The 83,385-nt window shown below is 71.5% G+C and carries 77 protein-coding genes; 27 read left to right on the top strand and 50 right to left on the bottom strand.

Annotation, left to right across the window (positions count from 1 at the left end):
- The 3 genes from LUU90_RS20800 to LUU90_RS20810 all read right to left on the bottom strand — a co-directional run.
- The coding region (locus LUU90_RS20800; protein ID WP_275005834.1) for an ABC transporter ATP-binding protein at nt 1-434 on the bottom strand (434 nt) is incomplete at its 3' end.
- Between the two features lie 121 nt (nt 435-555).
- Nucleotides 556-2,010 (bottom strand): glycoside hydrolase family 30 protein, encoded by a 1,455-nt coding sequence (locus LUU90_RS20805; protein WP_275005836.1) that lies wholly within the window; start codon nt 2,008-2,010, stop codon nt 556-558.
- A 150-nt stretch (nt 2,011-2,160) separates the two neighbouring features.
- Nucleotides 2,161-2,856, bottom strand: a complete 696-nt coding sequence (locus LUU90_RS20810) for a TetR/AcrR family transcriptional regulator (protein WP_275005837.1) — start codon at nt 2,854-2,856, stop codon at nt 2,161-2,163.
- An 86-nt stretch (nt 2,857-2,942) separates the two neighbouring features.
- Here LUU90_RS20810 and LUU90_RS20815 point away from each other — a divergent pair, with 86 nt between their 5' ends.
- Nucleotides 2,943-3,506, top strand: coding sequence for a DUF4386 domain-containing protein (locus tag LUU90_RS20815; RefSeq protein ID WP_275005838.1), 564 nt, complete (start codon nt 2,943-2,945; stop codon nt 3,504-3,506).
- A gap of 22 nt (nt 3,507-3,528) precedes the next feature.
- Here the strand turns inward: LUU90_RS20815 and LUU90_RS20820 are convergent, their stop codons facing one another.
- Nucleotides 3,529-4,383 carry a helix-turn-helix domain-containing protein gene (locus LUU90_RS20820; protein ID WP_275005840.1) on the bottom strand — a complete coding sequence of 285 codons (855 nt, stop codon included), beginning with the start codon at nt 4,381-4,383 and terminating at the stop codon, nt 3,529-3,531.
- A gap of 142 nt (nt 4,384-4,525) precedes the next feature.
- Here LUU90_RS20820 and LUU90_RS20825 point away from each other — a divergent pair, with 142 nt between their 5' ends.
- Nucleotides 4,526-5,296, top strand: a complete 771-nt coding sequence (locus LUU90_RS20825; protein ID WP_275005841.1) for an SDR family NAD(P)-dependent oxidoreductase — start codon at nt 4,526-4,528, stop codon at nt 5,294-5,296.
- A gap of 30 nt (nt 5,297-5,326) precedes the next feature.
- Here the strand turns inward: LUU90_RS20825 and LUU90_RS20830 are convergent, their stop codons facing one another.
- The gene (locus LUU90_RS20830) at nt 5,327-5,971 is read right to left on the bottom strand and encodes a GNAT family N-acetyltransferase (protein WP_275005842.1); all 645 of its coding nucleotides are present in this window, start codon (nt 5,969-5,971) and stop codon (nt 5,327-5,329) included.
- A 206-nt stretch (nt 5,972-6,177) separates the two neighbouring features.
- Here LUU90_RS20830 and LUU90_RS20835 point away from each other — a divergent pair, with 206 nt between their 5' ends.
- A complete protein-coding gene (locus LUU90_RS20835) occupies nt 6,178-6,732 on the top strand; it encodes a nitroreductase family deazaflavin-dependent oxidoreductase (RefSeq protein WP_275005843.1) in 555 nt (184 codons plus the stop codon).
- 17 nt (nt 6,733-6,749) lie between these two features.
- Here the strand turns inward: LUU90_RS20835 and LUU90_RS20840 are convergent, their stop codons facing one another.
- Nucleotides 6,750-7,070, bottom strand: coding sequence for a hypothetical protein (locus tag LUU90_RS20840; protein WP_275005844.1), 321 nt, complete (start codon nt 7,068-7,070; stop codon nt 6,750-6,752).
- Between the two features lie 63 nt (nt 7,071-7,133).
- On the bottom strand, nt 7,134-8,009 hold the full coding sequence (locus LUU90_RS20845) for a helix-turn-helix transcriptional regulator (protein WP_275005845.1): 876 nt from the start codon (nt 8,007-8,009) through the stop codon (nt 7,134-7,136).
- A gap of 203 nt (nt 8,010-8,212) precedes the next feature.
- Between LUU90_RS20845 and LUU90_RS20850 the strand changes: the two genes are divergently transcribed.
- From LUU90_RS20850 to LUU90_RS20870, 5 genes are all read left to right on the top strand, one after another.
- Nucleotides 8,213-9,085 carry an SDR family NAD(P)-dependent oxidoreductase gene (locus LUU90_RS20850; RefSeq protein ID WP_275005847.1) on the top strand — a complete coding sequence of 291 codons (873 nt, stop codon included), beginning with the start codon at nt 8,213-8,215 and terminating at the stop codon, nt 9,083-9,085.
- Nucleotides 9,086-9,255: 170 nt separating this feature from the next.
- Nucleotides 9,256-10,968, top strand: a complete 1,713-nt coding sequence (locus LUU90_RS20855; RefSeq protein ID WP_275005849.1) for a PHP domain-containing protein — start codon at nt 9,256-9,258, stop codon at nt 10,966-10,968.
- 83 nt (nt 10,969-11,051) lie between these two features.
- Nucleotides 11,052-11,981, top strand: a complete 930-nt coding sequence (locus LUU90_RS20860; RefSeq protein WP_275005850.1) for a metal ABC transporter substrate-binding protein — start codon at nt 11,052-11,054, stop codon at nt 11,979-11,981.
- Nucleotides 11,978-12,763, top strand: coding sequence for a metal ABC transporter ATP-binding protein (locus LUU90_RS20865; RefSeq protein ID WP_275005851.1), 786 nt, complete (start codon nt 11,978-11,980; stop codon nt 12,761-12,763). The genes LUU90_RS20860 and LUU90_RS20865 overlap by 4 nt, the downstream gene beginning before the upstream one ends.
- Entirely contained in the window at nt 12,760-13,626 is an 867-nt protein-coding gene (locus LUU90_RS20870) for a metal ABC transporter permease (RefSeq protein ID WP_275005853.1), read from the top strand. Before LUU90_RS20865 ends, LUU90_RS20870 begins: the two co-directional genes overlap by 4 nt.
- Before the next feature lie 336 nt (nt 13,627-13,962).
- Here LUU90_RS20870 and LUU90_RS20875 read toward each other — a convergent pair whose 3' ends face one another.
- The 8 genes from LUU90_RS20875 to paaA all read right to left on the bottom strand — a co-directional run bounded on the left by LUU90_RS20875 (nt 13,963) and on the right by paaA (nt 20,442).
- A complete protein-coding gene (locus LUU90_RS20875) occupies nt 13,963-14,754 on the bottom strand; it encodes an enoyl-CoA hydratase/isomerase family protein (RefSeq protein ID WP_275005854.1) in 792 nt (263 codons plus the stop codon).
- Between the two features lie 121 nt (nt 14,755-14,875).
- Nucleotides 14,876-15,757, bottom strand: coding sequence for a 3-hydroxyacyl-CoA dehydrogenase family protein (locus LUU90_RS20880; protein WP_275005855.1), 882 nt, complete (start codon nt 15,755-15,757; stop codon nt 14,876-14,878).
- Nucleotides 15,754-16,497 carry an enoyl-CoA hydratase/isomerase family protein gene (locus tag LUU90_RS20885; RefSeq protein WP_275005856.1) on the bottom strand — a complete coding sequence of 248 codons (744 nt, stop codon included), beginning with the start codon at nt 16,495-16,497 and terminating at the stop codon, nt 15,754-15,756. Before LUU90_RS20885 ends, LUU90_RS20880 begins: the two co-directional genes overlap by 4 nt.
- 13 nt (nt 16,498-16,510) lie before the next feature.
- Complete coding sequence (gene paaE / locus LUU90_RS20890) at nt 16,511-17,566, bottom strand: 1,2-phenylacetyl-CoA epoxidase subunit PaaE (RefSeq protein WP_275005857.1); 1,056 nt, start codon at nt 17,564-17,566, stop codon at nt 16,511-16,513.
- A gap of 1 nt (nt 17,567) precedes the next feature.
- Complete coding sequence (gene paaD / locus LUU90_RS20895) at nt 17,568-18,080, bottom strand: 1,2-phenylacetyl-CoA epoxidase subunit PaaD (RefSeq protein WP_425596284.1); 513 nt, start codon at nt 18,078-18,080, stop codon at nt 17,568-17,570.
- A 5-nt stretch (nt 18,081-18,085) separates the two neighbouring features.
- A complete protein-coding gene (gene paaC, locus LUU90_RS20900) occupies nt 18,086-19,048 on the bottom strand; it encodes a 1,2-phenylacetyl-CoA epoxidase subunit PaaC (protein ID WP_275005860.1) in 963 nt (320 codons plus the stop codon).
- 66 nt (nt 19,049-19,114) lie between these two features.
- A complete protein-coding gene (gene paaB / locus LUU90_RS20905; RefSeq protein WP_275005861.1) occupies nt 19,115-19,411 on the bottom strand; it encodes a 1,2-phenylacetyl-CoA epoxidase subunit PaaB in 297 nt (98 codons plus the stop codon).
- On the bottom strand, nt 19,408-20,442 hold the full coding sequence (paaA, locus tag LUU90_RS20910; protein WP_275005863.1) for a 1,2-phenylacetyl-CoA epoxidase subunit PaaA: 1,035 nt from the start codon (nt 20,440-20,442) through the stop codon (nt 19,408-19,410). The genes paaB and paaA overlap by 4 nt, the downstream gene beginning before the upstream one ends.
- Nucleotides 20,443-20,646: 204 nt before the next feature.
- Here paaA and paaZ point away from each other — a divergent pair, with 204 nt between their 5' ends.
- Genes paaZ through LUU90_RS20925 form a run of 3 tightly spaced genes read left to right on the top strand, consistent with a single transcriptional unit; the run spans nt 20,647 to nt 23,959 of the window.
- Nucleotides 20,647-22,731 (top strand): phenylacetic acid degradation bifunctional protein PaaZ, encoded by a 2,085-nt coding sequence (paaZ, locus tag LUU90_RS20915; protein WP_425596276.1) that lies wholly within the window; start codon nt 20,647-20,649, stop codon nt 22,729-22,731.
- 57 nt (nt 22,732-22,788) lie between these two features.
- A complete protein-coding gene (locus LUU90_RS20920; protein WP_275005864.1) occupies nt 22,789-23,436 on the top strand; it encodes a TetR/AcrR family transcriptional regulator in 648 nt (215 codons plus the stop codon).
- Between the two features lie 4 nt (nt 23,437-23,440).
- Complete coding sequence (locus LUU90_RS20925) at nt 23,441-23,959, top strand: PaaI family thioesterase (RefSeq protein ID WP_425596277.1); 519 nt, start codon at nt 23,441-23,443, stop codon at nt 23,957-23,959.
- A 138-nt stretch (nt 23,960-24,097) separates the two neighbouring features.
- Here LUU90_RS20925 and LUU90_RS20930 read toward each other — a convergent pair whose 3' ends face one another.
- The 4 genes from LUU90_RS20930 to LUU90_RS20945 form a co-directional block, all read right to left on the bottom strand.
- Complete coding sequence (locus LUU90_RS20930; RefSeq protein ID WP_275005865.1) at nt 24,098-25,834, bottom strand: HNH endonuclease signature motif containing protein; 1,737 nt, start codon at nt 25,832-25,834, stop codon at nt 24,098-24,100.
- Nucleotides 25,835-26,299: 465 nt separating this feature from the next.
- Nucleotides 26,300-27,802 carry a dihydrolipoamide acetyltransferase family protein gene (locus tag LUU90_RS20935; protein WP_275005866.1) on the bottom strand — a complete coding sequence of 501 codons (1,503 nt, stop codon included), beginning with the start codon at nt 27,800-27,802 and terminating at the stop codon, nt 26,300-26,302.
- Nucleotides 27,799-28,803: an alpha-ketoacid dehydrogenase subunit beta gene (locus LUU90_RS20940; RefSeq protein ID WP_275005867.1), complete on the bottom strand. Its 1,005-nt coding sequence runs from the start codon at nt 28,801-28,803 to the stop codon at nt 27,799-27,801. Before LUU90_RS20940 ends, LUU90_RS20935 begins: the two co-directional genes overlap by 4 nt.
- Entirely contained in the window at nt 28,800-29,894 is a 1,095-nt protein-coding gene (locus LUU90_RS20945; RefSeq protein WP_342470889.1) for a thiamine pyrophosphate-dependent dehydrogenase E1 component subunit alpha, read from the bottom strand. The genes LUU90_RS20940 and LUU90_RS20945 overlap by 4 nt, the downstream gene beginning before the upstream one ends.
- 161 nt (nt 29,895-30,055) lie before the next feature.
- Here LUU90_RS20945 and LUU90_RS20950 point away from each other — a divergent pair, with 161 nt between their 5' ends.
- Both LUU90_RS20950 and LUU90_RS20955 read left to right on the top strand, forming a co-directional pair.
- Entirely contained in the window at nt 30,056-30,532 is a 477-nt protein-coding gene (locus tag LUU90_RS20950) for an Lrp/AsnC family transcriptional regulator (RefSeq protein WP_275005870.1), read from the top strand.
- A 158-nt stretch (nt 30,533-30,690) separates the two neighbouring features.
- A complete protein-coding gene (locus tag LUU90_RS20955; protein WP_275005871.1) occupies nt 30,691-31,110 on the top strand; it encodes an LIC_13387 family protein in 420 nt (139 codons plus the stop codon).
- Between the two features lie 117 nt (nt 31,111-31,227).
- Here LUU90_RS20955 and LUU90_RS20960 read toward each other — a convergent pair whose 3' ends face one another.
- Nucleotides 31,228-31,602, bottom strand: coding sequence for a YciI family protein (locus tag LUU90_RS20960; RefSeq protein WP_275005872.1), 375 nt, complete (start codon nt 31,600-31,602; stop codon nt 31,228-31,230).
- A gap of 70 nt (nt 31,603-31,672) precedes the next feature.
- Entirely contained in the window at nt 31,673-32,065 is a 393-nt protein-coding gene (locus tag LUU90_RS20965) for a cupin domain-containing protein (RefSeq protein ID WP_275005873.1), read from the bottom strand.
- 82 nt (nt 32,066-32,147) lie between these two features.
- Between LUU90_RS20965 and LUU90_RS20970 the strand changes: the two genes are divergently transcribed.
- Complete coding sequence (locus tag LUU90_RS20970) at nt 32,148-33,134, top strand: ArsR/SmtB family transcription factor (RefSeq protein WP_275005875.1); 987 nt, start codon at nt 32,148-32,150, stop codon at nt 33,132-33,134.
- 33 nt (nt 33,135-33,167) lie between these two features.
- On the opposite strand, the gene LUU90_RS20975 is transcribed toward LUU90_RS20970, so the two are convergent.
- Entirely contained in the window at nt 33,168-34,175 is a 1,008-nt protein-coding gene (locus tag LUU90_RS20975) for a serine hydrolase domain-containing protein (protein ID WP_275005876.1), read from the bottom strand.
- 440 nt (nt 34,176-34,615) lie between these two features.
- On the opposite strand from LUU90_RS20975, the gene poxB reads away from it, so the two are divergent.
- Entirely contained in the window at nt 34,616-36,349 is a 1,734-nt protein-coding gene (gene poxB, locus LUU90_RS20980; RefSeq protein ID WP_275005877.1) for a ubiquinone-dependent pyruvate dehydrogenase, read from the top strand.
- Between the two features lie 119 nt (nt 36,350-36,468).
- On the opposite strand, the gene LUU90_RS20985 is transcribed toward poxB, so the two are convergent.
- The 7 genes from LUU90_RS20985 to LUU90_RS21015 form a co-directional block, all read right to left on the bottom strand.
- Complete coding sequence (locus LUU90_RS20985) at nt 36,469-37,152, bottom strand: hypothetical protein (RefSeq protein ID WP_275005878.1); 684 nt, start codon at nt 37,150-37,152, stop codon at nt 36,469-36,471.
- Nucleotides 37,153-37,442: 290 nt separating this feature from the next.
- Complete coding sequence (locus tag LUU90_RS20990; RefSeq protein WP_275005879.1) at nt 37,443-41,804, bottom strand: ThuA domain-containing protein; 4,362 nt, start codon at nt 41,802-41,804, stop codon at nt 37,443-37,445.
- 137 nt (nt 41,805-41,941) lie between these two features.
- A complete protein-coding gene (locus LUU90_RS20995; protein WP_275005880.1) occupies nt 41,942-42,805 on the bottom strand; it encodes a sugar phosphate isomerase/epimerase family protein in 864 nt (287 codons plus the stop codon).
- A 45-nt stretch (nt 42,806-42,850) separates the two neighbouring features.
- The gene (locus LUU90_RS21000; RefSeq protein WP_425596278.1) at nt 42,851-44,095 is read right to left on the bottom strand and encodes a substrate-binding domain-containing protein; all 1,245 of its coding nucleotides are present in this window, start codon (nt 44,093-44,095) and stop codon (nt 42,851-42,853) included.
- A gap of 63 nt (nt 44,096-44,158) precedes the next feature.
- Nucleotides 44,159-45,148: an ABC transporter permease gene (locus LUU90_RS21005; protein WP_275005883.1), complete on the bottom strand. Its 990-nt coding sequence runs from the start codon at nt 45,146-45,148 to the stop codon at nt 44,159-44,161.
- A complete protein-coding gene (locus tag LUU90_RS21010; RefSeq protein WP_275005885.1) occupies nt 45,145-46,203 on the bottom strand; it encodes an ABC transporter permease in 1,059 nt (352 codons plus the stop codon). The genes LUU90_RS21005 and LUU90_RS21010 overlap by 4 nt, the downstream gene beginning before the upstream one ends.
- Nucleotides 46,200-47,786, bottom strand: a complete 1,587-nt coding sequence (locus tag LUU90_RS21015) for a sugar ABC transporter ATP-binding protein (protein WP_275005887.1) — start codon at nt 47,784-47,786, stop codon at nt 46,200-46,202. Before LUU90_RS21015 ends, LUU90_RS21010 begins: the two co-directional genes overlap by 4 nt.
- 136 nt (nt 47,787-47,922) lie before the next feature.
- Between LUU90_RS21015 and LUU90_RS21020 the strand changes: the two genes are divergently transcribed.
- Nucleotides 47,923-49,116 (top strand): ROK family protein, encoded by a 1,194-nt coding sequence (locus tag LUU90_RS21020; protein WP_275005888.1) that lies wholly within the window; start codon nt 47,923-47,925, stop codon nt 49,114-49,116.
- 102 nt (nt 49,117-49,218) lie between these two features.
- The gene (locus tag LUU90_RS21025) at nt 49,219-50,874 is read left to right on the top strand and encodes a glycoside hydrolase family 13 protein (protein WP_275005890.1); all 1,656 of its coding nucleotides are present in this window, start codon (nt 49,219-49,221) and stop codon (nt 50,872-50,874) included.
- A 66-nt stretch (nt 50,875-50,940) separates the two neighbouring features.
- Here LUU90_RS21025 and LUU90_RS21030 read toward each other — a convergent pair whose 3' ends face one another.
- Nucleotides 50,941-52,170: an aminotransferase class V-fold PLP-dependent enzyme gene (locus LUU90_RS21030; RefSeq protein WP_275005892.1), complete on the bottom strand. Its 1,230-nt coding sequence runs from the start codon at nt 52,168-52,170 to the stop codon at nt 50,941-50,943.
- Between the two features lie 147 nt (nt 52,171-52,317).
- Here LUU90_RS21030 and LUU90_RS21035 point away from each other — a divergent pair, with 147 nt between their 5' ends.
- Nucleotides 52,318-53,010: a FadR/GntR family transcriptional regulator gene (locus LUU90_RS21035; protein ID WP_275005893.1), complete on the top strand. Its 693-nt coding sequence runs from the start codon at nt 52,318-52,320 to the stop codon at nt 53,008-53,010.
- A 24-nt stretch (nt 53,011-53,034) separates the two neighbouring features.
- Here LUU90_RS21035 and LUU90_RS21040 read toward each other — a convergent pair whose 3' ends face one another.
- The 3 genes from LUU90_RS21040 to LUU90_RS21050 form a co-directional block, all read right to left on the bottom strand.
- On the bottom strand, nt 53,035-53,520 hold the full coding sequence (locus LUU90_RS21040) for a DUF1269 domain-containing protein (RefSeq protein WP_275005894.1): 486 nt from the start codon (nt 53,518-53,520) through the stop codon (nt 53,035-53,037).
- Between the two features lie 149 nt (nt 53,521-53,669).
- Nucleotides 53,670-54,497 (bottom strand): mechanosensitive ion channel family protein, encoded by an 828-nt coding sequence (locus LUU90_RS21045; protein WP_275005896.1) that lies wholly within the window; start codon nt 54,495-54,497, stop codon nt 53,670-53,672.
- A 129-nt stretch (nt 54,498-54,626) separates the two neighbouring features.
- Nucleotides 54,627-55,574 (bottom strand): hypothetical protein, encoded by a 948-nt coding sequence (locus tag LUU90_RS21050; protein WP_275005897.1) that lies wholly within the window; start codon nt 55,572-55,574, stop codon nt 54,627-54,629.
- Between the two features lie 77 nt (nt 55,575-55,651).
- Here LUU90_RS21050 and LUU90_RS21055 point away from each other — a divergent pair, with 77 nt between their 5' ends.
- Both LUU90_RS21055 and LUU90_RS21060 read left to right on the top strand, forming a co-directional pair.
- Entirely contained in the window at nt 55,652-56,290 is a 639-nt protein-coding gene (locus LUU90_RS21055; RefSeq protein ID WP_275005899.1) for a hypothetical protein, read from the top strand.
- Nucleotides 56,291-56,373: 83 nt separating this feature from the next.
- Nucleotides 56,374-57,003 carry a hypothetical protein gene (locus tag LUU90_RS21060; protein WP_275005901.1) on the top strand — a complete coding sequence of 210 codons (630 nt, stop codon included), beginning with the start codon at nt 56,374-56,376 and terminating at the stop codon, nt 57,001-57,003.
- A gap of 17 nt (nt 57,004-57,020) precedes the next feature.
- On the opposite strand, the gene LUU90_RS21065 is transcribed toward LUU90_RS21060, so the two are convergent.
- The 9 genes from LUU90_RS21065 to LUU90_RS21105 form a co-directional block, all read right to left on the bottom strand.
- Nucleotides 57,021-58,265: an MFS transporter gene (locus tag LUU90_RS21065; RefSeq protein WP_275005903.1), complete on the bottom strand. Its 1,245-nt coding sequence runs from the start codon at nt 58,263-58,265 to the stop codon at nt 57,021-57,023.
- Between the two features lie 104 nt (nt 58,266-58,369).
- Nucleotides 58,370-59,554: a prolipoprotein diacylglyceryl transferase gene (lgt, locus tag LUU90_RS21070; protein WP_275005904.1), complete on the bottom strand. Its 1,185-nt coding sequence runs from the start codon at nt 59,552-59,554 to the stop codon at nt 58,370-58,372.
- A 230-nt stretch (nt 59,555-59,784) separates the two neighbouring features.
- Nucleotides 59,785-61,332: a ribosome biogenesis GTPase Der gene (der, locus tag LUU90_RS21075; RefSeq protein ID WP_275005906.1), complete on the bottom strand. Its 1,548-nt coding sequence runs from the start codon at nt 61,330-61,332 to the stop codon at nt 59,785-59,787.
- A 110-nt stretch (nt 61,333-61,442) separates the two neighbouring features.
- Nucleotides 61,443-62,168 carry a (d)CMP kinase gene (gene cmk / locus LUU90_RS21080; RefSeq protein WP_275005907.1) on the bottom strand — a complete coding sequence of 242 codons (726 nt, stop codon included), beginning with the start codon at nt 62,166-62,168 and terminating at the stop codon, nt 61,443-61,445.
- Between the two features lie 86 nt (nt 62,169-62,254).
- Nucleotides 62,255-63,169 (bottom strand): pseudouridine synthase, encoded by a 915-nt coding sequence (locus LUU90_RS21085; RefSeq protein ID WP_275005909.1) that lies wholly within the window; start codon nt 63,167-63,169, stop codon nt 62,255-62,257.
- Between the two features lie 130 nt (nt 63,170-63,299).
- Entirely contained in the window at nt 63,300-64,004 is a 705-nt protein-coding gene (gene scpB / locus LUU90_RS21090; protein WP_425596279.1) for an SMC-Scp complex subunit ScpB, read from the bottom strand.
- Nucleotides 64,001-65,092 (bottom strand): segregation and condensation protein A, encoded by a 1,092-nt coding sequence (locus tag LUU90_RS21095; protein WP_425596285.1) that lies wholly within the window; start codon nt 65,090-65,092, stop codon nt 64,001-64,003. The genes scpB and LUU90_RS21095 overlap by 4 nt, the downstream gene beginning before the upstream one ends.
- Before the next feature lie 97 nt (nt 65,093-65,189).
- Nucleotides 65,190-66,077: a ParA family protein gene (locus LUU90_RS21100; protein ID WP_275006003.1), complete on the bottom strand. Its 888-nt coding sequence runs from the start codon at nt 66,075-66,077 to the stop codon at nt 65,190-65,192.
- A gap of 126 nt (nt 66,078-66,203) precedes the next feature.
- Complete coding sequence (locus tag LUU90_RS21105; RefSeq protein WP_275005911.1) at nt 66,204-67,031, bottom strand: helix-turn-helix transcriptional regulator; 828 nt, start codon at nt 67,029-67,031, stop codon at nt 66,204-66,206.
- 198 nt (nt 67,032-67,229) lie between these two features.
- Here LUU90_RS21105 and LUU90_RS21110 point away from each other — a divergent pair, with 198 nt between their 5' ends.
- A complete protein-coding gene (locus LUU90_RS21110; protein ID WP_275005912.1) occupies nt 67,230-67,670 on the top strand; it encodes a nuclear transport factor 2 family protein in 441 nt (146 codons plus the stop codon).
- Entirely contained in the window at nt 67,670-68,512 is an 843-nt protein-coding gene (locus LUU90_RS21115) for an NAD(P)H-binding protein (RefSeq protein ID WP_275005913.1), read from the top strand. The genes LUU90_RS21110 and LUU90_RS21115 overlap by 1 nt, the downstream gene beginning before the upstream one ends.
- 6 nt (nt 68,513-68,518) lie before the next feature.
- Here LUU90_RS21115 and xerD read toward each other — a convergent pair whose 3' ends face one another.
- The 3 genes from xerD to LUU90_RS21130 form a co-directional block, all read right to left on the bottom strand.
- A complete protein-coding gene (gene xerD / locus LUU90_RS21120) occupies nt 68,519-69,415 on the bottom strand; it encodes a site-specific tyrosine recombinase XerD (RefSeq protein WP_275006004.1) in 897 nt (298 codons plus the stop codon).
- Nucleotides 69,416-69,606: 191 nt separating this feature from the next.
- Entirely contained in the window at nt 69,607-70,458 is an 852-nt protein-coding gene (locus LUU90_RS21125) for an HpcH/HpaI aldolase/citrate lyase family protein (RefSeq protein ID WP_275006005.1), read from the bottom strand.
- A 186-nt stretch (nt 70,459-70,644) separates the two neighbouring features.
- Nucleotides 70,645-71,640, bottom strand: a complete 996-nt coding sequence (locus LUU90_RS21130; protein WP_275005914.1) for a heme o synthase — start codon at nt 71,638-71,640, stop codon at nt 70,645-70,647.
- A 331-nt stretch (nt 71,641-71,971) separates the two neighbouring features.
- Here LUU90_RS21130 and tkt point away from each other — a divergent pair, with 331 nt between their 5' ends.
- Genes tkt through pgl form a run of 5 tightly spaced genes read left to right on the top strand, consistent with a single transcriptional unit; the run spans nt 71,972 to nt 78,676 of the window.
- The gene (gene tkt / locus LUU90_RS21135; RefSeq protein WP_275005915.1) at nt 71,972-74,077 is read left to right on the top strand and encodes a transketolase; all 2,106 of its coding nucleotides are present in this window, start codon (nt 71,972-71,974) and stop codon (nt 74,075-74,077) included.
- A 40-nt stretch (nt 74,078-74,117) separates the two neighbouring features.
- Nucleotides 74,118-75,290, top strand: coding sequence for a transaldolase (gene tal, locus LUU90_RS21140; RefSeq protein ID WP_275005916.1), 1,173 nt, complete (start codon nt 74,118-74,120; stop codon nt 75,288-75,290).
- A complete protein-coding gene (gene zwf / locus LUU90_RS21145) occupies nt 75,287-76,849 on the top strand; it encodes a glucose-6-phosphate dehydrogenase (protein ID WP_275005918.1) in 1,563 nt (520 codons plus the stop codon). Before tal ends, zwf begins: the two co-directional genes overlap by 4 nt.
- A gap of 46 nt (nt 76,850-76,895) precedes the next feature.
- The gene (gene opcA / locus LUU90_RS21150) at nt 76,896-77,825 is read left to right on the top strand and encodes a glucose-6-phosphate dehydrogenase assembly protein OpcA (RefSeq protein WP_275005919.1); all 930 of its coding nucleotides are present in this window, start codon (nt 76,896-76,898) and stop codon (nt 77,823-77,825) included.
- Entirely contained in the window at nt 77,825-78,676 is an 852-nt protein-coding gene (gene pgl, locus LUU90_RS21155; RefSeq protein WP_275005920.1) for a 6-phosphogluconolactonase, read from the top strand. The genes opcA and pgl overlap by 1 nt, the downstream gene beginning before the upstream one ends.
- Before the next feature lie 166 nt (nt 78,677-78,842).
- Here the strand turns inward: pgl and LUU90_RS21160 are convergent, their stop codons facing one another.
- The 5 genes from LUU90_RS21160 to gap form a co-directional block, all read right to left on the bottom strand.
- Nucleotides 78,843-79,205: an RNA polymerase-binding protein RbpA gene (locus LUU90_RS21160; RefSeq protein WP_275005921.1), complete on the bottom strand. Its 363-nt coding sequence runs from the start codon at nt 79,203-79,205 to the stop codon at nt 78,843-78,845.
- A 54-nt stretch (nt 79,206-79,259) separates the two neighbouring features.
- Nucleotides 79,260-79,502 (bottom strand): preprotein translocase subunit SecG, encoded by a 243-nt coding sequence (secG, locus tag LUU90_RS21165; RefSeq protein WP_275005922.1) that lies wholly within the window; start codon nt 79,500-79,502, stop codon nt 79,260-79,262.
- 279 nt (nt 79,503-79,781) lie between these two features.
- Nucleotides 79,782-80,552, bottom strand: coding sequence for a triose-phosphate isomerase (gene tpiA / locus LUU90_RS21170; protein WP_275006006.1), 771 nt, complete (start codon nt 80,550-80,552; stop codon nt 79,782-79,784).
- A gap of 93 nt (nt 80,553-80,645) precedes the next feature.
- On the bottom strand, nt 80,646-81,845 hold the full coding sequence (locus LUU90_RS21175) for a phosphoglycerate kinase (RefSeq protein WP_275005923.1): 1,200 nt from the start codon (nt 81,843-81,845) through the stop codon (nt 80,646-80,648).
- A 145-nt stretch (nt 81,846-81,990) separates the two neighbouring features.
- Complete coding sequence (gene gap, locus LUU90_RS21180) at nt 81,991-82,995, bottom strand: type I glyceraldehyde-3-phosphate dehydrogenase (protein ID WP_275005925.1); 1,005 nt, start codon at nt 82,993-82,995, stop codon at nt 81,991-81,993.
- Nucleotides 82,996-83,385: the final 390 nt, after the last annotated feature.

The raw sequence follows: 83,385 nt of genomic DNA on the forward strand, positions 1-83,385 counted from the left end.
AACCGACCCGCCAGACCCAGAGTCTCCACCAGGGTGTCGAACCACGCCCTGTCCGCGGTACCACCGGCCAGCTCCACCGGCAAAGTGATGTTCTGCTCCGCCGTGAACATCGGCAACAGATTGAACTGCTGGAACACGAACCCCACCCGGTCACGACGCAACCGCGTCAACGCCTTGTCGTTCAACCCAGTGATCTCGGTGTCCCCCAGGAACGCCTGACCACCCGTCGCGGAATCCAGACCCGCCAGCAGATGCATCAGCGTCGACTTACCCGAACCCGACGGCCCCATGATCGCCGTGAACCGACCCTGCTCGAAGTCGACGTCCACACCATCCAGGGCGCGCACGATCGCCTCACCCTTGCCGTAAGTCTTGGTCAGAGAGCGAGCACGCACAGCGGGTGAGTCCCCGGGCGTATACACGGTGGTATCCATGGGAGAGACGTTACGGAGAGGTGCCACGCCACCGCGTCCGGCCCAGGGCTGGTTCTACCGCTGACGTGGTCATACCCGGGTCGTACGGGCCCTCCGCCTACCCCCGCCCCTACCCCCGCCCCTACCCCCGCCCGGACACCAGCGTGACGAGGGACCGGGCCGGCAGGTCCAGCTCCGTGCTCCCGCGCACCGAGGTGGCTATCGCGTCGACGCGCTCGAGGTCGTGCTCGTTGTCGGTCAGATAGGTCGTCACGCGGCGGGGCAGGTCGATGTCCGTGCGCACCGGAGCCTCGTTCAGGTTGAGCAGCTGCACCACGCGCGAGCCGTCCGGGTTCCGGTAGGCGGAGACCTTGAGGCCGTCCACCTCGTGCTCGGCGTCGAACCGGACGGCGCCCGGGTCGATGAACCGACTGAACGCCGAGAAGACGTAGTACCTCGACGACACCCGGTACGTGTCCCCGGCGACGTCGGCCTGGATCAGTGACGCGGAGGCCCCCTGGCTCACACCGAGCCACCACAGGTAGGCGGTGACCCCCGCCTCCGCCAGCGAGTCGTGCATGTGCTCGGCCATGACGATGCCGTCGGTCGAGACGGCCTGGCCGCCGTCCCAGTTCTCGTTCCACCCGGCTGCCGTGTTCGACGCCGCCCACTCGGACATCCAGACCGGCTTGTCGGTGCCCGCAGGCGTAGCCGATCGGCTGGCGTAGGAGTGCGAGCTGAACACGTCGAGGTGGCGCCACGCCTTCTTGTCGGCCTTGAGCGCGTCGAGGTACGGCTTGCCCTGCTCCCAGCCGAACGAGTCGCAGCACACGACGCCGTAGCCGGACCTCTGCGCGATGGGTCCGAGGATCCCGGTGAACTCCGCGGCCTGCTCCGGGGTGAACAGCATCGACTCGTAGCTCGTGTTCCAGTCCGGCTCGTTCGTGAAGGCGATGCTCTCGATGTCGATGCCCTCCTCGGCATAGAGGTCGGCCCATGCCACGAGGTAGTTCGCGTACGCCTCGGTCCAGTCACCGCTCGCACAGCTCGCGTCCGAGAGACCGCACAGCGTGCCACCACGGACGGCCGAGCCGTTGGTCTTCATGTAGGCCGGGGCGGTCCAGGCATTGCCGTAGAAGCGGTCGACGCCGCGGGCCCTGGCCTCCTGGGCGAACCAGACCGAGCCGTTGTCCCAGCCGTCCCACTGGTACTGCGGTTCGGCGTCGGGACCGCCCGGGTCCTCGGGCTGGATCGACAGCATGACGTCGTAGGTGTCGTGGCTCTGTCCCCCGATCCCGATCCGCAGGATGTCCGGCGCGGCTCCGTCCCGGCCCAGCAGGAGGTCCAGGCCCTCCGAGCGCTGCGGCTCCGAGATCTGGTGCAGCAGCGCGGCACGCTGGAACGCGCTCGAGAACCCGAAGCCCTCGACCGTCTGGCGTCGGTCCCTCGGCTGGAGGTCGATCGCGGTGCTCGGGTCTCTCTGCTCGGCCGTGATCTGTCCGGCGGCGATCTGCCCGGCGGCGCCCGGTGCCAGCACCGCTCCCACGAGGCAGGTGGCGGCCGCGGTGGCCACGGCAATGGAAAGTGCTCGTCTCATGGTGCTCTCCTTTGAGCCCTGGGGATCGCCTTCCTCACGTGCGACGGTCACGCTATCCCGGGACGGGGCACTTTGAAAACGTTCTCGTCATGATTGGCCGGTGTCGACGGCGGCAGGGCTGCAGAGCGGCAGGGCAGCACGCCTGCCGCGTCAGCCGCGTTCGACGAGCGTCTCGACCACGTCGAGGACAAGGTCGAGGCCCGGTTCGAACTCGGCCCCGAACGAGTAGCCCGGCTGCAGCACGTGCCCTGCCGCGAACGCCGCCAGGTGGGGATACCGGCCGCCGTCCGGAACCGCCACCGAGGCCTCCTCCGCGACACCGGCCGTGCTGCCGCCTTCGCCCGTGCCGCCACCGCCTGACGGCACTGCCGCCTCCTGGAGCACGAACCCGTAGACGTACGAGTCCACGAGCGTGTAGGCGCGCGCGGTCATCGGCAGCGAGAGGCCGGCGCCGAGCAGCACGCCCAGTACCGCGTCGTGGTGCCGGAGCGTCGCGGGTCCCGGCGTCGAGCGGGAGTCCAGGACGGCGAGCGCCCAGGGGTGTCGAGCCAGGACGGCGCGTGCGGAGACGGCCCGCGCGCGGAGAGCGGCCCGCCATGGCGACGCCAGGTCGGGCAGGTCGATCTCGGCGAAGACGCGGTCGACCATGCCGTCGAGCACGTCCTCCTTGCCGCGCACGTAGTGGTAGAGCGACATCGGTTTGAGGCCGAGCGCCTTCGCGAGCGACCGGATGGTGACGCCGGCCAGCCCGTCCGCGTCGGCGAGTGCGACGGCGGCGTCGAGTACTCGGTCACGGCTGAGCGGACCTGTGCGGCGCGGGATCTCATCGGCGGTGTTGTCCGGCACAGCTCATCCCCCTGGTTCCTTGACGGCGCACTCTCGGCACCTCTACCGTACAAAGTACCCTTACTTAGTACGGTTGGAGCAACCGCATGTCTCACCGTCAGGCCGGCAGACTCGCCGGCGTCCTCTTCCTGGCCGTCTTCCTTCTCTACGGAATGGGCAGTGCGCTCGCGCCCCAGCCGGCCGGGATCGCCCTCATGCTCCTCAACTCGGCCGGCGTCGCGGCGATCGGTGTGATCCTGTTCCGGCTGCTGCGCCAGGCGGCGCCCAGGACGGCGCTGCTCTACGTGCTCACCCGGGTCACCGAGGCCGTCCTGCTCGGCGTCGGTGTCCTGTTCCTGGCCGGAGGGAACACCTCGGCGAACAATGCCGTGTACGTGGTGGCGATGGTCGTGCTGGGCGTCGGCAGCCTCCCGTTCTGTCTGGCCCTCACCCGGCAGATCGGGACACCCCGCTGGTTCGGTGTGTGGGGCGTGGCCGGATACGCCCTGCTCGCGCTCGGTGTGGTGCTGGAGCCCGTCGTCCCCGGCACGGGTGTCGCGCTGGCGATCCCCGGCGGCCTCTTCGAGGTCGCCCTGGGTGTGCTGCTGCTCGTCCGCGGCTGGCCGGCGGACACGCCCACGAGCACGCCGCCGGCTGTGGCCGTCCGGTGACGGGCGGGAGGCATCAGGTGACTCAGGTGATGATGTCCTCCGGGCGAGCAGGCGCGGAGTACGAGGCCAGCATCTGGAGCTTGTCGGCCGCGGCGGTACCCACGTCCGCGTGATAGAGGACGAGCGTCAGGCCCGGCGCGCCGCCGACCGCGAGCTTCTCGCGGTTCAGGGTGAGCGCGCCGACCTCCGGGTGGTCCAGCGTGACGGCGGCGCCCTCCGGCACCATGACGTCGTGCCGGGCCCAGGCCGCACGGAAGGTCGGGCTGGCGAGGGACAGCTCCCCCACCAGCTCGACCAGCCGGGGGTCGTCCGTCTCGGCGCCCACCAGCTGACGAAAGCCCGCGACCATCTCCGCCGCGACCGCCGCCGGGTCGTAGGCCGCGTAGAGCGCCTGCTCGGCGGGGTCGAGGAAGACGTCGCGCAGCCGGTTGCGACCAGCCACCAGCCGTGGTGACACAGCAGCGGCCAGGGGGTTGGCCGCGAGCACATCGAGGTACCGGCCCTCGACGAACGCGGGCAGCCCGATCGCGCCGAGCAGCTTGAGGGTCCCGGCCGGCACGGTCTCCCGACGGGTGGGCCGCCGCCGTCGTCGGCGCGGGCGGTCACCGGCCAGACCCAGCAGGTGGGCGGTACCGGCGTCATCCAGCTGGAGCACCCGGGCGACGGATTCCAGGACCTGGACCGACGGGTTGCGGTCGCGTCCCTGCTCGAGCCGCAGGTAGTAGTCGGCACTGATGCCCGCCAGGAGCGCCACCTCCTCGCGGCGCAGGCCCGGCACCCGGCGCACGCCACTGCGGGACAGGCCCACACGCTCCGGGCCGACACGTTCGCGCCGGGCACGGAGGTACTCCCCCAACAGGTTCGGCTCGTCGGTCATCCCCTCCACGGTAGGACGGCCGGGCCGCCTGTGCCTGGTCCTGTCAACCCCAGGATGCCTGGGGTCCTGTCTCCACCTGGGCCCGCGGCGCAGCCTGGGACCCGGAGCCCGGATCGGCCGGGCCGACAGGAAGGCAGCAGAGATGACCAGGCTCGCACTCGTCACCGGCGCGACGTCGGGGATCGGCCGCGCGTTCGCGGACCGGTTCGCGGCGCAGGGACACGATGTGGTCGCGGTCGGCCGCGACGCCGAGCGGCTCGACGCCCTGGTCGCCGATCACCCCGCGGTCAGGATCCGGCCGGTGGTCGCCGACCTCTCGACGGCACACGGCATCGAGTCGGTGGCGGCCGTCGCCGCGGCCGAACCCGTCGACATCCTGGTCAACAACGCGGGCGTGGCGCACTACATGCCGCTCGCGGAGCTGCCCGCCGACAAGGCCGCCGAACTCGTCCACGTCAAGGTGCTGGCCCCGACACTGCTCGCCCGCGCGGTGCTCGGCGGCATGCTGGAGCGCGACGGCGGCGTGATCATCAACGTCGCGGGGATGATCGCGTTCAGCGGTCCCGCGCCGTCGTCCGTCATGCCGCGCCGGGCCGTCTACGCCGGCGCGCTCGCCGACCTGCTGGCCTTCTCCCAGACCCTGAGCGCCGAGCTGGAGGGCACGGGTGTGCGCGTCCAGGCGCTGCTGCCCGGCGTGGTCGCCACCGAGTTCCACACCCGTCAGGGCCTGGACCTCAGCAGTGTGCCGCGGATGGCGGCGCAGGACGTCGTCACGGCGAGCCTGCACGGCCTGGAGCTCGGTGAGGTCGTCACCGCGCCGGGCGTGGAGGATGCCGGCCTGCTGGACGCGGTGTTCGCCGCGGACCTCGCCGCGTTCGGCGGCCAGAGCCCGCAGCTCGCCTCCCGCTACTGAGCCCGGACCACCGGACCTCCTGGAACCGGGTCAGCCGCCGGCCGAGGACTCGGGCCGGTACACGAACCCGGCGAGCGGAGCCCGCACCTGCCAGCCCAACGCCTCGTACAGGGCCCTGCCCTCGACGCTCGCGCCGAGCACTGCCGTCGTCGCGCCGCGCTCGACGGCGATGTTCGCGAGGCGGCGCATCACCACGCTGCCCAGGCCGCGTCGCCGGTGCGCCGGCTCGGTCTCCACCTGGTCGACGACGGCGCTCCCGCCGGTCACCGCGACCTGACCGCGGGCGGCGAGAGCGCCACCGTCAGCGAGCACCCGGAGGAACGTCACAGCGCCCTGGGTCTCGGTGCGCACCGCATAGCCGTCCGGGGGGCGGGCGGCCGAGGAGCGCAGGTCCGTCGCCATGAGGAACGTCGGGGGCCCTTCCGTCCAGCCCGGAGGCAGCCAGGAGGCGACGACCTCCGGCTCGACGAACGCCTTGAGCCAGGTGCTCGGCACGGTGACCGACCCGGCGACCCTGCGCACGGTCGCCTCGTCGGCGTCGAGCAGCACGTACCGCGCCACGTGGTGCGGCAGTCCGACGTCGATCCGAAAACCCTCCGGCAGCTCGACCGGCGGTTCGGTCCCGCGCGAGAGCGCCCAGCCGGCCACCCAGGCGCGGGCGAGCCAAGAAACCATCACGTTCCCCTCTTCCGCAGCGGCGGGCATGTCTCATGGCCGCTCGATGCTACTGCGCAGAGAGCGTCCGCTCATGGAGCCTTTCTCGACACACCAGCGGTTCCACCGTGCTGCGGTCGAACCGCCCGGCGAAACCTACTGGTGCTCCTGTGCGTTGACACGCAGAACGCACCGCACGCACCGCTGGACCGAACCGGGGAGAGACCATGATGGACGTGCTCGTGCACGGCGCCGCCGACGGCGGAGACGGTACGTGGAGCAGTGCGGGGGCGGCAGCCCTCTGGGTGGTCGCCGGCCTCGTGGTGCTGGCACTCGGCGTGCTGATGGCGCTCGTGCTCGCCATGCGCACCAAGCATCCCCGGGCGCTCGCCGTCATCCGGGGTTTCAACCGGCGGTTCAACAACCCGCGGATGCTGCGGGCCGCGGGCGGTGCCGGGTCCCGGCTGGCCGTCGTCCGGCACGTGGGACGGCGCTCCGGAACGTCGTACGCGACCCCCATCGGCGTCTTCCCGATGGAGGACGACTTCCTCTCCGTCCTCTCGTACGGGTCCGACACGGACTGGTTGCGCAACATCCGCGCCGCCGGCTCAGCGGAGCTGGTCTCCGACGGGCAGACGTACCGGGTGGCAGCCGGACAGGTCATCGGTCGGGACGAGGCGCTGCCCTATGTGCCCTCGGGACAGCTGCCGTTCGTGCGCCTCTTCGGGGTCACCGAGTTCCTCGTGCTGCAGCGCGTCCCTGTGCCCCACCCCGCGACCTGACGTCGCGGTGAGCCGGCTCAGGCGGCGGGCGGCTGGTCACCCTCACCGGCGAGCGTGGTCGCGGCGGGCCGACTCCGCCGTCCGACGACGAAGCCCGCCGCGCCGCCGACGAGGAGCGCTCCGGCGCCCGAGAGCAGCGCCGCCGTGCCGAGCGAGAACACGGGGTTCGGGTTGTACGTCGTCGCCGACAGGGGTGCGTACGCGAACCAGCCGAAGGACGTGCGACTCTGGACCCAGGCGGCGGCACCCAGCAGCAGGAGGCCGAGCACGACGAGAGCCACGAGCACGATGCCCGCCGTGCGGGACGGGCGGGGTGCCGAGGACCGGGGTGCTGTCATGTCGGCCATCGTCCCGGGCCGGGTCGCCGGGTGCAACCGTCGGTCGGCGTCAGGCGTCAGGCGTCAGGCGTCAGAGACAGAGCGCGCGGCGCCCTCGCCGGTCAGCGACCAGCTCGCGAGAAGGCTCAGCGCCCGCTGCGACGGTGAGCTCGCCTCGGTCGAGTAGGCGTACAGCGTCGTGTCGGGGTCGCCCGGGAGCAGCAGGGTCTCGTACTCGACCGTGAGGTCTCCGACCAGCGGATGGCGCAACCGCTTGGCCCCGTGCGTGCGCTGGTTGACCCGGTGCTCGTCCCACCACCTGCCGAACTCGGCGCTGGACTCCCGCAGCTCCGCGATCAGCTCCGCCGTCGCACGGTCCGCCGGATCGTTCCCGGCCTCCAGCCGCAGGTTCTCGACGGCGACACGGGCCTGCTCCTCCCAGTCGACGAACAGCGATCGTGCGCCTTCGTCGAGGAGCAGCCAGCGCGCGTAGTTGCGCTGCGGGGCGGGGAACCGCTCGAAGTCGGTGAAGAGCGCCTTGCCCATCCGGTTCTGCGCGAGCACGTCCGCGCGGCGCCCCAGCACCAGCACCGGCACCTCGCCGAGGGCGTCGAGCAGCTGGTACAGGCCCGGGCGGACCCGCTGGACCGGACGGGCGCGTGGCAGCGGGACCCTGGTGCCGAGGCCGATCAGGTCCGCGAGGTGGGCGCGTCCTGCCTCGTCCAGGCCCAGCGCCCGGCCGATGGCGTCGACCACCGACGGGGACGGCACGATGCGGCGGCCCTGCTCCAGCCGCGCGTAGTAGTCCGTGGAGACGCCGGCCAGGAACGCGACCTCTTCCCGGCGCAGGCCCGGTACCCGGCGCACCCGACCGTCCGCCGGCAGGCCGGCACGGGACGCGTCGCACTGGCTGCGTGCCCGGCGCAGGAAATCAGCCAGCTCGGTGTTCTTCTCCGCCATGCGTCCATTCTGGCCAGCCGACCGGCCCGGCGCGCGCATGAGGGTGGACCGCTCAGTCCTAGGCACGGCGGGCCCAGGACGCACGGGGCCTTCTATGACGCCCACGGGCCGACGCCGCGGCGGGAGTCTTGACGTGGCGGCGCGCCGTGCCGTCCCACCCAGTCCGGCTGAGCACACCCAGCCCACTCAGAAGGAGATCCACCATGGCCTACCCCACCGATCGTCCCGCCACCTGGTTCGTCACCGGCGCCTCGCGCGGCCTCGGACTCGAGCTCGTCCAGCAGCTGCTCCGGCGCGGCGACAACGTCGCGGCGACGACCCGCTCCACCGGGCGCCTGGCGAATGCCCTCGAGGGCACCGACACGTCCCGGCTGCTGCCCCTGGCGGTCGACCTCACCGACGAGACCCAGGTCGCGCGCGCCGTCGCCGACACCACCGAACGCTTCGGCGGCCTGGACGTCGTCGTGAACAACGCCGGCTACGGGTACCTCGCGGCCGTCGAGGAGGTCTCTGACGCGGACGCCCGCACGATGTTCGACGTCCAGGTCTTCGGCGTCTGGAACGTGCTGCGCGCCGTGCTGCCGGGCTTCCGCGAGCGCCGCTCCGGCCACGTCATCAACGTGTCCTCCATCGTGGGGCTGGTGCCCTTCCCGGGCTGGGGCCTGTACGCGGCCGGCAAGTTCGCCCTGGAGGCGATCTCGGAGTCCCTGGCCGCCGAGGTGGCCGACCACGGCATCAGGGTGAACACCGTCGAGCCGGGCTACATGCGCACCGACTTCCTGCGCCCGGTCTCGCTCGGCCTGCCCTCGTCGACCAGCGACGCCTACCCGGCCGTCCGCGAGATGGTCGAGCAGCACCTGGGCATGCCTGGGACCCAGCTCGGCGACCCCGCGAAGGCCGCCGCGGCGATCATCACGGTCGCGACCACTGGGGACGCGCCCCTGCACCAGCTGCTCGGCTCGGACTCCGTGTCCCTGGCCGATGCCCGTCTCCGGTCCCTGGCCGACGAGTTCGCGGCCGGCCGTCAGCTCGCCACGACCACGGACATCGTGACCAGCGACGCCGTCGCGGTCTGAGCCGCTGGAACCCCCGGGCCGGAAAGCGGTGCGGACGTCCACCGGAGGACCCGCGGAGCGTTCATCGCCGGGCAACACGCGGTTCAGGGCGCGGACATCGGTGGTTGTCAGGGTGGGCCGCGCTTCCGCCCGGACGGGAGCACATCGCCCCGACCCCCAGGAGTCCCGCCGTGACCGAGCTCGCCACCGAGCCCACCCCCGAGCCCAGCCCGGAGCCCAGCCCCAGCCCCACAGTGGCCGTCGGCCCGCTGCGCGCCTCCCGGCGCGGCTTCCTCCTCGGAGCCGGGGCCGTCGGGGCTGGGCTCGTCGCCACCGGCTCGGGGGCCACCGCCGCGAGCGCCGCACCGGACCGCTCACGCGCTCGCGCTCGCCGGGGCGGCTACGTCTGGCTCGCCGGTGACCACCACCTGCACAGCCGGTACAGCAACGACGCGATGTATCGGATCGACGACCAGGCGACCCGCGCAATCGACGGCGGGCTGGACTGGATAGTCATCACGGACCACGGCAACGAGGCGTTCGCGGCCCACAGCATCGCGCCGCAGCGCGCGGACATCCTGGCGGCCCGGGAACGGCACGGCGAGGACCTGCTCATCTTCAACGGCCTGGAGTGGAACATCCCGGGCGCCGAGCACACCACGTTCATGATGGCGCCGGGAGCGGGCGAGCCCCGTGCGCTCCAGGAGCTGGTGAACAGGTACGACGCGCTGGTGGTCGACGCGCGTGACGGCACTCCCGAGAACGAGGCGCTGGCGCTCGCCGCACTGCGGCACATCGCCGCCACCGTGCGGTCCGGCCGGCTCGCGGACGCGCTAGTGCTGCCCAACCACCCGGCCCGCAAGGGCATCGACTCCCCTGCCGAGCTGCGTGCCTGGCAGGACGCGGCGCCGGACGTCGTCATCGGTTTCGAGGGTGCGCCCGGCCATCAGGCGGCGGGCCTGCCCGCGCCGGGCATGGCGCGCGGCCGTGGCCTCTACGACGGCGGTCCGGGGCAGTACTCCTTCCCCGGGTACCCCGAGGAGAGCTACCGGACGTGGGGCGGCTTCGACTGGATGACCGCCACGGTCGGGGGCGTGTGGGACTCCTTGCTGTCCGAGGGGCGCCGGTGGTGGATCACCACCACGTCGGACGGCCACCAGGGCTGCGGCGACTGGGTCAAGAACCCGGTCGACCCGCTCGACCAGACCGGCTACGACAAGATCCCCTTCAACGAGGACGGCGACACCTTCCAGACCACCGGCGTCTACCCGCCGCCGGTCGGTGCCGGCCACCCCGTCGTCGAGTACAGCTCCTTCCCGCCCGGTGCCTACAACAAGACCTGGGTCGGGGCCGAGAACTTCAGCCACCGCGCGGTGATGGACGCGATGCGGGCGGGCCGGATGTGGGTCTGCTTCGGCGATCTCGTCGCCGGGCTGGACGTCCGGCTCGGGGCCAAGGGCCGGGGCGGCTCCCTCCGTCGTGCGACCCTCGGTGAGGAGCTGGTGGTCGCGGCCGGGACGACGGTGGAGCTGACCGTCACCGTCGACCTGGCGCACAGCGTCAACCACGCCGGGCTCCTGCCCGAGCTGGCGCGTGTCGACCTCATCCGCGGCCGGGTGACCGGCCCGAGCGAGGACCCGGACGCGCTCTACGCGCCGGACACCAGGGTGGTCCACTCGTGGGACACCGCCGGGCGCTCCGGGTCGGTGACGCTCACCCACTCCTTCGTGGCCGAGCACGACGGCTACGTCCGGCTCCGCGGCACCGACGGCAAGCGCAGCCAGCCCGGCTTTCTGGGCGCGGACGTCGACCCGGCGGGTCCGGCGCTGGACGTCCTGGGCGGAGTCAACCCCTGGGACGACCTGTGGTTCTACACCAACCCGATCTACCTCAAGATCCGCTGAGCAGCCGGCCGGCGAACGTCGTCAGCAAAAGTTTGGGCGTGGGAGACCTTGTTTTCGGGTGTCCGAACTTTTAGGGTCACGACATGTCCGGTACCCGTCGCGTCCTGCCCGTTGCCCTGTCACTTGCCCTCGTCACGGCGGCGCTCTCCGGCTGCGCGTCGTCGGCCCGGGGGCAGGGGGCCGACGACGACCGCCCGGTCGTGCTGACGACGTTCACGGTGCTGGCGGACGTCGCGCAGAACGTGGCCGGTGATCATCTCCGGGTCGAGTCGATCACCAAGGCGGGTGCGGAGGTCCACGGGTACGAGCCGACGCCGCGCGACATCGCCATGGCGTCGGAGGCCGACCTGATCCTGGACAACGGGCTGAACCTCGAGTCGTGGTTCGGGCAGTTCGTGGAGTCGGTGGACGTGCCGCACGTGGTGGTGTCCGACGGCGTCGTGCCGCTGGACATCACCGAGGACACCTCTGCGGGCAAGCCGAATCCGCACGCGTGGATGAGCCCGGTCAACGTCCAGGTCTACGTCGACAACATGGTCGAGGCGTTCGGTGACCTCGACCCGGCGCACGCCGACGAGTTCGAGGCCAACGGCGCCGCGTACCAGGCGGAGCTGCAGGAGGTGCAGGACGAGCTGGTCGAGGGGCTGTCGGCGCTGCCCGAGCACCAGCGGGCGCTCGTGACCTGTGAGGGTGCGTTCTCCTATCTCGCGCGCGACGCCGGCCTGACCGAGCGGTACATCTGGCCGGTGAACGCCGAGCAGCAGGCCACCCCGCAGCAGATCACCTCGGCCATCGAGTTCGTCCGGGCCAACGACGTCCCTGCGGTGTTCTGCGAGTCGACGGTCTCGGACAAGCCGATGCGGCAGGTCGTCGACGCGACCGGCGCGGCGTTCGGCGGCACGCTCTACGTCGACTCGCTCTCCGCGGCCGACGGGCCCGTACCGACCTACCTCGACCTGATCCGGTACGACGCCGAGACCATCGTCGGCGCGCTCACCGGGAGCGCCTCGTGAGCCCCGCGGACCCGACCCCCGCCATCGAGGTGGCCGACGTCGTCGTCCGCTACGGCGAGGTCGTGGCCCTGGACGGGGTGTCCCTGAGCATCGCACCGGGCCGCGTGACCGGGCTGGTCGGGATGAACGGGTCGGGCAAGTCGACGCTGTTCAAGGCGATCATGGGCATGGTCCGCCCCGACCGCGGGCACGTCCTGATCGACGGCGCCGCCCCCGCCGCGGCGCGCCGTCGAGGCATCGTCGGCTACGTGCCGCAGAGCGAGGACGTCGACTGGACCTTCCCCGTCTCCGTCCGGGACGTGGTGATGATGGGCCGCTACGGCCGGCAGGGCCTCACGCGGCGGGCCCGGCCAGCCGACCACGCCGCCGTCGCCGACGCCCTCGACCGGGTGGAGCTCACCGGCTACGCCGAGCGGCAGATCGGTCAGCTCTCCGGAGGGCAGCGCAAGCGTGCGTTCGTCGCGCGCGGTATCGCCCAGGACGCCCGGATCCTCCTGCTGGACGAACCCTTCGCCGGCGTCGACAAGCGCTCGGAGGCCACCATCGTGCGACTGCTCAGAGAGCTGGCCGACGACGGCCGCACGGTGTTGGTGTCCACCCACGACCTGCACGCGCTCCCCCGGCTCGCGGACGAGGCGGTGCTCCTGCTGCACCGGATCCTGTTCCACGGCGACGTGTCGGAGGCGCTGCGGCCGGACCACCTCGCCCGCGCGTTCGGCCTCGACGTGCTGGACCGAGATCTTGACCCTGAGCTGGACCGGGACCGGGAGGCCTCCGCATGACCGTCCTCGACCTGCTCCTGGAGCCGCTGCAGTTCGACTTCATGGTCCGCGCGCTCGCGACGACCGTCATCGCCGCGATCGTGTGCGCGCTGCTGTCGTGCTGGCTCGTCCTGGTCGGCTGGTCGCTGATGGGCGACGCCGTCTCGCACGCCGTCCTGCCCGGCGTCGTGATCGCCTACGTGCTCGGCGCGCCGTTCGCGCTCGGGGCCCTCGTGTTCGGGTTCCTCGCCGTGGCCCTCATCGGCGCGATCCGCGGCACGAGCCGGATCAAGGAGGACGCCGCGATCGGGATCGTGTTCACCACGCTCTTCGCCCTCGGGCTCGTCCTCATCTCCGTGACGCCGAGCCACACAGACCTGAACCACATCATCTTCGGCAACATCCTCGGCGTCTCCGACGCCGACCTGGTCCAGATCGCCGTCCTGGCCGCCGTCGCCTTCGTGATCCTGGTCCTCAAGCGCCGCGACCTGACCCTCTACGCGTTCGACCCCCTGCACACCCACGCCATCGGGCTCTCGCCGCGGTTCCTCGGAGCGCTGCTGCTGGGTCTCCTCGCGCTGACCGCCGTCGTCGCCCTCCAGGTGGTCGGCGTGATCCTCGTCGTGGCGATGCTGATCATCCCCGGCGCCACCGCGCACCTGCTCACCGACCGCTTCGGGCGCATGCTCGTGATCGCCCCGGTGCTGTCGGCGGCCTGCTCCGTCGTGGGCATCTACCTCAGCTACTGGCTCGACGCCGCCTCGGGCGGGCTCGTCGTCCTGGTGCAGGGCGCAGCGTTCCTGCTCGTCTACCTGTTCAGCCCCCGCCACGGTCTGATCGGCAGGCTCCCGTGGGCGCGACGGCGGACAGCCGTCGCGAGCTGAGCACGCGCCGCGGATGTCCGTAGCCGTCGCCGAGCCGGCGAGTTCGGTCCTTTGCACAACGTGGTTCGTGACTTCGGTCCGTTGCTTTGACTTCGGTCGGTTGATTGACCGATCTCACAGCAACGGACCGAAGTCACGCAGCGAACCCAGCAACCGACCGAAGTCAAAGGGCTTCGTTGCAGGCGAGCCTCGTTGCAGGCGTTGCAGGCGTTGAAGCCGTGACCGCTGACCATCGCCGACCGCCTCGCAGTCGCATGACGAGAGCCTGACAGGCGGACGGGCGCGGACCGGCGCGGTCCGGCAGGCCGTAGACGTGCAGCGTGCCGGACCGCCTCCTCACCGCCCGGTGAAGACCGGCGCCTCCCGGTTCAGGAACGAGGCGACGGCGGCGGCGTGATCGCTGGTCGCGCCGCACGTGACCTGCCCGAGTGCCTCCGCCTCCAGCGCCTCGTCGAGGCTCAGGCCGGGCGCACGACCGATCAGACCCTTGCTCTGCGCGAACGCGGCGGTCGGTCCGGCGGCGAGCTGCCGGGCGAGGTCGATCGCCCGGGGCAGCACGTCCTCGGCGTCGGCCGTCTCGCCGGAGATGCCCCAGGCGATGGCCTCCTCCGGCGTGAAGGTCCGCCCGAACAGGATCAGCTCCTTCGCCCGGGCGTCGCCGACGGCGCGCGGCAGCGTGACGGACAGACCGGTGTCGAAGGTCAGGCCGATCCCGCTGAACGCGGTCGCCAGCTTGATACCGGCCGCGAAGACCCGGTGGTCGCAGGCCAGCGCGAGGCCGAGCCCCGCACCGGCGCACGGCCCGCCCACGGCGGCGATCACCGGCTTGGGCATGGTCAGCAGGTTCCGGACGATCGGCGTGTAGTGCTCGCGAACCGTCGCGAACGCCGACTCCGCGCCGTCCCCCAGGGCCGTGGCGTGCTCGCCGAGGTCCTGACCCAGGCAGAACGCCCTGGCAGACCCGGTGAGCACCACCGCGCGCACCTGGTCGTCGGCGGCGACCTCCGCGACGGCGTCGCGCAGCGCCTCCTTGGACGCGGCCGTCAGAGCGTTGCGGTGCTCGGGGTCGTCCAGCGTGATCGTCGCGAGCGCATCCCTGCGCTCGACGACGACGGGGGTGTCGGTCATGACAGCTCCTCCAGAGTCTGCGGTCGGCTTCATCGCCGTTCGTTGCCACTCGTCATACGCGCCACTGCTCTTCACGGTTCTTCACTGCTCGTCGGTGCTCGTCGGTACTCGTCACCGCGCTTCACCACAGGTAGAAACCCTGCCCGGTCTTTCGTCCCAGCTCACCTGCCGCGACCTTGTCCCGGAGCACCCGCGGCGGCGCGAACCGTGGCCCCAGCTCGCGTTCGAGGTGTTCGGCGATGTTCAGCCGCACGTCGAGCCCGACGATATCGGTGGTGCGCAAGGGGCCCACCGGGTGCCGGTAGCCCAGGGTCATCGCCGCGTCGATGTCGGCGGCGTCGGCCACGCCCTCCTCCAGCATGCGCATGGCCTCCAGCGCGATGGCCACACCGAGCCGGCTGCTCGCGAAGCCCGGCGAGTCCTGGACGGTGATCGCCGTCCTGCCCAGCCCGGCGACCCAGCGCCGGGCGTCCTCGACCAGGCCGGGAGCGGTCCGCCGTCCGACCACCACCTCGACCAGGTCGCTGACCGGGACGGGGTTGAAGAAGTGCAGCCCGACCAGGCGTGACGGATCGGGCAACGCCTCGGCGAGAGCGTCGATCGACAAGGAGCTCGTGTTGCTGCCGATGGCCGCGCCGGGGGCCACAGCGGCGATCCGCCGCAGCACGTCGCGCTTGAGGTCTGCCAGCTCGGGCACGGCCTCGACGACCAGTTCGCAGCCGGCCAGCGCTGCGGCGTCGGTCACCACCTCGAACGCACCGCCAGCCCGCACGCCCTTGGCCGCCGCCTTGGCGAGGCTCGCGGTGATCCGCTCCCGCGCCGCCCGCGCCGTCGTCGTGTCGCTCTCGACGATCGTGACGGCGGCGCCCGCGATCACGAAGGCGTGCGCGATACCGGCGCCCATGCGCCCGCCGCCGTACACGCCCACGTTCTCCGGGACGGTGTGCTCGGTCGGGTGCCCGGTCGGATGCCCGGTCGCGTGCTCGGTCGCGTGCTCTGTCATGGCCGCTCCTTGCGGCGTTCGAGGAACGCCGTCATGCGGTCGGTCTTGTCCTGGGTCTCGAACAGCACCGCCTGCGCGATGTTGTCGACGAGCGGGTGCGCGTCGCGCGGCGCGTCCACGACGGACTTGGTGAGCCGCACGGCCAGCGGCGCCTGGGCGGTGATGCGGTCGGCGAGGCGGTGCCCGGCCGGCTCGAGGTCGTCGGCGGCGACCACCTCGTTGAGCAGCCGGACCGCGAGCGCCTCGTCGGCGTCGAGCACGCGCCCTGCCAGCAGGATCTCCTTGGCGAGGGGCTCGCCGACGAGCTCCTTCAGCCGCCAGGCGGCGCCGGCCGCGGCGAGGATGCCGAGGCCCGGCTCCGGGTTGCCGATCCTGGTCGCCGGGGTGCCGATCCGGAAGTCGCACGCGTACGCGAGCTCCGCGCCGCCCCCGAGGGCGTACCCGTCCACGAGCGCGATGACCGGCATCGGCAGCCGGTGCATCCGGTCGAAGATGCCGGAGTTGATGCCGGCGAGCGCGTCGTCCCGACGTCGTTCGCGGAGCTGAACGATGTCCGCCCCCGCCGCGAAGGTGCCCCCGGAGCCGATCAGCAGCGCGACCCTCGGTGCCGCCTCCAGCGCGGCGCACGCGTCGTGCAGGGCCGCGACCGTCGCGCTGTCGATGGCGTTGCGGACCGCTGGCCGGTTCAGCCGCAGGACCACGCGGTCGTCGTGCTCCTCGACCAGCAGCGGCGCGCTCATGCGTCGAAGTCCGTCATGCGTCGAAGTCCACGGTCACCGCGTCGCTGACCGGGAACGTCTGGCAGGTGAGGACGAAGCCGGCGGCGATCTCCTCCGGTTCGAGGGCGTAGTTGCGCACCATGTCGACCTCGCCGTCGCGCACCCGCGCCCGGCAGGTGCCGCACACCCCGCCCTTGCACGCGAAGGGCAGGTCGGCGCGGATCTCCTGCGCGGCGTCGAGGAGCCGCTTGCCCTGCGGCATCGCGCTGGTGGTCGACCGGCCGTCGAGGATCACGGTCACCTCGCTCGTCGCGCCGTCCACCACCCGGTCCGGATGCCGCAGCTCGGGCGGCGGCTCGTCGACCCAGAAGAGCTCGAAGTGCACCCGCTCGGCCGGCACCCCGAGCTCCGCCAGCACCGCCCGGGCCTCGGTCAGCATGCCGAAGGGTCCGCACAGCCAGACGTGGTCCATGTCGGCGACCGGGACGACAAGGGTCAACAGGTCGCGCAGCCGGTCGCCGTCGAGCCGGCCCGAGAAGAGCTCCACATCGCGCGGCTCCCGGGACAGGACGTGCACCAGGTCGAGCTGGTCGTGGTGGGCGTCCTTGAGGTCCGCGAGCTCCTCGGCGAACATCACGGAGCTGGTCGTGCGGTTGCCGTAGAGCAGCGTCACCCGGGCGTCCGGGTTGCTCAGCACCGTGGAGATGATCGAGAGCATCGGCGTGATGCCGGAGCCCGCCGCGATGCACAGGTGCCGCCCACCCTGCGCCGGATCGGCCCGGAAGCTGCCGCTCGGGGGCAGCACCTCCACCCGGTCCCCCGGCCGCACCTCGCGCACCAACCAGGACGAGAACAGGCCGTCGGGGATCTCGCGGACGCCGATCCGTGGCGCGCTGCCCGCCGGCGCGCAGATGGAGTAGGTGCGGCGCTGCTCGACACCGTCGACGACGCGGCGCAGCGTCAGCGACTGGCCTGCGGCGAACTCGAACACGCCCCGCAGCTGGGCGGGCAGGCCGAAGGTGACGGCGGCCGCGTCGTCGGTGAGCTGCTCGACGTCGGTCACCGTGAGCGTGTGGAACGTGGCGGTCACGTCAGATCTCCTTCACGTGCTCGAACGGCTCCAGGCAGGCCCGGCAGCGGTACAGCGCCTTGCAGGCGGTGGAACCGAACTCCGAGCCGACCGTCACGTCGTCGGACCCGCACCGCGGGCAGCGCACGGCGCGCCGCACGGGCGCGAGCCGCAGCAGCACCGGGCCGGAGCGCTGCGGGGCCGGTCCCGGCGGGGAGATCCCGGCGGCGGCGAGCGCCGCCCGCCCCGCGGGAGTGATCCAGTCGGTGGTCCAGGCGGGCTCGAGGACGACGCGCACCCGCGCGTCGGCGAACCCGGCGGCACGCAGCTCGCGCACGAGGTCGTCACGCATGGCCGCCATGGCGGGACACCCGGAGTAGGTGGGCGTGATCGCCGCGACGACGGCCCCGTCGTCGTCGACGGTGACGTCACGCAGCACGCCGAGGTCGGCGAGCGTGAGCATCGGCAGCTCAGGGTCGACGACGGCGGCGGCGGCCTCCCGCGCTCGGGTGAGCGTCCGGTCCCGGTCGAGCACGGCGCTCACCACTGCCCCCCGGGGTGCGCGCGGGCCACGACCTGCATCTCGGCGAGCAGCGCGCCGAGCGCCTCGGTGTGCCCACCGTCTCGTCCCTTGCGTCCGTGGGCTGGCTGGGCTGCTCCGTCTCCCTGCACCGCCGCGAGCGGGGCCACGGCAGGCCGGTCGACGCCGCTCGCCGCCAGCACCTGGTCGAGGACCGCCTCGACGTCGGCGGCGACATCCGCCGGGTCGACGCCGATGCCGGACCGCGCGGCCGCGCGCTCGACGTCGTGCGTCTCGAAGAGCTCGCTCCAGAGCGGCCACAGGGCGTCGAGCCCCGCGACCAGCCGCCGCCGGGACTCGTCGGTGCCGCGGGCCAGCGTCAGGAACCAGCGGCCGGCGAAGTCCCGGTGGTAGGTGAGCTCCTTGACGGCCTTGGCGGCCACCGCGGCGAGCACCCCGTCCCGGCTCCGGGTCAGCCGGTCGAGGAGCGCCAGGCGCCACGAGGAGAAGAGCAGGATCCGGACGACGGTCTGCGCGAAGTCGCCGCCCGGCACCTCGACGAGCCGCACGTTGCGGAACTGCGGGGCGTCGCGGAAGAACGCCAGGCGGTCCTCGTCAGGGACCGGTGAGCCGTCGGGCAGCGCGGGCACCTGCGAGCCGTCCGCCGCCGCTGCGCGGGCGAGCAGCAGGCGCGCCTGGCCGAGCAGGTCGAGCGCGATGTTGGACAGCGCGATGTCCTCCTCGAGGTCGGGCGCGTTGCTGCACCACTCGGCGAGCCGCTGGGACAGCACGAGGGCGTCGTCGCCGAGCATGAGGCAGTAGGCCGCGAGCGTCGCCGGGTCCACGCCGTCGGGCACCGTGGTGTCCACACCGGCGAGCGGGTCCTCGAAGTCGGTGCCGAAGGCCCAGTGGGTGTCGTTGACGAGCAGTCCCGCGTAGGCGTTGTCGTGGTCGTCGGGCTCGTGCGTCCGGACGTCAGGCATGTGGTTGCTCTCCCTGCATGGGCTCTGCGGCTACATGTGCGGCTACATGTGCGGCTACTTGGACGGCTACATGTGCGGGACGTCGGCGGGGATGTCGTAGAACGTGGGGTGCCGGTAGACCTTGTCCCCGCTGGGTGCGAAGAGGGGGTCCTTCTCGTCCGGGCTGGACGCGGTGATCGCGGACGACCGGACCACCCAGATGCTCACGCCCTCGTTACGGCGGGTGTAGACGTCCCGGGCGTGGCGCAGCGCCAGCTGGTCGTCCGGCGCGTGCAGCGACCCGACGTGGACGTGGTTGAGGCCGCGCTTGCCGCGGACGAACACCTCGTAGAGCGGCCACTCGCCGCGGACCTGGCCGGTCATACCGTCCTCGTCTCGTTGCTCGTCTCGCCGCTCGTATCGCCGCTCGTATCGCCGCTCGTATCTCGACAATCACCGGCCGCGAACGCGAGCGCCGCCTCGCGGACCCACGCGCCGTCGTCCCAGGCCTTCTTGCGGTGGGCGACGCGCTGCGCGTTGCACGGCCCGTTCCCCTTGACGACCTCCCAGAACTCGTCCCAGTCCGGCTGCCCGAAGTCGTGCGCGCCCCGCTCCTCGTTCCAGACGAGCCCGGGGTCGGGAAGCGTCACGCCGAGCGCCTTCGCCTGCGGAACCGTCATGTCGACGAAGCGCTGGCGCAGCTCGTCGTTGGTGTGTGTCTTGACGCCCCACGCCATGGACCGGGCGGTGTTGGGCGACTCGTCGTCCGGCGGGCCGAACATCATCAGCGACGGCCACCAGAACCGGTCGACGGACTCCTGGACCATGGCCCGCTGCTCGTCCGTGCCGCGCATCATCGTCATCAGCAGCTCGTAGCCCTGCCGCTGGTGGAACGACTCCTCCTTGCAGATGCGGATCATCGCCCGGCCGTACGGGCCGAACGACGTGCGGCACAGGGGCACCTGGTTGCAGATGGCGGCGCCGTCGACCAGCCAGCCGATGGTGCCCATGTCCGCGTACGACAGCGTGGGGTAGTTGAAGATCGAGGAGTACTTCTGCCGCCCGCTGATCAGCATCTCGGTGAGCTCCTGACGCGAGACGCCGAGCGTCTCCGCCGCCGAGTAGAGGTAGAGGCCGTGCCCCGCCTCGTCCTGGACCTTCGCCAGCAGGATCGCCTTGCGCCGCAGCGAGGGCGCGCGGCCGATCCAGGCGCCCTCCGGCTGCATGCCGATGATCTCGGAGTGGGCGTGCTGGGCCACCTGGCGCACGAGCGTCCTGCGGTAGGCCTCAGGCATCCAGTCGCGCGGCTCGATGCGGTCCTTGCGGCCGATCGTCGCCTCGAACTGGGCCTCGAGCTGGGTCTCGAGCTGAGCCTCGGCTCCGGGCTCGAGCTCGGGCTCGGCGACTGCCGGCATGGGCCCCTCCAGGGTGCGGGTTCGACTATTTACTGACCGAACGTTCTGTACTAGATTGACACAGCCGCAGCGGGTAGCACAACGCCCCGGGGCAGGCGATGTTCGACCGATGCCAGGCGGCTGTTCGCCGATGTCCGACCGCTGTTCGTCGATCTCCGACCGAACCCGACCGATCGCCGACCGATGCCCGACCGACCCGATGGGATGCGCACAGTGAGCACACAGCTGGAGAGCTACGTCGCGGGCCGCTGGTTCCGCGGGACGGACGGCGGCGAGCCGGTCCTGGACGCCGTGACCGGGCAGGAGGTCACCCGCGTCTCGAGCCACGGCCTCGACTTCGCGGCGCTGGTCGCCCACGCGCGCGACGTCGGCGGACCGGCGATCCGGGAGCTGACGTTCCACGAGCGAGCGGGCCTGCTCAAGGAGCTGGCCCTGCACCTGGGCCGGCACAAGGACGACTTCTACGCGCTGTCACTGCGCACGGGCGCCACCCGGCGCGACTCGATGGTCGACATCGACGGCGGTATCGGCACCATGTTCAGCTACGCGAGCAAGGGCAAGCGGGAGCTGCCGAACGACACAGTGGTCCTCGACGGCGCCCACGAACCGCTCGGCAAGGGCGGCACCTTCGTGGGCCAGCACCTGTACACGTCGCGTCCCGGCGTCGCCGTGCAGATCAACGCCTTCAACTTCCCTGTCTGGGGCATGCTCGAGAAGCTCGCACCCGCCTTTCTCGCGGGCCTGCCCAGCATCGTCAAGCCGGGCAGCCAGACGGCGTACGTCACGGAGGCGGTGGTCCGGCAGATCATCGTCTCCGGGATCCTTCCCGAGGGCAGCCTGCAGCTGGTCTGCGGGAGCGCCGGCACGCTGCTGGACGAGCTCGGCGAGCAGGACGCCGTGGCCTTCACCGGCTCCGCGCACACCGCCGCGATCCTGCGCGAGCACCCGGCGGTGCTGCACCGCGGCGTCCGGCTGGGAGTCGAGGCCGACTCGCTGAACTGCTCGATCCTCGGTCCCGACGTGACGGCGCAGGACGAGGAGCTCGACCTGTTCGTCAAGGGCGTCGTCACCGAGATGACCGTCAAGGCCGGCCAGAAGTGCACGGCGATCCGGCGCGTCCTCGTGCCGGAGCCACTCGCGGACACCGTGATCGAGGCCATCAGCGCCCGCCTGGCCCGCATCACCGTCGGCGACCCCGCCGACGAGAGCGTCCGGATGGGCGCGCTCGCGAGCCTCGGTCAGCGCGACGAGGTCCGCAAGGCCATCGAGGCGCTGCGCACCTCCTGCGACATCGTGTACGGCGACCCGACGCACGTCGACGTCGTGGGCGCCGACGCCGAGCGAGGGGCGTTCCTCTCCCCCGTCCTGCTGCGGGCCCGCCCCGATGCCGCCGAGCCCCACGAGGTGGAGCCGTTCGGACCGGTCGCCACCGTGCTCACCTACGGGTCGGTCGCCGAGGCCGTCGACCTGGCCGCCCGCGGAAAGGGCAGCCTGGTGGCGTCGCTCGTCACCCACGACCCGCAGGTAGCCCGCGAGGTAGCCCGCGGGCTCGCGCCCTGGCACGGCCGGCTGCTGCTCCTCGACCGCGACGACGCCGCCGAGTCGACGGGGCACGGCAGCCCTCTGCCGATGCTCGTGCACGGCGGCCCGGGTCGCGCCGGCGGCGGCGAGGAGCTGGGTGGTGTCCGCGCCGTCCTGCATCACATGCAGCGCACCGCGATCCAGGGCTCGCCCGACATGCTCACCGCGGTCACCGGCCGCTGGACCCCGGGCTCGCGCCGCGTGGTCGACGGGGTGCACCCCTTCCGCAAGTCCCTGGCCGAGCTGCGCATCGGTGACGCCATCGAGACGACGACGCGGACGGTCACGCTCGACGACATCAACCACTTCGCCGAGTTCACCGGGGACACGTTCTACGCACACACCGACCCCGAGGCCGCCGCGGAGAACCCGTTCTTCGGTGGCCTCGTCGCACACGGCTACCTCGTGGTGTCTCTTGCCGCCGGCCTGTTCGTGGACCCGGAACCGGGTCCGGTGCTGGCCAACTTCGGCGTCGACAACCTGCGGTTCCGCACCCCGGTGAAGGTGGACGACACCATCCGGGTCAGCCTGACCGTCAAGCAGATCACCCCGCGCACCACGGCCGACTACGGCGAGGTGCGCTGGGACGCGACGGTCACCAACCAGGACGACGAGCTGGTGGCGACGTACGACGTGCTGACGCTCGTCGCCAAGACCGCTGGGGAGGCTGGGGGCACGGCTGGTGAGGGAACGGCTGGTGAGGGCTGAGAACGGCCGGCGAGGGCGGCGGGCGGCCGGCCTGCGCCCGTCTGGGACGATGAGGCAATGACCACAGACGCCACGTCGACAGGCGCGCCGCCTGCCCGCCGCCCGCGCGGACGACCGGGCCACGACCGCGAGGCGGTGCTCCGGACGGCGATCGACCTCTTCAACCGGCGCGGGTATGACGCCACGTCGATCAGCGACCTGGCCGCAGAGCTGGGTGTCACCAAGTCGGCGGTCTACCACCACTTCGTCAGCAAGGAGGCGCTCCTGTCGGCCGCCCTGGACGAGGCGCTGGAAGGTCTGAGCTCCGCGGTCGAGGCGGCGTCGGCCGCAACCGACGGCGAACCCAGCTCCGTCCGACTGCGGACCACCGTCGAGGCGGCGGTGCGCATCCTCGCCGACAACCTTCCCGCCGTCACGCTCCTGCTGCGCGTCCGCGGCAACAGCGCCCTGGAACGGTCGGCGATGGAACGGCGCAGACACATCGACGAACGCCTCGCCGTGCTCGTCCGCCAGGCCGCCGCGGAGGGTGACCTGCGCGGCGACGTCGACCCGGACGTCATCAGCCGGCTCATCTTCGGCATGGTCAACTCCCTGACGGACTGGTACCGACCCGGCGGACCGATGGACGCGGACGCGCTGGCCGCCACGATCTCCAGCGTGCTCTTCGAGGGTCTGCGGCCCGCGCGGGACGGCGTCGTACGGTGACCGCATGACCAGTGACCACGCCAGTGACCGCCCGCGCCCGACGAGTGAGCACCCGACCAATGAGCACTCGACCAGCGAGCACGTGACCGGTGAGCAGGCGACCGGTGAGCAGGTGACAAGCGGGCGAGTGACGCAGCCGTGGACGATCACGCTGGGTGCCCTCGACGAGAAGCTGGGCATCCAGATCGTGGAGCAGTCGGCGCAGCGGGTCGTGGCCACCATGCCCGTGGCGGGGAACACCCAGTCCCTGGGCCGCCTGCACGGCGGTGCGACCGCCGCGTTCGCGGAGGCGCTGGGGTCGTGGTGCGCACTGATCCACGCGAGCACGCTGGGCAAGGTGTGTGCCGGCGTGGACCTCAACATCACGCATCACCGCGGAGCGACCGACGGGATCCTGACCGGCACCGCGACCCCCGTCCACCTCGGCCGGACCATCACGTCGCACGAGATCGTCGTGACGGACGCCCAGGACCGGCGCATCTGCACGGCACGCATCACCAACCAGCTGATCGAGCAGCGCTGACGCCGTTCTGATCCTGACGACGGGAGGTCCGAGCCTGTCGATCTTCCGCGGTCGGTGGACCGTGTCGGTGGACCGTGTCGATGGACCGTGTCGATGGACCGTGTCGATGGACCGTAGTCAGGCCGGGTGTCCGGCAGGTCAGGCGACTTCGGATTCGGGTGGGGTTTCGATGGGTTCGGGCAGGGCGATGCGGTGTCCTCGGGCGTCGGTGAAGGCCCACCCGGTCTCCAGCAGGGCGCCTGGGACTGCAGGGCCGGTGGTGGTGCCGTCGACGGTGGTGCCGGTGGCCACGCCAGGGGTGGTGCCGTCGGTCGTGCCAGAGGTGGCTCTGGTGGTGGTGCCGCCCGGGCCGGTGGTGGTGCCGGTCAGGGGTTTGCCGGTCCAGTGCATGGTGATGCCTTGGGTGTCGACGAGCTGATGGTGGTACCAGCACAACAGGGCACTGTTGCTGACGGAGGTGTTTCCGCCGTGGGCCCAGTGGGTGATGGCGTGGTGGACCTCGCACCGTGAGGGTGGTTGGTCGCATCCGGGGAAGACGCAGTGCCGGTCCCGAGCGATCACGGCTCGGCGCATTTGCCCGGTGACGGTGCGTTGGGCGCGTCCGACGTCCAGGACGGCGCCGTCGGGTCCGAATACGACCCGGGTGACGGCACTGTCGCAGGCGAGGCGGCGTAGTAGTGCTCGTGGTGCACGGTCACCGGTCTCGGTGAACACCGGGCCACCACCGGACAGCAGTCCGGACACCGTCATGGTGCCGGCCACGCCCGTACCTGTGTCCGGCGCGTCCGCCCCAAAGCCTGGTGTACCTGTGCTGGTGCCTGGTGCTCCTGTGCCGGTCGCCCGCCCTGCTGCGCGGCCGGGTGTGGCTTGTCCGCAGGTCAGGCACAGGCCCTCGTGGGTGCGGGTGGCCTGGGCGACGAGCTCGGTCCAGGACACCGTGACGTTCAGGTGGGGTGGGATCGCGGCGCCGGGTGAGGCTTGGTTGGTGTCCAGGACGACCCGGGCGAGGTCGGCCAGGCCCTGCGCGCGACGCTGGGTCGACGTGCGGGGGTCTTCTGCGGCGGGCGTGCCGATGATGGCGTTGATCGCGGTGGTCACGAGCAGGCCGTGTTCGTCGGTCAGGAATCCTGCCAGGTGGTAGCCGTCAATGGTTTTGGCCAGGTCGAGGAACTCGCCCTGGGCGGCCTTGTCGTCGTCGGTGTCGTCGGTGTCGGGGTCGGTGATGGTCGCGAAGCGGCGCGCCACGACCCGGAACTGGTCCGCGTTCAACGAACCAGCCTCCCGTAGGACCAGGCCCTCGCCCGTGACCAGCGTGCCGTCGGTGACGGCGTCCTCCAAGACCTGGGTGATGAGCTGGCGGGTGTGTTCACCGTCGGGGTCCTCGGTCGGGTCGGGGAAGTCGACGGCAACGGTCTGCACGAACGCCTCGGGGGTCGTCCTGTCACCCGTACGGGTGTCGATCAGCCACGCCAACGCATCCTGCCGGGTCTCGCTGGTCGGTGCGACGTCGGTCATGACCTTCGCGTGGTCGATGCCCAGGGTCCCGGCAACCAGGCCTTCCCGCGTCCCGGGCAGTGCCGTCGCGAGGCGGCGGGCGATCGTCATGTCCCTACCCGCCGTGGACGCGGACACGCCTTCGCGGAGCCGGAGCCAGGTCGTGAACGCACGCGCCATCCCTCCTGAGCGCCACGAGCCGTCGGCTTCGATCCGGGGCAGCAACGTGTATCGGACCCCGTCCAGGCGAGCGGTCAGTGCACGGATCCGGGAGTGCGCCTCCGCCAACCGTGTGATGCCCGGGGCGTTCCATCCGTCCAGCACCTCGGGGTCGGTCAGCGCTGCCAGAACTGCGGCATCGGCCTCGAACCGGGCCAGCACGTCCTCGATCGACTCCGCAGGAGGTAGACCGGGGCCGGGAATGCCATCCGTTGACTTCGACTGCTCCACCGACCCCCCACCCCCCTCGTTGCCTCTAGTACTCACGTCCTCACTGCATCCATTATCTCGAACGCGCGTACGCACCGCATCGCCAAAATCAAATCTGTGGATAAGTCTTCAGGGCGGCGGCCCTGTCGATGCACGTCCCCAAGAACCGCCAGCGATCAGACCGCGCCCGCGCCGAATACTGGGCCGAATACTGGGCCAGGGTGAGAAGACCGGGCGGAGTGACCTGTGCGCGCTGGCGCGACCTGGCGTCAGCGGCAGTCCCGATCCCCCACTGGCCGCCCAGGTCATAGGGACGTCGCCGCCGCCCGCCGCCCGCCGCCCGCGACCAGCGACCAGCGACCAGCGACCAACCCCACGCGCAGACCGCTGCTGAGCATGCAGAATCGGGCCCCGCCGTCAGAGCCGGACGATCGCCGCCAGCGGGTTCTCTATCGCGTCGGCGACGGAACGCATGAAGCCCGCCGCCGTCCCGCCGTCGCAGACCCGGTGGTCGAAGACGAAGGACATCTGCGTGATCTTGCGGGGCACGATCTCGCCGTCGACCACCCATGCCCGGTCGATGATGCGGCCGAAACCCAGGATCGCCACCTGCGGGTGGTTGATGATCGCTGCGCTACCGTCGACCCGGAAGCCGCCGTAGTTGTTCAGCGTGAAGGTGCCGGCGGTGAGCTCCTCCGCCGTCGCCTTGCCGACGCGAGCGCGCGCGATCAGGTCACGGAGGGCTGCGTCGAGCTCGGCGGTGGTCATCGCGTCGGCGTCGAGCACTGCCGGTACGACCAGGCCCTGTTCGCCCTGGACGGCGATGCCGAGGTTGATGCGGTCGGACTCGACGATCTCGTCACGCTCCACGTCGAGCCGCGCGTTCAGTACCGGGTACTCCTTGAGGCCCGCGACGACGAACCGCGCGAGGTGGGCGAGCAGCCCGGGCCCCGGGTCGGTGGGCGTACGGGTCGCCTCGCGCAAGTCCCAGAGCACTGTCGCGTCGACGTCGACCCAGACGGTCGCCTCCGGGATCTCCGAACGGCTCCGCGAGAGCACCTTGGCCGCCGACCTCTGGAAACCGCTCAGCGGGACGCGCCGCTCGCCGGGAACGGCGGGAGTACCGGACGGGGCGGCGACGAGCGGCGCAGACGGCGCAGCGCCAGCGAGGCCACCGGGAGACGGCCCATCGGGAGCCACGACACCTGGAGGCGACGCGGGAGGCGTGCGCTCGATCGCCGACCGCACGTCGGACCTGGTGACGACCCCGCCGGCCCCCGACGGAGCGATCGAGCGCAGGTCGAGTCCCGCGTCCCGGGCGAGCCGCCGGACGATCGGCGAGATCACCTTCACCGGGCGATAGCCCGGCGCTCCGGCGACGACGGGCGCCGCCGGCTGGGCGCCGCGTGGTCCGGAGCTGCGTGGCCCGGAGCTGCGTGGCCCGGAGCCGCGTGGCCGACGTCGGCGGCCCGCACCGGGCTGCCCGGAGGTGCCATAGCCGACGAGCACGTTGCCGGAACCGGTCCCCTTGTCGTCGCGAGACGCCTTGGTGGCCGCCTTGCCACCCGACACACCCTGACCCTCAAGTTCAAGTTGAGAGTCAGACTCAGGTCCAGAACCGGGCTCGGCTCCCCCGGAACTCCCATCCACCCCAGCACCCCCAGCACCCCCAGCACTGACGGTGATCAGCGGCCTGCCCACCTCGACGAGGTCCCCCTCGGCGGCGTGCAGGGTGTCGACCCGGCCTGCGTACGGGCTGGGCACCTCGACCACCGACTTGGCCGTCTCGACCTCCACCACCGGCTGGTCGACGGCGACCACGTCACCCTCGGTGACCAGCCAGTGCACCACCTCGGCCTCGGTGAGCCCCTCACCGAGGTCGGGCAGGAGAAAGGTCTGTCCCGTCGCCGTGGTGGTCATGCGTCCTCCCACTGGAGGTCGTCGACGGCGTCGAGGATCCGGGCGACCGACGGCAGCTGGACGTGCTCGAGCTTCGGCGGCGGGTAAGGGATGTCGAAGCCGGTGACGCGCCGCACCGGCGCCGACAGGGAGTGGAAACAGCGTTCGCTCACCCTGGCCGCGATCTCGGACGCGACGCTCGCGAAGCCCGCAGCCTCCGCGATGACGACGGCGCGACCGGTCGACTCCACCGCGGCGCAGACCGTCGCGTCGTCGAACGGGACGATCGAGCGCAGGTCGACGACCTGCAGGCTGCGGCCCTCACGCGCGGCCTCCTCGGCGGCCTCCATGGCGACGGGCACGGCGGGGCCGTAGGCGATGAGGGTGGCGTCGGTGCCCTGGCGCCGCACGACCGCCGTGCCGATCCCTGGCTCCCGGCGGTCGCCCAGCGCGACCTCGCCCTTCGCCCAGTAGAGCTTCTTCGGCTCGAGAAAGATCACCGGGTCCGGCGAGGCGATGGCGGAGCGCAGCAGCGAGTAGGCGTCCGAGGGGTTCGACGGCGTGACGACGTGCAGGCCCGGTGTGTGGGCGTAGTAGGACTCCGACGAGTCGCAGTGGTGCTCGACCCCGCCGATGCCGCCGGCGTACGGGACCCGGATGACGAGAGGCAGCTCGACGCGCCCGCGGGTCCGGTTCCGCATCTTCGCGATGTGGCTGACCACCTGCTCGAAGGCGGGATAGGCGAAGGCGTCGAACTGCATCTCGACCACCGGGCGCATGCCGTTCATGGCCAGGCCGACGGCGAAGCCCGCGATGCCGGCCTCCGCGAGCGGGGTGTCGAAGCAGCGGTCCTCGCCGAACGTCGCGGTGAGGCCGTCGGTCACGCGGAAGACGCCGCCGAGCGGGCCGACGTCCTCACCGAGCATCAGCACTGCCGGATCCTCGGTCATCGCGTCGTGCAGGGCGCGGTTGATCGCCTGCGCGGTGCTGAGCGTCTCGTGCGCCACGGCAGTGGTGGTCATCGGTGAGCCTCCGCTCGACTCTGCTCGCCCCTGCTCGACTCATCCCTGCTCGACTCGTCCCTGCTCAGCTCGTCGTGCACGAGCGCCAGCTGTTCGACGAGCTGCGAGGTCGGCTCGGAGTAGACGTAGCGGAACAGGTCGTCCGGGTCCGGCACGACGTCGCGGTTGATGCCGTCACGCGTGCGGCGAGCGACCTGCTCGGCGGCGTCGGCGAAGGCCGCGGCGCGAGCGTCGTCCAGGATGCCGTCGGTGCGGAGGTAGGTCTCCAGCCGCACCAGCGGATCCCTGGCCACCCAGGCGGCGACCTCGCCGTCGGCGCGGTAGCGGGTGGCGTCGTCGGCGTTGGTGTGCGCCTGCATCCGGTAGGTGCGCCCCTCGACGAGCTGGGGGCCCTCGCCCGCGCGGGCGCGCTCGACCGCCCCGGACAGGACGTCGAGAAGGGCGGCGAGGTCGTTGCCGTCCACCTGCTCCCCGGGGATGCCGTAGCCCACACCCTTGTGGGCCAGCGTCGGGGCGGCCGTCTGCCGGGCCAGGGGCACCGAGATCGCGTACTGGTTGTTCTGGACGAAGAAGACGACGGGCGCCCGGAAGACGGCGGCGAAGTTCAGGGCTTCGTGGAAGTCGCCCTCGCTCGTGGCGCCGTCGCCGCACATGGCCAGCACGACCGTGCCCTCCCCGCGCAGCCGCGCGGCGTGCGCCACCCCGACGGCGTGCGGCAGCTGTGTCGCGAGCGGCGTCGTCAGGGGCGCCACCCGACGCTCGTAGGGGTCGTACCCCGAGTGCCAGTCGCCCTTGAGCAGGCCGAGCACCTCGACCGGGTCGACACCGCGCGCGACGGCGGCCGCGGTGTCCCGGTAGGTCGGGAAGAGCCAGTCTCCGTCGTCGAGCACCTGAGCCGCGGCGACCTGGCAGCCCTCCTGACCATGGGACGAGGGATAGACCGCCAGTCGTCCCTGGCGGACCAGCGCGCTCGCCTGGTCGTTGAAGCGACGCGCCGTGATCATGCCCGCGAGGCCCCGGAGCAGCTCCTCGCCCGCGGGCAGGCGCGCGGCGCCGGCGGCCGTCGGGCGGCCGTCCGGATCAAGCAGCATGACCGGCGCCTTCGACGGCAACATGCGATCTACGTCACTTGTCATAGAGATATACTCGTCAAGGATCTATTCGGAATCCATCAACGGCGAGGATCCGAGAAGCCGTCCAGCAAAACGTGGGTAATGCGATCCAAATGTCCAGCAGCGAAGGGGCTGAGGGCGTGGCCGCGAGACAAGTGGCATCGGGCCTGGACGACGTCGACCAGCGCATCGTCGACGAGCTGTGTCGCGACGGCCGGATGTCCATGCGAACGCTGGCCGAGAAGCTGCACATCTCGCGGGCCAACGCCTACGCGCGCGTACAGCGGCTCGAGTCCAGCGGCGTCATCCGCGGCTACAGCGCGGTCATCGATCCGGTGCTCGCCGGGCTCGGCACGTCGGCGTACGTCACGGTCAACCTGGAGCAGTCGGAGTGGCGCTCGGTCCGCGAGCAGCTCCGCACCCTGCGGGGTGTCGACCACATCGGGCTCGTCGGCGGGGAGTTCGACCTCGTCCTGCTCGTCCGTGCGCGGGACAACGCCGACCTGCGGCACCTGATCCTGGACCAGATCCAGGGCATGAAGGGCATCCTGAACACGCACACGCTGCTCGTGTTCGAGGAGCCGACCCCCGCAGGCCCCTGCCTCCCCGGGCATTGACATACATTCTTGCATGTATGTAGGTTGCGTTCACGGCAACCGATCCACCCGACCGCGCCGTCGGCCATTCCTTCATCGGAGCGCCGGAGGCCGCGTGACGACGCTCGTGGTCCACCCGGAACAGACAGACCATCAACCGGAACGGAATTGAGGACCTGATGCAGCTGACGGCGTTTCGAGTCGGTGCGGCCGCGTGGATGTTCACCGGCGTCGCACACACTGTCCTGGAGTTCGCCCTGCCCGGCGATCCAGACCTGGCCGCGGCGCTCCGTGCATCGACCCTGGAGGTAGGGCCGGTCTCGCTCAACGCGTTCCTGTTGATCCGTGGCGTGAGCGCCTCCATGGGCCTGGCGATGGTCGTCGTCGGGCTCCTGTTGTGGATGATCGCTCGCGCTTTCCGGACCGAACCGCACCGGGCACGTCCGTTCGGGGTAGTGGCACTGGTCAGCACCGTCCTGGCGCTCGGCCTGGCCGTCGCGTGGGTGCCCGGTCCGCCCGTGGTGACCTTCACGGTGGGGACCGTCGCGTTCGTCGTCGCGCTGGCAGCGAAGGATGCGCGGCCCAGCAGTCCCCGATGACGGTGCCCTACGGGTGCAGGACGATCTTGCCCACGTGCCGCCGGCGCGCGATCTCCTCCTGCGCCCGAACGGCTGACCTCCACCAGACCGTCCCCCGCCTGCGGGACGGGGTTTCGCCTACTGGGGCTCCTCCTGCAGCGCGCGCACCTCGATGCGCGACCGGAGGGCCTTCGAGCAGTGCTCCGCCCACCCGAGAGCGGTCTCCTCGTCGGCGACATCGATGATCCAGAACCCGCCCACATAGGCAGGCGCGTCCACGAACGGTCCCGGGATGCGCTTCGGCTCGCCGGCTGTGGCGTCGACGGTCGTCGCCGTGGACGGCGGCATGAGGCCACCCGCGGTGACGAACGCCCCGGACTCGTTCAGGGCGGTGTTGAACCCGTCGACGGCGGCGATCATCGCCTCCAGCTCGGCGGGATCCATCTCCTGCATCGACTCCATCGTCGGTTCGTCGGCCGTGTCGTGCGGGATGGTCAGGAAGTACTGGGTCATGGAACTGCTCCGTTCTGTTCGGTCGAGCTGACTGTTGGTGGTGCGGACGAGACGAGGCGAGGAAAAGTGCTCAGGCCTCGGGGGCGAACTCCTGGATCATCACCGGGGAGGCGTGGATGCAGACGATCCGGAGCGTCCCGGAGCCGGTGTTGGTGAAGCGGTGCCACGTGTCGGCGGGGGCGACCGCGGTGTCGCCGGCGCGGGCCACGAACGTCGCGCCGCCGACCACGATCGTCGCCTCGCCCTCGAGCACCGACCACGTCTCGTCGTACGGGTGCCGGTGCAGGCCCGGGCCCTGGCCGGGGTCCGAGGTGACGAGGAAGAACGACACGTTCGACCCGTACGAGGCGCCCTCGAACCGGAGGGTGCGGCTGTCGCCGATGCGGATGCTGTCGGCGGGGATCGCGGCAGGGCCGGCTGCGGGGGCGGCGGCTGCGGAGCTGGTTGCTGCGGAGACAGACATGGTGGGTGTTCCTTTCAACGGAGGCTGCGTGCTGATGAGCGCTACTCTCCGCCGTCCGCACCGCACTGACTACGCTTTCGACGTGGATCGAAAGTTCGTCGAGTTCCGGCTCGGTTCCAGCGACATCTCAGCGGTGCGGTTCGGCATCTCCCCCGGCCACGAGCTGGTGCACGCGGTGCGCACCATCCTGCGCCCGCAGAGCGCACCCCTGCACTGGGGATGGTTCCGCGGCCTCCAGTCGAGGCCGACGGAGGCCTTCCGCCTGATGGCGGTCATCAGCGGCGCGGAGGGTTACATGCCCGACTTCCTCACCGCCACACCGTCGGGTGACATGACTCCCCAGGAGGAGGCCGAACGCCTGCGCGAGGTCCCCGACGAACGGCTCCAGTTCGATCTGCAGAAGATGGTGCTCCGCTCGACCGGCGCCCGGCAGCAGGAGATCCGCGACCTGATCGCGGCACCGGAACACGCCCGGAAGGTGATCGTCGCGGCCTGGCAGGAGGTCTGGGACGCGCTGCTCGCGCCCGTCTGGCCGCAGATGCTCCGCCTGCTCCGGGCCGACATCTCGGTCCGCGCACGCCGCAGCAGCGACACCGGCCTGGCAGAGATGGCCTCAACCCTGCACTCCACGGTGGCCTGGGCGGACGAGATCGTCCGTGTCGAGATGCGCCGCCACGAAGAGGTGGTCGACTGCGGCGGCACCGGCCTCGTCCTCGTCCCCTCGGTCATGATGGCTACCCGCGGCTGCGCCGTGCTCACCGAGCGCCCCGCGCAGCCGACGATCTTCTACCCCGCCCACGGCGTGTCCGAGACCTGGCACCGCGACGGCGCCGACGCGCTCGCCGCACTCACGGCCCTGCTCGGAGCGACCCGAGCGCGTCTCGTCCTCGAGCTCCAGCAGCCGCTCTCGACCTCCGAGTGCGCCGCGCTCACCGACCTCGCGGTCTCCACCGCGTCCCACCACCTGACGGTGCTGCGCGACGCGGGGCTGATCGACAGCCGCCGCAACGGCGTCCGCGTCCTGCACACCCGCACACCACTGGGCGAGGCGCTCGCGGGCGTCGGGTAGCCGCGCCGCGCGTCGGCGCCCCTGCTTGCGCCCCTACCCCGAACGCACCAGGCGCTCGAGCACGCCCTCGGTCAGCTCCGGGGCGATCTCCTCGAAGTCCCACCCCTGGCCACGGCCCTGGGTGGCCACCCTCTGGTTGGCCACCCAGAACACGAGCACCCGTCCGTCGGCGGACCTGGCGACCTCCCCGTAGGACGAGTCGTTCCCGCCGTTGTGCCACAGCATCGACCCGTCCCCGCCGGCCACCACCCACCCGTAGGCGTAGTGCGTGTCGCCGCCGGGCTCCTCCTCCACGTAGGGCTCGAAGAGCTGCCGCTTGGCGTCTTCGTCCAGGACCCGGTCTCCGCGCAGGGCCTGGTGCCAGCTGATCATGTCGCGGGCGGTGGACAGCACACCGCCGTTCCCGAACAGGTTCCAGTAAGGCCCGCTGACGTCCCACGGGCGGTCGATCGGACGGCCCTGAGGACGGCCGTCGGCGTCGTACTCGACCGCGATGTCCGCCTGCGACCAGTCGGGCAGCACGTACCCGGTCCGGCGCATCCCGGCCGGCTCGAACAGGTGCGCGGCCAGGTACTCCTCGTAGCCCAGCCCGGAAGCCTGCTCGACGACGGCGGCGAGCAGGCTGTAGCCGACGTTGGAGTAGAGGTGCTCCTCCCCCGGTGCCGAGAGGAGCTCCGACGAGAGTGCGGCGCGGACCAGGTCGTCACGGGAGACCGGTTCGTCGTCGTCGCCGAGGCTCTCCACAAGGCCCGACGTGTGCGTCAGCAGGTGGTGCAGAGTGACACGGCGCTTGTCCGGCGGGACGCCGGGGAGGTGGGTCGAGATCGGGTCGCCGACCTCGAGCCGGCCCTGCATCTGCAGCTTCAGCACGGCGGCCGCGGTGAACTGCTTCGTCATGGACATCACGTCGTAGACCGTGTCGCAGGTGGCGACATCGCCGGTCGCACGGTCGGCCGCTCCCCAGCCGTCGCAGTGGACCACCCGGTCGTCGACGACGGCCGCGAGCGAGCCGCTCGAACCGGACGGCACGACCTCGGTCACGAATGCCTCGACCGGTTCCGGCCCGGAGGGCGCGCAGCCGGCGAGCAGACCCACGGTCAGGAGCGCCCCCGTGGCCGCACCGCCTCCCGGTCCACGCCGAGCCCGTCCACGCCGAACCCGTTCACGTCGAATGTCGTCCTCCGAAGCTAGCCGCGTAGTGGGTCCTCAATGTAGGAGCACCTGCTTCTCGTGGGAAGAAAAGAAACCCGCGCCCAGCTCGGCGAGGCGACGCGCTTGGCACACTTTTCTTGCGGCACGGCCGGCCAGAGGCCCGACATGCCGACCGGAAGGCCCGACATGAGGAAGCACGTCATCGCCGGTAACGTCACTCGAGCAGCGCTCGACGCGGCGAGCGGACGAGCGGCTGAGCACCGCGTCGCGGACCGGTCCGCACGCCGGCCCGCGTACCACCGACCGAGGCAGGCCAGGAGGCGCACGAAATGACGAATGTCGCCGAGACGATCGTCGAGATCATCAAGGACGCCGGCGTCGAGCGGGTCTACGGCCTGCCGGGTGACTCGCTGAACGGGTTCACCGACGCCATCCGCACCAGCGACGGTGTCGCCTGGCAGCACGTCCGGCACGAGGAGGCGGCTGCGTTCGCCGCCGCCGCCGAGGCCGCGCTGACAGGCGAGCTCACCGTCTGCGCGGGCAGCTGCGGGCCGGGCAACCTGCACCTGATCAACGGCCTCTTCGACGCCCAGCGCAGCCGGGTGCCCGTGCTCGCGATCGCCGCGCAGATCCCGGGACCGGAGATCGGCAGCAACTACTTCCAGGAGACGCACCCCCAGGACCTGTTCCGGGAGTGCAGTGTCTACACCGAGCTGGTGAGCATGCCCGAGCAGCTGCCACGCGTGCTCGAGATCGCGATGCGTACCGCGGTGGAGAAGCGCGGCGTCGCCGTGGTCGTCATCCCGGGCGAGATCTTCCTGGCCGAGAGCACGGGCCGCAAGAAGTCGGCGCCGATCCGGGCGACGCAGAGCGTGGTCCGCCCGCGCGACGGTGAGCTCAGGCAGGCGGCCGAGATCCTGAACGCGGCGAAGAAGGTGACCATCCTGGGCGGCGCCGGTACGGAGGGCGCGCACGAGCGTGTCCTCGCGATCGCCGGGCGGCTCAAGGCGCCCGTCGTGCACGCGCTGCGCGGCAAGGAGTTCCTCGAGTACGACAACCCGTACGACGTCGGCATGACCGGGCTGCTGGGCTTCTCGTCGGGCTACCGCGCGATGGAGAGCTGCGACGCGCTGCTCATGCTCGGCACCGACTTCCCGTACCAGCAGTTCTTTCCGTCGAAGGCGAAGATCGTGCAGGTCGACATCCGGGGCGAGCAGCTCGGGCGGCGGACGCCGATCGACCTCGGGCTGGTGGGCGACGTCGGCGACACGATCGACGCCCTGCTGCCCCTGCTCGATGACCACACCAACCGCAAGCACCTCGACACCTCGCTCAAGCACTACAGGAAGGCGCGGAAGGACCTCGACGATCTCGCCGACAACGACCGCAACCGCCAGCCGATCCACCCCCAGTACCTCGCGCGGCTGGTGAGCGAGCTGGCCAGCGACGACGCGGTGTTCATCCCCGACGTCGGCTCCCCCGTCGTCTGGGCGTCCCGCTATCTGGAGATGAACGGCAGACGCCGGCTGATCGGGTCGTTCAGCCACGGGACGATGGCGAACGCCGTGCCGCACGCCATCGGCGCGCAGTCGGCGTTCCCCGCACGGCAGGTGATCGCGCTGTCCGGGGACGGCGGGCTCAGCATGCTACTCGGCGAGCTGCTGACGATCCGGCAGAACAAGCTGCCCGTGAAGGTCGTGGTGTTCAACAACTCGTCGCTGAACTTCGTCGAGGTGGAGATGAAGGCCGCCGGGTTCGTGAACTACGGCACGCAGCTCGACAACCCGAGCTTCGCCGACGTCGCGAACGCCATGGGCATCCACGGTCAGCGGGTCGAGCAGCCCGACGACCTCGAGGGCGCCCTCCGTGCGGCGTTCGACCACGACGGCCCGGCGCTGGTCGACGTCGTCACCGCCCGGCAGGAGCTGTCGATCCCGCCGGCGATCACCGCCCAGCAGGTCAAGGGCTTCACGCTGTACGCGATGCGCACGATCATGTCCGGGCGCGGCGACGAGCTCGTCGACCTCGCCGACACGAACGTGTTCCGGCGGCTGTTCGACTGACGGCCATGTCCCCCGCAGTCCGCCACCACCTCACGCATCCCCCTCAACACGACTGGTAGCAGAGACCAACGAGGGCACCAGGCGATCCCGAACCGGTCGACGACTGAACCCGTCTGGTCTCAGTGGTCGCCGTGCGGCACCTCGGCCTCTCCCTCGGCAGCCATCCCCGAATGCAGCGGCAGGAACGCATGCAGGTGGCCGCGGTCGGCCTCGATGTACTGCAGGTCGAGCTGTACCGCGGCCACCGCCCAGGCGTCCACCGCCCGCGAGCGCAGGTCGCCGGCGACGTCGTGGAGCTGCGCCGGATCGTCCCCCGCGTCTCCCCCGCCGTCCGTACCTGCTGCCAGCTCGAGCACGTCGAGCGTGTCGCCGAGCAGCCCGGTGGAGAGCAGCAGCCCGTTGCGGACGATGTTGTGCTCGGACGAACCGGTGGGCAGCGCCTCGACGTCCGCGGCCACGTCGTCGACGACGTCGCGCCACTCCCCCAGCTCCGCCGACGTCGGCCGTGCCGGCTCGGCCTGCTCCGCCGGCTCGCCCTCCGCCGGCTCATCCTCCGGCGGCAGAGCCTCGTACAGCCCGTCCATCACGGGCAGCAGCCGCTCCTGCGCCGACTGCGCCAGCTCACCCGCCGCCGTCAGGTTCTCGACCGCCCGTTCCGCCTCCGCGGCCTCCAGCTCCGCCACCCGCGCGGGGTCGACCTCGAACCCGCTGGGCGACGGCGCCTCGCCCTCCCACGGGCGCACCACCATCAGCACCACGGCCAGCACCAGGGCCACGGTGGCAACCGCCAGCGCGGCTGCCACCACGACCCCTCGCCCCGGTCGCCGGCGCCGCGTGGGCGCCGGTGACCGGGTTCCGGGGCGGCCGGCACCGCCCCGGCTCGACGGACGTGCCGCAGCGCTCGGCCCGCGCCGCGGTGCGTTCCGCGGCCTGCTCCTCGTCTTCGGCACGTCCTTGCTCCTCTCTGTCAGGTGTCGCTGTCAGGTATCGCTGTCAGGTATCGCTGTCAGGTATCGCTGTCAGATATCCCTGTCAGATATCTCTGTCAGATATCCCTGTCAGGTGTCGGATCGTCCCTTCCGTGCCGTGGCCGCTAGCGGCAGCGCACGGCGTCGTAGGACTCCTCGACCACCACCTCGTGCGGACCGTTGGTCGCGGTGACCGTGGCGGTCCCTGCGGCTGCCGTCCGGGTTCCCGTCGCGAACTGACGGGAGACGGTCTCGCCGGGCAGCACCTCGCGGAACGTCTTGCTCCCGTGCGGGGTGCTGAGCACGAGCCGCGCCGGGTCGGCGCCGGTGTTGGTCGCGCTCACCACCACCCGTGCCTGCGGGCCGGTACAGCGGGGTGCGGCCGTGACCTCGACCTGTGGTGGGTCGGGCTGGTCGTCGAACGCGAAGTCCTGGAACTCCACCGCGCTCCGGTTCGACGCGCTGTGCGCCGTGACGAACAGCCCGACGTCCTGCAGGTCGGCCGCACCCGGCAGCGCCTCCGGCTCGCCGATCTGGGTGAACGTCTCGCCGTCGGAGCTCCGGTACGCCGTGTACAGGTCGCCGTCGCGCACGAGCCGCACCCAGGCCGGGTACGCCGTCGAGCCGCCGCCCGTCGACGTGACGAGCTGACCGGCGGCATTGCCGCGCAGCCACTCGAACCCGCCGCTCGGCCGGATGCCGAGCGCCGCGTAGCCCGGTGACGACCCGGGCTGCGTGACGTCGTTGCGGACGATGAGCCCCGCCTTGGCGGACCCGTTGGAGTTGCCCTGGCTGTTGATCCGCACGGTCGCCGTCCAGTGCCGGTCGGAGCCCTCGCGGAAGATCGTCGAGTACTCGTCGGTGCCCTGCCACATGTTGGCGCCGCCGGAGTCGATGACGTACCGCCCCGCGGCGAGCTGCTCGAACTCGCCGTCCGCGTTGCTGAAGGTTTGCATCCCGCCGAACACGTCACCGACCTGCGCGACGACGATCCGTGAGGTCGTCGTCAGGCCGCGATCGTTGGTGGCCACGGCCGTCAGCTGGTAGCGGCCGTCGGCGGCGACGTCCCACGACGCCGTGTACGGCGCCGTCTCGTCGACGCCGATCGACGTCCCGTCGACGAAGAGCTCCACCTGGCTGACGGTGTTCTCCGCGTCGGTCGCCTCGGCGACGACCTCCACCTGGCCGGGCTCCACTCCGCCCTCCGGCGACGTGATCGCGACCTCGGGCCGGGTCGTCTCGGCGGCGCCCTTCCCGACGGCCTCCACGAAGTTGAGCCGCCGCTCGCCGGGCCCGGGGAAGACGACGTAGAGCGTGAAGCTCTCCCCCGGGTCGTCGACGTCGACGCGGACGTCGGTGAAGTGGCGGACGCCGGTGCCCGCCACCTCGGCGGTACCGAGCAGCTCGCCGTCCGGCGCGTCCTGCCGCAGCTCGACCTCGCCGTCCGCGGCCGCGGCCACCCGCAGCGTCAGGGCGTCCACGCCCCGCAGGTTCACGGGGTCGTACGAGGCCCACGCCCCGTCGGCGCCGACGACGACGGACCCGCCGCCTTCGACGTCCCGGCTCGGTGCCGTCGTCGTGCCCTCCGAGTCCGTGTGGAACTCGGCCTGGCGCTGCTTCGGGAACACGAGGGTGGTGTCCGAGCCGGTGAGCGACGGGACGTCCCCGGCGCCGCCGTCGTCCTCGTAGCGTGCGTCGAGCACGTAGAAGAGGTTGGTGTCCGCGCCGTGGCCGCCACCGAGCGACGTCGTGACCGAACCCGTGCGGCCGTGGAGCGGCTCGGACGGGTGCGAGTGCGCGTCGTGCCCCAGGGCCGGCTGGATGACGACACGCTGGTCGTCGATCGCCGACCCGTCGGGCGAGTCCTCGGCGTCGGTCACCGAGACGTCCCAGGGGATCGTGTCGCCGAACTCGAAGAACGAGCCCGTCGGCGGGAGCCCGAAGTCGACCTCCGGCCGCGTGTTCCCCACGGTGATCGGCACCGTGGCGGTCCCGTCCTTGCCCGCCGGGTCGGTGACGGTCAGCCGGGCGTCGTAGACGCCGTCCTCCGTGTAGGTGTGCGACGCCGTCGGCTCCGTCGAGTCGGTGGTCCCGTCGCCGTCGAAGTCCCACGCGTAGGTCAGCGTCTCGCCCTCCGGGTCGGTGCTGCCCGTCCCGTCGAACGTCACCTCCAGCGGCGCGGTTCCCGAGTCCGGAGACGCCTCGGGCACCGACTCGGGCGAGCGCGAGCCCGTCACGTAGTCGACCCGGTGCAGACCGGAGTTCGGGTTGTCACGACCGAAGCCGCCGCCCCAGTCGAGCACGTACATGGCACCGTCGGGCCCGAACTTCGCGTCGATCGGCGCGAGGAAGTCCTCGTCCGGCAGGAACCGGTTGACCTTCTCCACGTCGGTCGCGCCCGGTGCCGCCTCCGGGTCGGTGGGCTGAAAAGTGAACACCTGGTTGCGCGACCACTCGTAGAAGAACGCCTTGCCCTCGTAGTACTCGGGGAACTTGGTGTCCGACTCGAGCTCCGGGTCGTAGTCGTAGAACGGGCCGCCCATCGGTGCCAGGCCCCCGCCCTGGTTGATCCCGCCGGGCACCGAGGACCGCTGGTACCCGTACCACAGGTCCGCCGGCTGGGCCGGGGGCAGCTCGGTCAGGCCCGTGTTCCGGACCGAGTCGTTGACCGGCGCGTCACAGTCGAAGAACTCACCGACAGTGACCGGGCTGGTGCGGTAGTCGACGTCCCGGAACGGCTCGTTGTTCCCCATGCACAGGGGCCAGCCGAAGAAGCCGGGCTCCTTGATGAGGTTCCACTCGGCGATGCCCGCCGGGCCGCGCTGGGCCAGGTTGTCGGTGTTGCTGTCCGGCGAGTAGTCGGCGACACCGAGGTTGCCCGTGGCGGGGTCGATGGCGAACCGGAACGGGTTGCGGAAGCCCATCGCGTAGATCTCGGGCAGCGTCTTGTCGTCCGTGTCCTCGGACTCCGGGAACAGGTTGCCCTCCGGGACCGTGTACGTGCCGTCGTCCTCGGGATGGATCCGCAGGACCTTGCCCCGCAGGTCGTTGGTGTTGGCGGACGTCTCCCGCGCGTCGTGGAAGGTGCCGTTCCGCTCCGAGATCGGCGCGTACCCGCCGGACGGCTCCGAGTGCGGGTTTACGTCGTCGCCGACGCCGAGGTACAGGTCACCGGTCCGGTGGTCGACGATCAGGCCGCCACCCGTGTGCCCGGGCTCGTCGGGCAGGCGCCTGGCCGGTACCTCCAGCAGCACCTTCTCGGACCCGGGGTCGATCACCGTGGACCCGGCGGCGCCGGTGGTGACGGTGAACCGGGAGAGCCGGTTGGAGAAGCTCGCCGGGTCGGTGTCGTCCTCGCTCGCGGGCGACCAGTACTGGTACAGGTAGCCGTTCTCGGCGAAGTCCTCGTCGAGCGCGATGCCCAGCAGGCCGTCCTCGCCGCCGGAGTACACCGGGAGCGTCACGGCGGTGGACGTGGTCTGCGTCTCCGGGTCGAACACCCTGATCTCCCCACGCACCAGCTCGGTGAAGAAGACGCGGCCGTCCGGCGCGACGTCTATGCCGAACGGCGCGCTCGTGTTGGTGTCCAGCGCGACCTTCTCGAACTGGCCCCAGTCGGTGCCTCCGCAGTCACCCTCGGCCAGACCTGCCGCCCACTGCACACCGCCGACGATGTGCTGCACCAGGTCTGGCTCGTCGGTGTAGTGCGCGCCGAAGTGACCCATGCCGGTCATCCACGCGCGACCGCCGTCGTAGTACTTGCACCACGAGATCGGGTGGTCGTAGCCCATCGCGTTGCCGCCCGGGTCGTACGTCGACTCGTCCATGGTCGCCAGCACGTGGGCGTCGCCCCGCACGTTCGTCGAGAAGTTGTACCACTCGTCGGCACGGTCCCAGCGCTGCGGCAGGTGCTTCGTGGAGGGGTGCTTCCGGTCCTCGACACGGACCGTCCCCGGCAGGCCCGGGCTCGACCCGGTGGCGGCGTGACCGGGCATCAGCGACCCGATCATCTCGTCCCACCAGGCATAGCTGCCGCGCATGTCCGTCGCGTTGTGGATCGCGACGATGCCGCCACCGGCCTGCTGGTACCGCTCCATCGCGGCCTTCTGCTCGGCGTTCCACGGGTCGCCCGACGCCTGGAACATGACCAGCGCGTCGTACTGCGCCAGGTCGGCGTCGTTGAAGACGGTCGGGTCCTCCGTGTGGTCGGACTCGATGCCCGCCTCCGCGAACGCCGCCTCGAGCACCGGGGTGCCCTGCGTGATCGCCTCGGCATGCCGGTACTGGGTGGTGGCCGTGAAGATGAGGACCCGGCCCTCTTGCTGGGCCTCCGCTCTCTCCTGCTGGGCTGCGGCCTTCCCACCCTCGGCAGTGGCGTGCGGTCCGTCGGCGGCCGTGGCCGGGACGGACGCGAGCGTGAGCGCCAGTGCTCCGGCGGCGAGAGCCGCTATGGATCTCCCCCAGCGGGGACGTCGTGGTGCGGTCATCGTGTTGCCTCCTGGGCAGATCGACGTGCGGACCCGCCGGGGTCACCCCCGGCGGAGCGTGGTTCGTTGACCAGCCCGGCGTGCCGGCGCCGAGCGCTCTGCGCGTTCAGTTCAGGCGCGTGCGGTTCAGATCTGTGTCAGGGCATCAGTCCCCTCAGGTGGGCGAGGCCTTCGATCGCGAGGGCGTCCTGGCTGGGGGCGAGCGGCCGCCAGATGGAGGCAGCCGTGGCGATGGTGGCGTTCTCGCCGGTGAACGACTCGATGACGAGCGGGCCGTCGTACCCGGCCTGCTCCAGCGCCGCGAGCAGGCCGGGCCAGTCGATGCCGTCGCCACCGGGTGCTCCGCGGTCGTTCCCGCAGACCTGCACCGCGGCGATGCGCGCCCCAGCGCGCTCGACCGCCGCAGGCAGGTCCCGCTCCTCGATGTTCATGTGGTAGACGTCGAGCATCAGCCCGATCCCCTCGGCGGGCAGCGGGTCGATGATCGCGAGCGCCTGGTCCACCGTGTTGACCAGGCTCGTCTCGTAGCGGTTGAGGGGTTCGAGTCCGACGACGACGCCCGCAGCGATCGCGTGCTCGACGACGGGCGCGAGGTTCTCGACGAGCTCGGCGCAGGCGTCGGCCCGCTCCTGCGCCGTCGTCCGCCAGGTGCGCCCCACCGACGCGTACGCCGGGCCGCCGATCACCCGCGCGCCCACCGTGTGCGCGGCATCGACCACCGCGCGCAGGTAGTCCTGCGTCGCCCGCACGGTGCCCCCGTCCGTGGCGACCAGCTCGCGCCCCTCGCCCATGACGAGGGACACGCTCGCCGCGAGGCCGTGGTCGGCGAGGACCGCCGCCGCGCGCTGCGGGTCCCAGTCGCCCAGGCGCTCCACGGGTAGCTCCAGGACGTCGAACCCCCAGCCCGCGACGCGCGGCGCGATCTCGGCGAGCGCACGGTCGGTGAGCGGCGAGGTCCACACCCAGGTGTTGACGCCCACCGGCCAGGTGGTCGCGGTCACCGTCGGCACGGTTCTCGGCTGCACGGTCCTCTGCGGCACTCCCATCTACCGGTCCGTCCAGGCTTCGGGGTACCCGGGCAGGTCCTCGCCGCCGAACTTCGCGTAGTGCAAGGACGGCATGTCGGCGTTGGCCTCGAGGAAGTCCGCGAGGTCCTCCTGCACCACCGGCTCCTGGGGCAGCACCCACTCGGACGGCACCTCCTCACCGGCCCAGATCATCTGGGCGGCGAGGATCGGGGTGCGCCACTGGAAGTTCGAGTAGACGTTGCCGATGGCCGTCATCCCCGTCTCGTCCCACTTGCGCAGGAAGCTCATCTCGTCCTCGCCGACGAAGACCGGGTACGGCTGGCCGGCGTCCTCGAACGCCTCGACCGCCGCGACAGCACCGTCACCGGCGTCCATCCAGATGCCGTCGATCTCGCCGCGCTGCAGGTACTGGGTGACGAGGTCCTTGATCTTGGCGCCGTCACCGCCGGTGAACTCGACGCCGACCACGTCGATGTCGGACTCGGAGAACACCTTGTCGGCCGCGGCCCACCGGTGCTCCAGCACGTCCACGCCCGGCAGGATGCGCAGTGCCAGGACCGTCGCTCCGGGGTCGAGGTTGTCGACCAGGAACTCCGCGCCCACCGCGCCGTAGGCGTAACCACCGATCGGGTGGATGAACGTGACCATGCAGTCGGTGTTCACGCCGCGGTCGAAGACGATGACGGGCGTGCCGCTCTCGCAGGCGGCCTCGACGGCCGGGGTGAGCGTCGCCGTGGTCGACGGCGAGATGACGATCGCGTCGCAGTCGCCCGCCTCGACGAACGCCTGGATGTCGGAGATCTGCTTGTTGTCGTCGTCGGCGGCGTCCGACACCCGGAACTCGCCGATCACGCCCTCCTCCTGGAGCACCTCCACCTGCTGCTGCATGGTGATCCAGCCGGTCACCCGCCACGGGTTGGAGACGGAGGCGTTGGAGAAGCAGAGCGTCTTGTCACCGCCCTCGCTGGTCCCGCCCTCGCCAGCGAAGTCGGCGGTGTCCACGTACTCCGGCTCGATGGCCTGCAGCCACGGCTGGTCCGCCGGGCCCTCCGGCTCGACGTCACGCTGCGCCAGCTCCCGGTCGTAGTCCTCCTGGACGAACCACTCGCTCTCGGCACCGGACTCGGCCGGTTCCTCCTCCGCCGCACTCTTCTCGGCGGCCGGCGGCTGCTCCGTGGGGGCGTCGGTGGTGCAGGCCGTGAGCAGGAGCAGTCCTGCCGCTGCCGTGCCCGCCAGCAGTGCTCGGATCGGTCGCATGTCCATCCCCTTTGATGAGTGCGGGTCCAACGTCTGGGTCGTGAGCTGGGTCGTTGGCTGGGTCGTTGGCTAGGTGCGACGTCGACGTGCCGCGTAGGCGACGGCGACGATGATGATCACGCCCTGCACGGCCGGCCGGATGGTCGACGGCAGGGCGAGCTGGTTGAACAGGGTGAACAGGGCCTCGAGCGCGAGCGCGCCCACCATCGCGGCGACCACGGTCCCGCGGCCGCCCCCGAGGGCGACGCCGCCGAGCACGACGGCGGTGATCGCCATGAACTCCAGCCCCTGGCCCACCTGGGCGGTGACCCCGGCGAAACCGCCGATGAGCACCGCGGCGACGGTGGCGAGGAACGAGGAGAGGAGGAAGGCCCGCGTGCGCAGCCACCACACGGAGGCGCCGCTGTACGCGGTGGCCACCGCGTTGTCGCCGGCTGCGACCAGCGACCTGCCGAACGGGCGACGCATCAGCAGCACCGCGAACCCGACGACGACGAGCGCCACCAGCAGCGCATACGGAACCTGGAACTGCCCGGGAACGTCCGGGAAACCCTTGCGGCCCAGCACCCGGAAGCTCTCGCTCAGCGCACCCGTGGGCGCCCCGCCGGTCCACAGCCGGATCGCGCCGAAGAGCACGAGCATCATGCCGAGCGTGGTGATGAAGGACGGGACCCGCAGCAGCGTCGTCACCAGCCCGTTGACGAGCCCGACGAGCAGCCCGAACACGAGCATCAGCCCCAGCACCGGCCAGGTCAGCGCCTCGTCGCCGTCCATCAGCCGGGCCGCGATGACCACCTGGGCACCGACGAGCGAGCCCACCGACAGGTCGAACTCGCCCGAGACGATCACGAAGTACTGCCCCACGGCGAGCACCACCAGCGGTGCCGCCTTCTTCGCGAACGCCATGAGCGACACCGGCTCCGCGAACGACGGGTTGATCACGACGATCACGACGAGGACCACGACGAGCAGCGCGAGCACCGTCCAGCTGCCGCCGGACAGCAGGCGCTCCCGCCACTGCCGGGCTGTGCTGCGGGAGGTCTCTGCGGTGAGGGTCATGCGACGTCGCCTCCTCGTGCGGCCGAGCCCTTGGTGCCGAACCGGACGCGCCGGCTCGCCGGGTCGATCTGCCGCCGCGCGTACAGGGCCACGGCGGCGATGATGATCACGCCGCGTAGCACGTCCTTGAAGAACGGGTTCACGTCGAGCACGTTGAACGCGGTGTCGAGCACCGCGAGGATCGCCACGCCGCCGACGGTGCCGACCACCGAGCCCCGGCCGCCGAACAGGAGCGTGCCGCCCAGCACCACCGCCGCGATCGAGTCCAGGTCGAGGCCGTAGGAGTAGACCAGTGCGTTCCCGGTGCCGAACCGGGCGGCGATGAGCAGCCCCGCGACGCCGGCGCACAGGGAGCACAGCACGTGGGCCAGGACGAGGGTCCTGCCGGTGCGCACGCCCGAGAGCCGGGCGACGTCGAGGTTCCCGCCCACCGCGAACATGTGGTAGCCCGCGCGGGTCCTGGTGAGCAGCACGAACGCGGCGGCCGCGACGAGCAGCATGACGATCGTGGAGACGGGCACCGGGCCGATCCGCGTGTATCCGAAGGTCTGGAAGGCGAGGGGCACCTCACCCTCCGGCCCCTTGAACCGCGTGTCGAGGAAGCCCTTGACGATCAGGCCCATGCCGAGCGTGGCGATGAAGGCGTTGACCCGCAGCGCCGAGATGATCAGGCCGTTCACGAGGCCGACGCCGGCCGCGACCGCCAGCGCCGCCACCACCCCGAGCCACACGCGGGACGGGTCACCCGCCATCGTCGTCGCCCCGATCAGCGAGCACAGTGCGACGACGTACCCGACGGACAGGTCGAGCGAGCGGCACAGCACCACCAGCGTCTGCCCGACGGCGACGAACCCGAGCAGGCTCGTCTGCGTGAGCATGTAGCTGACGTTCCCCTGGGCGAAGAGGTTTCCGCCGCGGACCGCCACGAGGACGCCCGCGATCACCAGGATGCCGACGAGGGCCAGGTAGACGATCTCGGTCGAGCCGAGGTGGTGGCGGCGGGCGCTGCCGGCTCCGGTGCCCACCTTCGTGCCCGCTCCTGTGCCCGCCGTCATGCCGCGCCCGTGGCCAGGGCCATGATGGCCTCCTCCTCGCTGCCGCCCGGCAGCTCACCGGCGATCCGGCCGTCCCGCAGCACGAGGATGCGGTCTGCCATCGCCACCACCTCCGGCAGCTCGGACGAGATGAGCAGCACCGCGGTCCCCTCGGCGGTCAGCGTGCGCATGAGGTCGTAGACGGCGCGCTTGGCGCCGACGTCGATGCCGCGCGTCGGCTCGTCGAGGACGATGACCCGTGGCTCGGTCACGAGCCACTTGGCGAGGACCACCTTCTGCTGGTTGCCGCCGGACAGGTACTGCACCTCCACGTCCTGCGCGGAGGCCACCGTGCTCGCGGGTACGGCGAGGGACCGCAGCACCCCCGGGATGCCCCGCGCCCGGCGGTCCGACGCGCGGGGCAGGACGGCGTCGAGCACGAGCCGCGCGTTCGCGAGGACCGACTGCCCGAGGGCGAGCCCCTCGGACTTCCGGTCCTCGGTGACGAGCGCGAGGCGGTGGCGTACGCCCTGCCGGGGCGTCCGCACGTGGACCGGCTGCCCGTCGACGGTCATGCGGCCGCGTGTGAACGGCGCGATGCCGAACACGCCGTGCGCGATCTCGGTGCGGCCTGAACCCTGCAGGCCCGCGAGCGCGACGATCTCGCCGGCCCGCACCTCCAGGTCGATGTCGTCCACCATCTGGTTGCCGGCACCCTCGAGCGCCAGCCGCACCTCGCCGGGCACCTCACCCGGCACCTCACCCGGCACTGTGTCGGTGGGCACCGTGTCGGCGGGCTTGTCCGGGAAGAAGCCGGCGAAGTCGCGTCCCACCATGGTCCGCACCAGCCGGTCCGGGCTCACCTCGGCGGCCGGCGCCGTGAGCATGTGGTTGCCGTCCTTCAGGACGGTGATCGTGTCGGCCAGGTCGTAGATCTCCTGGAGCCGGTGCGAGACGTACAGGATCGCGACGCCGCGGTCCCGCAGCCGCCCGATCAGCTCGTAGAGGAGCGCGACCTCCTGCTCGGCGAGCGCCGCCGTCGGCTCGTCCATCGAGATGATCCGGGCGTCGTACGAGACGGCCTTGACGATCTCGACCACCTGCTGCTGCGCCACGGACAGGGATCCCACCCGGGCCCAGGGCGTGATGCTCGTCAGCCCCAGGTCGTCGAGGAGGTGACTCGTGTCGGCGTGCAGCCGACGGCGGTCGACCAGGCCGCGCAGGAGCGGCTCGCGGCCCAGGTACACGTTCTCGGCGACCGACCGGTCCGGCAGCAGGTTGAACTCCTGGAAGACCGTGGCGACGCCTGCCTGCTGGGCGTCGAGCGGGGTCGGGAAGGAGACGGGAGCACCGTCGAGCTCGATGGCGCCGGTGTCCGGACGGTGCACCCCGGCGACGATCTTCATCAGTGTCGACTTGCCGGCACCGTTCTCGCCCACCAGTGCGTGGACCTGCCCGGGAAGAAGGGTCAGGTCGATGTCTCGCAGCACCGAGGTGCCGAAGAACTCCTTGCCGACGCCGTGAAGGCGCAGGACCGGGTCGGGTGATTCCGGGTCGGATTCCGGGTCGGGTACTGCAATGTGCGCGTCGTCATCGGCTCGCATGTCCACCAATGTAGGGATCTTTTGGTTGATGTCAAGCAAAAGATGCTTGTCGTTGACGCGGCTTCTGCGGCTCGTGGCTCATATGGGCTATCTTTTGCCGATGCGCGGCCAAAGTTCACCCGGGAGGCGGTTGCCCATGCCCATCGACGACCCCCCGAGAGGCGCGCCCGCGCCCCTGTCCCTGGGCACCGGTGATTTCTTCCAGCTGCTGCGTGACAGCGAGCCGCGCACCCGCGCCGACCTGGTGGCCATCACCGGCCAGGCCAGGTCGACCATCGCGTCGCGGATCGACGCGCTCATGAGCACCGGGCTCATCGGCCCCGCGGGCATGGCGGGCTCCACCGGCGGCAGGCGGCCGGCGACCTTCGCCTTCCAGCCTGCCGCCAGGGTGGTCCTCGCGGTCGACCTCGGCGCCACGCACGCCCGGCTGGCCGTCACCGACCTCGCCTCCACCGTGCTCGCGGCGAGCGACGAGCCCTTCTCGATCACCGCCGGCCCCGACGTCGTCCTGCCCTGGGTGGCCCGGGCCGGCCGCGACCTGCTGGCCGCCGCCGGCCGCGACGCCGCCGACCTGGCCGGCGTCGGCATCGGGCTGCCGGGACCGGTCGAGCACTCGACCGGTCGGCCGATCAACCCGCCGATCATGCCCGGCTGGGACGACGTCGACGTCCCCGGCATCCTCGGCGCCGAGTTCGGGGTCGCCGTGCTCGTCGACAACGACGTCAACATCATGGCGCTCGGCGAGCACCGGACCGCCTGGTCCGACGTCTCCGACCTGCTGCTCGTCAAGGTCTCCACCGGCATCGGCGCCGGGATCATCGCCGACGGCGCCCTCCGCCGCGGCGCGCAGGGCGCGGCGGGCGACGTCGGGCACATGTCCGTCCCGGGCGCCGACCACGTGCCATGCCGGTGCGGCAACACCGGCTGTCTGGAGGCGGTCGCGAGCGGTCAGGCCGTCGCGGCGGCGCTCTCGGCCCAGGGACTCGACGCCGCCGACAGCGCCGGCGTCGTCGCACTGGTCCGTGCCAGCGGCGCGGCGGCGAGCCAGGCTGTCCGGCAGGCGGGTCGCGACATCGGCGGCGTCCTGGCCTCGTGCGTGAGCATGCTGAACCCGTCGGTCATCGTGATCGGCGGCGTGGTCGCGGATGCCGGCGAGCACCTGATCGCCGGCATCCGCGAGGCGGTGTACCGCAGGTCCCTGCCGCTGGCCACCCAGCACCTGCGCATCGTCGCCTCCCGCGCGCGCGGCGGGGCAGGCGTGCTGGGCGCGAGCGCCATGGCGGTCGACCACGTGCTGTCCCCCGCGGCGATCGACGCCCTGACCGCCTGACCGGCTGCCCCGCCGACCCAGCGCCCATACGCTGGTGTGCACGGCATTCCTGCGCTCGAGTGACCGGCCACCAGTCCCCTACCGCAAAGGAAACCAGCACCCGTGACCAGCAACCCCCACGCTCGCCAGCTCCTCGACGACCCCACCTGGTGGCGGCAGGCGGCCGTCTACCAGATCTACCCGCGCAGCTTCGCGGACGCGAACGGTGACGGCATCGGCGACCTGCGCGGCATCATCTCGCGGGCCCCCTACCTCCAGGGGCTCGGCGTCGACGCGGTCTGGCTCAGCCCCTTCTACCCCTCCGCGCTGGCCGACGGCGGATACGACGTCGCCGACTACCGCGACGTCGACCCGAGGATCGGCACGCTCGACGAGTTCGACGAGATGGTCCAGACCCTGCACGCGGCGGGCATCCGCGTCATCGTCGACATCGTGCCGAACCACTCCTCGGACCAGCACGTCTGGTTCCAGGAGGCGCTGGCCGCGGGGCCGGGCAGCCCGGAGCGCGCGCGCTACATCTTCCGGGACGGCCTCGGGCCCGACGGCGCACAGCCGCCGGCCGACTGGACGAGCATGTTCGGCGGTCCCGCCTGGACCCGGGTACCCGACGGCCAGTGGTACCTGCACCTCTTCGCCAAGGAGCAGCCGGACTTCAACTGGGACAACGAGGAGGTCCGCGAGGACTTCCGCACGACCCTGCGGTTCTGGTCCGACCGGGGTGTCGACGGGTTCCGCATCGACGTCGCGCACGCCCTCACCAAGGAGCTCGGCGAGTCCCTGCCGACACAGGCCGAGATCGATGCCATCACCGAGCCCGGCGCGCACCCGCTCTGGGACCGAGACGAGGTCCACGAGGTCTACGCCGACTGGCGCAAGGTCTTCGACGAGTACACCCCGCCCCGCTTCGCGGTGGCGGAGGCCTGGGTCTCGACCCCCCGGCGTCCCCGGTACGCGAGCGCCGAGGGGCTCGGTCAGGCGTTCAACTTCGACCTGCTGGAGTCCGACTTCGACGCCGAGCAGTTCCGGACCATCATCGCGGACAACCTGGCCCTCTCGGCGGCGTCCGGCTCGTCGACGACATGGGTGTTCTCGAACCACGACGTCGTACGCCACGCGACCCGCTACGCGCTGCCGCCCCGCGACGGGAGCACCGTGAAGCAGGGGCGCGACTGGCTGCTCTCGGGCGGCACGGAGCCGGTCGCCGACGTCGCGCTGGGCCTCCGCCGTGCCCGCGCGGCGACGCTGCTCATGCTCGGCCTGCCGGGCAGCGCCTACCTCTACCAGGGCGAGGAGCTGGGTCTGCCGGAGGTCCCCGACATCCCTGCGGCGGAACGCCAGGACCCGGCGTTCTTCCGCAACCCCGGCGTCGACGTCGGGCGGGACGGCTGCCGTGTGCCCCTGCCCTGGACCCGCGAGGGCACGTCCTTCGGCTTCGGCGACGACGGCGCGCACCTGCCCCAGCCCGCGAGCTTCGGCGAGCTGTCGGTGGAGGCGCAGGACGGCGCGCCCGGGTCGACGCTGGAGCTCTACCGTGCGGCACTCGCGCTGCGGCACGACCTGCAGACCGACGAGACGCTCGAGTGGGTCGCCGCAGCCGCCGACGTCGTGCACTTCGCGCGCCCCAACGGCTGGCACGTCGTGACCAACTTCGGCCCTGACGCGGTGCCGCTGCCCGACGGCGAGGTGCTGCTCGCGAGCGAGCCGCTGCCCGGGGGCCTGCTGCCGGGCTCGACGACGGCGTGGCTGCGCGCGCACTGAGCGCCGGATGACGCCCTCTTTCTTCTCGTTCGGGTGATGGCGGGTGGGGCGCCGTCCGGGCGCGGGTCAGCCGCCGCGGCGCTCTTCGGCGAACGCCAGGATCTGGGGAACCGCGCGGTCGACGAAGGCGTCGAAGTCGCGCTGCTCGGTGTACAGGTGCACGGAGAGGCGCAGGTAGCCGACGCCCTCGCTGCTCGTGAAGGCCGACTCCATACCGGCGAGGTCGAGCAGCCGCATCCGCAGCTCGTCGGCGTCGCGGCGATCCCGCCCCAGCCCGCCCGGCAGGCGCAGCAGCCGCATCGACACCACCGGCATGCCGACGTCGGTGGCCACCGGTGCGTCCACGAAGGGCTGCAGGGCCGCGCCGATGACGGCGGCGCCGTGGTCGGCGAGTGCCGTCATGGTCTCGCGCGTCCGTGCCCAGCCGTACTCCCGCTCGACGAAGTCGATGGCCAGGGGCGAGGCGAGGTAGCTCGTCGCGTCGATCGTCCCCTGGGTGTCGAACCGCTCGGGGTAGCTCTCCTCGGCGCCCCACGAGTCGATGAGCGGCCACAGGTCGTCCCGGTCGGCCGCCTCGGTGACGAGCAGGGCGGCGCCGCGTGGCGCGCAGGGCCACTTGTGCAGGTTGCCGAACCACCAGTCCCCGCCCGCGCCGGCGGCGGCGTCCTCGACGAGACCGGGCGCGTGGGCGCCGTCCACCAGGACACGAGCCCCGCGCTCGTGGGCCAGCTCGGTGATCCGCGCCGTCGGGAGCAGGCGCGCGGTCGGCGAGGTGATCTGGTCGACGACGACCAGGCGTACGGCGTCGGTCAGCTCCGCCCTGAACCGCTCGACGACCTCGTCGGCGTCGGCGGCCAGCGGGAGGGCGACCGACCGCACCCGGGCGCCGTAGCGGCGGGCGAGCCGGCGGGCCCCCGTCGTGACCGCGCCGTAGCCATGGTCGCTGACGAGGATCTCGTCGCCGGGTTCGAGGCGCAGGGCGTTGAACACGACGGTCGCGGCAGCGGACGCGTTGGGTACGAAGACGGTGTCCTCGGCCCGGGCGCCGACGAACGGTGCGACCTCACGGCGCGCCGCGGCGATCAGCTCGGGGAGCCGGGGGAACCAGCCGACCGGGCTCAGGTCGCCCTGTCGGCGCAGGTCCTCCTGGTGACGCACCACCTCGGTGGGCACGGCTCCGAACGAGCCGTGGTTGAGGTGTGCGATCGCCTCGTCCAGCGGCCAGGCGTCGCGAGCCGGCCCTCCGGACGCGAGGTGTACCGGCGGTGGTGCTGGAGCGGTCCGTACCGGGTCCATCGATGCCCCCTTTGACTGTCGTCGGACAACCATGGCAGCCGATCACCGAAAACGCTAGGCCGAGTCGCGTAGAAGCGGCGATCTGTAGGACAGGTTTTACCGGCGTGAAGATCCGCACCGTCTGCGGGAACCTGACATCCTGAGGGCATGCACGACGTGAGCGCAGTCGAGACCGCCCTCCACGGGTTACGCACCCTGATCGCCGACGGTTCGCTCCAGCCCGGCGACCGGCTGCCCAGCGAGGGCGTGCTGAGCGAACGGATCGGCGTCTCACGCGGGTCCATCCGCGAGGCGATCCGCACCCTGTCGGCCCTCGGCGTCGTCGAGACCCGGCGCGGGGCAGGGACCTTCGTCGGTGAGCTGCGCGCCGCCGACATGATCAGGACGCTCGCCCTCACCGTCGGGCTGCTCCCGTTGGAGTCGATCCTCGAGCTCTTCGAGCTGCGGCGGGTCCTGGAGGCGCACGCCGCGTCCCTCGCCGCCGCGCGCTGCGACGATGCCGCGGTCTCCGGGCTGAGCACCATCCTCGACCGGCTTGAGACGAGTACGGACGTCGACGAGCAGTCAGCGCTCGACCACGAGTTCCACATGGCCGTCGCGCGGCTCGGCGGCAACGAGTCGCTCGGCGCGATGGTGTCGGTGCTCCGGTCGCGTTCACGCGCCTACCCGGTGCCCCTCACCGACGAGACCAAGCGGATCTCGGACGCCGGACACCGGACGATCCTGGGCGCCGTGACAGCGCACGATCCGGTCGCGGCCTCGGTCGCGGCCGCCGCGCACGTCGCACAGAGCGAGGTGTGGCTGCGCGAGCACCGACCGGCGCCGGAGATCATCGGCTGACAGGGCGGCCCCCGGTGGGGGAAGTCAGGAACCGAACGTCTCCAGCAGCGTGGCCCGCTCAGCATCGGTGAGGTTGGTGGCGATCAGCGTGCCGTGCAGGCCGTTGAATCGCTCCCCGACACGGTCGGTGTCGCCGTCCTGGGTCACGGCGAACAGGGCGGACGTCCCGGAGGTGACCTGTTCGCGGATCGTCTCGAGCTGGGTGCGGCTGATCCCGACTGCCTCCGTGTGCTTGGCGAGCGCACCGATCGCCGCGCCCGCCGCCGCACCGACGACCGGCAGGAGGAACAGCCCGCCGAGCAGGAGGCCCCAGAAGGCGCCCCATCCGCCGCCGCGGAGCTCGTCGTCGTGCGCGTGCTTCGTGGTCGGCCTGGCCTGACCGACGGGCCACGACACGACCGCGTGGTCGACCACGGTGATCAGCCCGTCCGACGCGGCGCTCTTGAGGATCGAGGCGGCCTCCGCCGCACCCTCGGGACTGTCGAACTTCCAGACGGTGAACATGGTCATCGTGGTCTCGTCCTCCCGAGGCGTCGGCGCATACTCACTCGATGGTGGCACCCGGTCACGTGGTGCGCGCGTCGAGACGGACGGCGGCCAGCGGGTGCGCGGGCGGGGTGCTCGGGCGGGGTGCGCGAGCGGGGTGCGCGGAGGGGCGCTCAGACGGGTGGCGACGGGACATACCGCTCGGTGGCTCGGGGCGGCGGCGCGTCGACGGCCCACGCGGCGCCCCGCGAACGAAGTGCGGTGCCCAGCGCGGCGACGACGGCCGACGTCACCGCCGACCCGTCGAGCGAGCCGTGCCAGTAGCGCACGAGGAGCGTGGTGCGCGCGGAGTCCGCGGCGGCGTGCAGCGCGTCGGGTGCGGGTGCGGCGTGCACCCCGGGTGCGGCCGACACCGCGGGCAGCAGGACGCCGTCGATCTCGTCGTCGCGCAGGTCCGCGAGCCGCACCTCGACGACGCTGCGTCGCGCCCCGGTACCCGTGCCGTTCACGAGCGGCTGGGAGATGACCGCCGAGTTGGGCACGTGCACGCGGACGCCGTCGTAGGTCTCGAGGACCACCGCACGGCTGTTCAGGGCGGTGACGACGCCGGTCCAGTCGCCGAAGACCAGTTCCTCGCCCACCTTGACCGGCATCCTGGTCTGCAGCAGGATGCCGGCACCGAAGTTGTCGGCGAGACCGCGCATGGTCAGGACCACCACGATGCCGACCACGACGACGACGGTGAGGATCGGCTGGGTCTGCGCCCCGAGGAACGTGAGCGCGAGACCGATCCCCGCGAGCAGGACGAGATAGTTGACGGTGCCCAGCACCAGGTCCTGGACCTGGGGCGTGAGGCCCTTGATCCGGGCCGTCGCGGCCAGCACCGCCCGCCGGGCGTACCGGGTGGCCAGCCAGGTACCGAGCAGGGTCAGCGCGGCGAAGAGCACGTCCCAGCCGTCGAGGTCGTCCGTCGAGAAGAAGTGGGCGAGCGCGTCGGCCACGGGAGTCTCCCTTCCGGCCGCTACGGCCACGCCACCGTGTGCGACGCTCGGCACCCCTCGTCGTCGGAGCCGGCACTGCCTCCGAGGGTACGTTCGGGTGGAAGGCGCCGCGCGCCGATCACATCCCGATCAGGCCCCGGTGGCCGAGGGCTTCGGTGCGCCGGAAGGTGTGGACGTGGGCGACACGCTGGGGCTCGGCGTCGGGTCCGGGGTCGGCCCGCCCGTCGCCGTGGCGGTCGGGTCGGGGGTCGGCCTCGAGGTGGGCCCATCGGTCGGGGCCGACGTCGGAGACGGCGCGCCGGTGGTCGGCCTTGTGCCGCCGTCCGGGCTGCCGCCGCCCCCGCTACCGCCCCCACCTCCGGAGCCGCCGCCGGGGCCGCCCGCACCGGACCCGCCCGAGCTCCCGTCCGAGCTCCCGTCCGAGCTCCCGTCCGAACCAGGTGCGGCAGCTCCCGGACCACCTTCGCTCGTGCCGTCCTGATCCGGCAGGGCATCCGACGGCGTCGTCGCTCCCCCGCCCTCGACCGCACTGCCCGGGCCAGGTTCGCCGCCCTCGGGTTGGTCCGTGCCGCGCGGCCGGTTCTCCGCATCACGGTCCGTGCGGGCCGGGTCGTCGTCGTCCGTGATGATGAAGGGCAGGTCGAGGGCCGCCCACTCGACCGGTCCGCTGGTGTCGGTGTCCGGGCGGTCCCCCCACAGCATGGCCAGCCCACCGATACCCAGTGCGAACACCGCGAGCACGGCCCCGCCGGCCGCCATCGCCACCCGCTTCCGCGAGACCCCGGCGAGGGGCCCGGTCGGATCGGCTGGCGCGGTCAGATCGGCTGGCGCGGTCAGAGCAGGCGATACGGGCGCGTCCGCCGATGCGGGCCTGGGCTCAGCGGCGTCCCACGACGGTGTTTCCGGCTCACCGCCGAGGTGCGCACCCGACCGGTCGGGCTGGTCGGGCTGCTCGGGCCGGTCCGACTGCGCCACCAGGTCCCACGCCGGACCGCTGACCGAACCCGGCACGGGACTGCCGAGGCGTCCCAGATCAACGTGCTCGATGTGTCGTGTCGGCCTCGGGTTCTCCCTCACGGCTGGAACGATAGCGCGCAGGGGTGAAATGTCGGAATCCCCCCAGTGGTTCACCGTGCGTGTGGGACGATCCGCCGGTGACGACGGCGAACCGGCGAAGCGAGGCCCTGTGGCTCGACGATCCAGAGGGTGGTGACGGCCCTACGCCCGAGACGAGCCATCCTGCGTTCGCCCGGGTGGCGCCCCCGCAGTTCTACGACAAGGGCGACGAGTTCGCGCCGTTCGGCAACGACGCAGGATCCGACATGCTCGGCTCCGTACAGGACTGGTACCGCGCGGGCATGACCGACGACGAGCTCCCGCACATCGTGATCAGCTCGCTCGGCGACTGGGACACCGAAGGCATCACCGACGGACTGTGGTCGGGCGAATCGGACGTCGTCGACGACTGGTTCGCCGCGTGGGGCGGCTCGGACGCGGCGCACCACGTCTACCACGAGACCAACAGGATCATCGCGGCGGCGATCGCGCAGTTCAAGGTCCGTGGCGCATTGGACCCGATCATGCTGCGAACCGGCCTGTACGCGCTGGCCGTCAAGCGCGGCGAGCTCGACGACGCCGAGGTGCGGTACCCGCGCTGGACGCACGCAGCCGACGCCTGGGCCGGGCTCGAGGCGGCCAGGCGGGTCCTGATCGTCGCTCCCGTCAGGGACCCGCGCTCGGAAGGGAGCGGGCCCGGGCCTGCTGAAGCACAGACCGGCACGGGCTCGAGTTGAACCGGCCGGCGCCGCGGCCAGACGTGGCGGGCGCGCAGGAGGACTGGAGCGGCGCGCCCACGGCCCGGCAGCGGGCGAGACGGATGGCGACGACGGCAGTGCTGAGCGGCGTCGCCACCGCACTCGCCGGCGCAGCCGTCTGGCGCGTGGTCAACGAGGGTCGGCTCCTCCTGGTCGCGAGGCTCCTGGACGGGCAGACCCTGGCCCCCTTGTTGTGGCTCGTCACGGGCCTGTGCGCCGTCGTGCTAGGAGTGGCCGGGTTCCGGCTGTTCGTCATCGGGTACGAGGCATTCACCGCGGCCATGGCGGCGCTGTTCCTCTGCGCGGTGATCCTGGCTGCCGCCGTCGGCGTGCTCGTGATGGGCATCCTCACGCTGCTGCCGGCGGAGCACAGGTATGTGACCCTGCGCGAGCTCGACCGGCCCCTCGGGCACCGGGTGGTCATCATGGACACCGGTTCTACGTACGGCCCGTCGTGGCGCTTCTACGTCGGTGGGCCGTTCCTCTACGACGAGGTCCCTGCGTCGTCCACGACCGTCGCCGAGGGCACTGCCGAGTGCGCCAGGTACCTCTCCGCGAGACGGACGGTGTTCGTGCACGGTGAGTACGTGCTGAGGGCCGACTCGGGTGGCAGGGACGTCATCACGTTCAGCCCGGAGGGGCGCCGCACCTGTGACCACGACGGCGTAGCGGAGCTGGTGCTCCCCGAATGACCGTCGAGGGCTGGTGTCTACCGCCGGATCCCGCCCGGGAGCGCCGTGCGCGAGGAGAACGCGACCACGGTCAGGCACAACGCGACGGCGACCGCCCCGAAGCCGAACATCTCGCCGTACGACCAGGTGTCACGTAGCCAGGCCAGCACCATCGGGACGAAGAACCCGAGGTAGGTCAGTGAGTAGAACACCGCGGTCAGCCCCGCGAGCTGCCCCGGTCCCGCGATCCGCGCGACCTCGCTCAGCCCGGCGACGAGCGCCAGCCCGTAGCCCGTCCCGAGCACCACGGCCGCCACGACGCCCACCGGCAGCGAGAGCACGGTGGACGCCCAGGCGGCCAGCGCCATCCCGACGCCGACGATCGTCAGGGCCACGATCGAGGCCCGGGCCGACGAAGGCGTGTCGATCCGGCGGGCCACCACCTGGATGCCGATGCCGCAGCCGAGCGCGAGGATGGCCATGACCCCCGCGAAGGCGATGGGGTAGCCGCCGACGCGGTCGGTGAGCAGGCTCGGCAGCACCGCGAACGCGCATCCGGCACAACCGAACACCCAGGGTGCGAGCGGCACGACGACGCGCAGGAAGCGCGGGTGGCGGACGGCGGTGATGCGCAGGTCGTCGAGCAGTGCGGCCCGCTCGCCCCTCGGGAGGCTCTGCCGGGTCTCGGGGACACGGAACAGCACCAGGCCGGCGACCAGGGAGCCGGCGGCGTGCAGGACGTAGGCGAGGAGCGTGGGCCAGGGCGCGAACTGCGCGAGCATGGCGGCGACACCCGCTCCCGAGAGGAACCCCGCGGTCAGGGAGAGAGACCCGCGCCGAGGCCCCGCCGCACGGTCGCCGGAGGCCGCGCTGAGCTCGGTGAGCCACGTGGAGCCCACCGCCATGGCCAGCCCGAGCGCGACGCCGCAGAGCAGGCGGCCGATCCCGAGCACCACGGGGCTGGCCGGATCCAGCGCGAGCACGAGCGAACCGAGCGCCGAGACCGGCGCCGCGGGCAGCAGCAGCGGACGACGGCCGAACCGGTCGGACATCGGCCCGCCCAGCAGCAGCGCGGGAACAAGACCGAACACGTAGACGGCGAGCAGCGCGTCGACGGTGACCGGCCCCATGTCGCCCTGCTCGCGGTACATCACGAGCAGCGGGGTGAACTCGTTGCCGCCCCAGGCCACCGCCAGGAGGACGGCGGCGACCGGCCACCAGGTCCGCCGCCCCACCGGGAGCGGGGACGCGGCAGACGACTCCCCGGGGCGCGAACGTGGCATGACCTCATCCTCCGTAGCCGGCACCCGGAGGAACAACCCGTGGGACTGTGAGCGTGCGCACAGGCACGTCACAGCCCCACGGGTGACAGACGGAAGAGCGGTGGTTACCTGCTGTCGGAGGAACCAGTCGCGTCGGTGCCCTCGGCTGGGGCCTCGGACGTAGTGCTCTTGGGCGCGCTGGTCTTGGAGACGGCGCTCTCGGACGCGGTGCTCTTGGACGCGGTGCTCTTGGACGGCACAGCACTCACCCGGCCCGCGGCGTCGTCGGTGTCCTTGGCGTCGTCTGCGGTGTCAGCCTCGGCTTCGTCGTCCTTGACGTCCTTGACGTCCTTGGCGTCCTTGGCGTCAGCCTCGGCCGCCTCCTCGGACACCGCCTCGGCGTCCTCGTCCTCCGGCTCCCGTCCTGGCTGGTACACGGACGGCTCGGGCTCCGGGTGCCGCCGCCCCTGCACCACCACGATCACGATGCCCAGCAGGACCGCGACCCCCGACGTCCAGATGTTCGCCGGGACACCCAGCGGGGCGTCGCTCGTCGGGTCGATACGGATGGCCTCGAGCCAGCTGCGGCCCAGCCCGTACCAGATCAGGTAGAGGCCGAACATGCGGCCCCAGCGCAGTCCGGCACCGGGCGTACCGCCGTCGGCCAGCAGTGCCTCGTTCCGGCGGACGACCCGCCGCTCGATGGTCAGCAGCAGCGCGATGCCGATGACGTTCCAGATCATCTCGTACAGGAACAACGGGTGGAACAGCGTGCCGGGGTCCGCCCAGTCGGGGAACATCGGCGCGTCGGGCCGGATCTCCAGGCCCCAGGGCAGCGTGGTCGGCAGGCCGAACAGCTCCTGGTTCACGTAGTTGCCCAGCCGACCGATCGCCTGCGCGGCGAGCAGTCCGGGAGCCAGGGCATCGGCGAACGACCAGAACCGCAGGCCCGTCAGTCGGCAGCCGATCCAGACTCCCACGGCGCCGCCGAGCAAGGACCCGAACAGGGCGTTGCCGCCCTCCCAGATCCGGATCCATGCCCACGGGTCGACCCCAGGACCGGTGAAGTCCCCGAGGTGGGTGAGCACGTGATAGATCCGGGCGCCGACGATGCCGATCGGCACCGCCCACATCGCGATGTCGAGGGCGAGCCCGGGGGCGGCTCCGCGTGCGCGGAGGCGCCGGTCCGTGATGTACGCGGCGGCGGCGATGCCGGCCAGCAGACACAGGGCGTAGGTATGGATGGTGAGCGGGCCCAGGTGGATCTGGGACCACACCGGGTCAGGGCTGGGGATACTGGCCGGAAGCACGACCCGAAGGTACCGCGACTGACCCACATCGTGGGCATCGAGCTCGGCGCGCACAAAAAACTCCGCCCCTGCCCAGCGGTTGGGCCCAGAAGTCACGTGACTTCTGGGCCCAATAACTGGGTAGCAGCGGAGGTTCCGCGAGATCGGTCGGTTGCACCGGACGGCGACACGGAACAGCGACACCGGACCGCGGCACCGGACGGTGACGGGGGCCGGGAGGCCCGCCGCGGTCAGCGCTTGCGCTTCTCCCGGACGCGCACCGAGATCTCGATCGGCGTGCCCTCGAAACCGAACGTCTCCCGCAGGCGGCGCTCGATGAAGCGGCGGTAGCCGGCCTCGATGAACCCGGTGGCGAAGATGACGAACCGCGGCGGCCTGGTGGAGGCCTGCGTGGCGAACAGGATGCGCGACTGCTTGCCACCGCGCAGCGGGTGCGGGTGCGCCGCCACGAGCTCGCCGAGGAACGCGTTGAGCTTCCCCGTCGGGACACGGCGGTCCCACGAGGCGAGCGAGCGCTCGATCGCCGGGACCAGCCGCTCGCTGTGCCAGCCGGTGCGTGCCGACAGGTTGACGCGCGGCGCCCACGCGATCTGCACGAGCTCCTGCTCGATCTCGCGCTCGAGGAAGGGACGGCGGTCCTCGTCCATGAGGTCCCACTTGTTGTACGCGATGACGAGCGCCCGGCCGGCGTCCACGACCTGCTGGATCACGCGGATGTCCTGCTCGGTCAGCGGCTGCGACGCGTCCACCAGGACCACGCCGATCTCCGCCTTGTCGATGGCGGCCGCGGTGCGCAGCGAGGCGTAGAAGTCGGCGCCCTTGGTCTGGTGCACCCGACGGCGGATGCCGGCCGTGTCCACGAACCAGTACGGGATGCCGCGCAGCTCGATCAGCTCGTCGACCGGGTCGCGCGTGGTGCCGGCGACCTCGTCGACCACCACTCGCTCCGACCCGGCGATCTTGTTCAGCAGCGACGACTTGCCCACGTTCGGGCGCCCGACGAGCGCAACGCGGCGCGGGCCGGCGGGCCGCAGGGTGCCGTGCTCCGACGTCGTCGGCAGCACCTTGACGGCGGCTTCGAGCAGGTCGCCCGTGCCACGGCCGTGCAGGGCGGACACCGGGTGCGGCTCCCCCAGGCCCAGCGCCCACAGGTAGGCGGCGTCCGCCTCGCCGGACGCGCCGTCCACCTTGTTGGCGCACAGCACCACGGGCTTGCCGGAGCGGCGCAGCAGCTCGACGACGCGCTCGTCGGTGGAGGTGGCGCCCACGGTCGCGTCGACCACGAACACCACGGCGTCGGCCAGGGAGATCGCGACCTCGGCCTGCTCCGCCACCTTGGACTCGATGCCGGCGACGTCGACCTCCCAGCCGCCGGTGTCGACGAGCATGAACTGGCGGCCGGCCCACTCCGCCGGGTACGACACGCGGTCGCGCGTCACGCCTGGCTTGTCGGCGACGACCGCCTCACGGCGGCCCAGGATGCGGTTGACCAGTGTCGACTTGCCGACGTTCGGGCGCCCGACGATAGCCAGCACCGGTAGCGCCTGCTCGGCCGCCGCCTGCTCGTCGCTCCACTCGGAGTCGAGCAGCGCCTGGTCCGACTCGTCGAGCTCGAACTCCTCGAGGCCGACGCGCAGCGCACGCTCGCGCGCGACGTCGTCCTCGGTCTCCGCGAGATCGAGGTCGGGTGCGGCCGGGGCGGCCGCGTCCAGGGCAGCATCATCTCGGGCCGCCGCGTCCAGCGCAGCAGCCTCCGATGCAGAGGAGTCGTGGGTCATACCCCCATTGTCGCAGGCCTGACGCGCTCAGGCCGCCTCGCGGTCATATGACCTGCGTCGCTCCTCGGCCCCAGCGCTCCCCGGCCCACGGACCCGGGCACGGCCCCGGCTCAGGCGGACGGCGCCACCGCGCGCCCCGTCACCTGCGCGACGACGGCGAGCACGGCGTCGACCGTCTGCTCGAAGTCGAGGTCGCTGGAGTCGACGGTCGCCACGCCGTCGGCGGCGACGTGGAACTGCGTGACCTTCGCGTCGTCCTGGTCACGGCGCAGCACCTGGTCGCGCGTGGCGTCGACCGCTGCGGTGTCGGCGGCGCCGTGCACCTCCAGCGACCGGCGGCGCAGGCGCGCCTCCTCGGAGGCGGTGAGCAGCACCCGGGCGTCGGCGTCGGGCGCGACGACAGTGGTGATGTCGCGGCCCTCGGCCACAATCCCCCGGCCGCCCGAGTGCACGGCCTGCGCCGAGCTGGACTCCTGGTCGATGATCTGACGCTGAAGCCGCTTGAGCTCGGCCCGGACCTCGAGGTTGGACGCCACCTTCGACACGTTGGTGGTGACCTCGGCGGAGCGGATGGTCACCGCGACGTCCCGCCCGTCGAGCTCGACGCCGGGCGCGGCCGGGTCCAGCCCCATGACCAGGGGCATCGCCCGGACCGCGGTGGCGACCGACACGGCGTCGTCCAGGTCGGCCGTCTCCATGCTCCAGACGGTGGCCGCCCGGTACATGGCGCCCGTGTCGAGGTAGGCGAGGCCGAGCCGGGCGGCGACCGCCTTCGACACGCTCGACTTGCCGGAGCCCGACGGCCCGTCGATGGCGATCACTACAGGGCTGGTCACAGTCCCGCTCGCTTTCCGTTGAGTGCTGGGTATTTGCTGCCAGAGTGCGTCAAAGGGCGCAGATACCCAGCACTCAGCGAGAGAGGTTACAGGTCTACGGCGCCCATCAGGGTGCCGAGCTCGGTCCGGCCGAGCACACGGGTGCGTCCCGACTTCAGGTCGCCGAGCGGGATCGGCCCGATCCGGGTGCGTACGAGGCGCGTCACCGGGTGACCGACCGCGTCGAACATCCGGCGCACGATCCGGTTGCGGCCCTCGTGCAGCACGACCTCCAGCATCGCGTAGCCGTCGATCTGCTGGACCACGTGCACCGCGTCCATCTTCGCGATGCCGTCCTCCAGCTCGATCCCCTTCAGGAGCTCGCGGCCGACGCGCGGATAGATCTCGCCCTCGACCGTCACGAGGTAGGTCTTGGCGATCTTGTACTTCGGGTGCGACAGACGGTTGGCGAGCTCGCCGTCGTTCGTCAGGAGCAGCAGGCCTTCGCTGTCGGCGTCGAGCCGGCCGACGTGGAAGAGACGCTCCTCACGGTTCTTGATGAGGTCCGCGACGGTCGGGCGCCCCTTGGGGTCGTCCATCGTGGACACCACGCCCAGCGGCTTGTTCAGCGCGATGGTCACCTTGGCCTGGTCCAGCTGGATCCGCAGCCCGTCCACGTGGATGACGGCGGTAGCCGGGTCGACCCGCACGCCCAGCTCGGTGACGACCTGGCCGTCCACCTCGACGTGACCGCCCGCGATCAGCTCCTCGCTCGCCCGGCGGGACCCGAGCCCGGCCTGGGCGAGGACCTTCTGCAGCCGCACGCCGCCCTCGACGTGCACGTCGCGGCCCTGCTCCGCGGGCTTCGCGGGCGTGCGCCGAGGGGCGTTCGCCTGGGCACGGCTCTTGGCCGAGCTACCGCCCCGGAAGTTCTTGCCGCCCTTGCCGGAATGGTCGGGTCGGCGCGGCTGCTGGCCACCACTGGATTCGCGGCGGCTCCCGCCGCGGCGTTCGTTGCTCATGATTCATCTCTCGGTGAGTCGGGAAGGGCGCTGTGACCTGCGTACGGGCCCGGACCGGGACGGCTGGTCGAACCGGAGTCCGACCTGGGTCCGACCGGTGTCGGGCACGAAGTCCGACACAAGGTCCGGACTAGGAGTCCAGCCCGTCGAGGCCGTCGAACGTGTCGAGGTCCGGCAGGTGCGGCGCCAGCGGAGGCAGCTCGTCGAGCGACGAGAAGTCCATCCGCTCCAAGAAGTATCCCGTGGTTCCGAACAGAACCGCACCCGAGCTCGGATCCTGGCCGATCTCGGCGATCAGCCCGCGGGTCAGCAGCGTCCGCACGACGCCGTCCACGTTGACCCCGCGCACCGCGCTGACCTGGCCACGCGTCACCGGCTGACGATAGGCGATCACCGCGAGCGTCTCCAGCGCGGCCTGGCTCAGCTTGGACGACTGGCCGTCCAGCACGAAGCGCCCGACCGGGTCCGCGTGCGCCGCCGACGAGTAGATGCGCCATCCGTCCACCGTCCGGCGCAGCTCGAAGCCGCGCGGGCGGGACCCGAGGTGGCCCGCGTACTCGTCGGCCAGCTCGTGCAGGATGTCGTCGGTCTCGTCCTGCGTCAGGTTCAGGGCCGCGGCGATGCGGTCCGCGCCGATCGGTGCGTCGGCCACCATGAGCACCGCCTCGACCGCCGCGTGCGCGCCGCCCGGGAGCGTGTGCACGTCGACGAAGGCCAGCTCGTCCTGCGTCGAGCCCTCGGCCGGTGCGTCCGACGGCGATACGTCCGGCAGCACGGCCTCGGGGGCCTGCTCTTCGACGGTCATCTCTTCGACGGCTATCTCTTCGACGGTCATGGTGTTGTCGCCTCCGTTCCGGGTTCCGCGCCCACTGTCTGCTCGGGTACGACCTGCTCCGGTATGTCCTGCTCCAGTACGACCTGCTCCGGCTTGTCCTGCTCAGATGCGGCCTGCTCCGGCTCCCCCACCGGCACGGCCGGGTCGCCCTCGTCGAACTCGCTCGGGCCGGCCTGGGGGTCGAGGTACTTCTCGCCGTCGTCGGGCCCGGCGGTCCAGCGCACCGTCAGCTCGCCCAGGGGGCTGATCTGCTCGAACCCGACGAGGGAGTCGCGGAACAGCTCCAGCAGCGCCAGGAACCGTGCGACGGTCACGAGGCGTTCGGTACCCGCCGTCAGCGCGCGGAACGTCACCGAGCGCTCGACCCGCAGGCGCTTCACGATGACACCGGCCTCCTCGCGCACGCTCACCGCCGAGCCGTGCAGGTGGGCCAGGCCCACGACGGGCGGCGGCTTCGGGGCCAGCACCCGGGCGGCCAGCTCGGCGAGCCGCTCCCCCGTCGTGTCCCAGACGAGCTCGGGCAGGATCGCGGCCAGATGCGGTTCGAGCGGCGTCAGACGCGGCACGCGGCGGCCGGCCGACGCCATCTGGTCCGCGATGACCTTCGAGACCTCCTTGTACGCCCGGTACTGCAGGAGCCGGGCGAACAGCAGGTCGCGGGCCTCGAGCAGCTCGAGGTCCTCCGCGTCCTCGTCGATGACGCCGGGCAGCAGCCGGGCCGCCTTGAGGTCGAGCAGCGTCGCGGCGATCACGAGGAACTCGCTGGCGACACCGAGGTCCCAGGAGGCGTGCTCCTCGCCGCGCGCGGCGGCCTCGCGGGAGGCCCGCTCCGCCTCGCGGATGTGCGCGACGAACTCGTCGGTCACGACGGCCAGCGCCACCTCGGTGACGTCCATCTTGTGCTTCGCGATCAGCGACAGCAGCAGGTCGAACGGTCCCTCGAAGTTGTGCAGGTGGACCTGGAAGGTCCGGGAGCTGCGGCGCTCGTCCGCGAGCGCCTCGTCCGGCGTCGGCTGCGGGCCGGGCTCCGCCGCGGCCGGCTCGACGGCCGTGCCCGGCTCCGCCTCGAGGACGTCGGAGTGCTCCACCTCCGCCTCAGGCTCTACCGTCTGCTGCCCGAGGCCGCGGTTCTGCTCCGTCCGGGTGTTTCGTTCCTCGACCCCCACACTGCGCGCCACCTCCGCCTCAGGCAGCGTCGCCGCGGGCGACGAGCTCCCGGGCGAGCTGACGGTACGCGGCGGCACCCGGGTGGCCCGGGGCGTAGGCGGTGATGGGCTCGGCGGCGACCGTGGCGTCGGGGAACTTCACCGTGCGCCCGATGATCGAGTGCAGCAGCGTGTCGCCGAAGGCCTCGTGCACCCGGGCCACGACCTCCCGGGAGTGGAGGGTGCGCGAGTCGTACATGGTGGGGAGGATACCGTCGATCTCCAGGGCCGGGTTGAGCCGGTCCCGCACCTTCTCGATGGTCTCCACCAGCAGGGCGACGCCGCGCAGCGCGAAGAACTCGCACTCGAGCGGGATGAGCACGCCGTGGGCGGCGGTCAGCGCGTTCACCGTGAGCAGGCCGAGGCTCGGCTGGCAGTCGATGAGGATCACGTCGTAGTCGTCCATCACCGGACGCAGGGCGCGGGCCAGCACCGACTCGCGCGCCACCTCGCCCACGAGCTGCACCTCCGCCGCCGAGAGGTCGATGTTCGCGGGCAGCACGTCGAGGTTCTCGATCCCGGACGAGATGAGGACGTCGCGGATGTCCACGTTCCGCTCCATGAGCAGGTTGTAGATCGTGAGGTCGAGCTCGTGCGGGTTGACCCCGATCCCGACGGACGCGGCACCCTGCGGGTCGAAGTCCACCAGGAGCACCTTGCGGCCGTACTCCGCCAGGCAGGCACCCAGGTTGATGGTGGTCGTCGTCTTGCCGACGCCGCCCTTCTGGTTGCACATGGCGATGATGCGCGCGGGTCCGTGGCTCGTCAGCGGCGCCGGTTCGGGCAGCTCCGGCATGACGCGCCCGACGACGTCGCGCACGATCTCCGAGTCCGTGGGTGCGCCGACGACCGCCTTACCGAGAAGCATGTCGGTCATCGTGTCCGCTCCCTCCTGGCTGGGTGCCTCGCTCACGCCCGCCACGCTATACCAGAGTGTGGGCACCACCCCCGTGATAGCCCCGGCGTGGCGGATCACGCTCCGTCGGGGCGGCGGTCAGAGGCTCTTCAAGGCAGCGGCGCTGGGGCTGCCGGCTTCCGCCGTGTACATCACCAGTGAGAACTCGGAGCCGGGCAGGTCCAGGGTGTTCCGGTCGATCTCCAGCTCGCCCGCTGTCGGGTGATGCAGGTTCTTGCGCACGCTGGGCAGAGGGCGCACGGCGTGGTCACGCCAGCCGCTCGCGAAATCCGGGTCATGGGTCGCGAACTCGTTGACGAGCTCTGCGAGCACGTTGTCGGTGGGGTGCCGAACACCGGCCGCCCGCAGCTGAGCGGCCGCCTGTCGGGAGAAGTCGGACTCGGCACCAGGTGCTCCCACGCAGAGGGTGCCGCGGAGCCTCGCCGAGATGCGCGTGACGTTGCGCTCGTCCCGGGTGAGGCGGGAGAAGTCCGTGATCAGCGCTGCCGCTGCTGCGTTCCAGGCCACGACGTCCTGCCGCTCGTTGACGATGTAGGCCGGGATGCCGTCCAGTCGACCGAGCAGCTGTTCCGCGCCCTCGGGTACCTGCTCCGGCCCGTCGGCGTCCGTTGCCGGCAGCACCTGGCCGGCCAGGCGCGCCAGGTGGTCGCGTTCGGCCCCGGTGAGCTGGAGCGCCGTCGCCAGTGCGGACAGCACCTGCGGTGAAGGCCGGGGTGCCCGTGCCCGTTCCAGCCGTTCGTAGTAGCTCACCGACACCTGTGCCAGGGCGGCTACCTCTTCGCGGCGCAGGCCGGGAGTACGACGAGCACGCCTGCTGGCCGGGAATGTCGCTCCGCCCGGCGTATCGGCTGGTCGCAGGCCCTCGCGGCGGCGGCGGAGAAAGTCCGCGAGCTCGTGGCTGCTCACCCCTCCATGGTGTCACGGGCCGAGCCACCGAGCCTCGTACTGCTGGTCCGGGGCTCAGCTGTCCGTTCCGCACGGACAGGTCCGCTGCGCATCGTGGTCCGGGCGGTGAGCCGACCACCCGCTGCCTGACCACGCCGTAATGACCACGCCGTAATGACCACGCCGCAGCGACCACGCTGCAGACCACCAGGAGACCTGATGACCAGCACGCCGGAGGGAACGTTCCGCCGCATGACCGACCTGATCCGGGCCGGCGACATGGAGGCGGTGGCCGAGCTCTGGGCGCCGGACGGGATCGCGGAGTTCCCGTTCGCCGCCGGCAGCTCACCTCGCCGCCTTCAGGGACGCGCCGAAGTGCGCGCCTACCTCGCCCACTATCCCGAGCTGATGGAGATGACCGAGGTGGCTGCCCTGACCGTGCGGCCGACGGATGACCCGGACACCGTGGTGGTGGAGTGGACGGCGACCGGCCGCACAGTGGCCACCTCCCAGCCCTACCGTCTGGACTACATCGTCGTTCTCACGGTCCGCGACGGGCTGATCACCCTCTTCCGCGACTACTGGAGCCCGCTGTCGGCCGCCTCGGCCGCCGGGAATCTCGGCGACCTGATCGGCTCGCTCGAGAGCAGGAGCGCCTGATGGCCCGCGTGCTCGTCACCGGAGGGACCGGCACGACCGGCAAGGCACTGGTGCGCATGCTCCGCGACGCCGGTGTGCCGGTTCGGGTCGCCAGCCGGAACCCGGCCGCAGGCGACCCCGACCCGATCCGCTTCGACTGGAACGACCCGAGCACACACGGCCCCGCGCTCGACGGGGCGGACAGGGTCTTCCTGCTTCCGCCGGTGGAGAGCGTGGACCCGTTGCCGCAGGTCGGTCCGTTCCTGCGCCGGGCGGAACGGGCCGGTGTCCGGCGCCTCGTACTGCTCGGCTCCGCCATCGTGCTGCCGAACGCACCCAGTGCCGTGGAGCTGGCCGCTCAGGTTCGGGCTCGGCCCGGAGGGGTCGTGCTCCGCGCGTCCGGCTTCATGCAGAACTTCTTGCGCCCGCACCCTCTGGCCGAGCACATCCGCCGGTTCGGCGAGATCCGGACGGCCGCGGGCGACGGCCGGCTGGGGTGGGTCGACGCGCGGGACATCGCGGCCAGTGCCGCCGCCCTCCTGGCCGAGGTCTCGACGGACACCCGGAGCGACTACCTGATCACCGGGCCGCACGCGATGAGCTATCCGCAGGCAGCACGGATCATCACGGCGCAGACCGGCAGGCCCGTCCGGGTGGAACCGTTGACGCAGGAGGAACAGGCTGCCGCCTACCGCGCCGCTGGGCTGCCCCCGGAGTTCGCCGCCGCGCTGGCCGCCGTCGAGCATGGGATCAAGGAGGGCCGCGAGGACCAGGTGAGCACCGCCGTGCTCGAGCTGACGGGTCGCCCGCCACGTGCTTTCGCCGAGTTCGTCGCGGACCACGCGGGCGAGTGGGCGCGGTAGCCGCTGCTAGCGCGCTCGGGGGTGCGCGGCCGCGTAGACCTCGCGCAGGGCGTCCGGGGTGACCATCGTGTAGATCTGCGTGGTGGTGACCGACGCGTGGCCCAGCAGCTCCTGGACGACCCGCACGTCCGCGCCGCCCGACAGCAGGTGGGTGGCGAACGAGTGCCGCAGCGTGTGCGGCGAGACGTGCTCGTTGAGGCCGGCCCGCGCCGCCGCGGCCTGCAGCGCGGCCCAGGCCGTCTGCCGGGACATCCGCGCGCCGCGGGTGTTGAGGAACAGGGCGGGCGTACCGCGGCCCGCGGCGGCCAGCGCGGGACGCGCCCGGACCAGGTAGGCCTCCAGCGCGTCGCGCGCGAAGGAGCCGACGGGCACCGCCCGCTCCTTCGACCCCTTGCCCAGCAGCCGGACGGCGGTCCGGTCGCTCACCCCGTCGACGTCCAGGCCCACGATCTCCGAGATCCGCGCGCCCGTGGCGTACAGCAGCTCGAGCAGCGCCCGGTCGCGCAGGGGCAGCGGACCGTCGCCGGCGCCAGCGGCGTCGAGGAGGGCGGCGACGTCGTCCACGGACAGCGCGTGCGGGAGGCGCCGCAGCTGGGTGGGCGCGCGCACCTCCGCGGACGGGTCGTCCACGGCCATGCCCTCGGCCTGGGCGAACCGGTGCCAGCCGCGCACGGCGGCCAGGGCCCGCGCGGTGGACGACGGCGAGAGCGGGCGACCGCCGTCGTTCCCCTGCCGCACGGCCTCGACGAACCCGGTGACGTCGGCCTCCCTGACCTCGCCGAGCCCGGGCCGGCCGACGGCCGCGAGGAACCCCGCGTAACGCACCAGGTCGCGACGGTAAGCCGCGACGGTGTTGGCCGAGAGCCCGCGCTCCACGCTCAGGTGCGCGAGGTAGTCCCGCAGGGCACGGTCGAGCCGCGCGTCGACGGCGGCGCCGGCCGCAGGCTCACGAGACGTGAGCTCACGAGACGCAGGCTCACGGAGGGGCTGCGGGTGGGCCGGGGCGGTGGACACCGGCCCATCATGCCGAGCGTGGCCCGCCGTTCGGGCAGGCCACGCCGGGAGACCGCGATGCGACGTCGGCGGGAGGCCCGTCAGGCGGGGTTGATCCCGAACAGCTCGGCGCGCGAGCGGATCACCTGCGCGCGGGCGAGACGCGGCTTGTCGCTGCCGTCACGGATGACGGAGCCGGCCGCCTCGAACTCGGCGAAGAAGTCGACTGCCCAGGCCACGTCGGACGACGTCGGCGCGAAGGACTCGTTGATGACCGCCGGCTGCTCGAAGTCCAGGCAGAGCTTGCCGGTCATGCCGAGGATGACGGCGTCGGCGGACTGCTCGCGGAGCAGCGCGTGCGACGAGCCCACTGTGGGCCCGTCGACCGGGCCGGGCAGCCCGCCGATGCGGCTGGCGACCACGAGCCGCGTACGCGGGTAGGCCATCGCCATGGGCTCGTTGGCGGTGCCGGTGTCGCGGCGGTAGTCGCCGGAGCCGAACGCGAGGCGGAAGGCGCCGCGGGCCCGGGCGATGTTCACGGCCTCCTCGATGCCGAGCGCAGACTCGACGAGCGGGATGACCGGCACGTCGCCGCCCAGCCGCTGTGCGGTGTCGATGACGTCGTCGGCGCTCTCCGTCTTGGCGAGCATCACGCCGTTGAGCCCCTTGAGACCCCGCAGGTGCGCGACGTCGTCGGCCCACGACGACGCCTGGCGGTCGTTGATCCGGACCCAGGCGCTGCCACCGTTCTTGATCCACCGGATGACGTTCTCGCGCGCCTCGTCCTTCAACGAGTCGTCGATCGCGTCCTCGCAGTCGAGAATCACCTGGTCCGCCCGGGAGAGCTGCGCCTTGTCGAAGAGCTCGGTCCGCATCGCGGACAGCAGGAGCCAGGCACGCGCGTAGTCGGGAGCGACGCGTGAATTCTCACGGGCGGCTCGGCGCGGGGCCAGGTCCGCCTCGGGAACGCCGGTGGTCGACGTCGGCAGGCCCGCGGAGTAGCTCCCGGACTGCTGGGTGGACGCCTGGGCGGGCTGCTGGGCGGAGTCGGTGGTTCGGTCGGCTGGGGTCTCGGTCACGCGCTCAGCCTATGGCGGCGCGTCCGCACTGGCCGAATCATGACCGCGCCGATACCAGCGTCAGAACGGAAGGAAGACGTCCACCGCTACGGCCACGAAGAGCAGCGACAGGTACGTGATCGACCCGTGGAACACCTTCATGGCGCCCAGCTTGCCGCTCGCCTTGCCCTGCGCCCGGCGCAGCATGGCGATCGTCGACCAGAGGAACCATCCGCCGAGCACCGCGGCCACCACCGTGTAGACCCACGACATACCCGCGAGCGGCGTCAGCAGGAGCGAGCAGGCGATCATCGCGAGCGTGTAGCCCACCATCTCGGCGGCCACGCGCTTGTCGTCGCTGACGACCGGCAGCATCGGGACGTTCGCGTTGGCGTAGTCCTTCTTGAACTTGATCGAGAGCGGCCAGTAGTGCGGCGGCGTCCAGAAGAAGATGATGCCGAACAGCGCCAGCGCCGCCCAGCTCAGCCCGCCCGTCACCGAGGCCCAGCCGATGAACACGGGCATGCAGCCCGCGATGCCGCCCCAGACGATGTTCTGCGGGGTGCGGCGCTTGAGGATCATCGTGTAGCCGACGACGTAGATGGCGATCGCGGCCAGCGTGAGCCACATGGCGGCCCAGTTGATCATCAGGGCGAACCAGGTCAGCGACAGCAGGCCGAGGATGGAGGCGAACACCAGGCCGGCGCGCGGCGTGATCTCCCCCGTCGCCATCGGACGCTTCTTGGTCCGGTTCATGACCTGGTCGATATCGCGGTCCCACCACATGTTGAACGCGTTGGCGCTCCCCGCGGCACCGGCTCCGCCGATGAGCGTCGTGAGGATCAGCCAGAAGCTCGGCAGGCCGTCGGCCGCCAGGATCATGGTGGGCACGGTGGTCACGAGCAGCAGCTCGATGACGCGCGGCTTGGTCAGCGCGACGTACGCACCCGCCCGGCGCAGGAACCATCCCCCGGGGCGGTGCCCGACGCCGGCGCCGTGCTCCTCGGTGCCGGACGTCCCGGTGCTGGACGTCTGGGGACGCGCGGTCTGGCCGGTGGTCGTGTGGCTCGTTCTCACGCGCGTCGCAGTTCCGTTCGGGAGAGTCCTGGGGGTCTGTAACGCACCTGGTGGGCGCTGTTGCCGGCCGGGTGCGTGCCCATCGTACGTCGGGCCACGACGTGGCCGCGCACCGCATTCCCACGGAGCCGTGTGAGATTTGTCCTGGCCGCGGGGCTGTCAACTCTGTGGACAGGCCTGCGCGGGGGCTGGGGTGCGCGTATAGGGTTGATTTCGTTATCGAACGAAGGGCGGCCGGCATTCCGCCGCCGCCGCACGCACGCTGCACGGCTCTCCGGCCCGTCCGCTCTCCGGGCAGGGCGAGGGTCGACGGCGGAGAGAAAGAGGACTCGTGAACGCTTTCGACCCCGTGCTGAAGCCCCTGGAGTGGTCGGAGCTCGACGAGCGAGCGGTCAAGGCCATCAAGGCACTGGCTGCGGACGCCGTCGAGAAGGTGGGCAACGGACATCCCGGAACCGCGATCTCGCTCGCTCCGGCCGCGTACCTCCTCTTCCAGAAGGCCATGCGCCACGACCCGTCCGACCCCGACTGGCTGGGCCGCGACCGGTTCGTGCTGAGCGCCGGCCACTCGTCGCTGACGATCTACCTCCAGCTCTTCCTCGCCGGCTACGGCCTCGAGATGGACGACATCGCCGCGCTGCGCACCTGGGGCTCCAAGACCCCCGGTCACCCCGAGTACCGCCACACCGAGGGTGTCGAGATCACCACCGGCCCGCTGGGCCAGGGCCTCGCGTCCGCCGTCGGCATGGCGATGGCCTCCCGCCGCGAGCGCGGCCTGCTCGACCCCGCCGCCGCACCGGGTGAGTCGCCGTTCGACCACCACGTGTACGTCATCGCGTCCGACGGCGACCTGCAGGAGGGCGTGACCTCCGAGGCCTCGTCGCTCGCGGGCCACCAGCAGCTCGGCAACCTGATCCTGATCTGGGACGACAACAAGATCTCGATCGAGGACGACACCAACATCGCGTTCACCGAGGACGTCCTGAAGCGCTACGAGGCCTACGGCTGGCACACCCAGCGCGTGGACTGGACGTCGGGCGGCGAGGGCTACGCGGAGGACACCGACGCGCTGGCTGCCGCGCTCGACGCCGCCAAGGCGGAGACGGGCAAGCCCTCGATCATCGCGCTGCGCACGATCATCGGCTGGCCCGCGCCCACGAAGCAGAACACGGGCGGCATCCACGGCTCGGCCATGGGCACCGACGAGGTCAAGGGCCTCAAGTCCGCGCTCGGGCTCGACCCCGAGGCGACCTTCGCGATCGACGACGAGGTGCTGTCCTACACGCGCTCCGTCGCTGAGCGCCAGGCCGACGAGCGGAAGGCGTGGGAGTCGGCCTTCGCCGCATGGAAGGATGCCAACCCCCAGCAGGCGGCACTCCTGGAGCGGCTGCGGGCCCACGAGCTGCCCGAGGACTGGGCGAGCTCCCTGCCCGAGTTCGAGGCCAGCGAGAAGGGCGTGGCTACCCGCGCGGCGTCGGGCAAGGTGCTGAACGCCCTGGCGGACGTGCTGCCCGAGCTGTGGGGCGGCTCCGCCGACCTGGCCGGCTCCAACAACACGACGATGGACAACGTGCCGTCGTTCGTGCCTGCCGAGCACGCCACCAAGAAGTTCCCGGGCAACGAGTACGGCCGCACGCTGCACTTCGGCATCCGCGAGCACGGCATGGGCTCGATCCTCAACGGCATCGTCCTGCACGGCCTGACCCGCCCCTACGGCGGCACGTTCCTGCAGTTCGCCGACTACATGCGTGCGTCGGTGCGCCTGGCGGCACTGATGAGCATCCCCACCACGTTCGTCTGGACGCACGACTCGATCGGCCTCGGCGAGGACGGCCCGACCCACCAGCCGGTCGAGCACCTCGCGGCGCTGCGGGCCATCCCGAACCTCGACGTCGTCCGCCCGGCGGACGCGAACGAGACCGCCTGGGCGTGGCGCGGCATCCTCGAGAACCGCGACAACCCGGCCGGCCTGGTGCTGACCCGGCAGAACGTGCCCACCTACCCGCGCGGCACCGACGGCTTCGCCGCCGCCGAGGGCACGCTCAAGGGCGCCTACACCCTCCTGGACACCGACGGCACGCCGGACGTCGTCCTCGTGGGCACCGGCTCGGAGGTCCAGCTCGCCGTCGAGGCCCGCGAGATCCTCGCGGCCGACGGCGTCCGGGCCCGGGTGGTCTCGATGCCCTCGCTCGAGTGGTTCAACAAGCAGGACGACGCCTACCGCGAGTCGGTCATCCCGTCCGGTGTGAAGGCGCGCGTCTCGGTCGAGGCAGGCGTGGCGCAGGGCTGGCGCGAGATCGTCGGCGACGCCGGCCGCATCGTCTCGCTCGAGCACTACGGCGCATCGGCCGACTACAAGACGCTCTACGCCGAGTACGGCATCACGGCCGAGGCTGTCGCCCAGGCCGCCAAGGAGTCGATCGAGGCGGCGTCCTGAGCCGCTCCGGATCGCGCACGGACACGAGAGGAAGGGCATGATGACCGACAGCACGAACGACAGCGTCAGCGAGAACGTCAGTCCCACCCAGCGGCTGTCCGAGGCGGGTGTCGCCATCTGGCTGGACGACCTGTCCCGTGAGCGGCTGCGCACCGGCAACCTCGCCGAGCTCATCAGCACCAAGAACGTCGTCGGGGTCACGACCAACCCGACGATCTTCGCCGCCGCCCTCGCGCAGGGCGACGCGTACGACGGCATCCTGACCGAACTGGCCGGGCCGCCGAACGGTGGCGACGTCGAGGCCGCGGTGGAGCGCATCACCACTGACGACGTCCGCGACGCCGCCGACCTGCTGCGCCCGGTCTACGACGCCACGTCCGGCGTCGACGGTCGCGTGTCCATCGAGGTGGACCCGCGGCTCGCCCGTGACACGGCGGCGACCGAGGCCACCGCCGTCCGGCTGTGGGAGACGGTCGACCGGCCGAACGTGATGATCAAGATCCCGGCCACCGTCGAGGGTCTGCCCGCGATCACGTCGACGCTCGCCAAGGGCATCAGCGTGAACGTGACGCTGATCTTCTCGCTCCCGCGGTACCGGGCGGTGATGGACGCCTTCCTCACCGGCCTCGAGCAGGCCCGGGAAGCGGGTCACGACCTGTCCGTCATCGGCTCGGTCGCGTCGTTCTTCGTGTCCCGTGTGGACGCGGAGGTCGACAAGCGCCTGAAGGCGATCGGCACCGACGAGGCGCTCGCGCTGCGGGGCCAGGCGGCCATCGCGAACGCCCGGCTCGCCTTCGCCGCGTATGAAGACGTCTTCGCCACTGATGACACAGGGCGGTGGGCGGCGCTCCAGGCCGCCGGTGCCAAGCCGCAGCGCCCGCTGTGGGCGTCGACCGGTGTGAAGGACCCGAGCTACCGCGACACGATGTACGTGGACGAGCTCGTTGTGGCAGGCGTGGTCAACACCATGCCCGAGAAGACGCTCGACGCGTTCGCCGACCACGGCATCGTGCTGGCCGACACCGTCACCGGTTCGGCCGAGCAGGCGTCGGCTGCCATCGCCGCCATCGAGGCGCAGGGGATCTCCATGGATGAGGTCACCGCACAGCTGGAGGACGAGGGCGTGACGAAGTTCGAGGTCAGCTGGGACGAGCTGTTGACCACCACCAAGGCCGGTCTCGACGCCGCAGGCGCAGGGACCGGCAACCGGTGAGGCCCGCGAAGATCGCGCAGGGGGTCAACCCCCTGCGCGACCCCCTCGACCTCCGGCTGCCGCGCATCGCGGGGCCCAGCGGTCTGGTCATCTTCGGTGTGACGGGCGACCTGTCGCGCAAGAAGCTCATGCCCGCCGTCTACGACCTCGCCAACCGTGGCCTCCTGCCGCCCGGGTTCGCCCTGACGGGCTTCGCCCGGCGCGAGTGGGAGGACCAGGACTTCGCGCAGGTGGTGCACGACGCCGTCAAGGAGTACGCGCGCACCCCCTTCCGGGAGGCGACATGGCGCCAGCTCGCCGAGGGCATCCGCTTCGTGCAGGGCTCGTTCGACGACGACGACGCGTTCGACCGTCTTCGGCAGACCGTCGAGACCCTGGACAAGGAGCGCGGCACCGGCGGCAACCACGCGTTCTACCTGTCGGTCCCGCCCTCGGCGTTCCCCGTCGTGTGCGAGCAGCTCTCGAAGCACGGGCTCTCGCGCCCCGACAACGACGCGGACGGTGACGGCGTCAACGCCTGGCGCCGCGTGGTCATCGAGAAGCCGTTCGGGCACGACCTGGCCAGCGCCAAGGAGCTCGACGCGGTGGTGTCGAAGGTCTTCGACCAGGACTCGGTGTTCCGCATCGACCACTACCTGGGCAAGGAGACCGTCCAGAACCTGCTGGCGCTGCGCTTCGCGAACACGATGTTCGAGCCCATCTGGAACTCGAACTACGTGGACCACGTGCAGATCACCATGGCCGAGGACATCGGCATCGGGGGCCGCGCCGGGTACTACGACGGGATCGGCGCCGCGCGCGACGTCATCCAGAACCACCTGATCCAGCTGCTGGCCCTGGTGGCGATGGAGGAGCCCGTGAACTTCGACGCCGCCGAGCTGCGTGCCGAGAAGATCAAGGTGCTCTCCTCCGTCCGACTGCCCTCCGACCTCGGCAAGCACACCGCGCGCGGTCAGTACGAAGCCGGCTGGCAGGGTGGCGACCAGGTGCCGGGCTTCCTCGACGAGGACGGCATCGCGAAGGACTCCGCCACGGAGACCTTCGCCGCGGTCCGGGTCGACGTCGACAACCGCCGCTGGGCGGGCGTCCCGTTCTACCTGCGGCACGGCAAGCGTCTGGGCCGGCGGGTCACCGAGGTGGCGGTGGTGTTCAAGAAGGCGCCGCACCTGCCGTTCGAGTCGTCGCTGACGTCCGAGCTCGGCAACAACGCCCTGGTCATCCGTGTGCAGCCCGACGAGGGTGTCACCATGCGGTTCGGCGCCAAGGTGCCGGGCACCGCCATGCAGGTGCGCGACGTGACGATGGACTTCGGGTACGGGCACTCGTTCACCGAGTCCTCCCCCGAGGCCTACGAGCGGCTCATCCTCGACGTGCTGCTCGGCGACCCGCCGCTGTTCCCGACGCGCGAGGAGGTCGAGCTCTCGTGGAAGATCCTCGACCCGATCACGTCGTACTGGGCACGGAAGGGCAAGCCCGAGCCGTACGCGTCGGGCACCTGGGGCCCGCCGTCGGCCGACGCCATGATGGAGCGCGACGGCCGCAGCTGGAGGCGACCCTGATGACACCGCCAGCCGACACGCCCTCCGGAGAGGTGAGGACAGCCGCATGATCATCGACATGCCGGACACCACGACCAACCAGGTCAACAAGCGTCTGGTCCGCCTGCGTGACGAGGGCGGGGCCGTGGCCCTGGGCCGCGTGCTCACCCTCGTGGTGCTGGCCGACGAGCAGGACGTCGAGGAGTCGGTGGAGGCCGCGAACGACGCGAGCCGTGAGCACCCGTGCCGGGTCATCGTGGTCGCCCCGGCGAAGCACGGCTCCGAGTCCCGTCTCGACGCGCAGATCCGGGTGGGCGGTGACGCCGGCGCCTCCGAGGTGGTGGTGCTGCGCGCCTTCGGCCCGCTCCTGGAGCGGACCGACACCCTGGTGATGCCGCTCCTGCTGCCCGACGCGCCGATCGTGGCCTGGTGGCCCCGTGAGGCGCCGGCGGTGCCGTCGCAGGACCCGGTGGGCGCCATGGCGGCCCGCCGGATCATCGACAGCACCACCGCCAAGAACCCGGTGGAGATGCTCGAGACCCTCAGCGGGTCGTACGCACCCGGTGACACCGACCTGGCGTGGGCCCGCGTCACCCTGTGGCGGGCGCTCATCGCGGCGGCCGTCGAGCAGCCGCCGTTCGAGCCGGTGCTGTCCGTGACGGTCGAAGGGCAGAAGCGGCACACGTCGCTCGACCTGCTCGCCGGCTGGCTCGGCGCCCGGCTGCACTGCCCGGCCGAGGTCGTGCGCACCGACAGCGACGACGCGATCACCCGGGTGACGCTGGAGCGCAAGAGCGGGCCGATCGTGCTCGACCGGCCGGACGGCCGCACCGTCACGATCACGCAGCCGGGCAAGCCCGCCCGGCGGATCGCCCTGCCGATCCGGGCGCTCAACGAGGCCCTCATCGAGGAGCTGCGCCGGCTCGACCCGGACGAGATCTTCGAGGAGACGCTCATGCGCGGCCTCAAGCAGGTCACCACGCGGACGGCGGCCTGATGTCCGGGTCGGCGGCTGGGCAGACGGTTGGGCAGACGGCGGGGGTGCGGCTCGTCGTCGTGCACCCCGACAAGGAGGTGCTCGCGCAGGCCGCCGCCGCGCGGCTGCTCACGCGGCTGCTCGACGTGCAGTCGGTCCGCTCCCCCGTGCACGTCGTGCTCACCGGTGGTTCGGTGGGCATCGCGACGCTCGCGGCGGTGGCCGCGAGCCCGCTCGTGCCGGCCGTCGACTGGTCGGGCGTGCACCTCTGGTGGGGCGACGAGCGGTTCCTGCCGGACGGCGACCCGGACCGCAACGAGACCCAGGCGCGGGAGGCCCTGCTCGACGGTCTGGTCGCCGGGCACGGGCTCCCCGCGGCCAACGTCCACCCCATGCCGGGGCCGACGTCGGTGGCCACGCCCGAGGAGGGTGCGGCCGTGTACGCCGAGCTCCTCCGCGAGCACGCGGGCACGCGTTCGGGCGGGCCCACGGAAGAGCAGGTGCAGGCGGACGTGCGGAGCGAGGAGACCGTCCCGGTCCCGGCGTTCGACGTCCTGCTGCTCGGTATGGGTCCCGACGGGCACGTCGCCTCCCTGTTCCCCGGCCATGACGGTCTGGCCGCGCAGGGCACCACGACAGGCGTGCACGGTTCGCCCAAGCCACCGCCGGAGCGCGTCTCGCTCACGTTCGACGCGATCCGGTCCGCCCGCGAGGTGTGGGTCGTCGCGGCGGGCGCCGAGAAGGCGGAGCAGGTGGCGGCCGCGCTGGCCGACGGGCCGGTCGAGGAGGTGCCCGCAGCGGGCGCCGTCGGGCAGGCTCGCACGCTGTGGCTGCTGGACGTGGAAGCGGCCGGCCTCACCTCGCCGAAGTAGCACGCGAGCGGCAAGGTAGGGCGCGAGCGACCAGAGCCCTGGCACAGCAGTGTCACAGCAGTGTCACAGCAGAAAAAAGCGGAACTGGAGCGGGACGACCCGATGGGTTGTCCCGCTCCAGTTCCGTTGTGCTGGCGGTGTCTCTTCGTCGCCGGCTGAAAAACTCTTAGCGCACCACGCGACCGCCGCGGCGGGTTCGCAGTGCCTCCAGCGCCTCCTCGAGGAGGGCTGCGCCGTCCTCCTCGGACCGGCGCTCCTTCACGTAGGCGAGATGCGTCTTGTACGGCTCGTTCCGCACAGGAGCCGGCGGATTGACCGGATCCATCCCCGCGGGGAAGCCACAACGCGGGCAGTCCCACTGTGTGGGGGCTTCCACGTCCTCGCCGACCGAGAAGGTCGGTGCTGTCTCGTGCCCATTGGCACACCAGTAAGAAACTCGGATGCGCGGCGCAGTGTCGCCGCGCTCCGTCTCCCCGAGAGGGCCGGCGCCTACCCGGCTCCCCCGAATCGCATGACCGCCTGATGCCACGTCTGTCGTCCCCTCTGTGTGTGGCCGTCAGCTGCTAGGCGCTTGGCGACCGGGTCAGCTGACCTTCTGGATGAGCCCGAGCAGGACGATCACCACGGCCCACGTGAGGGCGAAGGAGATAGTGATGCGATTGAGGTTCCGCTCGGCAACACCGGAGGAACCGGCGCCCATCGAGATACCGCCACCGAACATGTCGGACAGTCCGCCACCCTTGCCCTTGTGGAGCAGGATGAGCATGGTGAGGAAGCCACTGGTGAGGACCAGCAGTACTTCCAGGATGATGCGGAGCGCGTCCACGGTTCACGTCCTCGGTTGTAGGTGTGCCGGGCGTCACCCGGCGGCGGATCGGTCAAGAGTAAGCGAGACGTACCTCACAGTGCGAACCCCCTGTTCAGAGGCTTCTGGAGCCCTGAGCAGGAGTCACACCCGGAACATCACGCCCGAGCGAGGGTACCTCAGAGAGGTTGCGGGACGGTCTCGGAACCGCACGTGTCAGACGCACGGGCCCGGGACTGCGGGTCGAGCTTGTCGAGACCCTGGAGAGGGTCTCGACAAGCTCGACCGGTAGGAGGCGTCTCAGGCCGTGACGTGGGACTGGTAACGCGCGATCTTGGCGAACTCCTCGGGGTCGAGGCTGGCCCCGCCCACGAGCGCACCGTCGACGTCGGGCTGCGCCATGATCTGCGCGACGTTGCCCGACTTCACGGAGCCGCCGTACAGGACGCGCACGCCGTCGGCGACGCTCGGGTCGCACAGCTCGCCGAGCACCCGGCGGATCGCGCCGCAGACCTCCTGCGCGTCCTCCGGGGTGGCGACCTCGCCGGTGCCGATGGCCCAGACGGGCTCGTAGGCGATGACGATCTTGGCGATCTGCTCGGTCGGGACGTCCGCCAGCGCGGCCTCGACCTGCGCCAGCGTGTGCGAGACCTGGTTGCCCGCCTTGCGCACCTCCAGGCCCTCGCCGACGCACAGGATCGGGGTCAGGCCGTGCGCGAAGGCGGTGCGCACCTTGGCGTTCACGACGTCGTCGGACTCCGTGTGGTACTCGCGGCGCTCCGAGTGCCCGATGACCACGTAGGTGCAGCCCAGCTTCGCGAGCATCGCACCGGAGATCTCGCCGGTGTACGCGCCCGACTCGTGCTTGGAGATGTCCTGGGCGCCGTAGACGAGCTCCAGCTTGTCGCCGTCCACGAGCGTCTGCACCGACCGCAGGTCGGTGAACGGCGGCAGCACCGCCACCTCGACCGCGTTGTAGTCGTGCTTGGCGTCCTTCAGGGACCAGGACAGCTTCTGGACCGTGCTGATCGCCTGCTGGTGGTCCAGGTTCATCTTCCAGTTGCCCGCCATCAGCGGCGTGCGGGTGGTAGCCACGTGTTTTCTTCCTTCGTTGAGAGGTACGTCAGGTCGGCAGGGGCGCGTCGGTCGGTGCCCGCGTTCGGCTCAGTCGGCGAGGACGGTGAGCCCGGGGAGCTCCTTGCCCTCCAGCAGCTCCAGGCTCGCGCCGCCACCGGTCGAGATGTGGCTGAACCCTGCCTCGTCGAAGCCGAGCGCGCGCACCGCCGCGGCCGAGTCGCCGCCGCCCACGATGGAGAACGCGCCGTTCGCCGTCGCGTCGATGATGCCCTGTGCCACGGCCTTGGTGCCTGCGGCGAAGGCCTCGAACTCGAAGACGCCCATGGGGCCGTTCCACGCGATGGTCTTCGCGTCGGCCAGCTTCTCGGCGAACAGCTTGCCCGACTCCGGACCGATGTCCAGGCCCATGGTGCCGTCCGGGATCGCGTCCGCGGCGACGACCTGGTGGGGCGCGTCGGCGGCGAACGAGTCGGCCGCGACGACGTCCACGGGCAGCACGATCTCGACACCGTTCTTCTCCGCGGAGTCGAGGTAGCCCTTGACCGCCTCGATCTGGTCCTCCTCCAGCAGGCTGTTGCCCACCGGCTGTCCCTTGGCCGCCAGGAACGTGAAGACCATGCCGCCGCCGATGAGCAGGCGGTCCGCCTTGGTCAGCAGGTTCGCGATGACGCCCAACTTGTCGGACACCTTCGAACCGCCGAGCACGACGGCGTAGGGCCGCTCGGGGTCGCCGGTCGCCTTCGACAGGGACTCGACCTCGCCCAGCACCAGGTCGCCGGCGGCGGCGGGCAGCACCTGCGCGACGTCGTACACCGACGCCTGCTTGCGGTGCACGACGCCGAAGCCGTCGGACACGAACGCGTCCGCGAGCTGCGCCAGCTCACCGGCGAGCTCGGCGCGCTCCGCGTCGACCTTCGAGGTCTCGCGGGCGTCGAAGCGGACGTTCTCCAGGAGGGCCACCTGGCCGTCGGCCAGGCCGTCCACCGTCGCCTTCGCCGACGGACCGACGAGGTCCTCGGCGAGCGCCACGTCCTGCTCCAGCAGCTCGCCCAGGCGGGCGGCGACGGGCGCGAGGGAGTACTGGGGGTCCGGCGTGCCCTTGGGGCGGCCGAGGTGTGCCATCACGACGACGCGCGCGCCGGCGTCGGTCAGCCGCTTCAGCGTCGGCAGGGCCGCACGGATGCGGCCGTCGTCGGTGATGGTGGTCCCGTCGAGCGGGACGTTGAAGTCCGAGCGGACCAGGACGCGCTTGCCGCGCAGGTCGCCGAGGGAGTCGATGGTCTTCATGAGCACTCCAGAGTGAGATCTAGCAGAGTGAGAGTTCAGCAGGGTGTGTTTCCTGTTGCCAAGGTTCCGTCACATGACGACGTCCGCGTGCGCCGGCTGGCCGATGCGCACGCGGACGTCAGGGTTCACGCTGGGAGAGAAGCCGTCAGAGCTTCTCGCCGACGAACACGGTGAGGTTGACGAGGCTGTTCGAGTAGCCCCACTCGTTGTCGTACCAGGAGACGACCTTGACCTGGTTGCCGATCACCTTGGTGAGCTTCGCGTCGTAGATGCTCTGGTGCGGGTTGGTCACGATGTCCGAGGAGACGATGTCGTCCTCGACGTACTCCAGGACGCCCTTGAGCGGGCCCTCGGCGGCGGCCTTGACGGCGGCGTTGACCTCTTCGATGGTCACCTCGCGCGACGCCTCGAACGTGAGGTCCGTGGCCGAGCCGGTGATGACCGGCACGCGCAGGGCGTAGCCGTCCAGCTTGCCCTTGAGCTCCGGGAGCACCAGGGCGACGGCCTTGGCCGCACCGGTCGTCGTGGGGACGATGTTCTGCGCGGCCGCACGGGCGCGGCGCAGGTCCTTGTGCGGACCGTCCTGCAGGTTCTGGTCACCCGTGTAGGCGTGGATCGTGGTCATGAGGCCACGCTCGATGCCGATCGAGTCGTTCAGCGCCTTGGCCAGCGGGGCCAGGCAGTTCGTGGTGCAGGACGCGTTCGAGATGATGTGGTGCGCCGCGGGGTCGTACAGCTCGTTGTTGACGCCCATGACGAACGTGGCGTCCTCATTCTTGGCCGGGGCCGAGATGATGACCTTCTTGGCACCGGCGTCGATGTGCGCCTTCGCCTTGGTGGCGTCGGTGAAGAAGCCGGTGGACTCGATGACGATGTCCGCGCCCAGCTCGCCCCAGGGGAGGCTCGCGGGGTCGCGCTCGGCGAGCGCACGGATCTTCTTGCCGTCCACGATGATGTTCTCGTCGTCGAAGTCGACCGACTTGCCGAAGCGGCCCAGCACCGTGTCGTACTTGAGCAGGTGCGCGAGCGTCTTGTTGTCGGTGAGGTCGTTGACGCCCACGACCTCGATGTCTGCACCCGACTCGACGAGAGCCCGGTAGAAGTTCCTGCCGATGCGGCCGAAGCCGTTGATGCCGACGCGGATGGTCACAATGCCCTCCTCAGGGGGCGCCGGCCGTCCCGGCGCACACGTTTCCTTGTATCTGTCGCCACTGCCGTCGATGGCCGACGGCGCGTGCGTTGCAGGTTGGTCCGGGCGCCGCGACCTCGCGACGACCCGAACGGGAAACGCGATGGTCACGGCGTCGTCACCTGACGATTTCGAGCCTATACCCGAACCCGGCCGAACCGTGACCCGAGCCCAGACAGTGTGGAACTCAGGGTTCTGTCCGTTCTCACAAGACGGATCAGGCGGTCAAGGCTCACGGTCCCGGCTCACGGTCCCGGCTCACGGTCCCGGCTCACGGTCCCGACTCAGAGGTCGAGCAGGTCCGCGGGCAGGCCGGCCTCGGTGTCGGGGATGCCCAGCTCGAGCGCCCGC

Origin of the sequence: Promicromonospora iranensis, from assembly GCF_028994775.1 — a bacterium.
GTDB lineage: Bacteria > Actinomycetota > Actinomycetes > Actinomycetales > Cellulomonadaceae > Promicromonospora > Promicromonospora iranensis_A.

Bases quoted from the DNA above. Each gene is read 5' to 3' on its own strand.
- LUU90_RS20805 (WP_275005836.1), bottom strand. From the start codon at position 2,010: ATGAGACGAGCACTTTCCATTGCCGTGGCCACCGCGGCCGCCACCTGC.
- LUU90_RS20815 (WP_275005838.1), top strand. From the start codon at position 2,943: ATGTCTCACCGTCAGGCCGGCAGACTCGCCGGCGTCCTCTTCCTGGCC.
- LUU90_RS20820 (WP_275005840.1), bottom strand. From the start codon at position 4,383: ATGACCGACGAGCCGAACCTGTTGGGGGAGTACCTCCGTGCCCGGCGC.
- LUU90_RS20825 (WP_275005841.1), top strand. From the start codon at position 4,526: ATGACCAGGCTCGCACTCGTCACCGGCGCGACGTCGGGGATCGGCCGC.
- LUU90_RS20830 (WP_275005842.1), bottom strand. From the start codon at position 5,971: ATGGTTTCTTGGCTCGCCCGCGCCTGGGTGGCCGGCTGGGCGCTCTCG.
- LUU90_RS20835 (WP_275005843.1), top strand. From the start codon at position 6,178: ATGATGGACGTGCTCGTGCACGGCGCCGCCGACGGCGGAGACGGTACG.
- LUU90_RS20840 (WP_275005844.1), bottom strand. From the start codon at position 7,070: ATGACAGCACCCCGGTCCTCGGCACCCCGCCCGTCCCGCACGGCGGGC.
- LUU90_RS20845 (WP_275005845.1), bottom strand. From the start codon at position 8,009: ATGGCGGAGAAGAACACCGAGCTGGCTGATTTCCTGCGCCGGGCACGC.
- LUU90_RS20850 (WP_275005847.1), top strand. From the start codon at position 8,213: ATGGCCTACCCCACCGATCGTCCCGCCACCTGGTTCGTCACCGGCGCC.
- LUU90_RS20860 (WP_275005850.1), top strand. From the start codon at position 11,052: ATGTCCGGTACCCGTCGCGTCCTGCCCGTTGCCCTGTCACTTGCCCTC.
- LUU90_RS20870 (WP_275005853.1), top strand. From the start codon at position 12,760: ATGACCGTCCTCGACCTGCTCCTGGAGCCGCTGCAGTTCGACTTCATG.
- LUU90_RS20875 (WP_275005854.1), bottom strand. From the start codon at position 14,754: ATGACCGACACCCCCGTCGTCGTCGAGCGCAGGGATGCGCTCGCGACG.
- LUU90_RS20880 (WP_275005855.1), bottom strand. From the start codon at position 15,757: ATGACAGAGCACGCGACCGAGCACGCGACCGGGCATCCGACCGGGCAC.
- LUU90_RS20885 (WP_275005856.1), bottom strand. From the start codon at position 16,497: ATGAGCGCGCCGCTGCTGGTCGAGGAGCACGACGACCGCGTGGTCCTG.
- paaC (WP_275005860.1), bottom strand. From the start codon at position 19,048: ATGCCTGACGTCCGGACGCACGAGCCCGACGACCACGACAACGCCTAC.
- paaB (WP_275005861.1), bottom strand. From the start codon at position 19,411: ATGACCGGCCAGGTCCGCGGCGAGTGGCCGCTCTACGAGGTGTTCGTC.
- paaA (WP_275005863.1), bottom strand. From the start codon at position 20,442: ATGCCGGCAGTCGCCGAGCCCGAGCTCGAGCCCGGAGCCGAGGCTCAG.
- paaZ (WP_425596276.1), top strand. From the start codon at position 20,647: ATGCGCACAGTGAGCACACAGCTGGAGAGCTACGTCGCGGGCCGCTGG.
- LUU90_RS20920 (WP_275005864.1), top strand. From the start codon at position 22,789: ATGACCACAGACGCCACGTCGACAGGCGCGCCGCCTGCCCGCCGCCCG.
- LUU90_RS20925 (WP_425596277.1), top strand. From the start codon at position 23,441: ATGACCAGTGACCACGCCAGTGACCGCCCGCGCCCGACGAGTGAGCAC.
- LUU90_RS20935 (WP_275005866.1), bottom strand. From the start codon at position 27,802: ATGACCACCACGGCGACGGGACAGACCTTTCTCCTGCCCGACCTCGGT.
- LUU90_RS20940 (WP_275005867.1), bottom strand. From the start codon at position 28,803: ATGACCACCACTGCCGTGGCGCACGAGACGCTCAGCACCGCGCAGGCG.
- LUU90_RS20945 (WP_342470889.1), bottom strand. From the start codon at position 29,894: ATGCTGCTTGATCCGGACGGCCGCCCGACGGCCGCCGGCGCCGCGCGC.
- LUU90_RS20955 (WP_275005871.1), top strand. From the start codon at position 30,691: ATGCAGCTGACGGCGTTTCGAGTCGGTGCGGCCGCGTGGATGTTCACC.
- LUU90_RS20960 (WP_275005872.1), bottom strand. From the start codon at position 31,602: ATGACCCAGTACTTCCTGACCATCCCGCACGACACGGCCGACGAACCG.
- LUU90_RS20965 (WP_275005873.1), bottom strand. From the start codon at position 32,065: ATGTCTGTCTCCGCAGCAACCAGCTCCGCAGCCGCCGCCCCCGCAGCC.
- poxB (WP_275005877.1), top strand. From the start codon at position 34,616: ATGACGAATGTCGCCGAGACGATCGTCGAGATCATCAAGGACGCCGGC.
- LUU90_RS20990 (WP_275005879.1), bottom strand. From the start codon at position 41,804: ATGACCGCACCACGACGTCCCCGCTGGGGGAGATCCATAGCGGCTCTC.
- LUU90_RS21000 (WP_425596278.1), bottom strand. From the start codon at position 44,095: ATGGACATGCGACCGATCCGAGCACTGCTGGCGGGCACGGCAGCGGCA.
- LUU90_RS21005 (WP_275005883.1), bottom strand. From the start codon at position 45,148: ATGACCCTCACCGCAGAGACCTCCCGCAGCACAGCCCGGCAGTGGCGG.
- LUU90_RS21010 (WP_275005885.1), bottom strand. From the start codon at position 46,203: ATGACGGCGGGCACAGGAGCGGGCACGAAGGTGGGCACCGGAGCCGGC.
- LUU90_RS21015 (WP_275005887.1), bottom strand. From the start codon at position 47,786: ATGCGAGCCGATGACGACGCGCACATTGCAGTACCCGACCCGGAATCC.
- LUU90_RS21020 (WP_275005888.1), top strand. From the start codon at position 47,923: ATGCCCATCGACGACCCCCCGAGAGGCGCGCCCGCGCCCCTGTCCCTG.
- LUU90_RS21030 (WP_275005892.1), bottom strand. From the start codon at position 52,170: ATGGACCCGGTACGGACCGCTCCAGCACCACCGCCGGTACACCTCGCG.
- LUU90_RS21035 (WP_275005893.1), top strand. From the start codon at position 52,318: ATGCACGACGTGAGCGCAGTCGAGACCGCCCTCCACGGGTTACGCACC.
- LUU90_RS21040 (WP_275005894.1), bottom strand. From the start codon at position 53,520: ATGACCATGTTCACCGTCTGGAAGTTCGACAGTCCCGAGGGTGCGGCG.
- LUU90_RS21060 (WP_275005901.1), top strand. From the start codon at position 56,374: ATGGCGACGACGGCAGTGCTGAGCGGCGTCGCCACCGCACTCGCCGGC.
- LUU90_RS21065 (WP_275005903.1), bottom strand. From the start codon at position 58,265: ATGCCACGTTCGCGCCCCGGGGAGTCGTCTGCCGCGTCCCCGCTCCCG.
- der (WP_275005906.1), bottom strand. From the start codon at position 61,332: ATGACCCACGACTCCTCTGCATCGGAGGCTGCTGCGCTGGACGCGGCG.
- LUU90_RS21085 (WP_275005909.1), bottom strand. From the start codon at position 63,169: ATGAGCAACGAACGCCGCGGCGGGAGCCGCCGCGAATCCAGTGGTGGC.
- scpB (WP_425596279.1), bottom strand. From the start codon at position 64,004: ATGACCGTCGAAGAGATAGCCGTCGAAGAGATGACCGTCGAAGAGCAG.
- LUU90_RS21100 (WP_275006003.1), bottom strand. From the start codon at position 66,077: ATGCTTCTCGGTAAGGCGGTCGTCGGCGCACCCACGGACTCGGAGATC.
- LUU90_RS21110 (WP_275005912.1), top strand. From the start codon at position 67,230: ATGACCAGCACGCCGGAGGGAACGTTCCGCCGCATGACCGACCTGATC.
- LUU90_RS21115 (WP_275005913.1), top strand. From the start codon at position 67,670: ATGGCCCGCGTGCTCGTCACCGGAGGGACCGGCACGACCGGCAAGGCA.
- tal (WP_275005916.1), top strand. From the start codon at position 74,118: ATGACCGACAGCACGAACGACAGCGTCAGCGAGAACGTCAGTCCCACC.
- opcA (WP_275005919.1), top strand. From the start codon at position 76,896: ATGATCATCGACATGCCGGACACCACGACCAACCAGGTCAACAAGCGT.
- pgl (WP_275005920.1), top strand. From the start codon at position 77,825: ATGTCCGGGTCGGCGGCTGGGCAGACGGTTGGGCAGACGGCGGGGGTG.
- tpiA (WP_275006006.1), bottom strand. From the start codon at position 80,552: ATGGCGGGCAACTGGAAGATGAACCTGGACCACCAGCAGGCGATCAGC.
- LUU90_RS21175 (WP_275005923.1), bottom strand. From the start codon at position 81,845: ATGAAGACCATCGACTCCCTCGGCGACCTGCGCGGCAAGCGCGTCCTG.